Below are 109,849 nucleotides of genomic sequence, written 5' to 3'. Positions count from 1 at the left end.
CAATTTTCTGTCGTGGACCCGATCGTTGATGAGCACCGTTGCACCGCAGACTGTTACGCGCGAAGCGCGTGATCGACGGCACCGGTAGAGCAGAGACGGTAGAAATGCAAAAGAACATGGTGTGGGCTGACAACGCGAAGTCCGTTGTCGGCAGCCAAACGCCCCCACGTAACAGCGCTGATCGCGCTGGCGCTGGCGGTGTCGTCCGCATTGAGCGGCTGTAGCTCGTTGTACTCGGAAGGCGCGGTCGCGGGCGCCGGTATCGCGGGTGCCGAAGACGACGAGCACGGCCGCGTGACCGTCAGCCGCCTGATGAGCACCGGCGCGCTCGACTGCAAGGAAATCGTCTTTTCCGTCGATCAGAACGCAACGCGCGACAAGCCCGCGAGCAGCGCGTTTTACATCGCATCGGTTTACCCCTTCGACGGCCCCTATGGCGATTCTATTCGTGCCATAGCGATCAACCTGAATCCAGCGCGATCAAGGCGATCCCACCGAGCTCGCTGTGGGACGTTCGACGCAGGTGGGCCGGTGCCTCGACCAGCATGAACTCGAGCGTCGGACGCACGTGCAGTTCTTGAATGTGGCCGCCGACGGTGCGGCCGCCTCTTAGTCCAAGGAGTCCGTGCAGATGCAGCGATGGCCGGCCATCGTCTCCCTTGGCGACATCGCCCAGGATGGAGATCACCTCGCACTGCTCGTCCACGGAGATCGGCTCATAGGTCTTTGTTTCCCAGTTGAGCCATGCCAAGACGCCGCACTGCAGCGCGCCTATCGCACTGACCCGGGCGCCTTCGATCCCATTGTCGCCAGCGAAAGCCTTGAGGCCGCCGACGGCTTCCTCCCCCGTATCGAAGACGACCACGTACGTGCGGCCACCTTGGGCGTCGGTCTCAAGAAGCTTCGATTTCATGTTGGCTCTCCTCTGTCTTTATCGTCTGCTATGTGCACTCTGCAATTCCGGAATTTACAAAGGGCCGGGTGAATCGTGTCGTGGCCCATCTTGCAAACACCTGCGGCACTCAGGACAGTCGTGAGTACCGCGCAACTTGCCGGGGCGACAAATGACGCGTCAGCGGTCGGGCGTCGAAGGCGTGGATACGGCGGAAAGCGTCGAAGAAGTGCCGCCGTCCGCAGTCGTTGCAAGGTCCCCGAGCGCGATGATGCCGACGAGATGCTTTTCCCGATCCACCACGGGTAGCCGGCGAATCTGGGCATCCTCCATTTTCTTTTGGGCTACATCGAGGTCCTCGTCTTCGAAGCACCAGTTGACCGGGCCGCTCACAATGTCCTCTATCGGCGCGTCGGACGACATTCCTGCAGCGATCGCGCGCACGACGATATCGCGATCCGTCACCATACCGAGGAGGTTGGCGCCATTGCAAACCGGCAAGGAGCCGACGTTCAGTTCGTCCATTAATTTCGCCGCTTGCTGAATACTTTGCGCTGCGCCGATCGTGGCGACGTCGCGAGTCATTACTTGTGCTACTGAGGTCATGGTTTGCTCCTCGTAGAGGTTGAACTGTAGTTTCAATCGCAGCACGGGCCATTCCAGAAACGCGGTTGGTTGTTTGGGTATGGGCATTGCGGCGACCTATTCGTGTCATGCCAGAAATGGGTTCTAAAAGGTGTGTTGCTTCGGTGCGTCAGCCGCTGTAAGTCAAGCGCCGCGCCCGAAGTCCACGCCGCCCACAGACAGTGTCATGCATAGCGTAAAACGGAATCCACGCAACCAGGCTGACCGCGCGCAGAGCACCATCTGCCCGCCTTGCGGCACGCAGTATCCACCGTCGAGCACACCGCCGCGACAATGTGCAATCTGTTGCGACGTTCGTCAGTTCGTGCCGCGCGAAGGTCAGACATGGACCGATCTCGCGAGCCTGCGCGTCAAGCACGCAAACGCGTTCAAGCGGCTACGCGCTGGCCTGTACGAGATTCGCACGCAACCGCCATTCGCGATCGGACAGCGTGCGCTGCTGGCCACCACCGCTGCCGGCAACGTGCTATGGGACTGCGTTACGCTGCTCGACGATGCCACGGTCGACATCGTCGATGCGTTGGGCGGTCTCAGCGCAGTGGCGATCTCGCATCCGCATTACTACGCGACGATGGTCGAATGGGCACGAGCCTTCGGCTGTCGTGTCTGGCTGCACGACGCCGACAGGCAATGGGTGATGCGCGACGATCCCGCGTTGCTGTACTGGTCCGGCGAGCGCATCGCATTGAATGACGAGGCGACGCTGTTGCGGGTTGGCGGACATTTTCCGGGTGCAACCGTGATGCACTGGTCGAACGGCGCGGGTGTGCTGCTATCGGGCGATGTGCTGCAGGTCACGCCGGGACGCTCGCACGTTTCTTTTATGTACAGTTATCCCAACTATTTGCCCTTGTCGGCGAACTGCGTGCACGCGATCGAACAAGCGCTCGACGGCGAAGCGTACGACGCCGTATACGGCAGTTTCGCGAATGCGGAGATCGAGCGCGATGCGAAGCGGGCGGTGGCCGATTCGGTTGCAAGGTACGTGGCGCTTCTCGACGATCGCCCGGTGTGATCGTCGATTGCGCAAACGAAGGACGAGTGAAAAGTCCAGCGCGGGAGGCGGCGCGTGACGACCGCTTACGCGCGCGTAGGAAATGAAAGACATTGAAGGGTACAAGGCTTGCTCGATCGTCGGCACATCGAAGAAGGAGAAGCCCATGTCCAACGATCGATCGACGAGCGCTCCTGGCCGCGAGTCGTTAGCGCAAGACAACACGCCCGCGGACCAGGTGTCCCACGGGCGCCGCAAGGTCGTGCAAAGCGCCGCGGCCGGTCTGGCCGCGGTCTTCGCCGGAAACGCGCTCGCAGCCGATCCCGGCGCGCCAGGTAGCCAAGCCGCTGACGCACCCGCAGCGCCTGCCGTTCCCGACGCGAACGCGGCGCTAAGCGATCCGCGCGATCTGTATCCGCACCCGCCGTTTCAGGATCAGCAGCAGCCGTGGCCCGGCCTTGCGAGCCGCATGACGCCGCGTCCCGATCATGGCGAGTCCAGCTATCGCGGCAGCGGACTGCTGGCGGGCCGCAAGGCGTTGATCACCGGCGGCGATTCGGGCATCGGTCGCGCGGCGGCGATCGCGTTCGCACGCGAAGGCGCAGACGTATCCATCATCTATCTGCCCGCCGAGGAGCCGGACGCGAGCGAGGTCGTGGCGCTGATTCGCGGCGCGGGTCGCAAAGCGCTTGCGATACCCGGCGACCTTCGCGACGAAGCGTTCTGCAAGCAGGCCGTCGATCGCGCGGCGAACGGCATGGGCGGCCTCGACATCCTCGTCAACAATGCGGGACGCCAGCACAGCCACGATTCGATTCTCGACATCAGCACCGAGGATTTCGACTGGACCTTACGCACCAATCTGTACGGCATGTTCTGGATCACGAAGGCTGCGATCCCGCATATGCCACCTGGTGCGGCGATCATCAACACGAGTTCGGTGAATGCCTACAATCCGTCGGTGAACCTGCTCGACTACGCGATGACGAAGGCCGCGATCGCGAACTTCACGAAGTCGCTAGCCAAGCAGATGATCTCGCGCGGCATCCGCGTGAACGCGGTGGCGCCCGGTCCGTTCTGGACGCCGTTGCAGGTCAGCGGCGGCCAGACGATGAAGAACCTCGAGAAGTTCGGCGGCGACACACCGATGGGACGTCCGGGTCAGCCTGCGGAAATCGCGCCGGTTTATGTGGCGCTGGCGATGACGCGCGCGAGCTATGTGACGGGGCAGGTGTATGGCGCGACGGGCGGCGAGGGTCCGCCGTGAGCGCATGGGACAAGGGATCGCTGCGCGACGCGATGCGTGGAACACGCCGTTTTCTACTTCGGGTATGCCCACGGCGGGCAACCGGCCCGATTTTCGCAAAGCCAGTAGTAGCAGGCGGCTTCGTGAGAGGCAAAATCATCACCGCGCTCACGAAGGCGTTCTCGCCATTGGGCAACGTCCATTACCGAAGCATGCGCACCGTCGGCGGTCCAGAGCGCTGCCATCAGATATTTGTCTACTTCGATCGGCGTCCCATTAACGATAACAGTCGGGATTGCCAGAGATTCAGTCAACATGGACCAGGTCACGCTCGTCGATTGCAGTAGTATGACGGTACGCCGATTGCTAGCGCCGATGTGTGTTCGTAACGGCTGCGTTTCGGACACGACGCCTACGACTCCGCGACCGTGGTCGCGCGCCGCGGACCCGAACCGCGACGACGGAAGATTTACGGTTGAAACTTGTCAACCTCGGAAGTTATTTGAGTAACAGGCACCGTGCGGGCGGCCAGTTCTGGCCTTGAAATCCAGTCAAAGCGGAGGTTATCTAACGACGTGCTTGCGGCTACCGTTGACGTCCCGCACAATTTCCTCACGACGTATGGGTGGCGACGTGGGTTTGTGGGTAGGGAGGGCAACATGGCTGGACGACAGTTGCATCGACTCAGCTCTCCGCAGGTCGCGAAAGAGGCGACGGGCCGCGGCACGTATCGCGTGGCGAACGCGTAAGCGCAGCGGCTTCTGACTGCCGCGAAGCTGCCGTTACGCCAGCGCGACGACGGCAATCTCGACCAGCAGTTCCGGCGCGGCGAGCTTCGCCTCGACGGTCGCACGAGTGGGCGCGCAGCCCGGCGCAAGCCACACGTCCCACACGCTGTTCATGCCCGCAAAATCGCGCTCGATATTCGCGAGCCACACCTGGGCCGACACCAGACGCGTCTTGTCGATGCCTGCCTTTTCCAGAAAGCCGTCGATCTTCGCCAGCACGCTCGCGGTCTGGGTTTTCACATCGGGCGCACGATCATTCGACGTCTGGCCGCCGATGAACACGAGTCCCGCTGCCTTGACGACGCGGCTCATACGCTGGTTCGTTTCGATTCTCACGATGTCGGACATACCTTGCTCTACTCCTTGCTTTGACTACAGGAAAGCACGCCGGGCGGCGCGCGGGTGCGATCAGTGCGCGGCGGCGCTGGCCGCCGGCTGCGGCACGGACTGGCGCGTAAAGCGGTCGATCGCGAAGTCGTCGAGCGGCAGCGAAGCCTTGCCGTCGAGCACGAGTTCGGATACGAGCCGCCCGCAGGCCGGTCCAAGCTGGAAACCGCTGCCGCAATAGCCGAACGAATAGATGAGATTCGACGCGCGGCGGCTAGGTGAGAGCACGGGCAGCGCATCGTCGGTGAATGCTTCGACGCCGGCCCACGCGCGGTTCACGCCGAGATGCCGCAAATGCGGGAAGAGATCGACGACGGTATTGGCGCTACGCACGAGCCGCGCGAAATCGACTTCGCCGTGCCGGCCGTGCAGATCGGCGATACCGATCAGCTTGCCGCCGATCACGACGGTGCCATTGTCGAACTGCTTGAACGACAACGGACGCCCGGTTGCACCCAGCGTCGCGCGGCAGAACGGCGCGACGCGATGCGTGACCATCAGCATCAGCCCTTCGGGGTGCACGGGCACGCGCTCACCCACCTGTTCGGCCAGTTGTCCCGCCCACGCGCCCGCCGTGACGACGAGTTTGTCCGCGCTGAACTCGCCGCGCGGCGTCTGCGCGAACCAGCGCGTGCCGCGCTGCTCGATGCGGGTGACGGGCGTGCCTTCGAAGAACGCCGCACCATGCCGCTGCGCGGCGAGCCGGAAGGCGGTGGTTGTCCTGAACGGCAGCGCATAGCCGTCGCGCTCGACCCAGATGCCGCCCGTCACGTGTCGCGCGAGCGCCGGCTCGAGTTCGAGCACGCTCGCGCGGTCGATCAGCTTTTCATGCATGAAGCCGTGCGCTTCGAGTTGCGCGACGCGCGCGCGGCATTCGTCGAGTTCGGCTTCCGTCTCCGCGATCTTCAACTGGCCGGACGGCACGAAGCCGCCGTCGTCGCCGATCGTTTCGCGCAGGCTGTGCCAGATTTCGCGCGACATCAGCGCGAGCGGAATCTCGGGCAGCGGCCGGCCGAGCGTGCGCACGCCGCCCGCATTGACGCCCGACGAATGTCGCGCGACGTAGTCGGCTTCGAGCACGATCACGCTCGCGCCGCGCGCGGCCAGATGGAACGCGCTGCTCGAGCCGTGCAGCCCGCCGCCGATCACCAGCACGTCGGCTTCGCGCACGGCGCTGGAAGAGGACAGGGCAGCGTCATTCACCGGCGAGTTCTCCGAGCGTCAGCGGCTTGATGGGCGGACGGATGCGGTAATAGCCGACTTCGCCCGGCGGCACCTTGCGCGCGTCGGCGATGATTTCGGTGACGGTCAGCCCGCACATGCGTCCCTGACACGGGCCCATCCCGCAGCGTCCGAACGACTTCGCCTGGTTCGGGCCGAGGCAGCCGAGTTCGACGAAACCGCGCACTTCGCCCGCCGTCACTTCCTCGCAGCGGCACACGACTACGTCGTCGCGCGGAATGCGGTTCGCGTCGCGCGGGCGGTACAGGCTGTCCAGAAACGGACGGATGCGCATCACGCTCTCCAACGCGCGGCGGTGCGGCGCGGCTTCGCGCTCACAGGCGGCTGCATCGATTGCACCGAGTTGACTGGCAACGCGCAGCGCGGCGAGCGCGCCCTGTTCGGCCGCCGCCAGCGCACCGCCGATACCGCCGCCGTCGCCCGCGACGAAGGTGCCCGGCACGTCGAGTTCGCCCCATGCGTCGGTGGTCGGTGCGAAGCATAGCTGCGCGGCGTCCCAATGGTGTTGGGCACGCAACGACAACGAGAACTGCGTATTCGGCACGACGCCCTGATGCAGCAGGATCACGTTCGCGTCGATCCGCTGCGCACGGCCTTGCGTGGTGAAACTCAGCGCGGCGGCGCGCTCGACGCCTTGCGCGTCCTGCTTCGACTCGACGCGCAGATCGTCGGCGGCTTCGTAGATGGGCACGCCCGCGGCGCGCAGCGTGCGGATCAGTTGCAGGCCCTTGCTCAGGAACGGCCACGCGCGCAACGCCGACAGCAGATGTTTCTTCGCGCGCCAGCGGTCTTCGTGACGAGTCGTGTCGACGAGTGCGCGGATCGGCACGCCGGCACGCACGTACTGCCAGCCGAGGAGATAGAGCAGCGGACCGCAGCCCGCCAGCACGGGCGGCTGGGCGGGCACCTCGCCCGCGCTTTTCAGCAGGATCTGCGCGGCGCCCGCCGTCAGTACGCCGGGCAGCGTCCAGCCGGGAATCGGGAACGGCCTTTCCAGCGCGCCCGTGGCCAGAATCACGCGGCGTGCTTCGAAGCTGCCGACTTTGCCGTCCTTCAGATAGTGCACGGCGTGCTCGCGCGTCACCTGCCACACGGACGCATGCGCGACATGCCGTGCGCCGGAGCGCGCGAAGGCGTCGGCGAGCGCTGCGCCCGCTGCGTAATCTGGGCCGAGAATCTCCTTGCGGCGCGCATCGGCGCCGCCGATCGCACGATAGATCTGCCCGCCGACGGCGTCCTGCTCGTCTAGCAGCACCACTGACAGGCCCGCGCTCGCGGCGCGCGTCGCCGCGCTCATGCCGGCGGGACCGGCGCCGACCACGACGACATCGACGGCTTCCGAAGGGAAACTCGACACGGTTTCGGCAGCGTAATCAGCGGGCATGAGCGTCCTCCAGCGACACATCGACGGGCGGCAGATCGCGCGCGCCCTCCTGCGAGCGGATGCGCATGCCGGCGCGCACGGTCACCATGCAGCTTTGCCGGCTCGGCACGCCGTCGATCTCGACGAGACACTCGAAGCACGCGCCCATCATGCAATACGGCGCGCGCGGCGCGCCCGAGACGGGTGTCGCACGGAACCGCGCGATGCCGGCAGCGAGCAGCGCCGCCGCCACCGACCGGCCGCCCGGCACGCGCAGCGGCTGATCGTTGAACCAGATGTCGACCGGCGCATCGGCGCCGGGCAAGGCCTTGAAGAGCGGTGTGGAGGTCATGTCGGAATCAGTGAGCGGGGGTGAGTGCAGGGGATTCGAGAAAGCGCGTGCCGGACAGCGCGGGGATTTCATCGGGCATCGCGCCGCCGGCGATCCACGGTGCGATGCGCAGCGCGTGCGCGGCGGCCAGCGTCACGCCGCTGTGGCAGGTGACGACGAACGCGCCGGGATGGCGTGCGGATTCGTCGTAGATTGGAAAACCATCGGAGCTGTAGACGCGCAATGCGGCCCACGTGCGTACCAGCCGGACGTTCTTCAGCAGCGGAAAGGCGCGCACGCCGCGCCGCGCGATGTCGGATAGCACGGGCGTCGTCGTGAAATCGTCGAACCCGACTTCTTCCATCGAATCGCCGAATTGCAGCGTGCCCTCGTCGGTTTGGCGCACGTTGAGGGTCGGGTAACGCAGGAACGGCGCGACGCGTTCGCTGATCAGCACCTGTCCGCGATTCGGTGCGACGGGCGCATGCAGTCCGACGTGCGGCGCGAGCGCGCGATTGCCGAGGCCCGCCGCGAGCACGACGCGCGCCGCGCGGTAGGTGCCGCGTTTGCCTTGTACCGCGAAGCCGCCGTGTTCGGGTGTGATGCGCAGCGCTTCCTCGTTGTTCACGAGCTTCACGCCGCGCCGCTGCATGCCCGCGTGGAGCGCGCGCAGCAGCTTCAGCGGATTGACGTGGCCGTCCATCGGCGTGTAGCTCGCGCCGATCACGTCCGGGCCGATTTCGGGAATACGCTCGCGCACCTCGCGCGCATCGAGCAACTGATACGGGTAGTCGCCCAGTTCACGCTGCAAGGCGCCGAGACGCTTCGCGCGTTCGGCGATTTCGTCTTCGGAGAAAAAGAAGTGGAAGCCGCCCGGCTGGCGCAGCGCGACGTCGATACCGGTTTCGTCGAGCAACGCCGCAGCGAGCGACGGCCAGCGCGAAGCCGAGCTGCGCGACCAGCGTGCATACGGCGACAAGCCATAGCCCTTGCCCTGAATCCAGACCAGCCCGAAGTTGCCGCGCGACGCGCGCAACGCGCCGTCGTCCTGGTCGAGCACGGTGACGTTCGCGCCTTCGCGCGCAAGGCCCCAGGCAACGGCGGAACCGACCAGTCCGCCGCCCAGCACGAGCACGTCGGGGTTGTCGGAAACGTGATGAATCATCGAGCTTCTCCAATGAGGATGCGGTCCAGTCCGACCATGCGGTCGAGCAGCACCATCAGCAGAACCGTGCCGACGATCAGCACCGCCGACACCGAAGCGACGAGGGGATCGATGGTCTGCGCGATCTGGTTGTACATGGCGACGGGCAGCGTGGTCGTGCCGGGTGTCGCGACGAAAATGGTCATCGTCAGCTCGTCGAAGCTCTGGATGAACGACAGCACCCATCCGCCAGCGACGCCCGTGCGGATCATCGGCAGCACGACGCGGCGAAACGCGGTGAAGCGGCTCGCGCCGCACGACAGCGCCGCGCGCTCGGCATCGCGATCGAGCCCGACGGCCGACGACAGCGCGAGGCGCAGCGCATACGGCAGCACGATGATCACGTGCGTCGCCACCAGCGCCCAGAACGAACCGCTCAGATGCAGCAGCGACAGAAAGCGCAGGAACGCGATGCCGAGCACGACGGCGGGAATCATCATCGGCGACAGGAAGAAGCTCATCAACGCGCCACGGCCCGCGAAGCGATAGCGCGCAATCGCGAGCGCCGCGGGCACCGCGAGCACGACGCCGATGGTCGCCGCCGCGAACGCGAGCCGCACGGAAAGCCAGAATGCCGACGCGATGTCGTCGTTCTCGAGAATCGCGCGAAACCAGCGCAGCGACGCGCCGTCGAAGGGCATCGAAATGAAGCCCTTGTCGGTGAACGCAACCAGCATCACGACGACGAGCGGCGCGAGGATGAAAGTGAGAAACAGCGCGTTGAACAGCAGACCCCAGAATCCGTTCTGTTTCATGGCGTCACTCGAAAATATGCTTGAAACGGCGCTCGGCGAGACGGCTGCAGCCCATCACGATCGCGACGTTCGCAATCAGCAGCAACACGGCGATGCTCGCGCCGAGCGGCCAATTCAGTGTGCCGAGGAATTCGTCGTAGGCGGCGGTGGCGACCACTTTCAGACGGCGCCCGCCGATCAGCGCAGGCGTCGCGAACGCCGACGCCGACAGAGCGAACACGATGATCGAACCCGACAGCACACCGGGCATGATCTGCGGCAGCACCACGCGGCGGAACACGCGCAACGGCGAACCGCCCATCGACAGCCCCGCCCATTCGACCTGCGGATCGAGCTTTTGCAGCGTCGCCCACACCGACATCACCATGAACGGCACTAGCACATGCGTGAGCGCGATGATCATGCCCGTCATCGTGAAGACGAGGCGGATCGGCTCGGAGGTGATGTGAAAGGCTTGCAGCGCATTGTTGAGCACGCCGTTATTGCCAAGCAGAATCTGCCAGCCGAGCGTGCGCACCACGACGGAAATCAGCAACGGGCCGAGCACGATCAGCAGACACAGCGACTGCCAGGGCCGCTTCATCCGCGCGAGCACGATGGTTTCCGGCACGCCGAGCAGTACGCTCAGCAGCGTCACGGCGAGCGCGAGACTCACCGTGCGCAAAAAGATTTCGCCGTAGTACGGATCGCTCAGCACTTGGACGTAGTTTTTCAGTGTGTACGCGGCCTGCACGCCGGCGACATCGCTGAACACGCGAAACGACAGCAGCAGCGTCAGCACGAGCGGCACGAACAGCAGCGCGCCGAACAGCAGCAGCGCCGGTGAAGCGAGCAGCCAGGGCGCGGCGCCCGCGCGCGAATCGTCAAGCGTTGCCATGAGCATGCTCCCGGGTCAGCACGCGCAGATCGTCGTCGGTGAACGAGAGTCCGACTTCGTGGCCTTCGTCGGGCGGCGGCGCGCCGAAGTTCGGCTGCGCGATATGGAGTTTGCCGAGCGCCGTATCGACTTCGAGCAGCCACTGGTTACCGATGAACACACGGGTCGCAATACGTCCGTGCATGCGCGCGTCGCCATTCGCAAGGCGTACTTTCTCCGGGCGAATGTAGACGTGCACTGCGCCTTCGACATCGCGCCCTTCGTGCGGCACGTGCAGCGTCGTGCCCGCCACATCCACGACGGCGCAGCGCGGATTACGCTCCCGCACTTCGCCAGGCAGCGTGTTGGTACGCCCCAGAAAGGTCGATGCGAACGGCGTAGCGGGACGTTCGTAGGCATCGAACGGCGTGCTCAGTTGCGCGATGCGCCCCTTGTGCAGCACGGCGATGCGGTCGCTCATCGTCATCGCTTCGACCTGGTCGTGCGTGACGAGGATCGTCGTAATGCCGAGGCGCTTCTGGATCGCGCGCAGTTCGATGTGCATTTCCTCGCGCAGCTTCGCATCGAGATTCGACATCGGTTCGTCGAGCAGCAGCAGGTTGGGGCGCATCGCCAGCGCCCGCGCGATCGCGACGCGCTGGCGCTGGCCGCCCGACAGTTCCTTCGGATAACGCGCGTCCAGGCCGTTGAGCCGCACAAGATCGAGCGCTTCGGCGATGCGCGCCGCGCGCTCGTCGCGCTTCATGTTGCGCATTTCGAGACCGAAGCCGACGTTGCCCGCGACCGTCATATGCGGAAACAGCGCATAGCTCTGAAACACGACGCCCATGCCGCGCTTTTCGGGGCGCTCGTGCGTGATGTCGCGTCCGCCGAGCGTGATGCGGCCCGCGCTCGGCGTGACGAAGCCGGCGATCATCTGCAGCGTGGTCGTCTTGCCGCAGCCGGACGGCCCGAGCAGCGACAGGAACTCGCCGCGTTCGACGGACAGATCGAGCTGCTCGACCGCAGTGAAATGGCCGTAGCGCTTCGAGATGCCCTGCAGAGTGAGAAAGGTCATGGTGTCGGTCCTGTGCGGAGTCGGGACGTAGGAACTGTTGAGCGGCTATGAAGCGGTTGCGCCGCTCAGCGTTCGACCGAGCGGTTCCAGCGCTCCGTCCATTCCGTGCGATGCTGGTTGATCGTGGTCCAGTCCATCGCCGTGAGCTTGTTCACCTGTTCCGGACCATACGGCACGCGCGCCGCGACCTCGGGCGTCAGCTTGACCGTTTTGTTGACGGGTCCAAGTCCGATTGCTTGCGCCTGCATCGCCTGCACTTCGGGGCTCAGCAGATACTGGATGAACTCCTGCGACAGCTTCGGCTGTGCGTTCTCGGCCAGCGCACAGGCCGCTACCTGCAGCGCGACGCCCCCTTCCTTCGGATACACGAACTTCAGCGGAAAGCCCGTGTTTTGCAACGCGACGGCGCGACCGCTGCCATACGGCGCCATGATGACGTCGCCCGCCTGCATCAGGCCGTCCATTTCGCCGGGCGTCGGCGCCCACGACAGCACGTCGGGTGCGACCTGCTTCGTCATCGTGTTGAAACCGGGGTCGATATTCTTTTCGCCGCCGCCGTTCAGGCGCGCGAGCATCACGAGTGTATGCAGTCCATACGTGTTGGTGATGGGCGGCACGCCGAGCTTGCCCTTCAGGCGCTTGTCGGTGAGCGCCTGCCATGAATCGGGCGCGGGCAGGCCGAGCTTTCTGAACGCCTCTTCGTTGTAGCCGATGCCCGTCGCGACCATACCGACCCCGACGGCCGTCGGGCCGAGCCGCGCGAGCGGGTAGAGGTCTTTCATCACCGGCGCATCTTCGACCTTCGCGCACAGGCCGAGCTGCATCGCCTGATACATGGGGCCGTCGTCCATCACCGCGACGTTGATCTGCTGATGCCCTTTCTGCGCCTGCAGCTTCGCGAGCGTATCGCTCGAATTGCCCGCCACATAGACGATCTTCACGTCATGCGCTTTTTCGAACGGCGGAATGACTTTCTGCCGGTACAACTGCTCGTTCGAGCCGCCGACGTTCGCGACATACAGCGTAGTTTCGGCGTGGCCGTGCAACGGAGCGGTCAGACAGACGACGGACAGTGTGGAGGCGAAAGCGTGGAGCGTAGAACGGCAACGGCGGCGCAGCGATTCTTGCATGACGGCGATCTCCGGTCAGTGTGGGAATGGACGCTCTGGTGGCGTGTCCATACATCACAGTCTGTGCCCCAATGGTCATATGGTCCAATACGAATAAAATAGCAATCTATACATGGTTGATATGGGTTGAAACCGATGAACCTGAAACATGTCGAGGCATTTCGTGCGGTGATGGTCGCCGGGTCGATGACGGCGGCGGCCAAAGCGCTCTTCACGTCGCAACCGAACGTGAGCCGTCTGATCTCGCAGCTCGAACGGGAGACGGGCTTGCTGCTGTTTCAGCGCAGCGGCGTTAGGCTGATCCCGACCAGCGAGGGCACGGCGTTTTTCCGCGAGGTGGAGCGCGCATATGTCGGCTTGCAGGGGCTCGCGAACGCCGCCGCGCAGATTCGCAATCTGGGCAGTGGGCGTCTGCGCATCGCGGCGATGCCTTCAGCGGGCCTCACGCTCGTGCCGCATGCGATCAAGCGTTTTCAGGCGCTGCATCCCGGTGTGACCGTGTCGCTGCACGTCAACACGTCGGGCACGGTGAATCACTGGACGGCGTCGCAGTTCTGCGATCTGGGCGTGGCGGTGTACATCAGCGAGGCGTCGAATTGCGAAGTTGAGATGCTGTCGACAGTGGCCGCCGTCTGCGTGATGCCGGCGGTGCACCGGCTTGCTTCAAAAGCTGTGATCAGGCCCGCTGATCTCGAGGGCGAGTCGTTTATCTCGCTGTGTCACGGCGATGGCACGCGCGCGCAGATGGACGAAGTGTTCCTGCGTGCGGGCGTCGAACGCAAGCTGGCGATCGAGGCGCAATACACGGCGATCTGTTGCGAGCTGGTGCGCTGCGGAATGGGCGTGACACTCGCGCATCCGGGCGTGGCGCTGGACTTCGCCGGGCCGGACATCGCGATCCGGCCGTTCTCGCCGGCGGTCATGTTCCCGATGTATTTGCTGTTTCCGCCGCACCGGCCGCGCGAGCGGCTGGCGTCGGCGTTTATCGAAGTGCTGCGCGCGGAGCACGACGAGTCGATGGAGAAGATGGCGCGGATCGTGCCGGACCCAGCGTCGAAGAAAACCCGCCAGCGAAGCGGCAAACGCGCTGTTCAATAACGTTGCCGCGGACCCGTCGGGGTATCGCGGCAACGCGGCGAGCCCATTGTATTTGCCCGGTATTTCAACTCAGACAAACAGAAACGGGACGAAGAACAGTTGCGGCGTGCAGTTAACAGAATTATGAAAAGAGAGCCTGATATCGGGCTGGGTCAGCTTACTGATCGAATGGGCGTGCAAACGAGCGTCTTTTACCGGAAACTGCCAGACGTTGTCGAGCGATTGCGTCAGAGCCGACAAGAGAAGAGGGAGGGCGAGCGCTGGCGGTCTCATCTGCGTTTCGCCAGGAAGCTGCGCTTTGCGAAACACCAGCTCGATGAAGCGGGGCGAAAATTCACCACCGTCAGTGAGCGGAAGCTGAATTTTGTTTTCAACTTCCGCTTTATTTGTCACCCCCGCACACACCGAAACCCCGCATACACATACTGATAGTGCGGCTGAAACCAGTTGCGAAATTCCGGCCGCAGCATGCACAGCGCGGTACGCGCCGAACCGCCCTTCAGCACGTAATGCTGTCCATCGAAGAAGTTGGCCGAATAGCCTGGATAGAACGGAAACGCTTCGAACCCCGGCAGCGCTTCGAATAGCGTCGAGGTCCATTCCCAACCGTTGCCGAACTGACCTTCCGCACCGAACGCGCTGACGTTGTCCGGATGCGCATCGACGGGCCGTGGGTCCCAGCTGCGGAAATCGAAATTCCCCGATGCCGCGTGCGGCGCGCCGTGCGCCGCGCGTTGCCATTGCGCCTCCGTTGGCAGGGCTTTGCCGGCCCAGCGCGCGTAGGCGCTCGCTTCGGCGTGGCTCACGTAGACGGGCCAGTCGAGCGGCAACGGCACGTCGTCGAACATCGTGCGAAGCGTCCATGCGGTGCGGCCGTCTTCCGAATTGCGTCGCGACCAGCCGGCCGGATGCTCGATGCACTCCGCTTCCTTCCACGCCCAGTCTTTCGGCGACCACCACTTCGGCTCGCGATAACCGCCGTCTTCGAGGAACTCGAGGAACGCACCGTTCGTGACCATGTATCGGTCGATCTCGAACGCGGGCACCTCCACGCCCATCTCGCCGAATTCATTGTCCCAGCCGAAACGGCCGGCCTCACGCGGCATGCCGAGCACGGTCGTGCCGGCGGGCACGCGGACCATCGACGACAATCCGTCGCGCCGCTCCGTGCGTGTCACCACCGGTTCGCGCAATGCGGTGTTTTTCTGCGCGAGCGGCAACTGATGAAGCATGTACGCGAGCGTTTCCGCGTGCATCAACCGATGCTCGATCGCGACGTTCAGCAACTGCACGGCCGCTTCATCGCCCACCGGGTTGCCGAGTTCGTCGAGCGCGGCGTCGATCTGGCGGCGCGCGCGCATCGCATACTCGCGCACGGCGTCGAGCGACGGCCAATCGCTGGGCTGATCGGTGGGAAAGCCGCCGTCTACCGGATCGATGCCGAATGCGAACAGCTGGTCGAGTTCCGGTGCGAAAGCCGGCAGATCGAACAGACGTTGGTCGAACAGATTGCGATCGAACGCTTCGAGATGGCCGATATAGAACACGACACGGTGACGCTCGCGGATCGGCCGTTCATAGAGGTAGGCGGGTTTGACGATTGCAAACAGGTCATCGGTGACTTGACGCGCGTCGTGCAGGCGCTGCACGAGCGGATGGTGCGGGGCAGGGTCGCGATTCATTGGGGCCGGGTCTCCATGCAACACGGTTGCCGTGGGTGGCGGTCTGAAAACTTTACCCCCTCGCAGACCGCGTGCCAAGACGAACCGAGCGACCGTTCAGCCCCGCGAAGCCGCTCAGACCTGCCGCAAGCCTTCGAGATCGACGATGTGAATATGCTTGCCCCGCGTGTCGATCAGGCCACGCTTTTGAAATCTTGACAGCGTGCGGCTGACCGTTTCGAGCGTCATGCCGAGGTAGCTGCCCATGTCCTCGCGCGTCATGCGCAGGTTGAATTCCGACCACGAGTAGCCGCGCTGCGCATTGCGCTGCGACACGTCCAGCAGGAAGGCGGCGACGCGTTCGTCGGCGGACAGAGAGCCGAGCACCATCATCTGCGCGGCCTCGCTGACGATCTGCGCACCCAGCAGCTTGTGCATGCGCTCCTGGATCGAACCGATCTCGCGACATAGCTGCTTCAGCGCACTGTATGGAATGATGCACACCGTGCTGTCTTCCAGCGCGACGGCGCTGCACGCATGGATGTCCGCGCTGATGCCGTCGAGCCCGAGCGGCTCGCCCGCAAGACGCAGGCCGGTGACCTGCTCGCGGCCGTCGCGGTGGACCATCACGGTCTTCATCGAGCCGGAACGCAGCGCGTAGATGCTGTCGAAGCGGTCGCCGCTGCGATACAGCGCCTCGCCGCGCAACACCGAGCGCGCCGAGCAGATCAGCGTTTCGAGCTTCGGCAGTTCCTCCGCGGACAGCCCCTGCGGCATGCAGATCTGACGCATCGAACAACTGGAGCAGCGCGCGGCGGTGCGTGCGGTGGCGCGTCCCGCCATGGACTCGCGGCTGCCGCTCGCGGCAGAACCGGCGGAGCGGGTCGAGGAACGGGGCACAGCGGTAGGATTCAGCATGTTCTGCGCGCGATTGATTATTGGTAGTGGTGAAATTGTCCCACCCGTTATGACCCTCAACAGGTGGCAAAGTGACGCGTTCGCTGCTTCGCTTTCCTGGCGACGGTGCTGCCCCGACGAAGGTGGGAAGGTGAGCCGCCGCGGCCGATGTCGGCGTCGTGGCTCACCGTCTTGCGCATGATGACCGTGTCAGACGGGTTGCTTATCGGCGCCCGCGGCGGACGGTACCAGCAGAACCGGCAGCGTGGCCTGGCGCACGCAGCGTTCGGCGACGCTGCCGAGAATCAGCCGCTGGAAGCCACGCCGGCCGTGCGTGCCCATCACGAGCAGGTCTGCGTTGAATTCGGCGGCGGCGTGCAGCACGATCTCGGCGACATCGCCGAGCGACGAAGCCTCGGAAACCCCCGGGTCGCCTTTCACACCTTGCTCGGCCATCACTTTCGAAAACTCGGCTCGCAGTTCCTGGCCTTCCTCGATCAGCCGGTTGCGCAGGATCGACGGGTCGTAGCCGGGCGCCTCGAAGTACATCGGCGTATTTTCGACGACATAAAACGGCCGCAGCACAGCGCCATTCGACTTGGCGAGTTCGAGCGCCGCTTCGAACGCACGGCGCGAGGTATTGCTGCCGTCGACCGCTACAAGGATGCGTTTGTACATATCGGCTCCACGTCAAAAAAGCGTCTGCCACATTGCCAGCCGCGGCAGGGTTTATTGATCTTTTATACCAATGAAGCTTAGATGATTGCCGGAAAAGATGCACTCGACCAGGATGTAAATCAAACATTTGCCAAATATTCAGACGCGGCGCGGACGAAATGGCGGGCGCGGCGGCGCGCGCAAGTGGCCTTGCATGCTTACAAACCGCATAAGTTTGCTGAAGCTGGAACAAGGTTGGCCTTACAATCAGGCCATATTCAGACAAGCTGGCCAGTCCGCTGATGAACGATCGAAAAACCAAGGGCTTACCCGACCAGATCTACGGCGACATTCTCAACCGCATCCTCGAAGGCGAGTACAAGGAAGGCGAGCGGTTGCCGACCGAGCACGCGCTGGCGGAGCGTTTCGCCACGTCCCGGCCGACCGTGCGCGAAGCGCTCGCGCGATTGCGGGCCGACGGCATCATCTCGACGCGGCACGGCTCTGGCACGACCGTCGCGCGGCGCCCCGACCCGGACGTGCGCCGCTTCGCGCCGCTCGAAACGCTGTCCGATATCCGCCGCTGCTATGAGTTTCGCATCGTGACCGAGGCGGGCGCGGCCGCGCAGGCAGCGCTGAAGGCCGACGCCCAGGACATCGCCGCGATCCAGCATGCGTGGGACGAGCTGGAGCGCATCATCGAGGCGAAGGGCATCGGCGCGAAGGACGACTTCCTGTTCCACCAGGCGGTCGCGCGGGCGTCGAAGAATCCGTTTTTCATCACGGTGATGTCGTTCATCGAGGAACAGATCCTGTTCAGCATGAACCTGTCGCGCAATCTGTCGCTGGTCAAAACGGTGGAACGGCAGCGGGTGGTGCAGGCCGAGCACATGGCGGTGCTCGACGCGATCCGCCGCAAGGACTCGGCGGCTGCGGGCGCCGCGATGCGCGCGCATCTCGAGAACGCGCTGGAACGGATGTTCGGTTCCTGAGTCCGCGCGCGCGGGTGAAGGTATCGAGATTTCGTGCGGCCACGCTCCGGCGCGGCTCAAGCCGCGTCGGCGACCGGCCCGAATAGCGAGGTCAGCGTTTTCGCGCTTACCGCGACGTCGAGCGCAACGGCCCGTTCGACGCCGATCTGCAGCGGCGGCCCGAGCCGACTGATATCGAGCCCGGCACGGCGCAGCATGCGCTCGATCGGCGTGGTAGTCACCGTGACGTAATGCGTGATGCCCATGCGCTGTGCGAAGCGCATTACTTCCTGAATTGCGCGAATTGTCATATCCGTGAAACCAAAAGACTGTTCCTCCCCGTTGGTTTCGATCGCCCAGCGGCTCAGTTCCCAGATATGTCGGCCGACCGGCGCGGCGGCGCCATGCAGCAGTTGCGGGAAGGTGTCTTTCAGCATGTTCGGACCTTCGGTCGGCATCAGTCGCCAACAGCCGCGCAACCGTTCGTCTTCGCCCTGAATCAGCATGTAGTACGGCCCGAGCGCGTCGTAGCCGTCTATCTCCATTCCCGCGATGGTCGGAATTTCCCAGCCGAGCCGGCCGTGAAAGACCCGGGCGCGCAGCCGGTACATCTCGTTGATCAGTTCGTTGTCGAATTCCTGCCGGAGTCCAATACGGATCGTGGTTTGCATGACCTTCTCCTGTGCGTGTTGGGGCTGCCACATACGCAGGAAAACTTATGCATTCTGAATCTTTGCGCCACCTACCTACCTGGATAGGTGTGGATGCTTATCGGGTATCGCAAAATTCACACACGTATCCGCCCCCAACCTACAAGGGTCCAAAATGGAACTCCTCGACAATCACTGGCAACCGCAAACCCACCTCCAGGCGCGTCCCTCGGAGGTCTCTTCGGCAGTGGATCGTGTTCTGATCATTGCCTACAGGAAGAAGAAAAAAGAGAGCCAGCGTCGTTTCTGGGCTCGCTTCGGCGTCACGCAGTCGCGCGGCAGCCGCTTCGAGTCCGGTGCGGAGATCCCGGCGCCGGTGTCGATCCTGCTTGGCCTTTACTTCATGAAAACCGTATCGGACGCCGATCTGGGTCGCGCCGAGCGCGTGATGTACAGCCGCGACGCGGCCGCGCTGCTCAACCCGGGTCAATAAGCCCAAGCTGGGCCGCGATCACGGCGGCCGCGCGCCGTGAGTTCACGCCGAATTTCGCCCTGATGTTTTTCATGTGGAAGTTCACCACGGCTTCCGAGCAACTCAGGATGTGGGATATCTCCCACGTGGATTTGCCGCGCGCGGTCCATTTCAGACATTCGCGCTCGCGCGGAGTCAGCTTCGGCATCAAGCTCTGCGCATGCGAATCCAGATGCTGTTTGCTGGTGTCGATCACCAGGTCGCGCAACAGCACGAGATTCGGCAACGCGGCGTTCACATGGCGCCTGAACCCGTCCGACGGCTTGTCGTCATTGACGAAGCACATCATGCCGGCTTCCTGATTCGGCCCGTGAATCGGCAGCGTCACACCCGCACCCAAGCCGTACGAGCGGGCTTCCTCGTACAGAGCTTGCTGTGGCGGGGTGGCGAAAATCTCTGGCGTCCAGATGAGCGGCGCGGAGCGTGACAGGCAGTGCGCGACCGTGGGGTCGATATGCACCATGCCGTGTTCGTCATACGTCTGCCGCCATGCCGGCGCGTAAGTGCTGCGCAGGTAAGCGTCCTCGAGACGCATGGTGGGCCGCGGCAGCATCGCGACCAGTATTCTGTCGAAGCCCCACGTTTCGGCGAGGCCCGTAATCACGCCGAACCATTCCGCCTCGTCGGCGGCGTCCAGTAGCGGTGCCATCTGCTCGATAAAGTGTAGCGACAATTTTTTGGCTCTCTCAGGCTCGCAAACATCCCATTCGCGGTTATTGGCAGACAAACTTCGGTCCGCTCTTTTGGTCCGCATAATCTATCACTAAAAACTGGAAAGCAATGCGCTGCTGCTCCGCGGGGTAAACGATAGCAGCCATGTGATAGCAAGGGCGGTGTTGCCTATTATTATGCTGATTGAAATAGATTTTTAACCCGCCCGGGTCTCGGGCGAGAAATGCGGCTAATCGGCATCCGGCGACCGCATTTTAATGTGTTTCATTGACAGCATTATTTCTTTCGTGCTTCGGAATTAATCGCATTTACTCGATTATTTGGGAACGCCGGTTATTTGCGCGTCGCGTCGGTCTTGCCAAACAAGCGCCTGCGCGGTTTGCATGTGGGCTGGGGCCACATTGTTATACAAAAGGAAATTTCGTGGGCGGTTCGTGGGCAATTCGCCGCCGACGGCCTCTTGGGGCGATCGCCATGTCCAGTTGTTTGACAACATTGTGATGCCGATGCTACCGTGAAACCTCCGCCCAGCACGTTTGCGCGTCAACCATCATGAACGATTCTCCGCTGCGCGACGGCGAGTTCGCCGCGTCGGTCATGGCCGTGCCGCCGCTCGCGCGCCGCGCCGACTACACGCTCGACCCTGCTCGGAATCTCGCGCTGATCCGCCATATCGAAGCGGGTGGCGTACGCACGCTACTGTATGGCGGCAACGCGAACCTCTATCACGTCGCGGTCAGTGAATATCACGAGCTACTGGACCTGCTTGCCGAAGCCGCGAGTCCGGGGACACGCGTGATTCCGGCGCTCGGTCCCGACTACGGCAAGATGCTCGATCAGGCGCGCATCCTCGCGCAGACGCGTTACCGCACCGCGATGGTGCTGCCGCTCGGCGGCTTTACGACGTCCGAGGGCGTCGAGACGGGCCTCACGCGGATCGCCGACACGGCCGGCATGCCGCTCACCTTGTATATCAAGAGCGAAAACTACGTGGCTGTCGATGCGCTCGCGCGGCTCGTCGAGCGTGGCACGTTGAGCGCGGTCAAATACGCGATCCCGCGCGACGATCCCTATCTGCGCCGGCTGCTGCAATGCGTGCCGGCCGCGAAGATCGTATCGGGCATGGGCGAGCGGCCAGCGCTCGTGCATCTGCGCGAGTTCGGGCTGGCAGCGTGGACGACCGGCAGCGGCTGCATCGCGCCGAGCATGGTGATGGCGTTGCTGCGCGCGGTGCAAAGCGGCCGGAGCGCCGATGGCACCGATAGCGCGGACAACGACACCGCCCAGCGTTTGTACGATGCGTTCATGCCGCTCGAAACGCTGCGTAACGACATCTCGCCGATCCGCGTGCTGCACGACGCGATCACGTTCACGGGCCTCGCCGACATGGGGCCGTTGCTGCCGCTGCTCAGTTCGACACCGCGCGAGCATCATGCGAAGATCGCGCAGACCGCGTGCACGCTGCTCGCTCTCGAGCGCGAGTTCGCACCCACCCAATCGAACCGCTGCGACACGCAGGCAAGCACATGACCGAACACAGCCGACGCTATCCCGATCCTTCCATCCGTGTGTTCGATCCGCGCTTTAAGTCGTTGATCATCGCATCGGCGTCGGTCGAATGTCTGTATCAGGGCACGCGCTGGTCGGAGGGACCGGTGTGGTTCGGCGACGGCCGCTATCTGCTGTGGAGCGATATTCCGAACGACCGCATCCTGCGCTGGGACGAAACGACGGGCGCGGTCAGCACGTTCCGTCAATCGTCGAACAACGCGAACGGCCATACGCGCGATCGCGAAGGGCGTCTCGTCAGTTGCGAGCACCTGACGCGGCGTGTGACGCGCACCGAGTACGACGGCTCGATCACCGTGCTCGCCGACCGCTATCAGGGCAAGCGCTTCAATTCGCCGAACGACGTGGTCGTCAAATCGGACGGCTCGATCTGGTTTACCGACCCGACCTTCGGCATCGAAGGTTTCTACGAGGGCGAGCAGCAGCAGTCCGAACTGAAGCCGTGCGTGTATCGGATCGACGGGCAGTCGGGCGAGGTCTCGATGGTCATCGACGACGTGCTCGCCCCGAACGGTCTCGCGTTTTCGCCGGACGAGTCGCTGCTGTACGTGGTCCAATCGCGCGGCGAGCCGCGCAAGATCCGCGTATTCGATGTCGAGGCCACTGGCAAAGGCAGGACGGTATCGAACAACCGCGTGCTGATCGACGCGGGTCCGGGCACGCCCGACGGCTTTCGGGTGGACGTGCACGGCAACCTATGGTGCGGTTGGGGCATGGGCACCGACGAACTCGACGGCGTGCGCGTCTTCACGGCGCAAGGCGAGCCGCTCGGCCATATCGCGCTACCGGAGCGTTGCGCGAACGTTTGCTTCGGCGGACGGCATCGCAACCGTCTGTTCATGGCGGCGAGCCACGGCTTGTATTCGCTGTTCGTCAATACGCAGGGCGTGCGCGGGGGTTGAGCAGTTGTCCGCTAACCAGACAACACGTATTGCAGCCACTGCGGATGCTCGGGTTTGCCCTTAATTCGCGTTACCAGGCATTGAACGGCAAGGATTTCACGTCAATCGAGCCACTTTTGACCAGGCCTCGCGCTCTCGACTATTTGCTTGACATCGGCTGTTACGCTTCGCTATGTTCCCTTGGTAGAAAGATACCGCCCGCATGCAACACATCGACCAGCGGGCTTCCATACCAAGAAGCGAGGAGACGCAATGACTGTTTCGCACAGGCTGTCGTTCAAGCTGGTATCCGTCTGTATCGCCGCGAGTGCAGCGTTCACTCTTGCCGCGCACGCGGCCGATCCGGTTACGATCAACATCGTCGACGTGGCCGGCGATCTTCAACTCACGCAGAAGGGCTTCGAGGCGTTCAAGGCGAAGAATCCGAATCTCGTTGCGAACATCACGTTCACGAACGCTCCGTCGCCGCAATTGCCCGGCAAGATCAAGGCGATGCAGGCCGCGGGACGCTCCGACATCGACCTCGTATTGACCGGCACCGACGCGCTCGCGGCCGGCATCGAACAGAACCTGTGGATCAAGCTGCTGCCCGATAACGCGGCGCAGTTCCCTGGTGTGCTCGACAAGTACGCGCCGGGCCCGCGCAAGATGCAGGATCTAGCGCAGGGCTACGGTCTCGAGGTCGCGTATATGCCGGCTGGTCCGCTGCTCGAATACAACCCGGCCAAGGTCAGCGATCCGCCGAAGACGCCCGAGCAACTGCTGCAATGGTGCAAGGCCCACCCCGACAAGCTGATCTACGCGCGGCCGGCCAATTCCGGTCCTGGCCGCACGTTCCTGATGGGCCTGCCCTATGTGCTCGGCGACAAGGACCCGCAGGACCCGGTGCACGGCTGGGACAAGACGTGGGCGTACCTGAAGCAGTTGAACGACTGCATTCCGTACTATCCGGGCGGCACCTCGGCGGTGATGAAGGAACTGGGCGAAGGCACGCGCGACATGACCGTGACCGTGACCGGCTGGGACATCAATCCGCGCGCGCTCGGCATCGTGCCGGCCGAATTCCGCGTACAGCCGTTCGACAACATGACGTGGGTCAACGACGCGCACTACATGGTGGTTCCGAAGGGCGTGCCGAAGGAAAAGCTAGACGTGCTGTACAAGATGATGAACTTCATGCTGGAGCCCGCGCAGCAGGCATTGACCTACGACGACGGCTACTTCTACCCGGGCCCGGCGATCAAGGGCGTCTCGTTCGAGCAGGCGCCCGCGCATAGCCAGGAGGTGCTGCAAAAGTATGGCCGACCGGAATACGCGAAGATGTTGAGCGATCGTCCGCATGCGTTACCGCTGAATGCGGCGGCAATGGTCGCGGCCTTCAGGAAGTGGGATACCGACATCGGCGCGCAGAAGACCCGATAGGCCTTCACCATTGCGACGGAAAACGAGGCGAAGCGCAGCGCGGCGTGAGGTAGCGCCGCGCTGCGTGTTTGCGGCGACCACGCGCGCCTCGGCTTAACTGCCTGATGCGCCGCGCGCACCGCACGCGCGGCACTTGCGACACCCGTCGTCTCACGCGGATCAGGAAACCGTATGAAGCATCACTTTGAGCAGTTGCGGCTCGACTCGGTGAGCCGCAGTTTCACGAGCGCGCAAGGTCACGCGATCGCCGCGCTGCAGGGTCTCGATCTGACGATCCGGCGCGGCGAGTTCATCGCGCTGCTGGGACCGTCGGGTTGTGGCAAATCGACGGCGCTGAACTGCATCGCCGGATTGCAGCCGCTCACCGGCGGCGGCATCTGGCTCGACGAGCGCCGCATCGACGTGCTGCCGCCGGAAAAGCGCGGCTTCGGCATGGTGTTCCAGAACTACGCGCTGTTCCCGCACATGAGCGTGCTCGACAACGTCGGCTTTGGGCTGAAGATGCGTGGCGTCGGCAAGAGCGAGATAGCGCGCCGTGCACGCGAGGCCTTGAAACTGGTGCAACTGACAGGACATGAGCAGAAGCTGCCCGGTCAATTGTCCGGTGGCCAGCAGCAGCGTGTCGCGATCGCGCGTGCGATCGTCATCGAACCGCCGCTGATCCTGATGGACGAGCCGCTGTCGAATCTCGATACGAAACTGCGCATCGAAATGCGCGCGGAGATTCGCCGCATCCATACGCAGCTCGAACGCGCGACGCTGTACGTGACGCATGATCAGGACGAAGCGCTGTCGATGGCCGATCGCATCGTCGTGATGAGGGAGGGCGTCGTGCAGCAGGTCGCGACGCCGAAAGAGGTCTACACGCGGCCGCGCAATCTGCATGTCGCGCGCTTCATGGGCTATCGCAACGTCGCCGAGTTCACGCTGGAGGGCATGCAAGGCGAGGGCGTCGTGGTCAGTGCGAACGGTGTGCGGCTGATCGGCACGGCGATGGCCGGCTTCGACAGCAAGCGCGTGAGCGTCGCGCTGCGCCCCGAAGACATGGAGCGCGCCGAGCCCGGCGCCGACAACCCGTTCGAGGCGCTGATCGACGCGGTCGAATACGGCGGCCACGATTCGCTGCTGCGCGTGAAGACCGCGTTCGGCGACGTGTGGGCGCGCGTGACCGGTGAATGCGCGGAGGGCGAACGCATCATGCTGCGCGTGCGGCCGTCGTGCGTGCTGGTCTACGATGCCGAGGCCGCATGAACACGCCGACGCTCGTCCCCCCGCTGACTCCCCGCGCGCCGCGCGATGCCAAGGCCTGGCTCGTCGCGCCGGCGCTGCTCTTTATCGTCGCGCTGTTCATTTATCCGTTCGCGTACGGTCTCGCGCTGTCGTTCCGGCCGATGAACGGCGGCGGTCCATGGGCCAACTATCTGACGTTCTTCACCGACACCTCGATGTGGCCGACGATCCTCGTCACGCTCAAGCTGTCGGTACCCGCCACGCTGATCAACGTCGGCGTATCGGTGCCGGTCGCGTTCGCGCTGCGCCGCTACACGCGTTATCAGAAGATCGTCACGACGCTGCTGGTGATTCCGGTGACGCTCGGCACCGTGCTGATCGCCGACGGCATGCTCACGTACTTCGGTCCGCACGGTTGGCTGCCGCAGGCATTGCAGGCGCTGCATCTGTACACGCAAGAGGTGCGGCTCACGCACAACTTCACGGGCGTGCTGCTGTCGCTGATCGTGTCGGGCTTTCCGTTCGCGTTTCTGTTGACGCTTTCGTACGTGACCGGCATCGACCCGACGCTCGCGAGCGCGGCGGCGACGCTCGGCGCGAGTCCGTGGCAGCAGTTTCGCCGCATTTATTTTCCACTGCTGGTGCCGGGGCTCACGATGGCCGCGTGTCTGTCGTTCGTGCAGGCGTTCTCGGTGTTTCCGTCGGCAGTGCTGCTCGGCGCGCCCGCGGGTCCGACGCGCGTGATGTCGATTGCCGCGGCCGAAGCCGCATTCGAGAGCTACGACTATTCGCTCGCGTCGGCGATCGCGATGGTGATGGGCTTCGTGCAACTGCTGGTGGTCGCCGCGCTGCTCGGCGCGCGCCGCTGGTTCTATCGTGGTCCCGTTACGGGAGGCAAAGGCTGATGACGACCGATCGTCGCGCGACGCCGCCCGACTGGCCCGCGTCCACCTCCGCTTCGGCATCCGCGGCGCCGCAGCCGGGCGATGGCGCCCGGGAGCCCGCGCAACACGCGCGTCAGCGCGCGAACCTGCCGGGCCGCATCTGGCAGGTGCTGGTGTGGGCCGTGATGGCGTTTTTCCTGATCAACGTCGTGCTGCTGATTGCGACGGTCGCGGTGAATTCGATCGCGACGCGCTGGTTCGGCACCGCGTTGCCGCAAGGCTTCACGCTGCACTGGTATGCGCAGGCGTGGAGCGACTTCCAGCTCGCAAGCGTGCTGTGGGTGACCGTGCAGGTGGTCGGCGCGGTCGTGCTGCTGTCGGTGCTGCTCGGCGTGCCTGCCGCGTATGCGCTCGCGCGCGTGCAATTCCGCGGCAAGCGCCTTGCGATGCTGATCTTTCTGCTGCCGTTGATGGTGCCGCCTGTCACCTACGGCATTCCGATGGCGACCGTGATGTACAAGGTCGGCCTTGCCGGCACGCTATGGGGCGTGATTCTTGCGAACCTCGTACCGGCGCTGCCGTTCGTGATTCTGGTGATGACACCGTTCATCGAGCAGATCGATCCGAATCTCGAAGCGGCCGCGCGCATTTTCGGCGCGAACACGTTCCGCTACTTCCGTTACGTGCTGCTGCCGCTGCTCGTGCCGGGTATGCTGGCCGCAGGGTTGCTCGTGCTGGTGCGTACGATCGGCATGTTCGAGCTGACGTTCTTTACGGCCGGTCCTGCCACGCAAACGCTGGTGGTCGCGTTGTACTACGCTGTGTTTTCGACCGGCGTGCGCGCGCCGCAATCGATCGATGCGATGGCGATGATCTATATGGCGATCACGTTGATCTGGGTGCTGATCGCACTACAATTCGTGAGCCCGACGCAGATCGTGTCTCGCGTGAAAGAACAGCGGCGCTGACGCGTGGTCGGCGTCAATCGTGGAGTAGACGTTGACGAAGAGAAAGACCCCCGAGGAATTGCGCAGTCATCGCTGGTATGGCGCGAACGATCTGCGTTCGTTCGGCCACCGCTCGCGCACCGCGCAGATGGGCTACAACCGGGAGGAATACGCGGGCAAGCCGGTCATCGCGATTCTCAACACGTGGAGCGAGATCAATCCGTGCCACACGCATTTCAAGCAGCGCGTCGAGGAAGTGAAGCGGGGCATCTGGCAGGCCGGCGGCTTCCCTATCGAGTTGCCTGTGCAGACGCTGTCCGAGCCGTTCCAGAAGCCCACCACGATGCTGTACCGCAATTTCCTCGCGATGGAAGCCGAGGAGATGCTGCGCTCGTACCCCGCCGACGGCGTCGTGCTGATGGGCGGCTGCGACAAGACCACCCCCGCGCTGCTGATGGGCGCGATCTCGATGGATCTGCCCGCCATCTTTCTGCCCGCCGGCCCGATGCTGCGCGGCAACTGGAACGGCGTGACGCTCGGTTCGGGTTCCGATTCATGGCGATACTGGGCCGAACTGCGCGCGGGCACGCTGACGCCGGAAGACTGGCAGGGCGTCGAGGGCGGCATCGCTCGCTCGCCGGGGCACTGCATGACGATGGGCACTGCGTCGACGATGACCAGCGCGGCCGAAGCACTGGGCTTCACGCTGCCCGGCTTCGCGTCGATTCCCGCGCCTGATTCGCGCCATGCGCAGATGGCCGCGAAAACCGGCATGCGGATCGTCGAGATGGTGTGGGAGGATCTGAAGCCGTCGGACCTGATTACGGCGGCCTCGGTCGATAACGCGGTGACGACTTGTGTCGCGCTGTCCGGCTCGACCAATTCGGTCGTGCATATGATCGCGCTCGCACGGCGCGCGGGCATCGAGTTGACGCTCGATCGCTTCGACGAGATCGCACGCCGTACGCCCGTGCTCGCGAACATCCGGCCGACCGGCGCCTATCTGATGGAGGACTTTTTCTACGCTGGCGGTTTGCGCGCGCTGCTCGCGGAACTGGGCGAGCTGATCGACGGTTCGCAGAAAACCGTGAACGGCCGCACGCTCGGCGAGAACCTCGCGGGCGCGCAGATTTTCAACGACGACGTGATCCGCCGCCGCACGAATCCGCTACTGCGCGACAGCAGCCTCGCGGTGCTGCGCGGCAATCTCGCGCCCGACGGCGCGGTGATCAAGCCCGGCGCGGCCGAGCCGCATCTGCTCGTGCATACGGGCCGCGCGGTCGTGTTCAGCGACTACAACGACATGGCCGCGCGCATCGACGACGACGCGCTCGACATCGACGAGAGCTGCGTGCTGGTGCTGCAGCACGCGGGGCCGGTCGGCGCGGGCATGCCCGAGTGGGGTCAGTTGCCGATCCCGCGCAAGCTGCTGCAAAAAGGCGTGCGCGACATGGTGCGCATCTCCGACGCGCGGATGAGCGGCACGAGCTATGGCGCGTGCGTGCTGCACGTGGCGCCCGAGGCGTTCGTCGGCGGGCCGCTGGCGTTGGTGCGAAGCGGCGATCTGATCGAGCTCGATGTGCCGCGCCGCAGGCTGAACCTGCTGATATCGGACGAAGAGTTCGCGCGCCGCAAGGCTGCGTGGGTCAAGCCGGCGGCGCGCTTCGAGCGCGGCTATGGCGCCCTGCATCAAGCGCACGTGATGCAGGCGGACCAAGGCTGCGATTTCGACTTCCTGCAGCGCGGCGGCGCGAGTCCGGAAACCTCGGGCGAACCGGAAATTCACTGACGCTCAATACCCGACGCGATACACGCGCCCCGTCTGCGCGCCTTCCACGCTGCGCAGATAAGCAAGCGCAGCGCGTTGTGCGCTGACGGGCTCGAAGCCGCGAAAGAACGGCGCATAAGCCTCCATCGACTCGGTCAGCACGGTCGGACTCACCACGTTGATGCGCAGCCCGCGCGGCAGTTCGATCGCCGCGCCACGCACGAAGCCTTCCAGCGCGAGATTGACGGTCGTCGCGCTCGCGCCCTGCGCGATCGGCTCGTCGCCCAGAATGCCGCTCGTCAGCGTGAACGAACCGCCGTCGGTCACGTACGGCAGCGCCGCGAACACGACGTTGATCTGGCCCATCAGCTTGTCGCGCAGCCCGACCCAGAACTGCTCGATGCTCATCTGCGCCAGCGGACCGAAATGCACGTTGCCGGTCGCGGTGACGACGCCGTCCACCTTGCCGATGTCGCGAAACAGCCGCTCGACGCTCGCGGGGTCCGTGCTGTCGACGTGATATTGCCCGCGCGTCGCGCCCACCTCGATCACTTCGTGACGCGCCTTCAACTCCGTGCTGACGGCGTGGCCCAGCGTGCCCGTGGCGCCGATGACGACGATCCTTTTCATCCGCAACTCCGTTAAACGAACCAACGTTAAACAAAGCAAAGCACGCACCAGAATAAAACGGTGCGTGCTGCGTGAATGCCTGATTTAATCGGAATAAATGCGGTAATTCAAACGCGCGCGTATAAAGGGATGATACGCGCGCGTCCGCCTATTTCACGCGGTGTAATTCGATAACGCGCGCGGGCCGCAAATGATTGAGCGCATAGTGAATCCGGCCGCGATCCTGGCGCTGTCCGACTGGACGCGGGTCGATGTACTGGTTGTCGGCCGAGTAGACGGCGAGCGGCTCGACCATGCCCTTGTCGATCACCGCGTAACCGGGCTCGAGCGCGAGCAGCAGATGGTTGCCGCCAAGCCGGCTGTCGAAGCCGGCCATGCCGTCGAGCGCCTCGGGCACGCTGTTCTCGAGCGTCGCATTGCTGGTGGTGATTTCGTCGGGCGAGATCGCGCCGTGGCCCGCCAGACGGGCCGCTTCATGGTTCTTGCCGTCGGTGTCTACGGTGCTGTCGTGCGTGCGATCGTTGTGCAGGTCCGTGGTTGGTGGGTCCTTCGGGTCTGGTTTCGTGCCGGCGTTTTCGGGTTTGCTGATCGCGCTGTTCATCGTGCATCTCCTGAAGAGGACATTCGAAGAAAAGAGCAAAAGCCGTTCCGACTGACACGGCGCCGCTGTGCGCGGGAGTCGCGATGCGTTGTCCGCCATGATTCGATGCGAGTGGCGTTGCCTCGCGATTGAATGGCGATGACGTCCGCGATTCATTTCGTTTTTTTTAATGGACGCGTATTTTCTACAGAGTATGATTCTACTCCTGCGACCGACGCGCGGATAAATTGGCGGCATGCTCCGGCTGTTCACGGTGGTCGGAAAAAATTAACAAACAAATGGCCGCGCGACTGAAAATGTTACGGGGCTTCAGGGGCGGGTGACTCATGCACTTCGATGCTGCATTCACACATCGCGGCTATCTATTGAATTGCGAACCGGCGCGCTCGGGCGACGGCTCCTGGCAACCGTATGTGGTGATCTCGCGCTCGAGCGACGGCGAACTGGTCGCCAACCGTTTCTTCCCCACGGAACTGCGTTTCTCAGACGAAGCCGCCGCGATCGCGCACGCGCGCGATTGGGCAGTGCGCTGGATCGACGCGAGCAGTCTGACAATCTGACGTCAGGGAACGATCCATGCGTGCAGGCACGCGCCGACGCAACGAGCGGAGCCGATCTGCGCGCCGCCGGGCGGGCAGCGTTAAAACGCGGTAATCTCTGCTGGATAACCACTTTGAACCGTGCACGCTGCACGGCGCCGTCCCTTATGCCCAACGAGCCTTCCCCGAACTGGGGCCTTGAACAGATCGTCGCCGACCTGCGCGCCTCGCGCGAGCAATTGCATCGCACGCGGCATCCGCTCGGCATTCGCGAGTTGCCATCGCGCGAAGCGGTGGTCAATATCGTGACCGGCTTGCGCGCCGCGATGTTTCCGACGCACTACGGCGCGCCCGATCTAACCGACGAGACGGTCGACTACTACGTCGGCCACACGCTCGAAAGCACGTTGCGGCTGCTCGCCGAACAGATTCGCCGCGCGCTGCGCTTTCTGCCAGAGTTCGGCGCGACGCCCGACGCCGAGTTGCGCGAGCGCGCATTCGCGGTGGCGCGCGAGTTCGCGACGCAGCTGGCGGGCATCCGCGCGCTGCTCGTCAGCGACATCCAGGCTGCGTACACCGGCGACCCCGCCGCGCAGCACATCACCGAAATCCTGCTGTGCTATCCGGGCGTGTGGGCGATGACGCATCACCGGCTCGCGCATGCGCTGCATCGGCTCGGCGTGCCGCTGCTCGCGCGCTTCATCAACGAGATCGCGCACTCGGCGACCGGCATCGACATTCACCCGGGCGCGACGATCGGGTCGAGCTTCTTCATCGATCACGGCACCGGCGTGGTGATCGGCGAGACCGCGATCATCGGTGAGCGCGTGCGCGTGTACCAGGCGGTCACGCTCGGCGCGAAGAGTTTCGCGGCCGACGAAGACGGCATGCTGATAAAGGGCAACGCCCGGCATCCGATCGTCGAGGACGACGTCGTGATCTACGCGGGCGCGACGATTCTCGGACGCGTGACGATCGGGCGCGGATCGGTGATCGGCGGCAACGTGTGGCTCACGCATAGCGTGCCGCCGGGCAGCAGCGTATCGCAAGGCAAGATCCGCGAAGGAGAGCGCACCGACAATGGGCGGCAGTGATGCTCGCCTGGCCGCGGCCGGCTGCATCGCTGCGCCTAGCTGATCGGCCAATGGCGTAACCACGGCAACGCATACATGCCATGCCGCCACACATGCTCGCCGATGAACCACGCGGCCACCCACGACGCCGCGACGACGATCAGATCGCAGTGCCCGCTATTCCAGAGATTCAACGAATGTCGCCCGGCGATCCACGGCACGCCGAGCGGATTCGGCCAGTCGGCGAGCAGATGCATCAGGCCGCCGCACGCGAAGCCGAACGCGGGCGCCGCGTAGATCGAATGTCCGAGCATGTGATACGACGCCGCGAGCAGCGCGAGCCAGCCGATGCCCCAATGCGTCAGCGTGCGATGCGTGATCCACAGCCGCCGCGCGCGCGACCACCATGCTACTTCGAGCCAGTCCGGCGCGGTGCTGCCGGCCACGCCGGCGATGAAGCTCAGCAGCACGCCAGTGTGAAACGGACCGCCGCCGCTGCGCGCGACGATCGCCGCCGCGATGATGCCGGCTGCGAAACCGGTCGCATGATGCGCTTTGCTGGATGCCATCGACATTCGCGACACAAGTGCCGCGCGAAAAACAAAGGGCGGCTATGTTCGCAGATGAGCGCGTAAAAAAATAGCCGATGGGCGAGATATAAATTCGCGCATCGGCCTTCCGTGAGTGATGCACACGGCGTTCAAGTGCGCCGCGCCGCTCAGGTCGCGCAGCGTGCGATAGCGAAGCGCATTTCCTCTTCGGGTGGATCGTCGGGCGCATTGGCCGGATGCATGACCTTGATGACCGTGCTGCCGTTGAGCGGGGTCAGCGTGACGAAGTACGAGTTGTGCGAATCGGCGCCGACCGCGAGTTCGGTCGCCGCGCCCGTGTGCGAGGTACGCACGCGCGGCAGACGTCCTTCGAGGCAGGCGGCGATGGACGCAGGCGTGCGTGACGACGACACGTACACGAGCGGCGCGGACGCATCGCGCGCGGGGCCGCCCGACGAACCGCAGGCGGCGAGGGTGGCAGTGAGGGCGGCAGCGGGGGCAAGCAGGAGAAGTCTTTTCATGATCCGATCGTCGGCGTTCCCAGTCATGCATGGGAAGGTGAGGCGCGGGCGAAGCGCGATGCGCTGGCGGACAGCGCGATGCTTCGCGACGAAGCTGCCGTGCAGGCGGCGCGGTTTCGCGGCGTCGCACGGCGGCCGAGGCAGTATACCGAGCATGCGTCGACGTCGTCACTAGCGCGGCCGGGGAAATCGCCTTGCAGCGACACGGTGTGCCACTTCGGCTCGCCCGAGCCGTTGGAGCCGCTCTCCTTCCTCGCTGCCACGCGGATCAAAGCAGGTGTTCGACAATGAGCCGCTGCCCTGCTGCCAGTTGCTGTGACCGCCCTGGTTGTTCTAGTAGACGAGACCCGCGTCGAGCGATCCGTACAACGTGACGCTGCTTTGCGCGTGTGCGGTGATTGCGAAGGCGCTCAGCAGGCTTGCCATGATGGGGCTTCTTTGCATGTTCGGGATTCACTCCGTGGTACGTGGAGAATCGGCATGTTGAGCGCGATTCCCAGCGAAGTGTAATTACCGCTATGCAGATATTTAATTATTCGACTTGCAACAGTTTATTTTCGCATCCGCGATTATGTGAATTAATCGTGTAAGTGCAGGTTCCTAAAAGGAAATTATTTTTAAAGGTGAATGGGCGGCTACGCCGTCAACTCCACCGACGTTGCCGGACCGTTACGACATCAGGCCTCCCCGCCAGCATCGGATGCCCTCGCCGATTCTCACCGTTTTGCGCAACGCAGTCTTACGGAGAAAGCGTTAAATCATGGTGGGAGGCCACTTATAATTTAGACAGACCCCTTCGACCAAAGGGTGTCTTTTTCATTTTGACACGCGGCTTTCGGGCCGCGTTTTTTTATCTGACATTTAAAGCGGTTTTACACATTGTCGCCTAAGGGTAAATAGAATTTCGCCGCTCGAGCGGCTTCGCCGTTCCGGGCGCGCCTTGTCCGTTCGTCAGAGCGAGCAGGGCGAAGCGGGCCGGGCAGGTAGAATCGCGGGTTCGAAATCTGTTTGTGCGCCCCGCGAAGTGAGTGAACCTGTGATGAACGACACGCCCTTTCCCTCGACCGACACGAATGCCGGGTTCTTGGCCGACGACTCGTCCGGACCGGACGAAAGCGTGCATGAAGAGCGTCTGTGGCGCGACAACGGCTGGACCGCGCGCATCATCAAGAACGAAGACGACGAAGGCTGGGCCGTCGAAATGATCAAGGACGGCGAGGCGGAGCCCGCGCTCGTCGGGCCTTGGACGATGGGTCGCAACAAGAAGGATCCGAAGCCGCTCGACGTGTCGGCGTTCAACACGCTGGTGAAAACCGCGGCGGAAGTGCTGCGTCGCCACGAACAGCAACTGCGCGCGCAACTGCACAAGGCGGTGCGCGTGCCGAGCGCGGACGGCAACGACGAACTCGACATCACGCTCGACATCGTTCCGGACGAAGACGAGCCGTACGCGCTGTTGAGCGCGCTCGATATTTTCGGCGAGCAGATCGCGCAGGTGCAGGTCGCGCCGACCTTCAAGCTCAGCAAGGCGAGCGCCGCGGCGTGGGTGGCGAACGAGTTTCGCCGGCCGGGGTAAATGGCGGTTGCAGGCGCGGTTGCGTCGTGATCGGATCGTCTTGGGCCATCCGGCTGAGGAGCCAGCGAACGGGAATCTCGCGATAATTTGCGGTCTCTTTTGGCAGCCTCGCGAGGTGCACTTGAAATGGATTTCGATTTTGCGACGAGGTTTTATCGACGTGGCGGATGTTCGCTATGACCTCGCTCATCTGCTTGCCAGCGCGTTTACTTTCGCGATTCCCGCCGCGCCGCGATTTCCGGCAGTGACGGCAACGGTCCACGTCGAATACACGTCGCATTGCGTGTCGTTTGGAGCGGGCGCGACCGGGCCACTCGATTTCGAAGTGCTCGGCAACGCGTGCAGAACACTCGATCATCGCAATGTGGCGCGCGCGTTTTGCCCCGACCGACACCGCTGGCCGCAGCCAGCGCGTGCCGCCGCCAATCCCTAGTTGCGCTTGCAAAAAATCGCGGTGATCAGCGGCGCGACGTGGTGCACGATCGCTGTACTGCCGGCGTTCTCGAGCGCGCTTTTAACCTTGTCGTCGCCGCCGAACACGACGGCGCCATACGCGGACTGCGCGACCGGTTCGCCGTCGCCGACCCGGAACATCGGGTCGTCTTTTTCGAAGCCCACCACCGCGAATACGCGGAAACCGAACGCGGTTAGATGCGCACCGGGCATCGGCGAGAACGCGTTGATCGAGTTGCTTTCGACGTGACTTGGCTTCGGGTTGATCAGTTGCTGTTGCATCAGATCAGCAATGAACTGGTGGCCGCTCTCATTGCATACGAGTGGCGCGTCGAGCTCCACGGCAAAAGAGGACAGCGGCAGCGCGGTGGCTGCGGCAAACAGCAGAGGGACAAGAAGACGGTTCATGAGTGTAGGCGGGCGTCCACAGTCGATGCCGTGGATTAGCAACCACTGCGCCATCCCCCGGAGGGGCGCGAGCGGTGCTGCACATCGAACAGATTCCGCGTGACTGGCACAACTGGATTCGCACTTTACAGCGATTCGGCGAATTCCGCTTTGTGGCGGACATACAAACGGTATTTGCAAATTGCCGGGAAACATACGACGCAACAGCAAGCTTTCAGAATCCCGTATATATTTCCGCCTTATGACTTCGCAACCCCGACCTCCAATAAACGTCCCGCCGCCACGTACGTGGGATGCCCGGCTCGCTCGCCGGCTCGTGACACCGCTAATCGATACCTGGGTCACCCCGAATCATTTGACCACGCTGCGCCTGCTGATCGGCGTCGCAGGCGCGCTGTGCCTTGCGCACGGAGGATTCCGGTGGGCCAATGCGGGAGCACTTCTGATCGTTCTGTCTAATTTCGTCGATCACACCGACGGCGAACTCGCGCGCGTCGGCGGCAAGTCGAGCCGTATCGGTCATTTTTACGATCTCGCCTGCGATGCTCTCGTGACCGTGATGCTGTTCGTCGGCATGGGTATCGGTGTCGGCGGTGCGCAGATCGATGCTTTGAAGCTCGCGCCCGGCATGCTCGGGGCGGTTGCGGGTGTCGCGGTTGCCCTGATCTTCTTCTTGCGCATGCGGATCGAGGAAATGGTCGGCAAGGCCGGCACGAAGCAGGCGTCGGTGGGGGGCTTCGAAACCGAGGACGTGCTTTACCTGCTGCCCATCGTCACGCTGACGAATGTCGTCGCGCCGTTCGTGGTGGTCGCGTCGATCGGCGCGCCGCTGTTCGCCGCATGGGTGGTGATCGACTACTGGCGCGTCGCGCGCCGTAGCGCTCGCCTGACGGCCAAGGCCCCCGCCACTTCGGAAACCAGTCAACAGTGGGCCAGCAAATGAATCTGCACGCCGAAGACGACGTGATTGCGCCCGTGTCGACAGGCACGCCCGTGGCGGCGCTCACGCCCGCGCCCGATGCCGACCGCGCGGTCGCGAGCCGTACCCGCACGTTCGACAACGCGCGTCTGCGCAAAGACTTCGCCGCGCAGGACGCGTTTCTGTATCTCGAAGATTTCCTCGCGCCGGAAGTCACCGCGCAGCTGGTTCACAGCGCGCGCTCGCTGCTCGACGAAGTGAACCGCAACTATCTGCCTGGCCACAAGCAGGGCGGCAGTGTCAGCCGCCATACGATCGACCGTCTCGCGCCGTTCATCGCAGAGCTGTATCGTTCGAAGGAGTTGATCGGCTGGCTCGAGCAACTGAGCGGCGACCAGCTGCAGGTGTCGCCTGCCGACGACCCGCACGCCTACGCGCTCTACTACTACACGCGCCCCGGCGACCATATCGGCTGGCACTACGATACTTCGTATTACGACGGGCGCCGCTACACGCTGCTTCTCGGCGTGATCGACCAATCGTCGTGCCGGCTCGACTACGAGCTGCATACGCGCAATCCGGAGATGCCGGACCAGCCGGGTTCGGTGCAGATTCCGCCCGGTGGCCTCGTGTTTTTCGATGGCGACAAGCTGCGTCATCGCATCACGCCGGCCGGCCCGAACGAGATGCGCGTGTCGCTGACGTTCGAATACGTCACCGATCCCAACATGCGGCCGTGGCGCCGCTTCGTTTCGAACATGAAGGACGCGATCGCGTACTTCGGTTTCCGTCAGGTGTTCCGTCAGATGGCCTCGCGCGGCAAGGACGCCGCATGAGTCGCGCGGCGCTGCTTCTGCTGTCGATCGGCTCGGCGCTGTTCGTCGGCCTGCTCGCGTGGCGGGGCTTCGGCTCGGTGGCGTCCACCTTGCTCGCAGCCGGCTGGGGGCTCGCGGTCGTCGCCGCGTTCCACGTGGTGCCGCTCGTGCTCGATGCGGCTGCGATCGCGGTGCTGTTCAAGCGCGGCCACCCGACGCGTGACGGCGCGCATGAAGGTCCAGCAAGCCGCGCGGGAGCCGGACTCTCACTGCGCGATGCGCTGTCCGCGCGCTGGATCGGCGAATCGGTGAATAGCCTGCTGCCCGCTGGACAGATCGGCGGTCCGGTGGTGATGGCGCGGCAACTGTCGCAGCGCGGCATGCTGCTGCGCGACGCGGCCGCCGCGATCACCGTCAGCACGACATGGCAGGCGCTCGCACAAATCGTGTTCGCGCTCGGCGGCCTCGCGATGTTCGGCGCGTACGCCGCGCACGGCACGCTGCACGACCTGCGAACCGCAACGCTGAGCGCGACCTGCGTGCTCGGCGCGCTGATTGCCGGGTTCTACTTCGCGCAGCGGCGCGGCCTGTTCGGGCGTCTGCTCGGCGTGGTGGCCAAGGTGTTCGGCAAGCGCGACTGGTCGTCTCTGATGACGCGCGCTGAAGCCGTCGATGCCGCCGTGCAGTCGCTGTACCGCGAGCGCGGCCGCGTGGCGGCGAGCTTTGCGCTTAGCCTCGTCGGCTGGGTCGTCGGCACGGCCGAGGTATGGCTCGCGCTGCGTTTTCTCGGCCATCCGGCCGGCTGGATCGACGCGCTGCTGCTGGAGAGCATCGGCCAGGCGATTCGCGGCGCGGCCTTCATGATTCCGGGCTCGCTCGGCGTGCAGGAGGGCGGCTATCTGCTGCTCGCGCCGCTGGTGGGTTTGCCGCCCGATGCGGCGCTGGCGTTGTCGCTCGCCAAGCGTGCGCGTGAAATCCTGCTGGGCCTGCCGGGCCTGCTGGTATTGCACTTCAGCGAACGAAGCTGGCAACGTCGGCGCGCCCCGCGGCGTGTGCCGGTTGCCGATTGACCTCCGTACTTTTTTCAAAGGACCGCGCATGCGCGCCATCATTCTCGCCGCGGGCCTCGGCCTGCGTCTCCAGCAACCGCCGCAAGCCCAGTTTCCGAAATGCCTGTTGCAGTTCGACGGTATGAGCCTGCTCGAACGGCATCTGCAGATGCTCGAAACCGCGGGCGTGACCGACGTCGTGCTCGCGCTCGGTTTCCAGCCGCAATCCGTGCAGGCGGAACTCGCGCGCATCAACTGGCCGCACAAGGTCGAGACCGTGCTCAATCCGCGTTTCGATCTGGGCAGCGTGCTGACCGTGCATACCGTTGCCGACGCGTTGACGCGCGGCGGCGACGTGCTGCTGATGGACGCCGACGTGCTGTACGACGAGCGCATCCTGAACGCGCTGGTGGCGGGCGAGTCGGTCAACCGACTGCTGATCGACCGCGATTTCGAAGCGGGCGACGAGCCGGTCAAGCTATGCCTGAAGGACGGCGTGCCGGTCGAGTTGCGCAAGCAGCTCGCGGTCAATCTGGAGTTCGACACGATCGGCGAGTCGGTCGGCTTCTTCCGCTTCCGCGAGGAAACCGCGCGACGCTTTACGCAGATCGTCGCGGGCTATATCGACAGCGGCCGTGCGAACATGCCGCACGAAGAGGCGGTGCGCGACCTGCTGCTCGAGCGCAGCCAGGTATTCGACACGGCCGACGTGACCGGCGCGCCGTGGATCGAGATCGACTTCCCGAACGACGTCGCGCGCGCGGCCAACGAAATCCTGCCGCAGTTGCAGCCGCTCGTCAGCGCATCGCGCTAAAGCGTCGGCCGCGCGTCAGCACGCATGACGGCGCGCGGCAAAACCCCTCGCGCGACAACATTTGTTGCCGCCGCAATGCCATAATCGGCACTTTCCATTGATGGCGGGCCGCCCGTCGCCATGACAATGCTGCTCGCTTTAGGCGCTTTCATCGTTCCGCTGATCGTCGCGTGCGCGATGTTCATGGAAAACGTGGACGGCACGGTCATCGTGACGTCGCTGCCGGTTCTGGCGCGCGACCTCGGTCATGATCCGATCACGCTGAAGCTTGCGGTTACCGCGTATGTGATCGGCCTCGGCGTTTTTATCCCGATCTGCGGCTGGGTCGCCGACCGCTTCGGTTCGCGCACCGTGTTCCGAACCGCGATCGGCATCTTCATGGCGGGCTCGCTGCTGTGCGCGGCCTCCACTTCGCTCGATACCTTCGTGCTCGCGCGCTTCGTGCAGGGCATCGGCGGCGCGCTGATGGTGCCGGTGGGGCGCATCATCATCTTCCGTTCGCTGCCGAAGTCGGAGTTCATTCGCGCGATGAACTATCTAACGGTGCCGGCGTTGCTCGGCCCGGTGGTCGGGCCGCCGCTCGGCGGCTTTATCACGACCTATCTGCACTGGCGTCTGATCTTCGTGATCAATGTGCCGATCGGGCTGCTCGGCATCTGGCTCACCAACAAGTACATCGCCAATACGCGCGAGCCGCATCCAGGCCGGCTCGACTGGCTTGGCTTCGTGCTGTCGGCAAGTGGCGCGTCGTTGTTCATGCTCGGGCTCTCGCTCGTCGGCGGCGAACTGGTGTCGACGGGAGAATCGGTCGGCATGTGCGTGACCGGCATCGTGCTGCTGCTGGTTTATGTGCTGTACGCAAGCCGCGTCGCGCTGCCGGTGCTCGATCTGCGTTTGCTGCGCATTCCGAGTTTTCATGCGAGCGTGATCGGCGGTTCGCTGTTTCGTATCGGTCTTGGCGCGGTGCCGTTCCTGTTGCCGCTCGCGTTGCAGGAAGGGCTCGGCATGACCGCGTTCAGAGCCGGCGCGATCACCTGCGCGTCCGCGTTCGGCTCGATCTTCATGAAGACGGTGGCGTCGCGCATTCTCGAACGCTTCGGCTTTCGCACGGTGCTGATGGTCAACGCCGGGTGCGCGGGTCTTGCGATCGCCGTGTACGGGTTGTTTTTTCCCGGCACGCCGCATTGGGTGATCTGGTGCATCGTGCTGGTGGGCGGCTTCTTTCCCTCGCTGCAATTCACGTCGCTCAATACGCTGGCCTATGCGGATATTCCGAGCAGCGACGTCGGCCGCGCAACGAGTGTTGCGAGCGTGATCCAGCAGATGTCGCTCGGCCTCGGCGTGACGATCTCGGGCATCGTGCTGCTGATTTCGCATCGTCTGCAAGGGCATCCGAACATCGTGTTCTCCGATTTCTGGCCGGCGTTTCTGGTCGTCGGTCTGTTCTCGTGCCTGTCGATTCCAATTACGCGGCGGCTGCCGCGAGACGCGGGCGATGAGATCGCGCGCGGCAGCCGCGGGCGCGCGTAAGTCAAGATACGGGCGCAGTCTGCCTACCCCGCCTGCTCCACCGGCGTCACCGTCAACTCCAGCCGCTGCGCGCCGCGCAACACCGTCACGCTGACCGGCTTGTCGATACGCGAAGCATCGAGCGTGCGTTGCAGACCATCCACATCCTGCACCGGCTGTGCGTCGATCGCGACGATCGTGTCGTCGGTGCGCAAGCCGCCGAGCGCGGCCGGACTGCCTTTGACGATCTCCATGACGTGCACGCCGCTTTGCGTGCCCAGGCCAAAGTAGCGCTGCACACGCCGCGACAGCGGCGCCGTCGTGCCGGCCACGCCGATATACGCGCGTCGCACGCGGCCATGCGCGAAGATCTGCATGATGACCCACTTTGCGGTATCGATAGCGGTCGCGAAACAGATGGCCTGCGCGCCAGGAATGATCGCGGTATTCACGCCGATCACCTGACCCGCCGAATTGATCAGCGGTCCGCCGGAGTTGCCCGGATTCAACGCCGCGTCGGTCTGGATCACGTCGTAGATCATGCGGCCAGAGTTCGAGCGCAGCGACCGGCCCAGCGCCGAAACGACGCCGGTCGTCACGGTCTGCTGCAGCCCCAGCGGGCTGCCGACTGCAATAGCGATCTGCCCGACGCGCAGCTTCGACGATTCGCCGAGTTCGACATGCGGCAGCGGCTCCGGCGAACCGATGCGCAGCACCGCGAGATCGCTGCCGGGATCGTCGCCGACCAGATCGGCGTCGAACTTGGCGCCGTCGGCGAGCGTCACCTGGATATGCGTCGCGCCATGCACGACGTGGCTATTGGTCAGCAGGTAGCCGTCGGGCGTGAACAGAAAGCCCGAGCCGGTGCCGCCGCGCGCGCCGCGCCCATGCGCGGACGCATCGCCGGGCAGCCGGCGCTCGACGGCGATAAACGCGACCGCCTGCTGCACGCGCTCCAATGCGCCGATCACGGTGCGGGAGTAGGCGTCGAGCAGCGCGTCGTCGTCGTTGGTCAAAAGTTCGGTGGATTGGGGCCCGGGGGCGTCGGATGCGGCGCTCGACAGGTCATCGATGAAGCGTGGACGGCTTCCCATAACGATGCTCCGGATAGACGGGCTGCGAGATGCGGGGCGTCGCGCGGGTTTTCAAGGGCGTCTGGGGCGGGGCGCCCGGGGTCGTCCCGAGTGCCGCACTGGCGGCCACCGCGTGTGAGACACTTTCCGGGGCGGGCCGTCGCTCGCCGCTCGCTCGCTCGCGCCACGGAGACCCCCTTCATGTCCGCATCTACCCCTTCCGCGCCGCAACCTCCGCAGCCGGAACCACGCATCGATTCTCTGAGCGCAATCACGCTCGCCACCAGCGACATGCAGCGCGCCGTCGCCTTCTACGAAGCGCTCGGCTTCCCGCTCAAATACGGCGGTCCGCGCGAGGCCTTCACGTCGTTCGCGTTCGGCAGCTCGTATCTGAACCTGATCGCCGATGCGCGCGCGCCGGTCACCTGGTGGGGGCGCGTGATCATCTACGTGTCGGACGTCGACGCGATCTATGCCAAGGCGCTGGCCGCGGGCTTGCAGCCGTCGCTCGCGCCGGCGGATGCGCCGTGGGGCGAGCGCTATTTTCACATCACCGATCCGGACGGCCACGAATTGAGCTTCGCGCGGCCGCTGCACTAGCGGCGGCAGCCCGGGCAAAACTCGCTATCATGGGTGATTCCACGCATCCGCAGCGACCGCCCGCGCGGTAACACGGCTGACACCTCGCGCTTCGATAATCGAACGCGACCGCGTCGCGCTAGCCGCCGACGCGCCATCCCATTCCTGTTGCGAGGAGAGCCGCAATGAATGAGCCGGACCCGAGACCCGATTTCGAATTGATGGCGGAGCGGCAACGCCGTTTCGAGGAAGACCTCATCGATGCCTACGACGAAGAACTCGAAATGGAGGTCGACGACCGCATCATCGACGGCCCGGCCGGATTTACGCCCGAGCATCGCGAGGCGCGCAGGCAGTACTTTCGTGAACTGTTCCGCCTGCAGGGGGAACTGGTCAAGCTGCAGGACTGGATCGTCGCGACCGGACATCGGCTCGTCGTGATCTTCGAGGGGCGCGATGCGGCGGGCAAGGGCGGCGCGATCAAGCGCATCACGCAGCGCCTCAATCCGCGCGTGTGCCGCGTGGCAGCATTGCCCGCGCCGAATAATCGCGAGCGCACGCAATGGTATTTTCAGCGCTATGTATCGCATCTGCCGGCGGGCGGCGAGATGGTGCTATTCGATCGCAGCTGGTACAACCGCGCGGGCGTCGAGCGCGTGATGAACTTCTGCACCGACGAGGAATACGAAGAGTTTTTCCGCTCGGTGCCGGAGTTCGAAAAGATGCTGGTGCGCAGCGGCGTGCAGATCCTCAAGTACTGGTTTTCGATCACCGACGAAGAGCAGGAAATCCGCTTCCAGAACCGCATTCACGATCCGCTGAAGCAGTGGAAGCTGAGTCCGATGGATCTGGAAAGCCGGCGCCGCTGGGAAGCGTATACGCAGGCGAAAGAAGTGATGCTGCAGCGCTCGCATATCCCCGAGGCGCCGTGGTGGGTCGTGCAGGCCGTCGACAAGAAGCGCGCGCGCCTGAACTGCATTCACCATCTGCTGAGCCAGGTGCCATATCATGAGATCGAGCACCCGCACATCGAATTGCCGTCGCGCGTCTATCACGAAGACTATAGCCGCCAGCCGGTGCCCGACGCGATGATCGTGCCCGAGGTGTACTAAAAAGCGGATCGTATGGACTAGCGGGCCAACGAAAAAGCGCGGTACGTATAGAACGTATCGCGCTTTTTTTCGTGCTGGATGGGTTCCGCCAGATCGGCGAACTCAGAACACCGAACGGAACACCCAGTACAACCCGCCCGCGAGCGCGATCGACGCGGGCAGCGTCAGCACCCATGCGAGGATCAGGCTGCGCACGGTGGCCCATTGCAGGCCCGAACCGTTGGCCGCCATCGTGCCGGCCACGCCGGAAGAGAGCACGTGGGTCGTCGACACCGGCAGACCGTAGACGTCGGCGGCACCGATCGTGACCATCGCGACGAGTTCAGCCGACGCGCCCTGGCCGTAGGTCAGATGCTGTTTGCCGATCTTCTCGCCCACCGTGACGACGATGCGCTTCCAGCCGACCATCGTGCCGAGACCCAGCGCGATCGCGACCGCCACCTTGACCCAAGGCGGAATGAACTTGGTTGCGTGATCGATCTGCTTCCTGAAGTTGGCAATGACCTTAGCGTCCTCGGCCGAGAACTGCGGCTGATTGGCCTTCTGCATCAGACGGATCGCCTCGGACGTGACATACATGTTGTTGCGCACGTTATCGACGATGCCTTGCGGCAGCGCGGCCATCGAGCCAAATTCGCCGACCTGGCGGCCGATCTGCTCGGTCAATTGCCGCAGCGCCGGCAGCGTCGCGGGTGTCAGCTGACGGGTGCGCACGAAGGCCTCGACGTCGGCGCGCGGATCCGCGGACGGCGCCGCGCCCTGCGTGTAGCGCGCTAGCGTCGCCGCGGTTTGATGCGCGACCGCGACGAAGTTCTGCGTTTGCTCCGGCGTGACCGCTCGATTCAGTGCGTACGCAGTGGGCACCGTACCGATCAGGATCAGCATGATCAGACCCATGCCTTTCTGGCCATCGTTCGAGCCGTGCGCGAACGACACGCCCGTGCAGGTCAGAATCAGCAGGCAGCGAATCCAGAACGGCGGCGGCTCCTTGCCCTGCGGCTCGGCATACAGCGCGGGCACCCGCACGACGGCCTTCAGGATCAGCAGCAGCAAGCCCGCGAGCAGAAAGCCCACGATCGGCGAAAACAGCAACGACTTGCCGACGCCGAGCGCCTGAGTCCAGTCGACGCCGCTGGTGCCATTCGCACCGTGCATCATCTGATTCATCAGGCCTACGCCGATGATCGAGCCGATCAGCGTGTGCGAGCTCGAAGACGGTAGGCCCAGAGACCACGTGCCTAGGTTCCAGATGATCGCGGCGATCAGCAGCGCGAATACCATCGAGAACCCGGCGCTGCTGCCGACCTGCAGGATCAACTCGACAGGCAGCAGTTGCAGCACGCCGAAGGCGACCGCACCGCTAGACAACAGCACACCGAGAAAATTCCACGCGCCGGACCAGACGACCGCGATATTCGGTGTCAGCGAGTGGGTATAGATGACGGTGGCGACCGCATTGGCCGTATCGTGAAAGCCGTTGACGAACTCGAAGCCGAGCGCGATCAGCAGCGCGACGCCGAGCAACAGATAGGGCAGCATCGAGCTTTCGCGCACGGGCTGCAGATCGTCTATCAGATGAACACCGCAGTACACGACGCCCGCAATGAGCAGGCCGGCGAAAATCACCAGGCCTGCGCTACGGCCCTTGCCGCTGGCGGCGCCTGGTTGCGGATACGAAAGTTCCGGCATGGCGTGAGCCCCAAAAATGTGGTCGCAGAGTATTCGATGCTGCTTTCGCTGCGTGTCGCAATGATGACAACTGCGTGACGGCGATGGGGGTGTAAAAAATAGACACGGCGCGGCTTATGCCGCCGCGCACTGGACTAAGCAAGTGATGAATAAACCAGGCAGTGGACGCATCGCAGTCGCGCCTACGATGCGCTGACGACTTCGCCGCTTGCTCTGCCACCGAGGGTGCGTTTATAGGCTTGCGCGACGATTTCCGCCGGTATCCCTTGCGACGGATCGCGGCCCATCGATTCGAGCGTTTCGGCGACCCACCCCGGGCTCACCACATTGACGCGGGCTTTGCCGCGCAACTCGAGTGCGGCCGAGCGCGCAAACGCCTCGACACCCGCATTGACGATGCTGACCGCGGCGCTGCCTTCCATCGGCTGTTGCGCGAGCACGCCGCTCGTCAGTGTGAACGAGCCGCCTTGCGACACATGGTCCACGCCGCAGCGCACAACATTGACCTGCCCCATCAGTTTGTTGGCAAGACTAAAAGAAAAGTCTTCGTCGCCAAGCGCCGCGAGCGGCGCGAATTTCGCTGAGCCGGCCGCGCAGATGATCGCGTCGAAGCTGCCGGCTTGCGCATACATCGCTTCGATGCTGCGTTTGTCGGACAGATCGACGTGCAGGTCGGAGCCCTTGCGGCTTGCGCCGACCACGTCGTGCTCGGTGGCGAGCAGCTTCACGATGTGCGAGCCGAGCAGGCCGGTCGCACCGACAACGAGTATTCGCATACATCCTCCTCAGGTCTGTTTGCGGCATTTGCCGCGCTGCACCCTGCATCGTCAAGCCTGAGCATTCGCCGGACCGCGCGATAAGCGGCCCCATCGGTCGAGCATAGGCGCTGCCGACACGACGCGCCAACGCGTAACTGGGAAACTCACTGATATGCGCGGTGAATCCCTCGCGAGCATCGATTTTGCTACGTTGGAAATACGGTCACGTTTCCGGGAGCATCGATGAAGCAAGACAGTGAAACAGCCAACGAGCCGGTACCCGAAGAATCGGCGCAGCGGGCCTTTACTTCCTACGCCGCGCCACTGGTTGATGAGGCGGTCAGACTCGCCAAAGGCATACATGACGACCCGTCACCCGAAGCGCTGCACAAACTGCGTGTGTCACTGCGGCGTTTGCGTTCGTTGTGGTGGGCGTTCGCACCGCTGCTCGACAAGGGCGAAAATTCTCGCCAGCGCGCCGTCTATAAGTTTCTTGCCACCGCGGCGGGTAAAACGCGCGATTGGGACATCCTGATCGAGTTGCTCAAGCAGGAAGGCGGCGACGCTCGAGCGTTGATGCCGAAGCTCGAGCGGACGCGCCGCGACACGCTGGCGACCAGCCGCGAGACGTTGTTGAATGCCGACGTCAAACATCTGTTGCGCGATGCGTTGGCCACCACTTCCGGGGAACTGCACGCCACGCACGATGCGGATATTGCGTTGCGCAAATTTGCCGCTCGGCGCATTCGGGCGTCGGAGCGCTCGTTGAAGAAACGCATGAAACGCGCGCGCCATGCGAAACGCTCGAATTACGCGGCCTTCCACGATGTCAGAAAAGCGGGCAAGAAACTGCGCTATCTGTTCGAGTTTTTCGGGCCGGTGCTTAAAATCAGCCATAAGCGCACGCTCGAGCGGCTGAAAAAGCTTCAGAAGCGCTTCGGCTTGCTCAACGATACCGTCGCCAGCGAAGCGCTGTTGCGCGACAATGCGGCGTCGCTTGCCGACGCGGACCACATCGAAGCCGCGTTGGCCTGGCTCGACAGGAAACGCAAACGCCGCTTGCGCGCGGCGTCGGAGCTACTGGGCTGAACGAGTGCTCTCGTCTCGCTAGCGCGGAGGACCCGCAGCCCAACATGCACTGCGCACCGCGCTGCCGGTCCGAAAGAATCGTCCGCGAAAGGAGGCGAGGAGCGTGGCACAGCATGGGCTTTCGCTGCGTCATCGGTTGCGCCTGACGTTGCATGCCGTTCGAGCCGGGATGACCCGCTATGTGGGCAACCGCCCGTGGGTGGCCGGCGTCGCCGGCACGCTCGTCGCGTTGGCGATGTCGATCCTGACTGCGGTGGAAGTCGGCGAAGGCCGCCGCGAGATGCTCGATCATGCGCGCCAGACCTCGCAAAACCTCGTGTCGATCATTTCCGCGGATCTCGCGCGCAACGTCGAAATCTATAATCTGTCGTTGCAATCGATGGTGGATGCCGCGCGCAGTCCGGACACCTGGACGCTGCCGGTCCCGGCACGCCAGGCGAAGCTGTTCGATCGCGCGACCACCGCCGCCTTTCTCGGCGGTGCGTATGTCGTCGGCGCCGACGGCGAAGTGGCCGCCGCACAGTACGACGACGCCAACACCACCGTCCATCTCGACGACCGCGAATACTTTCAGGTGCAACTGCGCAACCCGGCGGCGGGCCTGTATTTCTCGCATCCGTTCATGTCGCGGCTGCGCGGCGGCATGCCGTCGATCGCGCTGACGCGGCGCATCGACGATGCGCAGGGCAACTTCGCCGGCATCGCTCTGCTCGCGATTCGCATCGAGTACTTCCAGCACCTGCTGGACCGGATCGACACCGGCGAGCAGGGTTCGGTTTCCATCGTGATGGCGGACGGCACGCTGCTCGCGCGCAAGCCGGTCGACGGGCGCGATATCGGCGCGAGCGTTGCAAAGTCGCCGACCTTCGTACCGATGACCGCGCACGACTCCGGCACCTACGTATCGGTCTCGCCGGTCGACGGTGTGCGTCGCATCGTTACGTACGCGCACGTACCCGGCACGCCGCTGATCGTGGCGATCGCGCCCGCCGTCGACGACGTGCTCGCGCCGTGGCAGCATCGCAGCCACGTGGCGGCTGCGCTGACCATCGGGTTCGGTGCGGTGTTCGTGGTCGTGTCGTGGCTGCTCGCGTTCGCGCTGCGGGACAAACAGCGCGCGCAGGCCGCGCTGGTGCGTCTCGCCTCGACCGATTCGCTGACCGGGCTCAGCAATCGCCGCGTGCTCGACAAGCGGCTCGACGACGAATGGAAGCGCGCGCGGCGCGACGACAAGCCGCTGTCGGTGCTGTTCATCGATATCGATCACTTCAAGCGCTTCAACGACACCTACGGCCATGAGAGCGGCGACGAAGTATTGGTCGCGGTGGCGGATTGCATCGCGTCCGTGGCGCGGCGCTCGGTCGATCTGGTCGCGCGCTACGGCGGCGAAGAGTTCGCGGTGGTGCTGCCGGATACGTCCGCGCGGGGCGCGTTCACCGTCGCGGAGCAAATTCGCCGCAAGGTGGAAAACCGCGTCATCGTGCGTGGACAAGATGCGCCGCAGGCGGTGACGGTAAGCGTCGGCTGCGCCACGGCGCTGCCGGGCGCCACGGATTTCGCCAACGGAGGCGAGCTGCTGGCCGCCGCTGACGCGCAGCTCTATGTGGCGAAGAACGAAGGGCGCAATCGCACCCGGTCGGCGCAGTGGGACGAGTATTCGGCGGTGCAGGGGTCGTCGAGTACGGGCGCGGCGCTCTGACGCCAGGTATCCGTTCACGTGAGCGTGAGCGCTCGCTCGGCCCAAATGGCCGCGACGCAGCGCGATTCACGCACGCTCCACGCTGCGCGGCGCGAAACCGCGCAACGTCACTGCAGCTGCAGTTTCGCCCCGCCACGCCGGGCCTGGCTGATCGGCCGCCATACCGTCCGCGTAAGCCAGCGAGCCCACCGGGAAGCCGCGCCGCCGCCATGCATCGAGCCCGCCGCGTAGTGCGCGAATCCGCGTGTAGCCGTTGCGGCGCATATGTTGCGAGACTTCGAGCGCGGTCGAGCTGTCCGGACAGATGCAATAGATCACCACGTCGTGCGTGCGCAGTGCACCGTCGATCAGTTCGGGCGAGTGAGGATCGAGCGCGAGCGCGTCGGGGATCTGGCCTCGCAGATCGAGCAGTGGTGCGCCGGGCCGCGCATCGAGCACGCGGGACGGCGCCGTGCGGCTCAGGCGGCCGGAGTGCCGCCAGCTCCACGGCAGTCTCGATGCGTCGCTCGCCGGTGACGCGTGCGTCGGCGCGGCCAGCATCGGCGTGGCCGGGGCCGACGCGGCTCGCCTGAACCGGCGTCGTTCGTCATATCGCAGATACAGCCGGTAGAGCAGATAGGCCAGCGCCACCACGAGAAGAATGTCGGCGAGTGTGCCGCCGCGCCGTTCGACGAATGCGCGCAGCATATGCACCTCGCGCTCCACCGCCGCGCCGCCAAGCAGCCAGAAAGTCGCCCACGCGATCACGCTCGCCAGATCCCATAGTGCGTAGATGCGGATGTCGACGGCGGTCGTGCCCATCAACGGCGGCGTGATCAGGCCGAGCCCAGGCACGAACTTCGAAATCGCCACGAGCGGCATGCCATAGCGTTCGAATAGCGAGCGCGCCATTTCGAGCCTCGTATCGACGACGGGCGACAGGCGGCCGAGCCATGCGAGCAGCTTGCGGCCAAACAGCCGGCCGGCCGCGAACCAGGTGCCGTCGCCGATCAATGCGCCTAGCACCGCCGCGCCGAGAGTCGGCCAGAACGGCAGGGTGCCCGCGGCGATCGCCGAGCCCGCGAACAGCAGCATCGGCACGGCCGGGATCGGTATGCCGAGGCGCGTCAGCAGGACGTTGACGAACACGATCGCGCTGCCCCAGGTTGAAATCGCCGACAACGGAAACTCGACCAATTGAGCCGCTCCTGTTGCTGCTGGTGGGCTGGCATGCGCACCTTGGATTTCAGCATAGGCGATGGCTTGTGGGCGGTGCGCGGTGCGCGTGGGGAGGGGGTGGATTGGGCGGGGTGATCGATGAGACGCAACTAACTGTCAACCCCACCGGCCCACCACGACGTTGCCGGTGAGCGTGAAGAGAGTGCGCGCGGGGCCGCACCCAGGATTCGCAGGGGCGGGGGCTGCATCGTCAGCCAACCCCAAACAGCCCCTGGGTTAACCGCATCAGGCATTCGGCATGGCCACCACGCCCGGATTCCCGACGATCGCCAGAAACTCCCGCCGGGTCGACGGATCGGTGCGGAACGTGCCGAGCATGCGCGAGGTGACCATCGTGACGCCCGCTTTATGCACGCCACGCGTCGACATGCACTGATGCGCGGCTTCGAGAATTACGCCGACGCCGGCCGGTTGCAGCACGTCGTTCAGCGTATCGGCGATCTGCACCGTCATCTTTTCCTGGATCTGCAGCCGCTTCGCGAACGCATCGACTAGACGCGCGAGCTTCGAAATGCCGACCACGCGATGATTCGGCAGATACGCGACGTGCGCGCGTCCGATGATCGGCACCATATGGTGCTCGCAGTAGCTTTCGAAGCGGATGTCCTTCAGCACGATCATTTCGTCGTAGCCGTCCACTTCGGAGAAGGTACGCGCGAGGATTTCGCGCGGATCGACCTGATAGCCCGCGAAGAACTCGTCGTAAGCGCGCGTCACGCGCGCCGGCGTGTCGATCAGGCCTTCACGCTGTGGATCGTCGCCGGCCCAGCGCAGCAGCACGCGCACGGCTGCCTCAGCTTCTTCGCGGCTCGGGCGTTCGACGGCCGCTGCGGGTTTGGTTTTCTTTGCCTTGCTGCTGGTCATGCGTCGTCCTCCTGGATCGCGTGTCGATGCTGCGCTGCGCGCGGGGTCAGTAACTGAGGTCATTGTTCCATGTTTTGCGCCCGAAGATGCCGATGCCCCTTTCGCTGCCGGGGCGGTCGCGGACTTGCCTCGAGCGGCTACTTCGGCCATTCGTCCATCGCATCGTTGAACAGTTCGGCGACCACGCCGCGCAGCCAGCTGAGGCGCGGATCGTTATGAAACTTGCGATGCCAGTGCTGCCGCAGGTCGAAGCGCGGCAACGGCAGCGGCGGCTCGACGAGCATGATCGACGCATGCTCCGACACGTACGCGAAGCCGATCGCGTGCGGTACGGTCGCGAGCAGATCGGTGCGCGCGAGGATGAAAGGCAGGCTCATGAAGTGCGGCGTTTCGAGCACCGCGCGCCGCTTGATGCGCTTCTTTTCGAGGTACTGCTCGAGCACTTCCTGGCTGCGTCCCTCGGCGCGCACCACCGCATGCCCCGAGGCCACATATTGCTCGAGCGTGAGCGGCCCCTTCGACAGTGGATGTCCGCTGCGCATCAGGCAGATGAAACGGTGGGTGAAGAGTCGCTGCTGAAAGAAGTTGGTGCCCGCCAGGTCCGGAAAATAGCCGACGGCGAGATCGACGTCGCCCGATTCGAGCCCGCGCTCCACCTGCGACGGCGACAGCGTCACGGAGCGCAGATTCGCCGACGGCGCGCGCTCGGCGAACAGCTGCAAAAGACGCGGCAGAAACACGATCTCGCCGACGTCGGACAGCGCGATCGAGAACGTGTGCGTGCTCGTCGCCGGATCGAAGTCCTGCATGTCGAGCATGCCTTTCTCGATGCGCAGCAGCGCGTCGCGCGCGGCGGGCAGGATCGCGAGCGCGCGCGGTGTCGGCTCCATGCCTTTCGATGTGCGCACGAACAGCGGATCGTCGAAGTATTCGCGCAGACGGCCAAGCGCGGTGCTCACGCGCGGCTGGCTCACGCCGAGCTGCTCGGCGGCGCGGCTCACGTTGCGCGTGTCTTCCATCGCAACCAGATAGGGGATCAGATTCAGATCCAGATGTGTCTCGGACATGCTAGTTATGGCTCGCGGCGCGGGCAAGGCAAGGCGGTGCCTATGCCGTATCGCTATAGAGCCTAGTTGAAAAATCGCCCATAAGCATAGTGGGATTTTGCGCGGCCGGCTTTTTCGCGCGCAGGGCGAGCACTCGACGGGGGCAACCCGCACCTTCGCCGCCGCGTGCGGCGACCTATGATGAAGGGGGTTTCCCTGCCTTGACATTCCGCCCACAGGACAACCATAATCGCCGAAGCGTTCGCTAAACGAATCACTGTTCATGTAACGAACAAAATTCAGCGGCGAAACAATCGAAGGCGCCAGCCCGCTCTCTCCCTCGCGAGCCGTCGCCAGCATGCCCGGAGACTGTTTCCGCGCGAGCTTTGCCGCGAGCCTGGTTGGTGAGGGCTGTCAGCCCAGCGGCACGTAGCGCCCCCAAAGGAAATTCGACATGATCAACAAGATTTTCGAGACACTTCAATCGGCGGTCGCCGATGTCCACGACGGCGCGACCGTCATGATCGGCGGCTTCGGCACGGCCGGCATGCCGTCCGAACTGATCGACGCGCTGATCGAACAGGGCGCGCGCAACCTGACCATCGTCAACAACAACGCAGGTAACGGCGACATCGGCCTCGCGGCGCTGCTGAAGGCCAAGCGCGTACGCAAGATCATCTGCTCGTTCCCGCGCCAGACCGACTCGTATGTGTTCGACGCGCTCTATCGCGCCGGCGAAATCGAACTGGAACTCGTGCCGCAAGGCAATCTCGCCGAGCGCATCCGCGCGGCGGGCGCGGGCATCGGCGGCTTCTTCACGCCGACCGCGTACGGCACCAAGCTCGCCGACGGCAAGGAAACTCGCCTGATCGACGGCCGTCACTACGTACTCGAGTCGCCGCTGCATGCGGACTTCGCGCTGATCAAGGCGTACAAGGGCGACCGCTGGGGCAACCTGATCTATCGCAAGACCGCGCGTAACTTCGGGCCGATCATGGCGAGCGCCGCGAAGACCGCGATCGTGCAGGTGTCGGAAGTGGTGCCGCTCGGCGGCCTCGATCCGGAAGAAATCGTCACGCCCGGTATTTTCGTGCAACGCGTGATCGCGGTGCCGCAAGCGGCGCATCTCCCGACGCCCAATCCTCACGACGCTGCTGCCTGACCCGGAGACCGACATGAAGAAACTGACCCGCGATGAAATGGCCAAGCGCGTTGCCCAGGACATCCCTGAAGGCGCTTACGTGAACCTCGGCATCGGCGTGCCGACGCTGGTGGCGAACCACCTCGCCGCCGACAAGGAAATTTTCCTGCACAGCGAAAACGGTCTGCTCGGCATGGGCCCGGCACCGGCGAAGGGCGAGGAAGACGACGAACTGATCAACGCCGGCAAGCAGCACGTCACGCTGCTGACGGGCGGCGCTTACTTCCATCACGCGGATTCGTTCGCGATGATGCGCGGCGGCCATCTGGACTTCTGCGTGCTCGGCGCGTTCCAGGTGTCGGCGAAGGGTGACCTCGCGAACTGGCACACCGGCGCACCGGACGCGATTCCGGCGGTCGGCGGCGCGATGGACCTTGCGATCGGCGCGAAGCAGGTCTACGTGATGATGGAGCACCTGACCAAGCAAGGCGAAAGCAAGATCACCGCCGAGTGCTCGTATCCAGTCACCGGTATCGCCTGCGTGACCCGTATCTACACGGACCTCGCGATGATCGACGTGACGAAGGAAGGCCTCGTCGTGCGCGAGATTTTCACGGACATCGGCTTCGACGAACTGCTGAAGCTGACCGGCGTGCCGATGACCGACGGCACCCAGGCCGCACGCGCGGCCTGATGCGTGGCTGAGGCGTCGCGGCGGCGGCCTGCCTTGCGGCCGCATCGATGGCGCCTCGTCTGAAGGCACCATTGCGCGAACGGGCCAGCGCTGACGAGGCAAACTCTTCGTCAGCGCTGGCCTGGCAACTTCAGCGACAGCCTGCCCGCGTTTGGCGCACAATACGCAGCACAAAGTGCGGCATACGTATGGCACGAGCGCGCTACAAGCGCCGGTCCACCGCGGTGTCTGCTTCGACCCGCCGCGCCGCGCCGTTTCTTCGCTTCCGATTCCCTCAAACATCGTCGTCACCATGCTCGACTCCAGCGCCCGTCTGACTGGCCTTCTTTGCGGCACACAGCCGATGAACGACATTTGGGCGCCGCGTGCCACGCTGCAGCGAATGCTCGACGTCGAAGTCGCACTCGCGCGCGCCTCCGCCGCGCACAAAGTCATTCCCGAATCCGCCGTCCCCGCGATCGAAGCGGCCTGCCAGGCCGACCAGCTCGACGCCGACGCGCTCGCACGCGACGCTGCGCTCGGCGGCAACCTCGCGATTCCGCTCGTCAAGCAACTGACCGCACGCGTCAAAGCCGCGGACGCCGAAGCGGGCAAATACGTGCATTGGGGCGCGACGAGCCAGGACATCATCGACACCGCGACGGTGCTGCAACTGCGCGACACTTTCGACCTGCTCGACAGCGGCCTGCAAGCCACCTGCGACGCGATCGCGAAACTCGCGGCCACCCATCGCGCGACGCCGATGATCGGCCGCACATGGCTGCAACAGGCGCTGCCGATCACGCTGGGTCTGAAGTTCGCGCAATGGCTCGACGCGCTGCTGCGACATCGCGATAGGCTCGATGCACTGCGAGAGCGCGTGCTGGTGCTGCAATTCGGCGGCGCGGCCGGCACGCTCGCGAGTCTGCGCGAGGCGGCGCCGCAGGTCACGCAGTCGCTCGCCAAGGAACTCGGGCTCGCGGTGCCGACCTTGCCGTGGCATACGCAGCGCGATCGCATCGCCGAGACGGCGTCGCTGTTCGGCATGCTGATCGGCACGCTCGGCAAGATCGCGCGCGATGTGTCGCTGCAGATGCAAACCGAAATCGACGAGCTCGCCGAACCGGCCGCGGCCGGCAAGGGCGGATCGTCGACGATGCCGCACAAGCGCAACCCGGTCGGTTGCGCGGCGGTGCTGACGGCCGCGACGCGAGCGCCCGGCCTGGTCGCAACCGTGTTCGCCGGCATGGTGCAGGAGCACGAACGCGCGCTCGGCGGCTGGCAAGCCGACTGGGACGCGCTGCCGGATCTCGCGCGTCTCGCGGGCGGCGCGCTTGCGAACATCGAACAGATCGCGTCCGGCTTGAACGTGAACGTGCCGCGACTCGCGAAGAATCTCGACGTCACGCACGGGCTGATCCTCGGCGAAGCGGTGATGCTCGCGCTCGGCGATGCCATCGGCCGGCTCGACGCGCATCATCTGGTCGAGCGCGCGTCGAAGGCGGCGATTCGCGACGGCAAGACGCTGTACGACGTGCTTGCCGCCGACGCGGCCGTCACCGAACATCTTTCGATCGAGCGCCTCAAGCAGCTGCTCGATCCCGCTCAATACGTCGGCCAGGCGCACGCATATGTCGATGCCGCGCTGACGCTTCACACCACGCGCGCGCAGCGCGCCCATTCCAAGGAGTAACCGGCATGCCCTACGCCGCAGTCAACGGCACCGAGCTTCACTATCGCATCGACGGCGACCGTCACGGCCACGCGCCGTGGCTCGTGCTGTCGAATTCGCTCGGCTGCGATATGTCCATGTGGACGCCGCAGGTCGCGGCGTTGTCGAAGCACTTTCGCGTGCTGCGCTACGATACGCGCGGTCACGGCCATTCTGAAGCGCCGAAGGGGCCGTACACGATCGAGCAGCTGACCGGCGACGTGCTCGGTCTGATGGATACGCTGAAGATCGCGCGCGCGAATTTCTGCGGCATTTCGATGGGCGGCCTAACCGGCATCGGGCTCGCCGCGCGTCACGGCGACCGCTTCGAGCGCGTCGTGCTGTGCAATACGGCCGCGCGCATCGGCTCGCCGGAAGTCTGGGTGCCGCGCGCCGCGAAGGCGCGCTCGGAAGGCATGCTCGCACTCGCCGACGCGGTGCTGCCGCGCTGGTTCACGGCAGACTTCATCGAGCGTGAGCCGGTCGTGCTGGCGATGATCCGCGACGTGTTCGTGCATACCGACAAGGAAGGCTATGCATCGAACTGCGACGCGATCGACGCGGCCGATCTGCGTCCCGAAACGCCGGGCATCAAGCTGCCGACGCTCGTGATCAGCGGCACGCACGACCTCGCCGCCACGCCCGCGCAGGGCCGCGAACTCGCACAGTCGATTCCGGGCGCACGCTACGTCGAGCTCGACGCTTCGCATATTTCCAACATCGAGAAGGTCGACGAGTTCACGAAGACCGTGCTCGACTTCCTGACGGAGGCAAAATGAACGATGAAGACCGTTACGAAGCCGGAATGGGCGTACGTCGCGCGGTGCTGGGCAACGCGCACGTCGACCGTTCGCTCGCGAACCGCACCGAGCTGACCGAGGAGTTCCAGAACCTGATCACGCGCTATGCGTGGGGCGAGATCTGGACGCGTGAAGGTCTGCCGCGTCATACGCGCAGCCTGCTGACGATCGCGATGATGGTTGCGTTGAATCGCAGCGAAGAACTCGCGCTGCACCTGCGCGCCGCGAAGAACAACGGCGTGACGCGCGAACAGATCAAGGAAGTGCTGCTGCAGACCGCGATTTATGTCGGCGTGCCGGCGGCCAACTCAGCGTTCCACCTGGCCGACAAGCTGTTCCGCGAGGACGATGCGGCGGCCGCGGTGGCGAAGTCGTAAAGACCGCGCGCTGGTAGTTTTCAGAGCCAATCAGCAAACGCGCGACGGATATTTCCGTCGCGCGTTTTTTTATGCGGCGGTCGTCGCTATGACGCTTGCCGGCATCTGGCACATTCAGACCGGACGCGACAGCTCAGGACTGTCTCGAGTTCAATGCAGGCCAGCGGGCCAAGGCGATGAACCACAGTAGAACGACGTTCACCACCGGAATGAAGGCAAGCAGCGACCAGACTCCCGCATATCCCGCCTTCTTCAGGATCAGCCATAGTGGGATAATCTCCGCGATGACGACAACAAGAACAAACACCAGCCAGTGCCAAATGGAAAGAGCGCCCACGCCTACCTCCATCTTTAAAATTGACGGGCAGAGCTAAGTATAACGACGCAAGGCCGACTCCTTGCTCAATGTAAAAAAGACCCGTGCGAAGCCGGTCCGCGTCTGAACCGGCGCGAGTCACTCGATCTGCCTGTACCGAGTGTCCCCGCTGACACGCTGCAACTGTTTCGAAACGATAAGAAACTGTTCGTCGCGAATCGTGCACTCCAGTTCGCCTATCTCATACACAGCAACCAGCTTGATCTTATTCCCATTTCTCTCCTCAAAGGTGATCTGATAGACCCCGCGCCACTTTTGTTCGCCATCTTCGTATTTACCGATCTTCTCGGACGCCAGTCGCACGGCTTTTGTTTTCGTAGCATCGAAATCCAAGGAGAGGATGTCTGTTTTTCTCACCGCCATCTGGGCCACATAGGCCGGAAATCGGTCGCCGCATGGGGGGTATGGGCCGGTTTCCGCCAGGCATAGCGCGGGAAAAGATAGCAGCAGGACTGCAAAAGCGTGTTTCATGGATTCAAAGGGCCTCACTCTATCTGCTTGAACATTCTGTCGTTCTCGGCTCTTGGCAACAAATGCTTCGAAACGACAAAGACCTCTACGGAACTCATCGAGCATTCAAATTCGCCAGCGTCGTCCACAGTAATCACCTTGACCTTGTTTCCGTTTTTTTCGTGGAAGGTGATGTGATAGACCTCACGCCACAACTGTTCGCCATCCTCCGATTTTCCAATTTTCTCGGATGCCAGTTGCACGGCTTGGGTTTTCGTATAGTCGATACTGCCAATCATGCCTGCGTCTTTCAGGCTGTTTTCGGCGATGTTGGTCGGCCACCTGTCGCATGGCGGGTTCGGTCTGCCTTGCGCCAGGCACAGCGCGGGAAGGGATAGCAGCAGGACTGCAAAAATGTGTTTCATGAATGTTCCACCCTGAGCATTCTGTCGCCACTGTTCCAGATCTGCTTGCGGTATGGGAGGTGCAGAACGATACATCCATTTGACGCGTTGCCGGGTTCCTTCATGCTGTCGCCGTGGATCATGAAGCCGTCGCGCCCGCCCAGGCTGGTTCCCGCAACGGGGTTGAGCCGCATGGAATGCGGTCCAGTTTTAGGGTGCGGAAATGGTGCGGTAATTTCATACAGGCCAACGGGGATTGGTCCCTGGTCGCGGACATACTGACTACTGTGCTTATTCTTGTGCTCTCCCTTGCCGGAATATCCCTTATCTGTGATTAATTTGTCGTCGTGATACAGCAAGTGGCTCTCATGCTTGTAAATCCAAACCATCGTCTTTTTCTCATTGGTTGTACGAATCAACGATTAAACCAGACCGACCGGTTGCACACAATTTTTAAGATATGCGTCATTGATGTGCGTCCCGATATGGAGATCGTCTACATCCTCGAGATGAGCACGGGCAGCGCGTGCATGCGCGGGTGGGCGGCCTCGCGAAGGGGGCGGTCGTCGGCAAGGATGGCTTGCGCTGAAGCTGAAGCGGTGCGCACCAACTCATGGCAAAGGGCAATGCAACGAACCTCGCAGAGCGGAGATGGCAATCAGGCCTCGGAAGCTGGTCGTGCAGGCAGACCGTCGAGCCGCCCGCGTGCCGTGCGGTCGCGATTGCGGTGATCGATAATGCGTATGCGGGACGCTACGAGGCGAAGCTCGACGCGCTAATCGAAGCCGGCGAGGAACTCTGCGCGCTGCTCGGCAACCGCTGCGTCGAAGCGATCGGCATCGCGCCCGGCAAGGCGCAAAGCTACGGCAAGTTGGCGATCGTCGGCGAGACGGGCGAGCTCGACCATGCGGTCGCGATCCTGCATCCGGAGCTCGGCGCGCCGCTGCGCGCGGCGGCCGAGAAAGGCGCGGCTCCGGTGCCGTCGGCGAAGAAGATCGGCACGCTAGGCACCGCGATCGACGTGCCGCTCGCCCACAAGGACGCCCTTCGCTTGTTGCGCGGGTTATTTCGCTGGTAGTGTGCTGCCTTTGACGCGGGCGCGCATCGTGCCGCCCGCGCTGCAACGTCCGTCGATCGGGCCGCAGCGCATGTTGCGCGCGCCGTTCGGCGAACTGCCGAGGGTCACGATGCTTTCGAATCTGCTGGTACAACTGGTCAATGGACTCGCCGACGCGTCGACGCTGTTTCTGGTCGCCGCCGGTTTGTCGTTGATCTTCGGCGTGACGCGCATCGTCAACTTTGCGCATGGCTCGTTCTATATGTTCGGCATCTACGTCGCGTACAGCGTCGCGAGCCGCTTTGGCCAAACCGCGGGCGGCTTCTGGCTGTCGGTGCTGGCGGCCGCGCTCGCGGTCGCGGTGCTCGGCGCGCTCGTCGAAATCGTGGTGCTGCGGCGGATCTATCAGGCGCCCGAGCTGTTCCATCTGCTCGCCACCTTTGCGCTCGTGCTGATCTTTCGCGACGCCGCGCTCTGGCTTTGGGGCCCCGACGACCTGTTCGGTCCGCGCGCGCCGCATCTCGCGGGCGCGGTCGACTTTCTCGGCCATCCGCTGCCCACTTACGACATCGCACTGATCGTGATCGGTCCCGTCGTCTTGCTGCTGCTGTGGTACGCGTTGACGCGCACGCGTTGGGGCACGCTGGTGCGCGCCGCGACACAGGATCGCGAGATGCTCGGCGCGCTCGGCATCAATCAGGCATGGCTGTTTACCGGCGTGTTCTTCATCGGCGCGTTTCTGGCGGGACTGGGCGGCGCGCTGCAAGGGCCGCGCATGTCGGCGAACCTGTCGCTCGATCTGGAGACGATCGGCAACGCGTTCGTGGTCGTCGTGGTCGGCGGCATGGGTTCGATTCCGGGCGCGTTCATCGCGGCGTTGCTGATCGCCGAGATCAAGGCGCTGTGCATTGGCATCGGCCATGTGACGATCTTCGGCATCGGTCTGTCGCTGAGCCGCTTTACGCTGGTGGCCGAATTCGTCGTGATGGCGGTCGTGCTGGTGGTGCGGCCTTGGGGGCTGCTCGGCCGCGCAAGTGCCGCGGTGCGCGCGATGGGTGCGCCGGAAGCGCCATTGCGTCCCGCGGGCAAGCGTCTGAAGTGGCTCGCCGCCGTCGTGTTGCTAGTGCTCGTTCTGGCGCCGCTCGCGGCCAACGCGTTTCCGTATATGCCGGTGCTGCTCGTCGAAATCCTGATCGCGGTGCTGTTCGCGACGAGCCTGCATTTCATCATGGGCCCGGGCGGTCTGCATTCGTTCGGCCATGCCGCGTACTTCGGACTCGGTGCATACGGCGCGGCGCTGTTTCTCAAAGTGCTGAATCTGCCGATGGAAGCCGCGTTGCTGCTCGGGCCGCTGCTCGCGGTGGTCGGCGCGCTCGTGTTCGGCTGGTTCTGCGTGCGCCTGTCCGGCGTCTATCTGGCGATGCTGACGCTCGCGTTCGCGCAGATCGTCTGGTCGGTCGTGTTCCAGTGGGACGACGTGACGGGCGGCAGCAACGGCATTCTCGGACTATGGCCGTCGAACTGGCTGTCGTCGCCGGTCGCGTTCTACTACCTGACGCTAGCGTGCGCGGTGCTCGGCGTGGGGCTGTTGCGCCGCATGCTGTTCTCGCCGCTCGGCTACGCGATGCGCGCGTCGCGCGATTCCGCGCTGCGCGCCGAGGCGATCGGCATCGACGTGCAGCGCGTGCAGTGGGCGTCGTTCGTGATCGCGGCGTTGTTCTGCGGACTCGCCGGGTCGCTGTACGCGTTTTCGAAGGGCAATATCTCGCCCGAAGTGATCAGCGTGAGCCGCTCGGTCGATGGCCTCGTGATGGTGCTGCTCGGCGGCTTGCAGACCTTGAGCGGGCCGATCGTCGGCGCGGCCGTGTTCACGTGGCTGCAGGACACGGTCGCGCGACAGACCGACTACTGGCAGGCGCTGCTCGGCTTCGCGATCCTGCTGCTGGTGATCGCGTTTCCGCAGGGAATCGTCGGCTTCATTCGCGAGCGTTTCGGCGACACGAACGGCGATCAGGCCGATAAGTCCGACGGCGGCGCCGCGTCGCCGTCGCAACGGACCGCCGCGGTCAAGGAGGGCCTATGAGCCTGCTGCGCGTGAGCGGTCTGTCGCGATCGTTCGGAGGACTGAAGGCGGTCGATGACGTTTCATTCGAGCTCGAAGCCGGTCAGCTGCTAGCGCTGCTCGGCCCCAACGGCGCGGGCAAATCGACCTGTTTCAACATGGTCAACGGTCAGTTGCAGCCGTCGTCGGGATCGATCCTGCTCGACGGTCATGAACTCGTCGGCATGCGGCCGCGCGATATCTGGCGGCGCGGCGTCGGTCGCACATTCCAGATCGCCGCGACGTTCAACTCGATGACGGTGCTTGAAAACGTGCAGATGGCGCTGGTGTCGCGCGAAAAAAAGATCTTCGGTCTCTGGAAACCAGCGGGCTCGCGCTATGCCGACGAAGCGTTCGCGCTGCTCGAACAGGTCGGCATGAGCGAGCACGCGAAACGCGCGTGCGGGGTGCTCGCCTATGGCGACGTGAAGCGCGTCGAACTCGCGATCGCGCTCGCGAACCGGCCGAAGCTGCTGTTGATGGACGAACCGACCGCCGGCATGGCGCCGAAGGAGCGTAACGAATTGATGGCGTTGACCAGGCGTTTGGTGACCGAACGCAGGATCGGCGTGTTGTTTACCGAGCACAGCATGGACGTCGTATTCGCACACGCCGACCGGATGATCGTGCTCGCGCGCGGCAAGCTGATCGCCGAAGGCGACGGCGATGCGATCCGCAACGACCCGCGCGTGCAGGAAGTCTATTTCGGCACAGGCAAGATGTTCCGGCCGCACGCGGCGCTGCAGGACGCGGACGGCAATGCGCAGAATGGCCGGGGAGCGCAGCAATGAGCGAACCGATGCTGAAGGTCTCCGGCCTCAATGCGTTCTACGGCCGCGCGCACATCCTGTTCGACGTCGACCTCGAGGTCGGCCGTGGCGAAGTGGTCGCGCTGATGGGCCGCAACGGCGCCGGCAAATCGACGACGATGAAAGCGGTGATGGGACTGCTGCCGCACCGCCACGGCGAAGTCACGTTTCGCGGCCAGAACATCAGTGCGCTTGCGCCGTACAAGATCGCGCGCATGGGCGTCGGCTTCGTGCCCGAGGACCGCCGCGTGTTCGCGGATCTGTCGGTGATGGAGAACCTCGACACCGGCCGCCAGCCGCCGCGCGAAGGCGCGCCGCAATGGACGCCAGAAAAGCTGTTCCGCCTGTTTCCAAATCTCGGCGAAATGCCGAAGCGCCCCGGCGGCCAGATGAGCGGCGGCGAGCAGCAGATGCTGACCGTGTCACGCACGCTGATGGGCAATCCATATCTGGTGTTGCTCGACGAACCGTCCGAAGGCGTCGCGCCGGTGATCGTCGAGCAGATGGCGAACATGATTCTCGAACTGAAGCGCGAAGGGCTATCCATTCTGCTGTCGGAACAGAATCTGCACTTCGCCGAGTTGGTCAGCGACCGCGGATATGTGCTCGAAAAAGGGCAAATCCGTTTCAGCGGCACCATCGGCGAGCTCGCACGGAACGAAGCAGTGAAGCGCGCTTATCTGAGCATGTGAATTCATCCGGTAATGTCGGCGGAAGGATAGGCCGATGGCGCCGGCGATTGGCGACCGCGCGGCGCCGGACAACCTGATTCGCGTGACTCTCGACGGCATCGGCTCGCCTGCGCGGCCCGAACTCGGTACGATGCCGGCTTACCACGATAGTTGCGCAGTTCGCGGGCGGCGAGCCGGCATGGCGGGACGTCGCCGCGAACGTGGCCAGAATCCGCGCGGAACCGCGCGAGCAATGAGCCGCCGCCGCAGGTGCGCAGGTCCGCGCGCTTGCCCGTCCGCCCGTTCGCACGTCTGACAAAACCCACCATTCCTTTTTGATTACGGAGTAACGCATGACCACGCGCGCAGGATGGATCTCTCGCCTCATGGTGTCGACCGTGTGCTCGGTTGCCGCGCTCGGCGCGAGCGCCCAGCAGACCATCAAGATCGGCGAGATCAATAGCTACAAGGCGCAGCCAGCCTTTCTCGGGCCTTACAGGCAAGGCTGGAATCTCGCGCTCGAGCAGGTGAACGCGGCGGGCGGCGTGCTCGGCAAGCAGCTCGAAGTGATTTCGCGCGACGACGGCGGCAACCCCGGCGACACGATCCGCGTCGCGCAGGAGCTGATTGCGCGTGAGCAGGTGCAGTTGCTGTTCGGCGGCTTCCTGTCGAACACGGGCCTTGCGCTCGCCGACTTCGCGAAGCAGAAGAAGATCTTCTTCCTCGCCGCCGAACCGCTGACCGACAAGATCGTCTGGGCCGATGGCAACAAATACACGTACCGTCTGCGTCCTTCGACCTATATGCAGGTCGCGATGCTGGTGCCCGAGGCGGCGAAGCTGAAAAAGAAGCGCTGGGCGATCGTGTATCCGAACTACGAGTACGGGCAATCGGCGGTAGCGACCTTCAAGAAGCTGCTGACGGCCGCGCAGCCGGACGTGCAGTTCGTCGTCGAACAGGCGACGCCGCTCGGCAACGTCGACGCGGGCGCCGTGACCCAGGCGATCGCCGACGCGAAGCCGGACGCGATCTTCAACGTGCTGTTTGCCGCCGACCTCGGCAAGTTCGTGCGCGAGGGTAATACGCGCGGACTCTTCAGGGATCGCGCGGTGGTGTCGCTCCTGACCGGCGAACCCGACTACCTCGATCCGCTCGGCGCCGAAGCGCCGACCGGCTGGATCGTGACCGGCTACCCGTGGTATTCGATCGATACCGCCGCGAACAAGCAGTTCGTCGACGCGTATCGGGCCAAATATCATGACTATCCGCGGTTGGGCTCGGTGGTCGGCTATTCGGCGCTGATGTCGATCGCGGACGGCATCAAGAAGGCGGGTTCGACCGATGCGGACAAACTCGCCGCCGCGTTCAAGGGGCTCAACGTGCAGACGCCGTTCGGTCCGATCACGTACCGCGCGCAGGACAATCAGTCGACGATGGGCGCGTATGTCGGCGTGACCGGCGTGAAGGACGGCAAGGGTGTGATGACGTCGCACCGCTACGTGGATGGCGCGAGCGTGCAGCCATCGGACGCCGAGGTGAAAAAACTGCGGCCGGCGGATTGAGGCCGCGGCGCGCGGCGGTCGGTCGTGACTGCCGCGCGATGGCCGCGTGAGTGTTGGTAAAGGCGCTTCCGCAGCGGCTTCTGCCGCCGGTGAAACCTACTCTTCCGCGTCGTGCTCCATGACGAAGCGCTTCAGATAAGCGAGCACGGCCGCTTCCATCGCGCGATGATCGGCGGTGTTCTTCGAGCCCGCGTTTTCTTCATCGCCGAACAGTGTGGACGGCGCGTCGTGCACGTCCACTTCCTGCCCCTCGCGAAACAGGCGTATTTCGTGGACGTCTTCGACGTACTCGGCGATCCAGTGCACGCCCTCGATATGTGCGCCAGCGCGAACCGTAACTGTCTTCATGGCTGTCTCCGTGCAAGCGGTCGATTTGAGTCGGCGCCTCGGCGCTGACTCCCGTCCCATGTCCACAACCATACGCCGTCCCGCCGACGCACGCGAGTCCCGCCCGTTACTGCCGCCGGACCAAGACGCGGATGGGCGTTGCGGCACGCTCGTTGCTGAACCATAAGAGCCTCACCCACAACCGGAGAACCGTCATGCCAGAGCAGAAAACCTTGAAGCGTGCCGCGGCCGATAAACGCGCGGGCAAATCAGCGAGTACCCAAGCGGGAGAGTTCGTCAAGGAACAGGTGGACAAGGTCCGCGCAGGCAAGCACGGCGTGCGCTCGCCGAAGCAGGCGATCGCGATCGGGCTGTCCGAGGCGCGGCGCGCCGGCGTCGACCTAAAGCCGCCGAAGAAGGGCGCCACGAGCGAGGCGACCCGCAAGAAAGCGCAGAAGGACAGTGCGGCGGGCAAGCACGTCGGCGCTGCAAAGAAGAGCGCGAGCAAGGAGTCGAGCGCTAAACGCTCGCGTGTGTCGGAGAGCGTGCTCAAGCGTGAGAGCAAGGCTGGGGCGTCGTCGGCGGCGATGTCCAAGCAGGCGAAGTCGGCTGCGGCCAAGCGGCCTGCCGCGAGCCGCTCGGCCGCAGCCAAGAAGGCCGCGGCGACCAAAGGCGCGGCTGGACGCTCCGCTGCCGCGAAAAAGGCCGCGCAAACGCGGGCGTCGCGCGCGCATCACTGAGCTTTGCGGCTCGCAAAGCGGCGGCACCCATGCGCGTGCCGCCGCTCTTTCGTTGTCGCCCGGTGGCGGGCTTGCCTGCCTACTTACTGCACCGTCGCCAGCACCTCGCCAACCGTGCGGAAGAGCCGCGCGATCTGCTCTTCGTCGATGATAAGCGGCGGCGAGAACGCGAGGATGTCGCCGGTGAAGCGGATCAGCACGCCCGCCTCGAAGCATTTGACGAACGCCTCATAAGCGCGCGCGCCCGGCGCACCGTCGCGCGATTCGAGCTCGATGCCCGCGACGAGGCCGAGATTGCGCACGTCCTTCACATGCTTCGCGCCGCGCAGCCCATGCGCGGCGGCTTCGAACGTCGGCGCGAGGCTGGCCGCGCGCTCGAACAGCTGGTCGCGGCGGTACAGATCGAGCGTCGCGATCGCGGCCGCGGCCGCCGCCGGATGCGCCGAGTACGTGTAGCCGTGGAACAGCTCGATCGCGCCCGGCGCGCCGCTGCCGACGACCGTGTCATGGATCGTGCGGCTCGCCGCGACCGCACCCATCGGAATCGACGCGTTGTTGATCGCCTTCGCCAAGGTGATCAGGTCCGGCGTGACGCCGAAGTGTTCGCTCGCGGTCGCGTTGCCGAGACGGCCAAAGCCGGTGATCACCTCGTCGAAGATCAGCAGGATGCCGTGCTTCGTGCAGATCTCGCGCAGCTTCTGCAGATAGCCTTGCGGCGTAATCAGCACGCCGGTCGAGCCCGCCACCGGTTCGACGATCACCGCGGCGATCGTCGAAGCGTCGTGCAGCGCGACGATGCGCTCCAATTCCTCGGCCAGATGCGCGCCCCATGCGGGCTGACCCTTCGCGAACGCGTTGTGTTCGAGGTTGTGCGTGTGCGGCAGATGATCGACCGCCGGCAGCAGCGCGCCCGAGAACGTCTTGCGATTCGGTGCGATGCCGCCGACCGAAATGCCGCCGAAGCCGACGCCGTGATAGCCGCGCTCGCGGCCGATCAGACGCGTGCGCTGAGCTTCGCCGCGCGCGCGATGGTAGGCGAGCGCGATCTTCAGCGCGGTGTCGACCGATTCGGAGCCCGAGTTCGTGAAGAAAATGCGGTCGAGTCCTTCCGGCATCAGCTCGGCAACCTTGGCCGCCGCTTCGAACGCGAGCGGGTGGCCCATCTGGAAGGTCGGCGCGAAGTCGAGCGTCGACAACTGCTGCGTGATCGCTGCGACGATTTCATCGCGGCTGTGGCCCGCGTTCACGCACCACAGTCCCGCGCAGCCGTCCAGAATCTCGCGCCCGTCGGTGCTTCGGTAGTACATGCCCTTCGCCGATTCCAGCAGGCGCGGCGCGGCCTTGAACTGGCGGTTGGCGGTGAAGGGCATCCAGAAGGACGACAGATCGTCGATGACGGGGCGCGAAGTCATGGCATCTCCTCGAAGTGGGTGTCGGTTGGGGGATTTGAGCGTAGCCAAACTGTAGTCCTCGCGGTTTAATGGCGGCATAAACAGTTGACGAAGTGTGGTGCCAACTGTGCTGGTGGATTCCCGCGAACTGTCCCGGTAGGCGGGGCGGTCCACGCTTGGTCTTTTTTCCTGGTTTTTCGCCCAAAACATGATCGAACTGGACCTTCAACGCGACCGGCGTGCGGCGCCGACGCTCGTCGAACAGGTTGTGCAAGGCTTCGCGCGCGCGATCGACGCGCAATCGCTGCGCGCCGGCGCGCTGCTGCCGTCGGTGCGGCAGCTTGCGCAAAGCCACGCGCTGAGCACCTTCACGGTGACCGAGGCGTACAACCGGCTCGTGTCGATGGGGCTGGTGGTCGCGCGGCGCGGCTCCGGCTATCGGGTGGCGGCGCGCTCGCCGTCCGCGCGCGCGGCTGTCGCCGATTGGACGCCGCCGAGCCTGACCGCGACATGGCTGCTGTCCGACGTGTTCGCCGATCACTCGGTGCCGATCAAGGCGGGCTGCGGCTGGCTGCCGAGCGAATGGACCAACGAGAGCGGCCTGCAGCACTCGCTGCGTGCGCTGAGCCGGGTGCCGGCCGCGCGTCTCGGCGACTACGGCCATCCGTACGGCTTCGCGCCGCTGCGCGAGCGCATCGCCGAACAACTCGATCGGCGCGGGCTGCCGGTCGACGTCGCGAACGTGCTGCTCACGCAGGGCGCGACGCAGGGACTCGATCTGATCGTGCGCACGCTGCTGCGCGCAGGCGATGCGGTCATCGTCGAGGACCCCGGCTACTGCAACCTGCTGCAGATCCTGAAGCTCGCCGGGCTGGTCGTGCATGGCGTGCCGCGCACGCCGGCCGGCGTCGATACTGAGGTTCTCGAAACGCTGGTCGCGCGGCACAAGCCGAAGGCGATCTTCGTCAACACCACGCTGCAGAATCCGACCGGCGCGACCTTCGGCATGTCGGCCGCGTTCCGCTTGCTGCAGATCGCCGAGCGCGAACGCATCTGGGTGATCGAGGACGACGTGAGCCGCGAACTCGCGCCGGCCGGCGCGCCGCTACTGGCGGCGATGGAGGGCTTGCAGCGCGTGTTGCACGTCGGCGGCTTTTCGAAGACGGTGACGCCCTCGCTGCGCTGCGGCTACGTGGTGGCCGAGCAGGCGGTGCTGCGCGAGCTCGCGCGCACGAAGATGGCGGTGGGACTGACGTCGTCGGAAACGATCGAGCGGATCGTCGACAAGGTGCTGGTGGAAGGTCGTTACGCGCGCCACGTCGAGATGGTCAACGAGCGGCTGAAGCTCGCGCACGTGGCACTCGAAGAACGGCTCGACGCGCTCGGGCTCGAGGTGTTTCATCGGCCGCGCGCGGGGCTCTTTATGCTGGCGCGTCTGCCGATCGAAGCGGAGCACGCCGCCGAGGTCGCGACCGCCGCGCTCGCGCACGGCATCTGGCTCGCGCCGGGCTCCTACTTCCGTCCCGACGACGCGCCGAGCGCGTGGTTCCGCTTTAACGCGCCGTATTCGACCGACGACGCGTTGTGGCGCTTCATCGAGAGGGTCGGGCAGGGGGCATGGTAGACGCGGCGGCGCGTCGGACGCTCAGCCGCCGTGCCCGAACAGCTTCAGCGCGATCGGATACAGCGATCCCACGAGCAGCAGCGCCATCGCGACGTTGAAGATGCGCAGCCGTTTCTGGTTCGACAGCACCTCGCGCATCGCCGTGCCGAAACCAGCCCACACGCAGATGCACGGAAAGCCGATCACATAGAACACCGCGGCCATTGCAACGGCGTTCATGCCGAAGCTGTTGCTCAGATGAATCGTCGTCGCGGCGGTCAGCACCATCATCCACGCCTTCGGATTGACCCACTGAAACGCGATTGCTTCATGAAAGCGCATCGGGCGCCGTTCGCCGTTCCTGAGCTTCAGCTCGCCCGACGTGCCGATTTTCCACGCGAGATACAGCAGATAAGCGACGCTGACGACTTCGAGCATCGTGTACAGCACGGGAAAGTGCACGAACGCTTCGCCGAGGCCCACGCCGACCGACAACATCAACAGCACCACGCCGACGCTGATGCCGGACAGATGCGGCAGCGTGCGGCGAAAGCCGAAATTGACGCCCGATGCGAGCAGCATCGTGTTGTTCGGACCGGGCGTGATCGAGGTGACGAGCGCGAACAGAATGCCGGCGGGCAGCGCGCTGAGAGTGACGAAAGACATGGGGGATGGGCTCCGGTGTCGCCAACAGAAACGGTGAAGCTCATTCTAGCGATAGGTCCCGGTACAGTACCTGTACGGTTTTGAAAAGGGTGTCCGGTACGGATCTATGATGACTTGATGAGCGGAAAACGCCGTCGCGCGGCGTGTCCACACTCGGTAGTTAACATATGTTGCAAGTATTTTTTTAATGGCAACATATGTAGACGGCTGGCACAGCAGCCCGCCATCCATCAGGAACCTGCAGAACGCTCGGAGATACCTATGAAAGTGATGAATTGGTCCGCTGTTGCCGTGCTCATGGCGGCAACGTCGGTGAGTACTGCCGCGTTCGCGCAGGACACGACGTCCACGCTCGCGAAGATCCAGCAAAGCGGCGTGATCGCGATTGGCCATCGCGAGACCTCGGTGCCGTTTTCCTACGTCGATGCGAACAACGAAGTGATCGGCTTTTCGCAGGACCTGTGCAACAAGATCATCGATGCGGTGAAGACGAAAACGAAGCGTCCGGACCTCAAGATTCGCTTCATCCCGGTGACCTCGCAGAATCGCATCCCGCTCGTACAGAACGGCACGGTCGATCTCGAATGCGGCGTGACGACCAATCTCGCCGCGCGCCAGAGCCAGGTGAGCTTCGGCGACACGTTCTTCGTCGCGACGACACGTCTTCTGACGCGCAAGGACTCCGGCATCAAGGACTTCCCGGATCTCGCGGGCAAGACGGTGGTGACCAACCAAGGCACGACGTCCGAGCGCATCCTGCGCAAGATGAACGAAGACAAGAAGATGAACATGCAGATCATCAGCGCGAAGGATTACGGCGAAGGGCGCCTCACGCTCGAAAGCGGCCGTGCCGTCGCGTACATGATGGATGACGTCCTGCTGGCCGGCACGCGCACGCTGACCGCCAAGCCGTCGGACTGGGTCATCACCGGCACGCCGCAATCGTCGGAAGCGTATGGCTTCATGTTGCGCCGCGACGATCCCGAGTTCAGAAAGCTCGTCGACGACACGCTCGAACAGGTGATGAAAGGACCCGAAATCCACACGATGTACGACCGTTGGTTCGTCAAGCCGGTGCCGCCGAAGAACATCAGCTTCGACTTTCCGATGAGCGATTCGCTGAAGCAGCTTTACGCGCAGCCGAACGACAAGGCGCTCGAATAACGGATTTTGCCGCGATTGCCTGTAGGCATGGGTTTTTGCGTGGCAGCGTTTGGCTCTTTCCTCTATACCTGGCTATGGGCGGCGTGTTTCGGTTCAGCGTCGCCTGTAGCGGGAACGGAGGCGAAAAGTGAAGAAGCCGATGGACACTTCACCGCGCGGACGGATTTTCCTCAGTGGAATCCTTCTTGCCGTGCTGGCGCTAGCAAGCGGTGTATTCATGGTGTCTGCCAACGCCGACGCGCCCATGCGCGCGATCACGATCGTATCGGGCACCTATGGCGGGAATTGCGGCGCGCCGCGCGGCAACCTGACTCGCGAGCTCGAGCGTCATTGCAACGGACGGGAAACCTGCGATTACCCGCTGCCCGGCCTGCACAAAGGCGGCACGACGCTGGCATGCCCGCGCGACTTCCACGCCGAATGGCATTGCGACCACGCGGACTTTCACACCGCGGCGCTGGGTCCGGGCGCGAAATCGGGCGACAGGCTCGTGCTGGGTTGCGTCGAGTCGCGCGGCGCGGGCAAATAGCTGCATGCGCGAATAAAAAGGCCGAGGCCCTCGCGGGGCTCGGCCTTTGACTATTGCAGCGGTCTTTTAGCTGGTTTTACGAACCGGCGCGAAGCGCCGCTTGACGAGCGACGGCCCGATACGACGGAACCGCTCGCGTTTGTGTTCCTCTTCGAAGTGAGCGAGCGACGGCTTGATCAGATCGCTGCGCGACACGATTCCGATCAGACGCATGCTGTTGCCATCGGCGACCACCGGCAGGCGTTCGAGCCCTAGCACTGCGAGCCGCGTCGCCACGAGCCGGCAGGTCTCGGATGACAACGCGAATGCGGTGTTGTGCTGCGCGAACACGTCGGCGAGGGTCATCGCGCGCTTGCGCTCCGTGTCCTCGGCGCAGAAGCGTTCGAGCAACGGGCGGTCGGCCACGCCGATCACCGCGCCGTCGCGCACCACCGGATACGCGCGGCGCAGCTGGTTCGCGCCGAACAGCGTCTGCAGCGTTGCGCCGACCGTCGTGGCGGCATCGACCGATTCGACCGAGGCGGTCATCACTTCGTCGACATAGTGGCGCTCGAGCGGATCGACGCCGTACTCGCGATAGATGTGATAACCGCGTCGCGCGATTTTCTCGGTCATGATCGAGCGCCGCATCACCACCGTGGAGAAGCCGTGCGCGATCAGCGTTGCGGTCAGCAGAGGCAGCAGCGCGTTGGCGTCGTGCGTGAGGCCGAACGCGAACACGATGGCCGTGAGCGGCGCGCCGAGCGTGGCGCCAAGCGTCGCGGCCATGCAGACGAGCGGCCACAGCCCCGGCTCGCTGCCCGGCAGCCAGTGCGCGAGCACCGTGCCGAGTCCGGCGCCGAGCATCAGCAGCGGTGCGAGCACGCCGCCGGACGTGCCCGAGCCGAGCGCGATGACCCACATCACAGCCTTCACGGTGAGCAGCAAAAGCGCGACCTGCACCGCAATATGCTGATGCAGCAAATCGCCGATCACGTCGTAACCGACGCCGAGCGCGCGCGGTTCGAGCCAGCCGCCAATGCCGACGACGATGCCGCCTAGCGCGGGCCACCACATCCAGTGGATCGGCAGCTTGCCGAACAGGTCTTCCACTTTGTAGAGCGCGGCGGACAGGCCGGACGCAAGCGCGCCCGACAACACGCCAGCGACCGCGCACGACAGCAGGGACCAGCCATCGGGCGCGGCGGTCTGCAGCGGAAACAGCGGACCTGTACCGAAGAAAATCGCGCGAGCGAAGCCGGCGACCGCGCAAGCCACCGCGACCGGCAGGAAGCTGCGAGGGCGCCATTCGAACAGCAGCAGCTCGACCGCGAGCAGCACGGCCGCGAGCGGCGTGCCGAACACCGCGGTCATGCCGGCCGCGGCGCCGGCCACGAGCAGCGTCTTGCGCTCCGCCGACGTGAGCTTCACGCACTGCGCGATCAGCGAGCCGAGCGCGCCGCCGGTCATGATGATCGGGCCTTCCGCGCCGAACGGCCCGCCGCTGCCGATCACGATGCCCGACGACAACGGCTTGAGCACGGCCACTTTCGGCGACATCTTGCTCTTGCCGAACAGGATCGCTTCGATCGCCTCGGGAATGCCGTGACCACGAATTTTTTCGGAGCCGAAGCGCGCCATCAGGCCGACGATCAAACCGCCGATCACCGGCACGCCGATCACCCAGATGCCGAGCGTATTGGCGGCGGGCGAGCGGTCGACGAACGACAGCGTGCCGAAGAAAAACAGGTTGGTGAACAGGTGAATCAGGTTCAGCAGAACAACAGCGGCAAACGTACTGACGAGGCCGATGCACGCGGCGAGCGCGAAAATGCCGGGCAGTCGCGCATTCGCCGCGAAATCGCGCTTGTGGGAATCCATGCTCATGGTTAGTCGAGGTCGATCCGAGGAATCTGGAAGGAGCCTTCGAGCGATCTCAATTCGGCGCGATGCAGTTCCGCGAGCCGCTCGAGTACCCGTTCTCCCGCTTTTTCGATGTGTACTTCAACCTGGCGACGATCGGTTTCGCTGACCTGGCGGCGCACGAGACTCAGTGCCTCGCAGCGCGATACCAGTGCGACGACGCCGTGATGTTGCGCCTGCAGACGCTCCGCGAGTTCGCCGACGGTCGCCCAGTCGCGCTCGGGATAGCCCTTGATATGCAGCAACAACAGGTATTGCAACGGCGTGATGCCCTCGTTCTGCGCGGCCTGCTCCGAGAAGCGCTCGAAGCGCCGCATCTGATAGCGAAACTCCGACAACTGCTCGAAATCGCTTTTGACGAGCTTGCGAGTCCGTACTTTCATAGGATATCCGCCGATGTGAAGAAACGGAAAATATATCACGACATGACGTATTTGGGTGGATTGCGGCCGTGGCAACGGCGTCGCGCGGCAGGTCTCCTTGCTCTTTTAACTGAAAATCAGGCCGCCTTGCGGGCTTGGGTGGCGGTCTGCCGGTACAGGCCGGAGATCAGGTCCACCTGCGTGATCATACCGACCACGCGCCCCCCGCGATCGAGCACCGGCACGTGGTGGTGCCCGTAGTTCGCGAACATCGGCACGAGTTCCGTGATCGGATCGGAGGCGCCGACGGTGCACACGTCGGTGGTCATCAAGCTGCCGACGTTCGACGTGCGAAGCGCATCGCCGCGCAGCCAGCCGTCGAAGTAGTTCAGGATCGGACCGAGCGCGCCGAAGCTTTTCCTGTCGACGAAATCGGCGCGCGTGACGATGCCGAGCAGCTTCTGCTTCACATCGACGACCGGCAGCGCCTTCACGTTGTGGCGCCTGAACAGCTCCCATGCGGCGGCGGCGCGCGTGCCCGGCGACACCGACACGACATGGCGCGACATCACGTCTTCGCAGCGCAGTTCGTCGAAGCTGCGCGAGAAGGCCTGTAGCTGCGTTTCGCGCAGCAACGAATAGAGGTCGTCCGTGCCGATGTCGAGCATTTCGTCACGGCGTCGAAGCACGGCTTTGACGTCGTCGCGGGTGAAGCCGACGCGCGCGGCTTCGTCGGCGGCCTGGTTCGGCGTCGCGCGGTCCTGGCGTCCCGCATGCGGGTAGCGGTGGCCGGTTGCCGCGTGATAGACAAGCGCCGCGAACAGCAACGCGGCCGACTGGATCGTGATCGGTTCGAGCACGAAGCGGTAGCCGAGCGCATGAATGACCGGGCCGCCCAGCACCGCCGTCAACGCGACCGCGCCCGACGGCGGGTGCACGCAGCGTAGCGCGAACATGCCGGAGATCGACAGCGCCACCGCGAGGGCGGCCGCCAGCGTCGGATCGCCGATCAGCATCGCGCAGGTGACGCCGACCGTCGCGGACACGAGGTTGCCGCCGATGATCGACCACGGCTGCGCGAGCGGGCTCGCGGGCACCGCGAACAGCAGCACGGCCGAGGCGCCCATCGGCGCGACCAGCAGCGGAATGTTTGCGGCGGGACCGAGCAGCAGATACATCAGACCGCCGGTGAACGCGATGCCGAGCAGCGCGCCGAGGCACGAACGCGCACGCTCGTGCCATTTCACGGTGACCGGGGCGGGGAGAAAGCTGGCAAGCCAGCCGAGAGCAGGAGAGCGGGACAAGATAGGAGCGGAAAGTAGTCGAAGATGCCGGGCCCGACATTACCGGGGAAACCCTGGCAACGCGAATACAGTCTGGTCATGATTATATTTCAATGTGATATAAAAAGTTCTCCAGCCCCTGCGCGGCGCGCGAAATCTGTCGCATATCGCAGACAGTCGAGCGCGCGCCCGACCTCCTTCAGCCTGGCCCCAAATCACCGATCCGCACGTTCTTGTTTATCACGTTGTGATATAAAATGATGTAGACCGATCGGGAGCGCTCGTTGGCTGGTTGCCTGATAGATGGATAGGGAGCCATCATGATGATCACATTTCAATCGACGGCGTCGCCGGATGTCGTCATGCTGAGGGATCTCGCGCAATATCTGCTAGGACTGATCGGCAAGCGGCTCAGCGAGCGGGGCGTTATCAGCCACGACGAGCTGGTCCACGCGATCGATCGTCTCGAAGCCGCCATCACCGAAGACGCGGCCGCGGAAACGACCCTCGAAGCATTGCACTGTTCAACGAGTAATCAACGCGAGTCGCGCAACCGGCTGTCGCAGCGCGCGTGGCCGTTTCTGGACATGATGCGTGCGGCGCGTGACTCGGACGCCGACATCATCTGGGGGCTGTAGTTCGTCGAGGGAATCGCGATGAAACGATTGACGTCGCGTCGACGCTTCGCAATCCTCCTTATTTCGGTTTGCGCCGTTACGCTTGCCCATGCGTTCTCACCTGAGCAGGAAACCGGCCGATACCAGCAGCCGATGCGCGACCCATGCGCCGCGTCGCGCGACACCGAGGTGCGAAGCAGCGTGATCGGCGTGTATGGCGGCACCGTTGTCGACCAGTTGTCCAGCGGAGCGGTGGTGCTCGTGAAATGGCCGGACGGTTCGCCGCACGAGGCATGGACCGCTGGGTCGCACAGCCATGGTTTGCCCGTCGATCCCGCGGCAAACGCTGCGCATGTTTTCTTTCTGTGGCCGGAGTCATAGCGGGGCGTTCCTGATCGCCGCGGCGAGCAACCGCATGCATTCAGGTACGGCTAATGCGTGCGCGATGCTGTTACGACGGCACACCCATTCCCTATCTCGATCCGACCATACTTCGGCTCGACGCAGATTCATCGCGCGTACCCCGTGGTGCAGGCGGGGCGGCTAGTCGGCATGGCCGATCGGCGGATGCTGAGCGCGGCGCTCGACGAGGGCCGCGCGACGGCGACGGTGGGCGAGCTGTGCGCAAGCGATGCGAACTTCCCGAACGAGCGGCTCGACATCGCGTTGCCGGAAGAGACCTGCCGGCACGTTGCCGCGCGTCTGGCCGCGCGTTCGCTCGATCGCGTGCCGGTCGTCGCCGACACATCCAGCTATCGGCTGATCGGCATCGTGTCACGCCACGATCTTGTCAAACCCTCGCTGTCGATCTTCAACGAGGAACGCGAGCGGGAACGGTTCCGGCGCATTTCGCTATTCCAGGGCAGGGATTCGGTGGCCACCGAATCTCGCGAATAGTGCCTGCTTAACGGCGTTTCTGTAGGTATTTGCATGTATCGGTGTCGCGCGGTATATGTCACGAACTGACATATAATTAATTGATGACTTGCCGCGCGGCGCAAGGAGGTTCCCATGTCGAGCTTCAGGCGCATTCTTCTCTGTTACGACGGAACACGCGAAGGACAACACGCATTGAAGGACGGTGCCGCTCTAGCGCAAGACCTGAACGCGGAAGTGCACCTGCTTTCCGTGCTCAACAATACGGCGTGGATGCAGGGCGCGGACATCACGTCCGCGGTGCCGGTCGATTTCATCAACGAATCCGCCAAAGCGCTGCTCAACGAGGGCTTGCAGAAACTCGCCGCGCGCGGAATTCGCGCGACCGGTCATCTCGCGATCGGTGAACCACTCGACGAGATTCCGTTTTTCGCTAACGATCTGAAGGTCGATCTGGTCGTCGTCGGTCATCGCCGCAGTCACGGACTCGCGCGATGGTGGGGTGGCCGGCACGACGGACTGCTGCTCGATCGCGTGACATGCAGTGTGCTGGTGACGATGGGCGCGGCAGTCGCTGCGCCGGCCGCAGTCGCAGGCACGGGCGAGACCGAGCGGTCCGCCGAACATTCATGAGCGTTGCGTTGTTTGTGTTGAGTTGAGAGTTGGGTTGCGTTGCGTTGGCACGGAGGCACACCATGAAAGTCGTCGACGAACGGTTCAATCATCCCCAGCCCGTCAAGCACAGCGATAACGAAAGAGCAAGCTGCCGCAGCGCGCCGCCGATGCGCAGCGGCCGAAGAAGAAACCCGAAGGCGAGCCGCCGGTCGAGTGACGCGGGGCGGTGCCACGCCGTTCAATTCGCGCGTAAATGCTAAAGCGCTGCCAGGCGCGAAAGCCTGGCAGCGTTTTAGTCATACATGCGAGTCGCCCGGCACAGGCGACCGACATCGCGTCAGACGATCGCAAGTCGGTGCTGAACGACAACAGGAACGCACGCGGCGCGCCCCCGGTCAGGTACGGTCCGCGCGAGGAACGAAAAGTCCGGCCCGATTATCGTTCAAATGCGAATCGTTCTTGTTGAAGAACTGCAAAAGAACTGCGGAAGAACTGCGACGATTTACCGGACAGATGGCAAAAGTGGGTGTTTCTGATGGCGTCATGACGCCGTGATGCGCGGGTTTGACGGCACCGCGAGGACGGTACAGCGTTTGCTACCCGCCCAAAGGTTTAACCGCAGGCCGCCATACATGTCACGAAATTCGACTACCTGCCAGAGATGGAGCGCCCGAGAGGTCCAGCTATTGCACGACGTGCCGCGCGTGCTCGTCGTCGACGACAACGAGAGCGCCGCCGAAGCGCTTGCCACCTGGCTGTCCTACGAGGGCGTCGAGGCGCGCGCCGCGACCGGCTGCACGGCGGCGCTGCGCTGCGTGCGCAACTGGGTTCCCGACGTCGTCGTACTCGACATCATGATGCCGGAGCGCGACGGGTACGAAACGGCGAGCGCGCTGCGCCGCTATCTGCCGACGCACAGCCTTGGCATCGTCGCGTTCACGTCGCTGGACGAAGATCATGTGAGGGAAACCGGCCGCGAGCGTCACAATTTCGACGGCTATTGCCAGAAGGGCACCGCGCCTGCCGCGCTGCTCGCATTGTTGCGAGGGCTGTGGCGCGGATGAAGACGGCGCTCGCGCCGATAAAAAACGCGGCTCCACACCGCCGGGCTTGTCAACCGCGCTTTTCAGTCGGGCGCGCAACCCGCCGCGCTGAACCGCTCAGCCCTTCCGCGCGGCCGGCATCCAGCCGGCTTCGACACCGAACTGCGCGATCTGTTTCGCGACCGCATCGGCTAGGCGCTTTGCATCGTCCGACACGCCCGCGCGCTTCGTTTCGGTCACGCCGTGCAGGCCCGCGCCGGCCGCTGCCGCGGTCGCGACGGTGCCGGCCGCCGCGCCGACCCCGGCGGTTTCGACCATGCCCGGCATCTTGCCGCTGTCCGCGTTGGCCGTGAAGCTCTGCACGACGCGCGGCGCGCCCACAGCGGGTTGGTAGACGATCTGCACCGCGCTGCTCACCTCGCTCTTGCCCGCGCCGAGCCCGATCAGCGTGCGGCGGCGGCGATTGCCGGCGTCAATCGTCTCGAAACTGCCTTGCACGAGCAGCACGTTCTGGCCGGCGGGCACCGGCGCGTCGGTGCGCACCGCGTGCAGACCCATCGCCTGCAGCTGATGGACGATCTCGTCGGCGACCTGCTCGCGCACCTTGGTGGCATCGGCAACCTGCTTCTGCGCGTCCGACGAACCCGACATCTGCGTCTTCAGTTTCTGCAGCATGCCACTGTTATCGAGCTTGACCTGCTGCGGATCGGCATCGAACGTGTACACGTAGATCGTGTCAGGATGCACCGTCGACTGCGTGCCTGCGCCGGCCGTCGCGGACGTGCTCGTCGCGCTCAGATTCGTGACGCTGGCGCCGGCGCAGCCGCTCAGCAGCGCGCTGCCGCACACGAGTGCCATGCAGGTGAAACGGGCGGCGTTCTTTTTGATGAAGTTCACTGAAGTCAACATGATGATCCTGTCGTCGGCACGCGGTGCCAGTGGGTTCGAGTCCATCGCCGATGATCGGGCAACCGTGGGATCGTCGATCATCGGCGAAGGGATTCGCACGTGAAGCCTTTCGATCTCATGCGTCTGTGATTCGTCACGCACCGGCAGCGAACGAAGTATGGGCGAGCGGCCCGCCGAACTCCATTCAACAATTATTTCGAGCGATGTCACGGCGACATGAAGGCGCGACGCGCGGGGAGCCGCGGCGACGCGCGACACGAAAAGGCGGGGAGCGGGATGAAGAAGAGAGAAGGCGCGGACGTCGGGCCGCCGATCAGTTCAAAGCGAGCTTGACGATGCAGCAAAGCACGAACACGAGCAGGGCGGCGGCAATGGCCATGTCCATTGGATAGCGCATTCCTTCACCCTGTCCTGACGTTGCGGAGCTCCTATCGTAATCACCTGACGGAAGATGAAAAGCGTCAGTGAAGCGCCAATGTGGGACAGGCAACGAAGTCCCGCACGCCGCGCGTAGCGGGGCTGCGGGAGCGCTTCCACCCATCGGCGAGAGGCGGCGAAGCACCGATCGCTCGATTGCGCTCGCATGCTTCGGCGCAAAAAAGCGCCGCGTGGCGCGGCGCTCCATTCGCAATTCGCGACGAAGATTTATTGCGCTTGCGCGGCTGGCAGACCCGGCGGCGTGCCATGCGGCGCCTTGTTCACCGCAGCGAGATCTTCGGCGAGACTCGTGCGCAGTGTCGCAATAGCTTGCTCGGGATTGGCGGGCTTCAGCTGCTCGCGCGCCAGCGAGTCGTACACGTAGTGGCGCAGCATCGGGTCCTGGGTCTTGTTCAACACGTCGTGGTAGACCGCGACGATCTCGCCTTGACGGCCGCTCAGCGCATACAGACGGCGCAGTTGTTCGAGATCGTTGATCACCGCGAAAGCTGGACTCGGATGACCCATCATCGGACCATGCCCCGGCGGCCCGTCGCCGCGCGGACCGCCGTCGTGCATCGCGGCGGGCGGGGGCGGTGGCATGCCGTCGTCGGCAAGCGCGTTCGTCGCGATGATGCCAAGAACCGCGGCCACGGCCGCGCTGAGGATTGCTTTTCTCATGATGTCGCTCCCAGCGAAAACAGCGCCGGCGCCACGATGGACCGGCTCCTCGCAACGATAGTCGACGCGCTGATCCGCCGGGTTACGAAAGCCATTCAGTAACTTTCCGAGCCTTTCGAAGCACGCGCGACGCGACGCGCGTCACCGCGCACGAATTTGCGTCAGGGTGAGCGCCGCTGGCGCAACGCAGCCGGATAGCGCATGATTGCTGCGATGTGCCGTGCGACCCCCAAAAGCACGTCGCCGTGGCGGCACGCGCGGCACACGCAGCCGCCGGCATCGGCGTCGCGCCTGGTGCGGGCGGCGCAGAGGCGATGAGTCTTCAACCGCAAGGAGGATTTCGCATGGACCGACCCGATGCAGCCAATCCGTTTGGCGATCTGACCAAAATGCTGGAACAGTTCAAGCTCCCCGGCTTCGACGTACCCGCCATCATGGAAGCACGCCGCAAGGACATGGAAGCGCTGGTTCAAGCGAATCAGACAGCATTCCAGGGGATGCAGTCGCTCGCGCAGAAACAGGCCGAGATGCTGCGCAGCACGCTGGGCGAGTTGCAGGCACTGACTGCGCAACTCACCGCGGCTGGCGCCGCGCCGTCGAGCAAAACCGCGGAGCTGATCCAGCAGAGCCTGCACAAATCGCTCGCCGATATGCAGCAGCTCGCGCAAGCCGCGTATCAGACGCAGGCGGAGTCGTATGCGGTGATCGCGAAACGCGTAGAGGAGAATGTGCAGGAACTGAAGTCGCTTCTTGAGCAGCAGAAGAAGAAGTAGCGCACGCCGCGAGTTCCGAACCATCTATGTCGCGGAGGGCCGTCAAGCCTTCCGCGATTTTTTTGCCCGTTATTCGGTAGACGCTTACATCGATAAAAAAACGCTGCCCTCGTTCACAGCTTCTACGCGTGACGACCGAAATTTCCGCAGCCTGCTGCTTCTAAATATCAGAAGGAAACCAAGGCATTGTCGCCAAAAGACTTTGTCCGCACTGATCGAACGTAGTCGAACGATCCAGCAGCCTCCAAAGGCTCGAATCGCGCAGCAAACGATTGCCGCGCGCCATTCCCCTGACTTAAAGTTTCGCCCCGCCTTTCCGTAGACGCATTCACGCAGCCCAACCGGCGTGAAGCAGCCCGGCCTAGCCGGTCAGGTGTGCGCCCCTCGTTTCGCGTTTTCATCTGGGAAGGAAATCTTTTGAATCCGAAGCTTGTTACCCGCATTGCCTGCGCAGTGTTCGGGGCATGCTGCGCGTTGCCGTTCGCCGCGCACGCGACGCTCGGCCAGAACGCCAGCACCGTCGACGCCGATCAGACGCGCCTGCACGCAGTCGCTCATGCGGCCAGCGCACAGGGCGCCTATTCGGTGCACGCGCTGACGCTGCCGTCCGGCACCCACGTGCGCGAATTCGTGGCGGCCAACGGCATCGTGTTCGGCGTCGCGTGGGATGGCCCGACGCTGCCCGATCTGAAGGCGATGCTCGGCGCATCGTTCGACGCGTACGTCGCCGCCAGCGCGACGCGTCGCGGCGTGCCGCTCGCGGTGTCGAACAGCGATCTCGTCGTGTTCTCGAGCGGCCATCTGCGCGCCTTCGCCGGCTACGCGTATCTGCCGCAGGCGGTGCCCGCCGGCGTCGACGTCAGCGTCATTCAATAACGGAGCGAACATGCGATCCAGGTCATCGTGGATGACTCGGCTGGGCGCGGCGCCCGTCGTGGTTCTGGCGCTGCTGTTGAGCGCGTGCGGCGGCGGCGGTGGTGGTGGCGGCAGCGCGAGCACCACGGCCAATTCGAGCACGTCCGGGAGTTCGACCGGCTCATCGGGTTCGACCGTGACCAATACGTCGCCGTCGCCGCAGGTGCTGGCCGCCAACGCGGTGCGCGTGACGGTCGACTCGGGCATCAGCAACGTGCCGAACATGCCGTTCGTCAGCATCACGATCTGCGCGCCCGGCACCGGTAATTGCCAGACGATCGATCACGTGCTCGTCGATACCGGCTCGTGGGGCGTGCGCGTGTTCGCATCGCAACTGCCCGCGTCGATGAGCCTGCCGCAGCAGAAGGACGGCGCGGGCAATTCCGTCGCCGAATGCATGCAGTTCTTCGACGGCTATACGTGGGGCGCGGTGAAGCTCGCCGATGTGCAGATCGCCGGCGAGAAAGCCGCGTCGCTGCCGATCCAGCTGATCGATCCCGGCTACGCATCGCTGCCAAGCGATTGCGCGGCCGTCGGCGCGCCGCGCAATACGCCGGCCAGCTTGCAGGCGAACGGCATTCTCGGCATCGGCGTGTTCAAGCACGACTGCGGCGCGAGCTGCGTGCAGCAGGCGATTCCCGCGACCTACTACGGTTGCAGTGGTACCAACTGCACGTCGATACCGCTCGCGGAAACGTATCAGGTCGCCAATCCGGTGCCGTACTTCGCGACCGACAACAACGGCTCGGTGCTCAGTCTGCCGACCGTGTCGGGCGGTGCGCCATCGGTGTCGGGGAAACTCGTGTTCGGCATCGGCACGCAGGGCAACAATGCGCTCGGCGCGGCGCAGGTTATCGGCGTGAGTCCGTCGAACGGCACGTTCACGACGGTGCAGAACGGCACCACGTACACGCGCAGCATTGTGGACAGCGGCTCGACGGGACTCTTCTTTCAGACCACCTCGATGCCGGCCTGCGCGAGCCCGAACAGCGCGTATTACTGCCCGAGCTCGACGCAGCAGTTGAGCGCGATGATCGAAGGCGTGAACGGCACGACGAGCGCGGTGACGTTCAACGTCGGCAATGCGATGTCGATCGCGCAGACTTATAGCGGCGACTCGGCATTGCCGCTGCTCGCGGGACCGGCGTTCGTGACATCGACGGTGTTCGATTGGGGGCTGCCGTTCTTTTATGGCCGCAACGTCTATGCGGCGATCGAGCAGCAGTCGACGCCGGGTGGGAAGGGGCCTTATGTGGCGTACTGAAGCGATGACCGTGTGATGAAAGCCCGCTGCCGGTTGATCCGACAGCGGGCTCTTTTATGCGCTCATGTGCTCGCGGTCGCTCCGGTTGTCGCGCTTGCCGCCCGCCGCCGCGATCACGCGATGCACGAAGCGCAGCTTGTCGACCACCGGCGCCGCGAGCGTGAACGGATAGCCGTCGGGCATGCCCAGACTGCGGTTCAGGCTGTTCAGCGCGTACGTGAGTGGAAACCAGCGCTTCATCAGATTGCCGAAGCTCGCATCCTCGACCGGCGTGCGGTCGGTCAGCGTCGGCTCGCTCGGATCGTCGGGCAGCAGCGCGAGTCCGTACGATGTCGAGGTATCGAGCACATCGACGATCAGCAGATAATGCGCCCACGTCTCCGCCCAGTCTTCCCACGGATGCATCGTTGCGTACGCGCTGATGTACGACGCCTGCCAGTCGGCCGGCGCACCGTCGCGATAGTAGTCGTTCAGCGCTTCGCCGTAGTCGGCCTGCTCGTCGCCGAACAGCTTGCGAAACGGTTCGAGCCAGCGCGGCTCGTTTTCGATCAGCTGGCTGAAGAAGTAGTGGCCGGTCTCGTGGCGGAAGTGGCCGAGCAGCGTGCGGTACGGCTCGCCCATCGCAGTGCGCACTTTCTCGCGATGCGCGTCGTCGGCCTCGGCGATGTTCAGCGTGATCAGCCCGTTGTCGTGACCGGTCATCACCGGCTCGCCATCGCCGCCGTCGGCGAGAAATTCGAAGGCGAGACCGCGCTCGGGGTCCGCGTCGCGCGATTGCACATCGAGGCCAAGTTCGCCCAGTGTGTACAGCAGGCGCCGTTTCGCGACTTCGAGCCGGTACCAGTAGAGCCGGTTTTCCGGTTCGCTCAGGTTCGGAATCGTGCGAGTCAACTGACAGGCGCGGCACAGCGTATCGGGCGAGTCGGCGGGGATCATCCAGTTGCAGACGTTTTCGACCGCGTAGTTGTGGCATTGCCGGAACAGCGCGCCGTTCGCCTCCGGATGCAGGCTGCGCCAGCGGCCGTCGCCGGCGTCATCGAACGCGCTGATTTCGCGCAGTTCGGGGAGATAGCCGAGCAGCGACTCGCAGCGCTCGCAGCGGACATTCTCGTAGAACAGCAGTTGCGCGCAGCGATTGCAGTGGAAGGTTTTCATCGGGCCGGCCTTTTGATCAGTGCGATGTCGGTTGCGGTGACGAACGATCGCAATCTTCATGCCGCGATTGCCAGACGTCACCGCTTTAACGCACAGTACGGTCATGATCGTGCATCGGTGGTGCGCCGCTTTGGTGCACGGTCCGACGTAGCCCAACGGCAAGACAACACATACGCAAAACGCACACGCAATTCAGGCAACACCAAACGATTCACACGAGTTTGACCAGCAACGGCATAGAGCTTGCTTTTTTGGCGGGCTGCACCTTTCGTCGAGGAGTCCGGAGTGTCCATACGCGTCGCCTTGCATCACGTTACTCATTACCGCTACGACAGACTGGTTACGCTGTCGCCCCAAGTGGTGAGGCTGCGGCCCGCGCCGCATTGCCGTACGCCGATCCTGTCGTACTCGATGCGCGTCGAACCCGCGAGGCACTTCACCAACTGGCAGCAGGACGCGTTCGCGAACTATCAGGCGCGGCTGGTGTTCCCCGAGCAGACGCGCGAGTTCAAGGTGAGCGTCGATCTGGTCGCCGAGATGGCCGTCTACAACCCGTTCGACTTTTTTCTGGAACCATCGGCCGAGCGGTTTCCGTTCGACTACGCGCCGGAACTCGCAGCCGAACTCGCGCCCTACTGCGTGAAACGGCCGATGACGCCGCGCTTCGCCGAGTTCGTCGCGAGCATCGACCGCACGCCGGCCGGCACCGCGAACTTCCTGGTGGCGCTGAACCAGCGGTTGCAACGCGAAATTCGCTATCTGATCCGGATGGAGCCGGGCGTTCAGTCGCCCGAGGAAACCTTGGTCAACGCGTCGGGCTCGTGCCGCGATACGGGCTGGCTGCTCGTCGAGACGTTGCGGCAACTGGGCTTCGCGGCGCGCTTCGTGTCCGGCTATCTGCTGCAGCTCGCGCCCGACGTCAAATCGATCGACGGCCCGAGCGGCACCGAGGTCGACTTCACCGACCTGCACGCGTGGTGCGAGGTCTATCTGCCGGGCGCGGGCTGGATCGGGCTCGATCCGACCTCGGGGCTGCTCGCCGGCGAAGGCCATATTCCGGTTGCCTGCACGCCGGAGCCGGGCAGCGCGGCGCCGATCTCGGGCGCGGTCGACGAATGTGAGGTCGAATTCGGACACACGATGTCGATCGAACGCGTGCTGGAGTCGCCGCGCGTCACGAAGCCGTACAGCGAAGCCGCTTGGCACGACGTGCTGAAGATGGGCGCGCGGGTCGACTATGAACTCGCCGACATGGATGTGCGACTGACGATGGGCGGCGAGCCGACCTTCGTGTCGGTGCGCGATCGCGATGCCGCCGAGTGGAACACCGACGCGCTTGGACCCACCAAGCGCGGCTACGCGGTCGCGCTGATGGACCGGCTGCGCGAGCGCTACGGCGCGAACGGCTTCCTGCATATCGGCCAGGGCAAGTGGTATCCGGGCGAGCAACTTCCGCGCTGGGCGATGTCCCTGTACTGGCGCGCCGACGGCGAGCCATGCTGGCGCAACCCGGCCTTGTTCGCCGATGAACGGGAGCCTGGCCGCTACACGGCCGGCGACGCGCAACGGTTCATCGCGCATCTGGCGGCGAAGCTGTCGCTCGACGAGGACTGCATCCAGCCCGGCTACGAGGACACCTGGTACTATCTGTGGCGCGAGCGTCGCCTGCCGGTCAACGTCGATCCATTCGACGCGCGCCTCGACGACGAACTCGAACGCGTGCGGCTGCGCCGCGTGTTCGACGCCGGGCTCGCGAGTCCGGCCGGCTACGTGTTGCCGCTCGGCCGCGAGCGCGGCGCGCCGGGCATCGCGGCGAAGTGGATCACGGGCCGCTGGTTCTTCCGCGACGAACGGATGTATCTGATCCCCGGCGATTCACCGATGGGCTACCGGCTGCCGCTCGATTCGCTGCCGTGGGTGTCGAAGACCGACTATCCGTATCAGCACGCGCACGATCCGTTCGCGCCGCCGCAGCCGTTGCGCACGGCTGCGCAGTTGCGCGTGCAGTACGAAGGCGGGCGCGAGAGCCGGCAGATCGCCGAGGAACAGATCAGCGGGCGGCAGGCGGCCGCGCTGTCGCTGTCGGCGGCCGATCTGCTGAGCGGCATGCCGCAAGGCGGCGTGCTCGCGTATGCGCCGCCGCGCCATGACGAAGCGCTGCCGGCGCGTGGCGAATCGTCGAAGGACACGCTGCGCACCGCGGTGTGCGTCGAGGCACGCGACCCGAAGCGCGCGGCCGGCCCGAAAGCCGAAGCCGATTCCTTCGGCAGCGGCCGCACGCTGCTGCACGTATTCATGCCGCCGCTGACCGAGCTCGACGACTATCTCGACCTGCTTGCCGCGGTCGAAGCGACGGCCGAGGAGCTGAAGATGCAGATCGTGCTCGAAGGCTATCCGCCGCCGCGCGATCCGCGCCTGAAGGTGCTGCAGGTGACGCCGGACCCCGGCGTGATTGAAGTCAACATTCATCCGGCCGCGAACTGGGACGAGCTCGTCGATCACACCGAGTACCTGTATCAGTCGGCCGCGCACAGCTATCTGAGCAGCGAGAAGTTCATGCTCGACGGGCGCCACTCCGGCACCGGCGGCGGCAATCACTTCGTGCTCGGCGGCGCGACGCCGGCCGACAGCCCGTTCCTGCGGCGGCCCGACCTGCTCGCGAGCCTGATCGCGTACTGGCACAACCATCCGTCGCTGTCGTATCTGTTTTCGGGGCTGTTCATCGGACCGACGAGCCAGGCACCGCGCGTCGACGAAGCGCGCAACGACCAGGTCTACGAACTCGAAATCGCGTTCGCCGAGCTGCAACGGCAGGTCGATCTGCTCGGCGGCCGCGACAGCGGCAACCTGCCGCCGTGGATGATCGATCGCGCGCTGCGCAACATCCTGATCGACGTGACCGGCAACACGCACCGCGCCGAGTTCTGCATCGACAAGCTGTATTCGCCCGACGGACCCGCAGGCCGCCTCGGTCTGCTGGAGCTGCGCGGCTTCGAGATGCCGCCGCACGCGCGCATGAGTCTGGTGCAGCAATTGCTGCTGCGCGCCCTCGTCGCGCGATTTTGGCGCATGCCGTACACGCGGCGGCTCACGCGCTGGGGCACCGAGCTGCACGACCGCTTCCTGCTCGGCACCTTCGTAAAGATGGATTTCGACGACGTGCTCGCTGACCTCGGCGAAGCGGGCTTCGCCTTAGATAGCGCGTGGTTCGCGCCGCACTTCGAATTCCGCTTTCCGCTCGTCGGCGAGATGACGCTGAGCGGCATCGACCTGACGATCCGCAACGCGCTCGAACCGTGGCACGTGATGGGCGAGGAGGGCTCCGCCGGCGGCACGGTGCGCTATGTCGATTCGTCGGTCGAGCGGCTCGAAGTGCGCGCGCTCGGGTTGAACGGCGATCGTCACATACTGAGCGTCAACGGCGTGCCGGTGCCGCTGCAGCCGACCGGCCGCGTCAGCGAGTACGTGGCCGGCGTGCGTTTTCGCGCTTGGGCGCAATCGTCGGCGCTGCATCCGACGATCGGCGTGCACGCGCCGCTCACGTTCGACCTCGTCGACACCTGGAGCGGCCGCTCACTCGGCGGATGCCAGTATCATGTCGCTCATCCGGGCGGGCGCAACTATCAGACCTTCCCGGTCAACGCCTACGAGGCGGAAAGCCGGCGACGCGCGCGTTTCTTCGCGTCGGGTCATACGCCGGGACCGCTCGCCGTGGGCCGACCGCAACGCAGCCTCGAGTTTCCATTCACGCTCGATCTGCGCCACAGTTGAACAACACGCATCGCTGACACCACACGACCTTGGCCTTTCAATCGACCTTGCCCTTCGAAGCGTCCGCGATGCCGGCGGACGCTTCGTCCCTGTTGCGGTTGCTGCCGGGTCATGACGGACATTGGGACGAGCTGCGCGACGCGTCGGGCGCGCTGCGCGAGCCGTGGCGGCAGTTCTTCGCGCTGCTCGACGAGGACGGGGTGGCGCGACTCGCGGATCATCACGCGTCGATCGCTCGGCAGATCCGCGATAACGACATCAGCTACAACGTCTACGCGGACAACGGCAAGTCGCGGCCCTGGGCGCTCGATCTGCTGCCGTTCCTGATCAGCGAGGCCGAGTGGGCGCAGCTCGAGCGCGGCGTCGCGCAGCGCGCGCGTCTGCTCAACGCGATCGTCGCCGATATCTACGGACCGCGGACGCTGCTCGAACATGGGCAACTGCCGCCCGCGCTGGTGTTCGGCCATCCCGGCTATCTGCGTTCGGTGAAGGGCTTCACGCCGGCCGGTGGCCAGTATCTGCAGGTCGTCGCGCTCGATCTCGCGCGCACGCCGGGCGGCGAGTGGAGCGTGATCGCGCATCGCACCGAGGCGCCGTCCGGTCTCGGCTACGCGCTCGAAAACCGCCTGATCGTGTCGACGCTGCTCGCCGAGCCGTTCCGCTCGCTGCGCGTGAGCCGGCTTGCGCCGCTCTATTCGCAACTGATCGCGACGCTCGTGCAGGCCGCGCAAGCGACGATGCGCGACGAGGAAAGCGCCGACGCTTCACCGCATATCGCGCTGCTCACGCCGGGGCCGTACAGCGAAACCTATTTCGAGCATGTGTTTCTCGCGCGCTATCTCGGCGTCACGCTGGTCGAAGGCAAGGATCTGACCGTGCGCGGCGACCGGCTCTATCTGAAGACCCTGGCAGGCCTCGAACGCGTGCACGTCGTGCTGCGCCGTCTCGACGACGCGTTCTGCGACCCGGTCGAGCTGCGCGCCGATTCGACGATCGGTGTGCCCGGGCTGTTGCAGGTGATGCGCGCGGGCAACGTGATCGTGTCGAACGTGCCGGGCTCGGGGTTCGCCGAGTCGCCGGCGTTGCACGGTTTCATGCCCGGTATCGCCGAAGCGTTGCTCGGCGAAGAGCTGCTGCTGCCCGGCGTGCCGACCTGGTGGTGCGGCGAACAGGCCGCGCGCGAGCATGCGTTCGCGCATCTCGACGACGCGTTGATCGTGCCGACCTGGCCGCTCGCGGGACGCGATGCGCCGCCCGGCATCGAACGGGGCCGACAGCCGCTCGCGGCATGGCGCGAGCGCATCGACGAGTTGCCCGACGCGTTCACGATCCAGCAGGAGCAGCGCTTTTCCTGCACGCCGCGCTACGAGGAGGGCACGATCGGCGGGCGACCGTCCGTGCTGCGAGTCTATGCGATCGCCGACGTCGACGGCGGCTGGCACGTGATGCCGGGCGGCTTCACCCGCATGGCCGCCGAGCGTCAGACCACGGTATCGATGCAGCATGGCGGCAGCAGCGTCGATACCTGGGTGCTGTCGAGCCAGCCAAGCTCTACGTTCACGCTGCTGCCTTCGCCGATGCAGCCCGCCGACCTCACGCGCAAGCATCGCACAGTATCGAGCCGCGCCGCCGAGAACCTGTTCTGGGCGGGCCGCTACGGCGAGCGCGCGGAAAACAATGTGCGGTTGCTGCGGCTGATTCTCGGCTCGCTCGAAGGCAACGACGCCGATGCGATGTTCGCGACGCTGGTCGAACTCGCGACATGGTGCGGCCTCGTGCAGCCGGGCGACCTGGCGTCGCCGCACGGGCCGGCCTCGCCGCAGACCTTCGAGCGCGCGCTCGTCGCGAATCTCGGCGAGAGCGCGGGCAGTGTCAGCATCAGCCAGAACCTCAACTGCCAGGCGCGCGCGAACGGCGAGGTGCGCGGGCGGTTGTCGAACGATCATTGGCGCATGATCCTCGCGGCGCGCAACGACTTTCAGGATGCGTTGCAGGTGTTGCTGCCTGCCGTGGGCGCAGGCAACGGCGGCGCGGGCGCCGCGAGCAGCGGCAGTGCGTTCGATCGCTACGATCGCGTGACGCTCGCGAACGCGCTCGAACATCTGTCGGTGCAGCTATCGGCGATCAGCGGCGCGCAGGGCGACCGCATGACGCGCGATGAAGCATGGCGGCTGCTGTTCGTCGGGCGTCATATCGAACGCGTCGCGACGATGGCCGCGTTCATGCGCGGCGTCGCCGCGAATGGCCAGCTCGCGACGCCGGCCGGCTTCGATCTGCTGCTGCAAATGTTCGACAGCACGCTCACGTATCGCTCGCTGTACCCGGGGCGTTTCGAAGTGCCCGCGCTGCTCGATCTGCTCGTGATCGAACCGCACAATCCGCGCGGCATTTATGGCGTGTACGAACGGCTGCGCAACAAGCTCGGCGAGATCGCCGTCGCGGCGGGCAGCGTGCGGCATCGGCCGTTCGCGGAGTTGCTGCCGCCGGTCGAAATGCTGCCGTCGCTCGGATCGCTGTGCGAGGTCGACGAACACGGCTCGTATGGCAAGCTGATTGCGCTGTGCGATCAGATCGGCGGCTTCGCCAATGCGGCCGCGCATGAAATCAGCGCGCGCTATTTCAGTCACGCGACCACGGTCGCCTCGCAGGTGTGGGTATGAAGCACGCGTCGACGGTGCTGTCGGTTTCGCATCGCACTACCTACCATTACTCGACGTATGTCGAAACCGCGCAGCATCTGGCGACGATCCGACCGCTCGCGTGTCCGTGGCAGCGCGTGATCTCGCGCAGCGAGCAGATCGAGCCGGAACCGTCGTATCGGCATAGCCGCATCGACGCGTTCGGCAACGACGTGCTGTATTTCGCGCTCGATACACCGCACGAGCGTCTGCAACTCGTCAGCGAGACCACGGTTGCGCTGACGCCGCGCTGGACCGACCTCGACGCCGAGGCCACCCCGCCTTGGGAGACGGTGGCCGAGGCGCTACGGTTTCGCGTGGGCGGCGCGTTCCGTCCAGAGGCGGAGTATTGTTTCGCGTCGCCCAATATCGCGCTGCGACCTTCTTTGCGCGCCTATGCGTTGCCGAGCTTCACGCCCGGCCGGCCGCTCGTTGTAGGTGCGATCGATCTGATGCATCGCATTCACGAGGACTTCGCGTACAAGCCGTCGGCGACGCTTTTCGATACGCCGGCCGAACGCGCATTCGAACTGAAGAGCGGCGTGTGCCAGGATTTCGCGCAGGTGATGATCGGCTGCCTGCGCTCGCTCGGTTTGCCCGCGCGCTACGTCAGCGGCTATCTGCGCAACGATCCGCCGCCAGGCCATCCGCGTCTGATTGGCGCGGATGCTTCGCACGCGTGGGTGTCGGTGCATTGTCCGGCCAGCGGCTGGATCGATCTCGATCCGACCAATGACGTGCTCGCCGACCTCGATCATGTGACGCTCGCGATCGGGCGCGATTACAGCGATGTGTCGTTGTTGCGCGGGACGATTCTCGGCGGCGGCGCGCATCGGATGGAAGTTGGCGTGACGGTGCTGGCTTTGTGAAGCGGGCGCGGCTCGTTGCGGGTATTCGACTGAGTTCGGCCATAATGGAGAAAACGTCGCCGGAGTTCGCCCGCTCATGAAGTCTCTTTGCTTCGCAGCATTTCTCGTTTTCGCTGCCGGCTGCACGTCGACCTCGCCGCCGGCGAATCCTCAGGCGGCGCATGATACGAACGCCTACATACTGCACGCTCCCGACGCCGCTGCGAGACCTCCGCGACTTACCGTCGGCACCAGCTATTCCGACACGCAACTGATACTGCCGTGGTTCCTCAACGATATTATCAACTTCGTGAACTATCGCTAGTCTGAAACTCTTTTCCAGAGAGCGGTCACAGCCAGCGACGCACAGACGCCTTGTAGGCCAGGTATTCCGACGGAAAGCGGCGTTCCAGATAGCGCTCTTCCCGCGGGATAACAACCAGCGACATCAGCGCTTCCGCTGGCACGAGGGTGACCGGTAGCCAGAGGCTGACGATTGCACTCAGGTTGACAAAAGGCGGCCGTATGATCCCCGGGTTTGCGACTGGCGGCACCATCGCTGGCTCCGCCTTTTCGTTGCGGTCCTCGCTTGCCATATCCGCCTCCAACTCTCGCTTCAACTCGACTCTGGATTACGACGCACCGGGATCAGCGCCATAGCCCACGGTGCCGCTCCTGGCCGAAGCCAGCACTCATCTCGTGTCTGCCAGAAATCGCCGTACTTCGGCTGCTAACCAGTCGCGCAGCGCGCAGACCCTGGGATGATCGCGATTGCCGACGCGATAGACCAGATCATAGCCGCGCTCGACTTTCAGGCGAATGTCGGCAAACGGCGACGAGGCGTCCAGCCACGATGTCATCGCCTACCAGGGCACTGCGTCCGAGGGCTATGCCTTCACCACGAATAGCTGCCTCGATGGCCATGCTTGCATGACTGTATGCGGGACGGTGATCGTGACTGTTGCCGGCCTGTTTATGTGGCTCAACCTGCTGCGTATCGTTCCAGCGCGGGTTGCCGCGAGCGTTCAGTTCCTTCAGCCGGTCTTCGGCATCGGCGCTGCATCGTTGATGTTCGGCGACAGGGTCGGTCCATCGTTCGTGGTCGGCGTGGCTCTCGTGCTGGCCGGACTCGCGCTCACGATGGTTTCTCGCAACGAGGTGGGTAACCGAGCTCGAAACGGCAACGTCCGCTAGCCAGCGAAGCGGACTTTCGAGTCGGGTGTTCTCAGACAATAGCCTGCGCCGCGTACCGTCACGATCCGTGCTGCTCCGATTTTTCGTCGCAAGCCACACACCTGCACTTCGATGGCATTGCTGGCGATTTCCTCGCGTGGATCGCATATCCTCGCTTCAAGTTCTGAGCGAGTGAAAACGCGCGCCGGGTCTTCGATCAGCGCCTGTAGCAGAGCGAACCCGCGCGGCGCCAGCGTGAGCGGCTCTCCATGCAGGGTGACTCGATGAGAGGCTGCATCCAGCATGAGGCCATCGTACGCCAGAACGGGAACCGTCCGTACCACTCTGCGACGCGTCAACGCGCGTACGCGCGCCGCAAGTTCATCGACGTCGAATGGTTTGACCAGGTAATCGTCCGCGCCTGCGTCGAGTGCGGCAATACAAGTTTCCAGTTCCCTCTGTGCCGTCACGATGATGACGAAGGCATGGCCACCGCACTCTCGATAACGCTTCAACGCGTCAATAACGTCGATTCCCGACAGGTCGGGGTCGAGCATGACGAGGTCGTACAAGCTGCAGTCCGGCCAACTCATGGGCTCGCCAACGACACTCATCCAGTGGACGATATGGCCCGCACGTCGCAACGTATCCACGGCCGGCCCAGCGATCAACTCATCCATTCCCATCAACAGCAACTGCATGGCAACAGATCCCTTGAATGCGCGTCGGCTATTCGTCTTGTCCGGTTCCGCGCGATCGTAATGTAATCATGCTGAAGAATTGCTTAAGAGAAGCAGGCTGGCGGGTCGCGAGGGTTGACGTCGTTGCTTGTCGTGTTTGGCGAGGAAGGCTTTCAGCACGGGTTGAAACCCGAAATCAAGGCATCGCTGCGGTCGTTTTCAAGCTTCGATGCACGCCAACGAACCGGCGGACTAGCTCACTGCATGAAGGGCCCCCGTCAACCATCCATCGAAGGTCGCCCGGCTGCGCGACATGGCGCTGAGTTGCGCCACGTTGAACCACGCGATAAGAATCATCGCGGACCTATACACATTCAAGGGCCTGGTGCTCATGCCCGTATTGTGGTGGATATGGTGCAAACCCAGCCAGCGTGGCGATTGGGAGCGTGAAATGGTCGTCGCGACGATCGCGAGCGGCCTCCTTGCGCTCGCGATATTCAGACTTATCTCCCATTATTTGCCATTCCGTACGCGGCCTCTTTTTAATCCTGAGCTACACCTGAATTTTCCATCGGGTGGTCTGGATGCGGCCGTGTTGCCAGCCTGGAGTTCCTTCCCGAGTGACCACGCGATGCTGTGGATTTCGGTCGCAACCGGGATCTTTCTGGTGTCGCGCGGCGTCGGTGCGCTCGCGCTTTTATACACCACGATCTTCATATGTCTGCCCCGCGTTTATCTCGGATGGCACTATCCGACCGACATAATCGCAGGTGCGGCGATCGGAGCGACCATCACATGGATAATGACTCGGGACGCCGTTAGAACACCTGTTGCGGCGCCGATTCTGAGGTGGATGCACAGATTTCCCGGGCCCTTCCTATACGCTGTCGTTTGCTTTGTGTTTTGAACTGGTCACGCAGTTCAACGAGTTGATAGTTCTGGGGCGGTCGATATTACAGGGCTAATGCGTTGGAATCCGCTCCGAGGCCAGTCCCTGCGCGAGGTGCTGTGAGATCAGGCAATCAGTGTCCATTCTGGGTACTTGCCGTGCGGCGCTTCACATGATCGATGAACGCACGCAGCTTCGGCATGATCTGCCGGCGGCTCGGATAGTAGAGAAACACGCCAGGGATCATCGGCGCATACGCATCCAGAACGCGTACGAGCTTTCCGGTTCGCAGCCCCTCGGCGGCCATCGGCTCGGGTAGCTGGGCAAGGCCGATGCCTGCGTTCGCCGCACCCAGCATGCCCAGAAAATCGCTGGCGATGAAAGGACCGGAAACGGCGAGCTCGATCGGCTGGCCGTTGTCGTTGAACGACCACGACGCGAGCGCGCCGCTGGAGCGCCGCCAGCGAATGCAGGCATGCGTACGCAGATCGTCGATGTGTTTTGGGCGGCCGCGCGCCGCGAAATAGGCAGGACTCCCCACCACGACGAAGCGGAATGGCGCCGTCAACGGCACCCCGACCATGTCGGCGGCAACGAACTGGCCCAGCCGGATGCCGGCGTCGAAGCCTTCCGCCGCAAGATCGATCAGCTCCTTGCTGGCCGCAATCTCCACCTCGACCTCGGGATTGGCCTCGCAGAACGACGCGATCAGCGGCTCCAGCAGGATCGGCACGACCGCGCGCGGCACCGAAAGACGCAACAGGCCGGACGGCCGCTCGCCGAGTCCGCGCGCGACCTCGCTGGCGGCGACGAGTTCCTCGAAAGCGGGTTTGGCGCGCGCCAGAAAGCGCTCGCCGGCTTCGGTCAAGCCGACGCTGCGCGTCGTGCGAATGAAAAGCGTCGCGCCGATGCGCGCTTCGAGCACACGCACCGCCTGACTGACTGCCGACGGCGTCACGCCGAGCGCCGCGGCGGCCCCGCGAAAACTGCGATGCTCGGCCACGCTGAGGAAGACTTCGACGCCGTCGAGTGCACCCTGCCTGACTGTGAAGTTCTGCTTCATAGCCTGTCAACATTGTGAGGAATAGTCGCTCACGCAAGACGATGGTACACCTATCACCTGCGCATCCAACATTCGACAGGAGGCACCATGTCAGCGCGGCTTCTCTTTCAGATGCATCTCGTTCTGGGCTACGTTGCCTGGTTGTTGTGCTTCGGCACCTACGTGTGGCCGAAGCTCAGGTCGATGGCGCCGTTCGACGCGCAACGCGCGATCGCCACCTTGCACAGCTTCCGGTTCTTCGGGCTCGCGTTCCTGCTGCCTGGCGTCGTCAGTCCGCAACTGTCCGCGAGCTTCGCCGCGTTCGCCGCTTATGGGGATTTCGCCACGGGCGTGCTGGCGATGCTGGCCTTGCTGACGGCGCGGATACGGCCGCTTTTCTGGTCGTTCGTGGTTGCTTTCAATCTGGTCGGTATGGCCGATCTGCTTGTCGACTACTACCACGCGACAGCGGCCGATCTGCCCGCGCATTCAGGAGAACTGGGCGCCATGTACGCGATCCCGATCATCTATGTGCCGACGCTGGCGATCACGCACGTTGCCGCCTTTTATCTGATGCTGCGTCCCCGGCTCAGGAGACTTCACGCCGCGCCTGCCGTGCGTCGCGACATCTCCAAGGCGTAGCCCGCGTCACCCGCCGCAGTTCGGTAACCTAACCAACGATCCAGGCAAATATCGAACAGCATATTTCCGCCATCTACCTGCGTTATGCTGTCGGTCGTCGAGTCGATGCTCGCGGCCTGAGCGACGCAGGTGCGCAAACCCGGCGTAATGTGGCCGGGTGGTGACCTTCACTGGCTTTTCCGGCTTTCGGGCATGCGACCTGATGCTCGCGTCCCTTCGCCAGGCGACGCGGGCCAACGCCCGGAACAACCACTGAACTCACCGAGGTGCCGACGTGAAATACCGCATGCTCCTGCTGCCGCTCATTCTCGCCGCGTGCGCGCAGACACCCGAAGTGACAGCGCCGGCTCCCGCGGCGACCACGGCCGCGGCGAACCCGGCGGCGCCGACCGGCACCGATCAGCTGACCCGCTACCACTGGCAGCTGAGCAACGCGATCGACAGCCACGGCAACCGCATCGATGCGCTGTTCGCCCGCCCGGACAAACCGGTGCAACTGGACTTCAGTCCGTATCGGATCACCGTCGTCAATAGCTGCAACAACATGGGAGCGGGTTACACGGTGAGGAAGGGATATCTGCAGATCGGCCCGATGGTCACCACGATGATGGCCTGCAAGGACCCCGCGCTTGCCGCACTCGACGATGCGATCTCGCAGCGAGTGCGCGGCAGCGTCAACGTGAACCTGCTCGCGCGCGACAACGGGCCGCGCCTGCAACTCGTTACGGATAACGGCGATACGCTGAGCTTTACCGGCGTGCCGACGGCCGAGACGCGCTACGGCGGCCCCGGTCAAATTGCGTTCCTGGAGGTGGCGCCACAGTCGGTGCCGTGCACCCATCCGTCGATGCCGGACGGGCAATGCCTGCTCGTGCGCGAACGCTTCTTCGACGAGCAGGGGCTGGCCACCGGCACGCCCGGTCCGTGGCAGCCGTTCAATCAGAATATCGAAGGCTATACGCACACGCCGGGCATCCGTAACGTGGTGCGCGTCAAGCGTTTTACGATCAGGATCCCGCCTGCCGACGGGCCGTCGGTGGCTTATGTACTGGACCTCGTGGTTGAATCGGAGAAGGTCGGGCAGTGATGCTTCTGCAAGCGTGCCACCGGCCAGGCCGGCGGCATCGTTCATCCCGCCAGCAACATCAACCCTTCTGAATCAGCCGCCCGAGCGGCGCGAGCGGTCCCACCGGCAAATACTCATACTTCATCAGCCCGTCGGCCACGAGCGGCAACGCGTCGAGTATCGACCTGGCCTCATCGACCGATGCGACGTTCATCAAGAAGATCGGGCCGGCCTTGTCGCGGAACCAGAACTGCTCGATCTTGCCGTCCAGATAGAACTGCAGAGTGGCCGGCACCTCGTGAGGCAAATGCTGCTGCAGCTTGTCCGGGGTGAGGGTCGGTTGTGCGGATGCGATGGCGAAAACTTTCATCAGTGACCTCCTTGGTCGACGTTCGTTGCGAGGTACAACGGAGTTCACTGTAGCCCTCGGCCGGAAAAAGCTGTATCGTCGCAAATGACAACTTTAGCGTCATTTACGCCATGCGCATCGCGATCCTCGCCCTGCAGGGGCTGTTCGACACCGGCCTCACCGTCATGCTCGACGCGTTCTCGCTCGCCAACCGGTTCGCGGCCGCGAAAATGGGCGGGCGGCCGCACTTCGATCTGTCGATCGTCGGCGTGCGCAGGAAGGTCCAGTCGGGGCAGGGGTTCGCCATCCCCGTGCAAGCGATCCCCGCCGACTTGAGACCGGACTGGGTGATCATTCCCGCGCTCGGCACCGGCACACCGGAGCAACTGGTGCCGGCGCTCGAACGGCCGGACGTGCGCGACGCCACGGAGCAATTGCTCGCGTGGCATGCACAGGGCACGTTGCTCGCCGCGTCGTGCATCGGCACGTTCCTCGTCGCGGAAACCGGACTCCTCGATCATCGCGAAGCGACCACGACCTGGTGGCTGAGTCCATTGTTCCGGCAACGCTATCCGGCGGTGCTGCTCGACGAGTCGCGCATGCTGGTGCCAACGGAGGTCGGGGTGACGGCGGGGGCGGCGATGGGCCATCTCGATCTCGCGCTGTGGCTGATCCGGCGCGCGAGCCCCGAACTGGCCGCGCTCGTGTCGCGCTATCTGCTCGCGGATCTGCGCTCATCGCAGGCACCGTACATCATTCCCAACCACCTGGCGCAGGCCGATCCGCTGATTCAGCGCTTCGAGCGATGGGCGCGCGATCATCTGAAGGAAGGGTTCTCGCTGCAGCACGCGGCGGCCGCACTGGCGACGAGCGCGCGCACGCTGCAGCGTCGTTGCCAGGACGTGCTCGGCAAATCGCCGTTGGCGTACTTTCAGGATCTGCGTGTCGAGCATGCGCAGTCGCTGCTGCATGGCAGCGGCCTCGGCATCGACGCGATCGCGGCCGAGGTCGGTTATGCCGACGGTGCCACGTTACGCACGCTGTTGCGCCAACGACTCGGCAAAGGTGTGCGTGAGCTGCGTGCGGATCTGCGGTGAGGGCTCAGCTGACGTTGAAATGCACGCGGACCTCCTGCGTGCTTTCGACGGGCCGGCCGTCGCGCAGCGCGGGAAAAAAGCGCCAGCGCCGCAACGCGACGAGCAGCAGCTGATTGAGACGCGGGTTTGGCGTTGCCCGAACGAGCTCGACGTCGACCGAGCCATCGGCGTGGATCGTGAAGCGGGCTGTCGCCGTTGTTTGATAGGCCTGTTCGCGCAGATCGTCGGGCAGGGACGGCAATGGTTGCGAAATGGAGCGGGCGGCAGTGTCGGAGCTTGCTGAGGCGCTCGGCGCGGCGTCGTGCTGTGCGGATGATTGCCGAGATCCCGCGGCAGCCGTTTGTTCCGGCCGCTCATCTTGCGGCGGCTGTTGCGCTGGACTTGCAACCGGTGCAGACGGCGTTGCGGCGGCGGTCGTCGTCTGCGTTCGTGGCTCGCCTGGCGCAGGGGGCATCGCGCGACGCATCGATGTGCGCGGTTGCGTCTGCACATGCGTTGGTGCCGGTTCCGCCGGAACCGGGGTAGCAGGTTGCGGCGTGCGGGATTCTGACGCCGCGGGTTCGTCGAGCACGACGACGTGCATATCCAGCGGAGCAGGCGGCGGGACTGGCCGGGCCGGTCTGAGCAATCCGGCAGACAGTGTGACCAGCACCAGCAGCCAGATACCGAGCGCGATCAGAGTCGCGATGGCAGTACGCAGCGTCCTCGCAGCGCGTCTCTCGAACCAATCGCGGCGACTTTCAATCACGATGCACGGCGATCAGAAAGTGTTCGGCGCCCGCGCGTCGCGCCGCGAGCATCGCCTGCACGACCGCGCCGTGACCCGCGTGATCGTCGGCCGCGATCACGACGTTACCGTCCGCGCGCAGCAGGCGCTTTACTTCGGGCTCGATCTGATCCGCGCGAACGACATGGCGATTGACTGAGACCTCGTCGTTGCCGCTCACCGTGATCGTCAGCGGCTCGCTCGCGCTGATCGGCTGCGCGCGTCCCGACGGGAGATTGATCCGCACCGCATCGAGACGCTGCATCGCCAGCGAGGCGAGCATGAATGTCGCAAGCAGAAAGAACATCACGTCGATCATCGGAATGATTTCGATGCGGCCGCGCCGCGAGGCGCGCGAGCGTTTGAGTTTCATCCTCTCTCTCCGCGCGCCTCGTGTTGCAGGCGAAGCGCGCTGAGTCGCGCGTTGGCGAACAGTTCGAGCTCATCCATCAGACGCTCGAGCCGCCGGGAAAAATAATTGAACGCGAACAGCGCGAACACCGCGACGATCAATCCAATCGCGGTTGCCACCAGCGACTGCGCGACCCCGCCCGTGACACCGCCCGGATCGACGAGCCCATTGCCACCGAACAGCTGGAACGATTTCATCATCCCGACGATCGTGCCGAGCAGGCCGAGCAGCGGCGCCGCCGTGACGATCGTTTCGAGCAGCCACAGACCTCGCCCCATGTCGCGCTCGATCTGCGAGGCGATCGATTGTGCCGACGCCTCGCGCAGCCACAGCGGCGAGTCCGATTCGGGTAGCCACGGCGCGGCCATGCGCCGGAACGCGTGATGCGGGGCGAGACCGTCGAGACGGTTGTCATCGGCTGACGCGGGTTGCAAAAGACGCGCCGGTGCGCTTGCGAAGCGGGCAAACACATAGGCCCGCTCGATGATGATCGTCAACGCGAGCACGCCGAGCACGCTGAGCGGATACATGATCCATCCTCCGGTGCGCATCGCCGCGATAAAGCCTGTCCATTCCTGCATGATGGTTCTCCCTGCCGTTGATCAGAAGTACTTGGTTACGCCTCCATAGACGGCGAAATGCGGACCATACTGCGGCGCGCCGACGCCGATGCCCGAGCCGTCGCGCAACTCGTACACGCGGTTGAATGCGTTGATCACCACCAGACGGGCGTCGAACTTGCCGATCATCGGCTCGTTGAAGTGCTGGATCGCGCCGAGGTTGAACTGCGCATAGACGGGCAGGCGGTCGGTATTCGCAAAGCCGCTGCGCAGGCCGGAGCCGACGATGCCGTCGAACGTGAAGGTGGTTTGGTGGAAGTCGTATGCCGCGCCGAACGATGCCGTCACGCGCTGGTCGTGATCGAGAAACACCCAGTGGTTCGAGATGAATGCCAGCTCGTCCGCGTCGAAGTTGAACTGCGCGGAGTTGATGTTCTTACCTTGCGCGCGGCTATAGGCGAGGTTCAGATACGCGGAGAGGTTGTCCTGTTTGTAGTTGGCGGTGAATTCCACACCATACGTTTTGCCGTATTGATAGTTGAACGGCGTGAAGATCAGCGCGGAGCCGAACTGTCCTTCGTCGAGCAGGTCGGTCGATTTCTTGTAGTACGCGTCGAGTCCGAGTGTGACGGCAGGGCCGAGTTTCTGCGTGATACCGAGGTCGAAGTAGTGGCTGCGTTCCGGCTGTACGGGATCGTTCTGGGTTGTCGGACTCTGATTGGTCGTACCGTCGAACTTCGATATCGTCGAGCCGGATACGAGTTCGAACGGTGGTGGCGTGAAGTAGCGCGCGTAGCCGGCGTGCAGCGTAGTCGACGGTGTGAGCGTGTAGACGAGGCCCACGCGCGGGCTCAACTGGCTCGCGCTCGTGTACTCGTCCATGCGGTCGTAGCGCAAGCCATAGTTCAGCGTGAGCCGATCGGTCAGCTTCCATTCGTCCTGGGCGTACAGGCTGTACAGGTAGCCGGTCTTGCTGCTGCTGTCCTGGATGTTGAAGGGCACGTCGGAGAGCTGGTTGCCGTTCGCGTCGGCGGGGAAGACAGTCACGCTGTTGTCGAAGACCGCATGCTCCTGCTGGAAGAAGACACCCGCGCGAACCGTGTGGCTGTCGTTGACGCGCCAGGTCGTATCGACCTGCACGCCGTTGGCCGTGTTGCTATGAAAGTCCTCCGATGCCACGCCATTGAACATCAGGTCGCCGATCGGATCGGGGTTGAACTTCGTGCGTGTATAGCGCGTGAAAAAGGCGACCTGGTAGTCGAGCGCGCCGCCGTTGGTGCCCTGCAGCGCGAGCGCCGCGAAATTGTTCAGCTCCGATTGCGTTTCGTTCAGTTGCGACGAATCGAAGATGCTGTGGCCGGCAAGCGCGAAGTTCGGCGTCAGCCCTGGCGTGTTCGGAATCTCGAACTGGTTGCTGGTCGCGCCGAACAACAGGCTCACGCGCGTGAGCGGATTGATCAGATACGACAGATAGCCAAACGCATTGCCCTGGCGCGTGTGATCGTGAATCGCATTGGCGCTTGCGGTCGGATTCTCGATGCCGAGGTTGTTCATGCCGAGCGAGCCGCTCAGGTAGTAGCTGAACGGTCCTTGGCTGCCGAACACATCGGCACTCGTTTTGACGGTCTGATGGCTGCCGCCGAACACGTCGATCGAGCCGCCGCTGCCCGTGTCGCCCGATTTGGTGCGAATGTCGACGATCCCGGCCGTGCGGTAGCCGTACTGCGCGGGCAGGGCGCCGGTGAGCAGGTTCAGCTGATCGATGATGCGCGTGTCGAGCGACTGGCCGAAGCCGCTGATCGGCTCTGGAATGATGATGCCGTTGATCCGGTATTGCAGATTGGCGTGCTCGCCGCGCACGTGCAACTGGCCGAACGAGTCGTTGGCGACGCCGGGCGCTTGCAGCAAGACCTGATTGAGCGGCGTGTTCGCGCCCGCCGGCATCGTGTCGATATCGGCCTGAGTGAAGCGGTAGACGCTGCTGCCTGTCTCGGGCAGCAGGCCGTTGCGCGCCGCGTTCAGACGTCGTGCGTTGACCTGAACGTCGAGCGTGTCGCTCTTTTGCAGTTGCACGCTGACGCTTGCCGGAGCGCCGGACTGGGCGGTCGCGATACTGCTGCCGCTTGCAAAGCCTGCCGCGGTGACGACGACCGCATACGTGCCGGGTGCCACCCCGTCGATCGAGAAATGGCCCGACGTGTCCGAGCTGGACATGTTGACGGAGGCGCCGCTCGCGTCCTGTATCTCGACTTTCGCGTGAGCGACGGGATGTCCCAGAGAATCGGAGACAGTGCCCATCAGTACGGCGTTGCCCGGCGCGCCCCATGCGCCCGAGACGACGGCACAGAACACGATCGCCGCCTGCGCGGTCGTTGTGCGTTTTTTCATTGTTGTTGCTCGCTCTATGGACGATGCGATTGATGAATCGAAAGTGTTCGGCAATAGCTCACCCACCTCGCCCCTGGCTGGCAAGGGAAGGACAGGCGAACTGGAGGTGGGCGACGGGCGACGGCAAGCCCGTCGATCAATCAGGACGACGTTTCGATGGGAACGGGAGGCAACTTGGTCATAAGCGGCTATTAAGTATGGACAGTCCGCTCATAGGTCGGACGGATTTTGTTGAGCGTCGCGGTGGGCGCTTCTGAGACAGCGACAGCGACAGCGCCGGAGCACCGATCTCCAGAAATGTTATAACATAACGACGGAGGCTGGCAAGTCGCAAACTCAACGCGCGCCGTCGCGCTGCCGACGAGGCATTTGCCAGCCGCTCACAGAAAAACTTGACACCGTGCATATGCACACATAGACTTGCTTGCATGAACCGCCCTCTCTCCTACGACGAATGCAACTGCTTTGCGCTGCGCCAGGCGGCGCGGCACGTCACGCAAATCTACGAGCGCCATCTCGGCAGCGTGGGGCTGACGGCTGCGCAGTTCACGATCCTGGCAAAGCTCGCGCGCACCCCGAACCTGCCGATGGCGGAGCTCGCGGACGCGATGGTCATGGAGCGCACCACGCTGGTCCGCGCAATGAAGCCGCTGCAGCGCGACGGCCTCGTGCTGGCCGAAGCGGCGGACCACGACAACCGCACGCTGCTGTTCAGCCTGACGGAAAAGGGCGAAACCACCTTTGATCAGGCCTCGGTCGCATGGCGCGCCGCGCAGGACGAATTCGAAAAGAAGTTCGGTCGCGCCCGCGCGAAGACGCTGCGCGCGGAGCTGTTCAGCATCACCGACTAGATCGGCACCGGAACCCGCCTCGGCGGGTTTGATAACGCCGCTTTGTGTGCATATGCACTAACGAACAAAGGGAAGTGCAGCGAATGGAAGCGCTCCTAGACGACGACTGCTTTGCGATCCGCCAGGCTGCGCGTCACGTATCGCAGATCTATGATCGGCATCTGTCGAATGTCGGCCTGACCATCACGCAGTTTTCGCTGCTGGGGCGTCTGAAGCGCACCGGCCCGATGACGATGAAGCAGATCGCCGAAGCCATGCGCATGCAGCGCACTACGCTGGTACGCACGATCCAGCCGCTGCGCCGCGACGGGCTCGTGTCGAGCGAGGCACTGGGCGCGGATGCGCGCACGCTGCTGATCTCGCTGACACCCGAGGGCGAACAGCGGCTAGCCTCAGCCTGCGCGTACTGGTACGCCGCGCAGGCCGAGTTCGAGCACCGCTTCGGCGTGAAGCGCGCGGCCGCGCTGCGCAGCGAGCTATTTGCCCTCACCAAAGATTCGCTTTGACATAAACGCTGAAGGTAGCAGGCCGGCGCACTGCGCCGTTTTTTTCAACCTGACGAGTGCATACGCACATATCGACATCATGTCCACAACTCCCTCGACCGTCGCGCCCCCGAGCGCGGTACAACCCGCCCGAGCGGCGCGGCGTATCCCGTGGATGCTGCTCGCGATTCTGTCCGTTCTCGTCGTGCTGGCGCTGGCCACGTCGCACTGGTTCTTCGTCGGCCGCTTCATCGAGACGACCGATGATGCCTACGTCGGCGGCGACGTCACGGTGATGGCGCCGAAGGTCAACGGCTTCGTCACTGACGTGCTGGTGCGCGACAACGAGTTCGTGCACGCGAACCAGGTGCTGGTGCGTCTCGACGCCCGCGATTACGACGCGCGTCTCGCGCAGGCCAACGCGGAAGTGGAGAGCGCGCAGGCCGCCGTCACCGAGCTCGAAGCAAAGAAATCGCTGCAACTCGCGGCGATCAACGAGCAGGCCGCGGAGGTTCGCGCGTCGGGCGCCGAACTGACACGCAGCGCGGCCGACCAGATACGCTACCGCGAGCTCGTGAAGGACGACGCGGTGTCGAACCAGGTCGTCGAGAAAGCCGATGCCGATCTGACCAAAGCGCGCGCCGCGGTAGATCGCAGCGGCGCGGCGCTGCTCGCGGCGCAACGCCAGATCGCGGTGCTCGACGCGCAGATCGGCGACGCGAAAGCGCGCATCGCGACCGCGCAGGCCGCGCAGCGCGTCGCCGCGTTGAACGTGGAATACACCACGATCCGCAGTCCGATCGACGGCTATGTCGGCAATCGGACCGCGCGCGTCGGGCTGCTCGCGAACACCGGCGTGTCGCTGCTGACCGTCGTACCCGCGAGCGGCCTGTGGATCGACGCGAACTTCAAGGAAGACCAGCTGCGCAAGATGCGCGCGGGCGACAACGTCGAGGTCCAGCTCGACGCGTCGAATACTGCGCTGCACGGCGTGGTCGAAAGTCTTGCGCCGGCGACCGGCGCGACTTTCAGCGTATTGCCCGCGGAAAACGCGACCGGCAACTTCACGAAGATCGTGCAGCGCGTGCCGGTGCGCGTGCGCCTCGACGTGCCGAAGGACATGCAAGGGGTGTTGCGTCCCGGCCTCTCCGCGACCGTGAAAGTGCACGTCGATGCGGGCCATCCGGCCGCGCAAGGATGAACCGATCATGACCGACGTTCTCGACAACCCCGCCGACCAGCCGACCCGCACCAAGGTCTTCGCATTCGCGCTGATGTGCGTGGGCTTTTTCATGGCGACGCTCGATATCCAGATCGTCGCCTCGTCGCTGCGTGATATCGGTGGCGGGCTGTCCGCGAGTCAGGACGAACTGTCGTGGGTGCAGACCTCGTATCTGATCGCGGAGATCATCGTGATTCCGATGTCGGGGTGGCTCACGCGCGTGTTCTCGACGCGGTGGCTCTTCACGTTCTCCGCGCTCGGCTTCACGGTGACGAGCATGCTGTGCGGGCTCGCATGGGACATCAACTCGATGATCCTGTTTCGCGGGCTGCAAGGCGCGGCCGGTGCGGCGATGATTCCGACGGTGTTTACGACCGCGTTCGTGCTGTTTCCCGGCAAGCAGCGTCTGATCGCATCGACGACGATCGGCGCGCTCGCGTCGCTGGCACCGACGATCGGCCCGGTGATCGGCGGCTGGATCACGTCGCAATGGTCGTGGCACTGGCTGTTCTATCTGAACCTGGTGCCGGGCGTCGCCGTCACGCTGCTGGTGCCGAAGTACGTGCATATCGACAGGGTCGATCTGTCGCTGCTGAAGAAGGGCGACTACATCGGCATCCTGCTGATGTCGGGTTTTCTCGGCTGCCTCGAATACGTGCTCGAAGAAGGGCCGCGCAAGAACTGGTTCGGCGACGACGTGATCGTTCTGTGCGCGTGGGTCGCGGCGATCTGCGGGTTTCTGTTCCTCGTGCATGCGTTCACCGCGAAGGAACCGATCGTCGATCTACGCGCGCTTGCGCTGCGCAACTTCGGTATCGGCAGTCTGCTGTCGTTCATCACCGGGATCGGGATCTTCTGCACCGTGTTTCTGACGCCGGTGTTTCTCGCCCGCGTGCGCGGCTTCGATTCGTTGCAGATCGGTCTCGCGTTGCTGTCGGTCGGTTGTTTTCAGTTGCTCGCGCTGGGCGCGTACTCGACGCTCGCGCGCTTCGTCGATATGCGCTTGCTGATGGTGTTCGGCCTCGCGCTGTTCGGCATCGGCTGCTATCTGTACGTGCCGTTGACGAACCAATGGGGCTGGCAGCAGTTGCTGATTCCGCAAGCATTGCGCGGAATTGGCCAGCAGTTCTGTATTCCGCCGATCGTGACGATGGCGCTCGGCGCGCTGCCGCCGTCGCGGCTGCGCTCCGCGAGCGGGCTGTTCAATCTGATGCGTAATCTCGGCGGCGCGATCGGTATCGCAGTCAGCAGCACGATGTTGAACGACCGTCTGAACCTTCACTACGAACGGCTCGACGAACATCTGAACGCGGGCCGTCCGGTCGTCGAATCGATCTTGCAGAAGCAGGCCGAGTATCTGTCGGCAGTCGGCGGCAACGTATTGAATGCCGCGAATGCGGGGCTGGCCGAATTGCACGAGGCATTGATGCGCGAAGCGCTGGTGCTCGCGTTCTCCGACGCCTTTCTGGCGGTTGCGCTGTGCTTCGTGGTCGCGTTGCTGAGCGTGCTGTTTTCGCGCCCGTTCGGCAACACCGCGCCCCCGCCCGATGCCCACTAGGAGTCCAACATGAAACGGATGGTGATGAAGTTAGTGGCGAGCGCGGCATTTTTGACGCTCGCGGCCTGCGCGGTGCAACCGGCGACGCACGCGGATTTGCCGCATGCGGTGCAGACGCTGGCGCCGGCCGCCTGGAGCGTCGACGCACCGCAAGACAGCGTGAACACCGATGCCTGGTGGGCGCAATTCGGCGACCCGGTCATGCATCAGCTGATCGAATCGGTGTTGAGCGGCAACCTCGACGTGCAGGCCGCGGCCGAGCGCGTGAAGCAGTCGCAGGATCTGGTGACGCAGAATCGCGCGGCGCTGCTGCCGGAGCTGAATGCGAACGCGGGCGCGTCGACCGAGCGGCAGAATACGCCGCCGCCGCTCGGCTATGTGCGCCAGGCGGGCTTCGGCCTCGCCGCGAGCTGGACGCCTGACGTGTTCGGCGGTGAACGGCTCGCGGTGCTCGCGTCGCAGGCGCAGGTCTCGGGTAGCGTTGCGGCGCTGAACCAGGTGCGGCTCGCGCTCGCGGCGAACACGGCAGCTGCGTATATCGATTTGCGCTGGGCGCAGGCGCAATTGCAGATCCTCGACGACAACGAGCAGATTCGCAGCCGCGCGCTGAAGCTCACGCAGCAGCGTCTGCATTATGGACTGTCGACTCAGCTCGACGTCGCCCGCGCGCAGAATCAGTTGCAGGACTTGCAGGCACAGATTCCGCGCATGCAATCGACGGTGCAGCATCAGCTGAGCCTGATCGCCGTGTATTCGGGGCGTACGCCGGAAAGTCTCGACACGCTGCTGCTTTCCAACGCGCGCGAGATTCCGGTGCCTGCGCAAAGCGCGCCGCAGGAATTGCCGTCCGACGCGTTGCTGCATCGGCCCGACGTGCGCACCGCCTATGCGCTCGTCGAACAGCGTGCGGCGGAAGTGGGGGTATCGAAGGCGCAGCGCTATCCGCAGTTCAAGATCAACCTGACGAATGGGCTGCTCGCATCGTCGTACCTCGGCTTGCCGACGCTGACCGACAATCTGTTCAGCGCCGCGTTGAATGCAACGAGCCCGATCTTCAACGCTGGGCGAATCACCGCGAACATCGACGCGAGCGAGAGCCGCATGCGCGAATCGCAGCTCGGCCTGCAGCAGACGATGCTGCAGGCGCTGAAGGAGGTCGAGGACAATCGCAGCGATCTCGTCAGCGGCGCGGCGCAGGTGCAGCGCCTGGTCGGTGCGCTCGATGCGTCGAATCATGCGCTGCGTCTGTCGACCGAGTTGTACAAGGGCGGCGCGTCGAGCTTCCTCGATGTGCTCGACGCGCAGCAAGCGTATCTGCGCGACTCCGAGTCGCTGAACCAGGCCCGGCGCGAGCACGCGCTTTCGGCGATCGCGCTGTACCGGTCGCTGGGGGGCGGGTGGGAGCAGGGGGAAACGGTGGCGGCGCAGTGAAGGCAGCGGGGCGTGCGACGCTGACGCATCCGCGCGTCAAGTAGGGGATTCACGTGAAAGACTTCTGATGTGACTAGAGCGGTGCATGGTGCATGCATTCGTGTACTCGTTTGAGCGACGCTTGAATGTGACGGATCGTCAAATGTGCGAAGCAAGCGGCCGAGGTCATGTATTCGGCCGGCAAGCGATGGTAAAAGGGTAGTCATACTCACGATTCAAGGAATCCATAATCATGAAGATAGCCCTGCATCTTTGGTTCAAGTGCGATCGCGGCGCAGACAGTAGTGATTTGAATTATGTGCGCGGACATCAGTGCTGAAGGGGAGAAGAACAATGCCTGTTTTCTGTACCTTCACGCTCAATAAGCGCGAGATGTCGAGTTTCGATTGTCCTGGATTTGGTAAGGTCGAAGCATATTCCGGTCGCGGCGTGGGGCGCGATAATCCTGATGCTGCTTCGATGCCCATGGTCGGCGCTATCCCGCGTGGGACTTACTATCTCGTAGATCGCCAATCGGGTGGCCGATTGGGTTGGTTACGCGATCTCAACAACGAGCACTTTGGCAGTACGGACCGAAGGAAATGGTTCATGCTCTGGAATGCTCAAGGCGGCGACAGCACCCTGATTCATGGTGTCCGTCGCGGTAACTTCCGCCTGCACCCTGAGGGCCCGTTGCGCGAAAGCGATGGTTGCATCACCGTACAGAGCGGCGATGACTTCGAGCGGCTACAGCGCGCTACATCCGCTCACGAAAACCTGATTTGACCATTCCAGGCAGCAACATGAAAGCGTACGGGCGGGTGGAAGTCCGATGAAGCGCATTGCAATCTTTGCTTGGTGTATTGCCGGGTTTGCGTTGTCCTGCTTGGGAGGATTGCATATGACCCGCTTCCTGTTGGCGCATTTCGTCTTCGACATACCGATCTGGCTGTCAATCGCCATTCGACAGGCGCTACTCTGGCTGGACCCCGATTACAGCCCTGACGCGTTGGACGTCGAGGACACATGTACGTTGCTCATGTTCCTCGCATCAACCCTGGTCATTGCGACCGTCATCGCCATTGGCAGCGTCATCGCTTGGCGGCGTTATCGCAAAGCGTCCGTTCCGTCGTAAAACTTGCTGGATTCGCGCGGCGCGCCGGTCTGTTCGGGCCGCTGCGCGCACGCCATGCAACGGGCACCATGGACCCACGGGCAACGCTCCCCGGAACCGATTCCCAATCTTTGCTACATTCTGCACAAGAAGCTCATACGCGGCACTATCGGGATGCGTCCACCAGCGACGCGCATGATCGGCAAACCGAAATCTTTCAAGAGGCTCACGATGCGAATTCTGGTAGTAGGGGCGGGCGCGGTAGGCGGTTATTTCGGCGGACGTCTGGTGGCGGCGGGGCAGGACGTGACCTTCCTCGTCCGCGCCGGTCGCGCGGAAAAGCTGCGGCGCGACGGCCTCGTCATCAACAGCCCACGGGGCAATCTCCAGTTGCGCGACGTGAAGACGATACTGGCCGGTGTCGCCAGCGAGCCGTTCGACCTCGTGCTGCTGAGCTGCAAAGCCTACAGTCTCGATGACGCAATCGATTCGTTTACGCCATTCGTCGGCGAAGAAACGCTGATCCTGCCGATGCTCAACGGCATGCGCCATATCGAGGTGCTGAGCGCGCGCTTCGGCAAGGAGCGCGTGCTCGGCGGCCAGTGCGTGATCGCCGCGACGCTCAATGCGGAGCAGCACATCATGCATCTGAACGACATGCAGGCGATTACGTTCGGCGAACTCGTGGGCGGCACCTCGGAGCGCACCCAGGTGATTGCCGATGCGATGTCGGGCGCGAAGTTCGACGTCGCGGTCAGCGACAACATCCTGCTGCGCATGTGGGAGAAATGGGTGTTCCTCGCCACCTTGGCTGGGAGTACCTGCTTGATGCGCGGTTCGGTCGGCGATATTCTGGCTGCGCCTGACGGCAAGCGCGTGATCGAGAATCTGCTCGGCGAATGCCGCGCGGTGGCCGAACACAACGGCTTCACGATGGACGCGGACTTCGACACGCGCGCCGCCCAGGTGCTGCTGACGCCGTCGCCGCTGACCGCGTCGATGTTGCGCGACGTCGAAAACCGCTCGCACACCGAGGCGGATCATATTCTCGGCGACCTGATCACGCGCGGCGGTGACGCGCAAAAGGGCGATCACGGCCTGTCGCTGCTGCGCATCGCCTATAGTCATCTGAAGACGTACGAAGCGCGCCAGACCCGCACTTCCTGACGGCTCGCTGCGGCCGGCGCGAACGCGGATCGGGCGAACGGCGCCGCGCGCGAGCGCCGCCGCAACCTGACGATCGGAGGTCAAGCATGCCGACTCCCACTGGCTCGGTGCCCGCGCTCAGCGCCGCCTCCGCGACCGTGTTCTCGATCGGCATCGTGTTTCTCGGCTACTGGGGCATGTATGAGCCGACCGCCTGGCATAAGGCCGACATCGTGGTCTTCGTGCTCGCGCTGGCCGGCTTCGCATGCCTCGGGCTCGTGCCTTGGATGGCGACGAGTCCCGTCGAGCCGGAGAACAGCGACTCGCGCGTGCGCATCGCGCGGCATCTGTTTCTCACGGGCGTGACCGCGATCTGGCTCGCGGTGGCGGTTTCCGTGATCTTCTGAGGCCCCGCGAAGGCACGCCGCTTACTCGGGCATCTTCCTGAACGACACCGCAATCCGGTTCCAGCCGTTGATCGCAACGATCAGCAGCGTCAGGTCACTGATTTCCTGCGCGCTGAAATGCGGCTTCACTGCTTCCCATACCGTATCCGGTACGCGCGTTTGCGCGACCAGCGTCACCGCCTCCGTCCATTCGAGCGCCGCGCGTTCGCGCGCGGTGAAAAACGGCGCTTCGCGCCACGCGGCCACCGTCGCGAGACGCCGTTCGGTTTCGCCGTGCTTGCGCGCGTCGCTCACGTGCATGTCGAGGCAGAACGCGCAGCCGTTGAGCTGCGACGCGCGAATCCGCACGAGTTCGGCGAGCGTCTGGTCGATCGTGCTCTTGCCGATCGTTTCCTCGAGCGCGAGCATCGCGCGCGTGCCGCTCGGGCTGGCCTTGTAAAGTCGAGACGTGCTTGCATCAGAGCGTCCTCGTGAACGTGCGAGGGGCGTCCAAATGGGCGTCCGGGGAGGTAAGCTTACGTTCGCCACTGGTCTTTCGAAATAACCATTTCGACGTTATTTGAGGTAACCACCCG

The 109,849-nt window shown here is 64.2% G+C and carries 113 protein-coding genes and 5 pseudogenes; 66 read left to right on the top strand and 52 right to left on the bottom strand.

Annotated elements, in window-relative coordinates:
- Positions 1–104 precede the first annotated feature (104 nt).
- Positions 105–432, top strand: a pseudogene (locus AB4Y34_RS21695) (hypothetical protein); the annotation flags it as partial.
- 28 nt (positions 433–460) lie between these two features.
- Here the strand turns inward: AB4Y34_RS21695 and AB4Y34_RS21690 are convergent.
- Together AB4Y34_RS21690 and AB4Y34_RS21685 are read right to left on the bottom strand one after the other, a co-directional pair.
- Positions 461–913, bottom strand: coding sequence for a PPC domain-containing DNA-binding protein (locus tag AB4Y34_RS21690; protein WP_368717181.1), 453 nt, complete (start codon positions 911–913; stop codon positions 461–463).
- Between the two features lie 159 nt (positions 914–1,072).
- Complete coding sequence (locus tag AB4Y34_RS21685) at positions 1,073–1,498, bottom strand: CBS domain-containing protein (protein ID WP_368717186.1); 426 nt, start codon at positions 1,496–1,498, stop codon at positions 1,073–1,075.
- Positions 1,499–1,841: 343 nt separating this feature from the next.
- Here AB4Y34_RS21685 and AB4Y34_RS21680 point away from each other — a divergent pair, with 343 nt between their 5' ends.
- The gene (locus tag AB4Y34_RS21680) at positions 1,842–2,552 is read left to right on the top strand and encodes a hypothetical protein (RefSeq protein WP_217910572.1); all 711 of its coding nucleotides are present in this window, start codon (positions 1,842–1,844) and stop codon (positions 2,550–2,552) included.
- A 145-nt stretch (positions 2,553–2,697) separates the two neighbouring features.
- A complete protein-coding gene (locus AB4Y34_RS21675) occupies positions 2,698–3,798 on the top strand; it encodes an SDR family oxidoreductase (protein ID WP_368717180.1) in 1,101 nt (366 codons plus the stop codon).
- 761 nt (positions 3,799–4,559) lie between these two features.
- Here the strand turns inward: AB4Y34_RS21675 and AB4Y34_RS21670 are convergent.
- The 9 genes from AB4Y34_RS21670 to AB4Y34_RS21630 form a co-directional block, all read right to left on the bottom strand.
- Positions 4,560–4,913, bottom strand: a complete 354-nt coding sequence (locus AB4Y34_RS21670; RefSeq protein WP_176123671.1) for a RidA family protein — start codon at positions 4,911–4,913, stop codon at positions 4,560–4,562.
- A gap of 60 nt (positions 4,914–4,973) precedes the next feature.
- Positions 4,974–6,155, bottom strand: a complete 1,182-nt coding sequence (locus AB4Y34_RS21665) for an NAD(P)/FAD-dependent oxidoreductase (protein ID WP_368717179.1) — start codon at positions 6,153–6,155, stop codon at positions 4,974–4,976.
- Positions 6,148–7,578 carry an FAD-dependent oxidoreductase gene (locus AB4Y34_RS21660; RefSeq protein WP_368717178.1) on the bottom strand — a complete coding sequence of 477 codons (1,431 nt, stop codon included), beginning with the start codon at positions 7,576–7,578 and terminating at the stop codon, positions 6,148–6,150. Before AB4Y34_RS21660 ends, AB4Y34_RS21665 begins: the two co-directional genes overlap by 8 nt.
- Positions 7,568–7,909 (bottom strand): (2Fe-2S)-binding protein, encoded by a 342-nt coding sequence (locus tag AB4Y34_RS21655; RefSeq protein ID WP_012406215.1) that lies wholly within the window; start codon positions 7,907–7,909, stop codon positions 7,568–7,570. The genes AB4Y34_RS21660 and AB4Y34_RS21655 overlap by 11 nt, the downstream gene beginning before the upstream one ends.
- 7 nt (positions 7,910–7,916) lie before the next feature.
- Positions 7,917–9,053, bottom strand: coding sequence for an NAD(P)/FAD-dependent oxidoreductase (locus tag AB4Y34_RS21650; protein ID WP_368717177.1), 1,137 nt, complete (start codon positions 9,051–9,053; stop codon positions 7,917–7,919).
- Complete coding sequence (locus AB4Y34_RS21645) at positions 9,050–9,847, bottom strand: ABC transporter permease (protein ID WP_368717176.1); 798 nt, start codon at positions 9,845–9,847, stop codon at positions 9,050–9,052. The genes AB4Y34_RS21650 and AB4Y34_RS21645 overlap by 4 nt, the downstream gene beginning before the upstream one ends.
- A 4-nt stretch (positions 9,848–9,851) precedes the next feature.
- Complete coding sequence (locus tag AB4Y34_RS21640; protein WP_368717175.1) at positions 9,852–10,724, bottom strand: ABC transporter permease; 873 nt, start codon at positions 10,722–10,724, stop codon at positions 9,852–9,854.
- The gene (locus AB4Y34_RS21635) at positions 10,711–11,781 is read right to left on the bottom strand and encodes an ABC transporter ATP-binding protein (RefSeq protein WP_368717174.1); all 1,071 of its coding nucleotides are present in this window, start codon (positions 11,779–11,781) and stop codon (positions 10,711–10,713) included. The genes AB4Y34_RS21640 and AB4Y34_RS21635 overlap by 14 nt, the downstream gene beginning before the upstream one ends.
- 65 nt (positions 11,782–11,846) lie before the next feature.
- A complete protein-coding gene (locus AB4Y34_RS21630; RefSeq protein ID WP_368717173.1) occupies positions 11,847–12,911 on the bottom strand; it encodes an ABC transporter substrate-binding protein in 1,065 nt (354 codons plus the stop codon).
- 135 nt (positions 12,912–13,046) lie between these two features.
- Between AB4Y34_RS21630 and AB4Y34_RS21625 the strand changes: the two genes are divergently transcribed.
- Positions 13,047–14,009, top strand: coding sequence for a LysR substrate-binding domain-containing protein (locus AB4Y34_RS21625; protein ID WP_176384941.1), 963 nt, complete (start codon positions 13,047–13,049; stop codon positions 14,007–14,009).
- A 69-nt stretch (positions 14,010–14,078) separates the two neighbouring features.
- Here the strand turns inward: AB4Y34_RS21625 and AB4Y34_RS21620 are convergent, their stop codons facing one another.
- From AB4Y34_RS21620 to AB4Y34_RS21605, 4 genes are all read right to left on the bottom strand, one after another.
- Positions 14,079–14,402 carry a hypothetical protein gene (locus AB4Y34_RS21620; RefSeq protein WP_368717172.1) on the bottom strand — a complete coding sequence of 108 codons (324 nt, stop codon included), beginning with the start codon at positions 14,400–14,402 and terminating at the stop codon, positions 14,079–14,081.
- A complete protein-coding gene (locus AB4Y34_RS21615; protein ID WP_368717171.1) occupies positions 14,399–15,691 on the bottom strand; it encodes an SUMF1/EgtB/PvdO family nonheme iron enzyme in 1,293 nt (430 codons plus the stop codon). Before AB4Y34_RS21615 ends, AB4Y34_RS21620 begins: the two co-directional genes overlap by 4 nt.
- A 114-nt stretch (positions 15,692–15,805) precedes the next feature.
- Entirely contained in the window at positions 15,806–16,462 is a 657-nt protein-coding gene (locus AB4Y34_RS21610) for a helix-turn-helix domain-containing protein (protein ID WP_368717185.1), read from the bottom strand.
- 315 nt (positions 16,463–16,777) lie between these two features.
- The gene (locus tag AB4Y34_RS21605; protein ID WP_176106710.1) at positions 16,778–17,245 is read right to left on the bottom strand and encodes a universal stress protein; all 468 of its coding nucleotides are present in this window, start codon (positions 17,243–17,245) and stop codon (positions 16,778–16,780) included.
- A gap of 281 nt (positions 17,246–17,526) precedes the next feature.
- Here AB4Y34_RS21605 and AB4Y34_RS21600 point away from each other — a divergent pair, with 281 nt between their 5' ends.
- Positions 17,527–18,216 carry a FadR/GntR family transcriptional regulator gene (locus AB4Y34_RS21600; RefSeq protein WP_176384951.1) on the top strand — a complete coding sequence of 230 codons (690 nt, stop codon included), beginning with the start codon at positions 17,527–17,529 and terminating at the stop codon, positions 18,214–18,216.
- Positions 18,217–18,272: 56 nt separating this feature from the next.
- Here the strand turns inward: AB4Y34_RS21600 and AB4Y34_RS21595 are convergent, their stop codons facing one another.
- Positions 18,273–18,866, bottom strand: coding sequence for an acyl-homoserine-lactone synthase (locus tag AB4Y34_RS21595; RefSeq protein WP_176106708.1), 594 nt, complete (start codon positions 18,864–18,866; stop codon positions 18,273–18,275).
- Positions 18,867–19,020: 154 nt separating this feature from the next.
- Here AB4Y34_RS21595 and AB4Y34_RS21590 point away from each other — a divergent pair, with 154 nt between their 5' ends.
- Complete coding sequence (locus tag AB4Y34_RS21590) at positions 19,021–19,338, top strand: hypothetical protein (RefSeq protein ID WP_013092374.1); 318 nt, start codon at positions 19,021–19,023, stop codon at positions 19,336–19,338.
- Here the strand turns inward: AB4Y34_RS21590 and AB4Y34_RS21585 are convergent.
- Entirely contained in the window at positions 19,322–20,026 is a 705-nt protein-coding gene (locus AB4Y34_RS21585; protein WP_176384953.1) for a LuxR family transcriptional regulator, read from the bottom strand. The genes AB4Y34_RS21590 and AB4Y34_RS21585 overlap by 17 nt on opposite strands.
- A gap of 575 nt (positions 20,027–20,601) precedes the next feature.
- Here AB4Y34_RS21585 and AB4Y34_RS21580 point away from each other — a divergent pair.
- From AB4Y34_RS21580 to araD, 7 genes are all read left to right on the top strand, one after another.
- The gene (locus tag AB4Y34_RS21580; protein WP_368717170.1) at positions 20,602–21,579 is read left to right on the top strand and encodes a dihydrodipicolinate synthase family protein; all 978 of its coding nucleotides are present in this window, start codon (positions 20,602–20,604) and stop codon (positions 21,577–21,579) included.
- Entirely contained in the window at positions 21,576–22,520 is a 945-nt protein-coding gene (locus AB4Y34_RS21575) for an SMP-30/gluconolactonase/LRE family protein (protein WP_368717169.1), read from the top strand. Before AB4Y34_RS21580 ends, AB4Y34_RS21575 begins: the two co-directional genes overlap by 4 nt.
- Positions 22,521–22,772: 252 nt before the next feature.
- Positions 22,773–23,942 carry an ABC transporter substrate-binding protein gene (locus AB4Y34_RS21570; protein ID WP_368717168.1) on the top strand — a complete coding sequence of 390 codons (1,170 nt, stop codon included), beginning with the start codon at positions 22,773–22,775 and terminating at the stop codon, positions 23,940–23,942.
- A gap of 171 nt (positions 23,943–24,113) precedes the next feature.
- Positions 24,114–25,193, top strand: a complete 1,080-nt coding sequence (locus AB4Y34_RS21565; protein WP_368717167.1) for an ABC transporter ATP-binding protein — start codon at positions 24,114–24,116, stop codon at positions 25,191–25,193.
- Positions 25,190–26,077 (top strand): ABC transporter permease, encoded by an 888-nt coding sequence (locus AB4Y34_RS21560; protein WP_368717166.1) that lies wholly within the window; start codon positions 25,190–25,192, stop codon positions 26,075–26,077. Before AB4Y34_RS21565 ends, AB4Y34_RS21560 begins: the two co-directional genes overlap by 4 nt.
- Positions 26,077–27,024, top strand: a complete 948-nt coding sequence (locus tag AB4Y34_RS21555; protein WP_368717165.1) for an ABC transporter permease — start codon at positions 26,077–26,079, stop codon at positions 27,022–27,024. The genes AB4Y34_RS21560 and AB4Y34_RS21555 overlap by 1 nt, the downstream gene beginning before the upstream one ends.
- A 31-nt stretch (positions 27,025–27,055) precedes the next feature.
- A complete protein-coding gene (gene araD, locus AB4Y34_RS21550; RefSeq protein ID WP_368717164.1) occupies positions 27,056–28,792 on the top strand; it encodes an L-arabinonate dehydratase in 1,737 nt (578 codons plus the stop codon).
- Positions 28,793–28,795: 3 nt separating this feature from the next.
- Here the strand turns inward: araD and AB4Y34_RS21545 are convergent, their stop codons facing one another.
- Both AB4Y34_RS21545 and AB4Y34_RS21540 read right to left on the bottom strand, forming a co-directional pair.
- Positions 28,796–29,401, bottom strand: a complete 606-nt coding sequence (locus AB4Y34_RS21545; RefSeq protein WP_368717163.1) for a short chain dehydrogenase — start codon at positions 29,399–29,401, stop codon at positions 28,796–28,798.
- A 148-nt stretch (positions 29,402–29,549) separates the two neighbouring features.
- Positions 29,550–30,002, bottom strand: a complete 453-nt coding sequence (locus tag AB4Y34_RS21540; RefSeq protein ID WP_176125462.1) for a DUF3005 domain-containing protein — start codon at positions 30,000–30,002, stop codon at positions 29,550–29,552.
- A 326-nt stretch (positions 30,003–30,328) separates the two neighbouring features.
- Here AB4Y34_RS21540 and AB4Y34_RS21535 point away from each other — a divergent pair, with 326 nt between their 5' ends.
- Complete coding sequence (locus AB4Y34_RS21535; RefSeq protein ID WP_013092363.1) at positions 30,329–30,562, top strand: hypothetical protein; 234 nt, start codon at positions 30,329–30,331, stop codon at positions 30,560–30,562.
- A gap of 146 nt (positions 30,563–30,708) precedes the next feature.
- Complete coding sequence (epsC, locus tag AB4Y34_RS21530; protein WP_176125463.1) at positions 30,709–31,635, top strand: serine O-acetyltransferase EpsC; 927 nt, start codon at positions 30,709–30,711, stop codon at positions 31,633–31,635.
- Positions 31,636–31,670: 35 nt separating this feature from the next.
- Here epsC and AB4Y34_RS21525 read toward each other — a convergent pair whose 3' ends face one another.
- From AB4Y34_RS21525 to AB4Y34_RS21515, 3 genes and pseudogenes are all read right to left on the bottom strand, one after another.
- Positions 31,671–32,183, bottom strand: coding sequence for a metal-dependent hydrolase (locus AB4Y34_RS21525; RefSeq protein WP_368717162.1), 513 nt, complete (start codon positions 32,181–32,183; stop codon positions 31,671–31,673).
- A 149-nt stretch (positions 32,184–32,332) separates the two neighbouring features.
- Entirely contained in the window at positions 32,333–32,842 is a 510-nt protein-coding gene (locus AB4Y34_RS21520; RefSeq protein WP_176106695.1) for a hypothetical protein, read from the bottom strand.
- A gap of 93 nt (positions 32,843–32,935) precedes the next feature.
- A pseudogene (locus AB4Y34_RS21515) lies at positions 32,936–33,130 on the bottom strand (porin); the annotation flags it as partial.
- Between the two features lie 595 nt (positions 33,131–33,725).
- Here AB4Y34_RS21515 and AB4Y34_RS21510 point away from each other — a divergent pair.
- Both AB4Y34_RS21510 and AB4Y34_RS21505 read left to right on the top strand, forming a co-directional pair.
- Positions 33,726–34,262: a hypothetical protein gene (locus AB4Y34_RS21510; protein WP_176125465.1), complete on the top strand. Its 537-nt coding sequence runs from the start codon at positions 33,726–33,728 to the stop codon at positions 34,260–34,262.
- A 139-nt stretch (positions 34,263–34,401) separates the two neighbouring features.
- Positions 34,402–34,695 (top strand): hypothetical protein, encoded by a 294-nt coding sequence (locus tag AB4Y34_RS21505; RefSeq protein WP_368717161.1) that lies wholly within the window; start codon positions 34,402–34,404, stop codon positions 34,693–34,695.
- Here AB4Y34_RS21505 and AB4Y34_RS21500 read toward each other — a convergent pair.
- Positions 34,692–35,123: a hypothetical protein gene (locus AB4Y34_RS21500; RefSeq protein WP_368717160.1), complete on the bottom strand. Its 432-nt coding sequence runs from the start codon at positions 35,121–35,123 to the stop codon at positions 34,692–34,694. The two genes, AB4Y34_RS21505 and AB4Y34_RS21500, sit on opposite strands and share 4 nt — an antisense overlap.
- A 241-nt stretch (positions 35,124–35,364) precedes the next feature.
- Here AB4Y34_RS21500 and AB4Y34_RS21495 point away from each other — a divergent pair, with 241 nt between their 5' ends.
- The 5 genes from AB4Y34_RS21495 (at position 35,365) to AB4Y34_RS21475 (ending at position 40,250) form a co-directional block, all read left to right on the top strand.
- Positions 35,365–36,066 carry a CDP-alcohol phosphatidyltransferase family protein gene (locus AB4Y34_RS21495; protein WP_368717159.1) on the top strand — a complete coding sequence of 234 codons (702 nt, stop codon included), beginning with the start codon at positions 35,365–35,367 and terminating at the stop codon, positions 36,064–36,066.
- Positions 36,063–36,878: a 2OG-Fe(II) oxygenase gene (locus AB4Y34_RS21490; RefSeq protein ID WP_368717158.1), complete on the top strand. Its 816-nt coding sequence runs from the start codon at positions 36,063–36,065 to the stop codon at positions 36,876–36,878. The genes AB4Y34_RS21495 and AB4Y34_RS21490 overlap by 4 nt, the downstream gene beginning before the upstream one ends.
- The gene (locus tag AB4Y34_RS21485; RefSeq protein WP_368717157.1) at positions 36,875–37,927 is read left to right on the top strand and encodes a lysylphosphatidylglycerol synthase domain-containing protein; all 1,053 of its coding nucleotides are present in this window, start codon (positions 36,875–36,877) and stop codon (positions 37,925–37,927) included. Before AB4Y34_RS21490 ends, AB4Y34_RS21485 begins: the two co-directional genes overlap by 4 nt.
- 28 nt (positions 37,928–37,955) lie before the next feature.
- On the top strand, positions 37,956–38,720 hold the full coding sequence (locus AB4Y34_RS21480; RefSeq protein ID WP_368717156.1) for an NTP transferase domain-containing protein: 765 nt from the start codon (positions 37,956–37,958) through the stop codon (positions 38,718–38,720).
- 126 nt (positions 38,721–38,846) lie between these two features.
- Positions 38,847–40,250, top strand: a complete 1,404-nt coding sequence (locus AB4Y34_RS21475; RefSeq protein ID WP_176385003.1) for an MFS transporter — start codon at positions 38,847–38,849, stop codon at positions 40,248–40,250.
- Between the two features lie 23 nt (positions 40,251–40,273).
- Here AB4Y34_RS21475 and AB4Y34_RS21470 read toward each other — a convergent pair whose 3' ends face one another.
- Complete coding sequence (locus tag AB4Y34_RS21470) at positions 40,274–41,323, bottom strand: S1C family serine protease (protein WP_176384985.1); 1,050 nt, start codon at positions 41,321–41,323, stop codon at positions 40,274–40,276.
- Positions 41,324–41,503: 180 nt separating this feature from the next.
- Between AB4Y34_RS21470 and AB4Y34_RS21465 the strand changes: the two genes are divergently transcribed.
- Both AB4Y34_RS21465 and ppk2 read left to right on the top strand, forming a co-directional pair.
- Entirely contained in the window at positions 41,504–41,902 is a 399-nt protein-coding gene (locus AB4Y34_RS21465; protein ID WP_368717155.1) for a VOC family protein, read from the top strand.
- A gap of 164 nt (positions 41,903–42,066) precedes the next feature.
- Entirely contained in the window at positions 42,067–42,993 is a 927-nt protein-coding gene (gene ppk2 / locus AB4Y34_RS21460; protein ID WP_176384989.1) for a polyphosphate kinase 2, read from the top strand.
- Positions 42,994–43,095: 102 nt separating this feature from the next.
- Here ppk2 and AB4Y34_RS21455 read toward each other — a convergent pair whose 3' ends face one another.
- A complete protein-coding gene (locus AB4Y34_RS21455) occupies positions 43,096–44,682 on the bottom strand; it encodes an inorganic phosphate transporter (protein ID WP_368717154.1) in 1,587 nt (528 codons plus the stop codon).
- Positions 44,683–44,864: 182 nt separating this feature from the next.
- Complete coding sequence (locus tag AB4Y34_RS21450; RefSeq protein WP_368717153.1) at positions 44,865–45,458, bottom strand: short chain dehydrogenase; 594 nt, start codon at positions 45,456–45,458, stop codon at positions 44,865–44,867.
- 225 nt (positions 45,459–45,683) lie between these two features.
- On the opposite strand from AB4Y34_RS21450, the gene AB4Y34_RS21445 reads away from it, so the two are divergent.
- Both AB4Y34_RS21445 and AB4Y34_RS21440 read left to right on the top strand, forming a co-directional pair.
- Positions 45,684–46,529, top strand: a complete 846-nt coding sequence (locus tag AB4Y34_RS21445) for a CHAD domain-containing protein (protein ID WP_368717152.1) — start codon at positions 45,684–45,686, stop codon at positions 46,527–46,529.
- Positions 46,530–46,698: 169 nt separating this feature from the next.
- Entirely contained in the window at positions 46,699–48,228 is a 1,530-nt protein-coding gene (locus AB4Y34_RS21440) for a diguanylate cyclase (protein WP_255209070.1), read from the top strand.
- Between the two features lie 66 nt (positions 48,229–48,294).
- On the opposite strand, the gene AB4Y34_RS21435 is transcribed toward AB4Y34_RS21440, so the two are convergent.
- The 3 genes from AB4Y34_RS21435 to AB4Y34_RS21425 form a co-directional block, all read right to left on the bottom strand.
- The gene (locus AB4Y34_RS21435; protein ID WP_176384997.1) at positions 48,295–49,404 is read right to left on the bottom strand and encodes a VTT domain-containing protein; all 1,110 of its coding nucleotides are present in this window, start codon (positions 49,402–49,404) and stop codon (positions 48,295–48,297) included.
- A gap of 267 nt (positions 49,405–49,671) precedes the next feature.
- Positions 49,672–50,310 (bottom strand): GTP cyclohydrolase I FolE, encoded by a 639-nt coding sequence (gene folE / locus AB4Y34_RS21430; protein WP_176106679.1) that lies wholly within the window; start codon positions 50,308–50,310, stop codon positions 49,672–49,674.
- A 137-nt stretch (positions 50,311–50,447) separates the two neighbouring features.
- A complete protein-coding gene (locus AB4Y34_RS21425; protein ID WP_368717151.1) occupies positions 50,448–51,377 on the bottom strand; it encodes a LysR family transcriptional regulator in 930 nt (309 codons plus the stop codon).
- Positions 51,378–51,810: 433 nt separating this feature from the next.
- On the opposite strand from AB4Y34_RS21425, the gene AB4Y34_RS21420 reads away from it, so the two are divergent.
- From AB4Y34_RS21420 to pcaC, 5 genes are all read left to right on the top strand, one after another.
- Positions 51,811–52,518: a 3-oxoacid CoA-transferase subunit A gene (locus AB4Y34_RS21420; RefSeq protein WP_368717150.1), complete on the top strand. Its 708-nt coding sequence runs from the start codon at positions 51,811–51,813 to the stop codon at positions 52,516–52,518.
- A 13-nt stretch (positions 52,519–52,531) separates the two neighbouring features.
- Positions 52,532–53,191, top strand: coding sequence for a 3-oxoacid CoA-transferase subunit B (locus AB4Y34_RS21415; protein ID WP_176106677.1), 660 nt, complete (start codon positions 52,532–52,534; stop codon positions 53,189–53,191).
- 292 nt (positions 53,192–53,483) lie between these two features.
- Positions 53,484–54,863, top strand: coding sequence for a 3-carboxy-cis,cis-muconate cycloisomerase (locus AB4Y34_RS21410; RefSeq protein WP_368717149.1), 1,380 nt, complete (start codon positions 53,484–53,486; stop codon positions 54,861–54,863).
- 5 nt (positions 54,864–54,868) lie between these two features.
- Positions 54,869–55,660: a 3-oxoadipate enol-lactonase gene (gene pcaD, locus AB4Y34_RS21405; protein WP_013092339.1), complete on the top strand. Its 792-nt coding sequence runs from the start codon at positions 54,869–54,871 to the stop codon at positions 55,658–55,660.
- Positions 55,657–56,058, top strand: coding sequence for a 4-carboxymuconolactone decarboxylase (gene pcaC, locus AB4Y34_RS21400; protein WP_176106674.1), 402 nt, complete (start codon positions 55,657–55,659; stop codon positions 56,056–56,058). Before pcaD ends, pcaC begins: the two co-directional genes overlap by 4 nt.
- Positions 56,059–56,191: 133 nt before the next feature.
- Here pcaC and AB4Y34_RS21395 read toward each other — a convergent pair whose 3' ends face one another.
- From AB4Y34_RS21395 to AB4Y34_RS21380, 4 genes are all read right to left on the bottom strand, one after another.
- Complete coding sequence (locus AB4Y34_RS21395; protein WP_176125883.1) at positions 56,192–56,395, bottom strand: hypothetical protein; 204 nt, start codon at positions 56,393–56,395, stop codon at positions 56,192–56,194.
- A gap of 117 nt (positions 56,396–56,512) precedes the next feature.
- Positions 56,513–56,905: a hypothetical protein gene (locus AB4Y34_RS21390; protein ID WP_368717148.1), complete on the bottom strand. Its 393-nt coding sequence runs from the start codon at positions 56,903–56,905 to the stop codon at positions 56,513–56,515.
- Positions 56,906–56,919: 14 nt separating this feature from the next.
- A complete protein-coding gene (locus AB4Y34_RS21385; RefSeq protein WP_176106671.1) occupies positions 56,920–57,309 on the bottom strand; it encodes a hypothetical protein in 390 nt (129 codons plus the stop codon).
- Entirely contained in the window at positions 57,306–57,677 is a 372-nt protein-coding gene (locus AB4Y34_RS21380; RefSeq protein ID WP_368717147.1) for a tlde1 domain-containing protein, read from the bottom strand. The genes AB4Y34_RS21385 and AB4Y34_RS21380 overlap by 4 nt, the downstream gene beginning before the upstream one ends.
- A 262-nt stretch (positions 57,678–57,939) precedes the next feature.
- Here AB4Y34_RS21380 and AB4Y34_RS21375 point away from each other — a divergent pair.
- From AB4Y34_RS21375 to AB4Y34_RS21355, 5 genes and pseudogenes are all read left to right on the top strand, one after another.
- Positions 57,940–58,333 (top strand): annotated as a pseudogene (locus tag AB4Y34_RS21375) (amino acid synthesis family protein); the annotation flags it as partial.
- Between the two features lie 142 nt (positions 58,334–58,475).
- Positions 58,476–60,428, top strand: coding sequence for an ABC transporter permease (locus AB4Y34_RS21370; protein WP_368717184.1), 1,953 nt, complete (start codon positions 58,476–58,478; stop codon positions 60,426–60,428).
- Positions 60,425–61,237, top strand: a complete 813-nt coding sequence (locus AB4Y34_RS21365) for an ABC transporter ATP-binding protein (protein WP_368717146.1) — start codon at positions 60,425–60,427, stop codon at positions 61,235–61,237. Before AB4Y34_RS21370 ends, AB4Y34_RS21365 begins: the two co-directional genes overlap by 4 nt.
- Positions 61,234–61,947 (top strand): ABC transporter ATP-binding protein, encoded by a 714-nt coding sequence (locus tag AB4Y34_RS21360; RefSeq protein WP_368717145.1) that lies wholly within the window; start codon positions 61,234–61,236, stop codon positions 61,945–61,947. Before AB4Y34_RS21365 ends, AB4Y34_RS21360 begins: the two co-directional genes overlap by 4 nt.
- 332 nt (positions 61,948–62,279) lie before the next feature.
- A complete protein-coding gene (locus AB4Y34_RS21355) occupies positions 62,280–63,488 on the top strand; it encodes an ABC transporter substrate-binding protein (RefSeq protein ID WP_368717144.1) in 1,209 nt (402 codons plus the stop codon).
- A gap of 96 nt (positions 63,489–63,584) precedes the next feature.
- On the opposite strand, the gene AB4Y34_RS21350 is transcribed toward AB4Y34_RS21355, so the two are convergent.
- Positions 63,585–63,836, bottom strand: a complete 252-nt coding sequence (locus AB4Y34_RS21350; protein ID WP_368717143.1) for a hypothetical protein — start codon at positions 63,834–63,836, stop codon at positions 63,585–63,587.
- Between the two features lie 194 nt (positions 63,837–64,030).
- On the opposite strand from AB4Y34_RS21350, the gene AB4Y34_RS21345 reads away from it, so the two are divergent.
- Positions 64,031–64,555, top strand: a complete 525-nt coding sequence (locus AB4Y34_RS21345; RefSeq protein WP_176369141.1) for a DUF6496 domain-containing protein — start codon at positions 64,031–64,033, stop codon at positions 64,553–64,555.
- 83 nt (positions 64,556–64,638) lie between these two features.
- Here the strand turns inward: AB4Y34_RS21345 and AB4Y34_RS21340 are convergent, their stop codons facing one another.
- Positions 64,639–65,967, bottom strand: coding sequence for an aspartate aminotransferase family protein (locus tag AB4Y34_RS21340; protein ID WP_368717142.1), 1,329 nt, complete (start codon positions 65,965–65,967; stop codon positions 64,639–64,641).
- Positions 65,968–66,154: 187 nt separating this feature from the next.
- Here AB4Y34_RS21340 and AB4Y34_RS21335 point away from each other — a divergent pair, with 187 nt between their 5' ends.
- Positions 66,155–67,570, top strand: coding sequence for a PLP-dependent aminotransferase family protein (locus tag AB4Y34_RS21335; RefSeq protein WP_368598121.1), 1,416 nt, complete (start codon positions 66,155–66,157; stop codon positions 67,568–67,570).
- Positions 67,571–67,591: 21 nt separating this feature from the next.
- On the opposite strand, the gene AB4Y34_RS21330 is transcribed toward AB4Y34_RS21335, so the two are convergent.
- Positions 67,592–68,215, bottom strand: coding sequence for a LysE family translocator (locus AB4Y34_RS21330; RefSeq protein ID WP_368717141.1), 624 nt, complete (start codon positions 68,213–68,215; stop codon positions 67,592–67,594).
- A gap of 261 nt (positions 68,216–68,476) precedes the next feature.
- Between AB4Y34_RS21330 and AB4Y34_RS21325 the strand changes: the two genes are divergently transcribed.
- A complete protein-coding gene (locus tag AB4Y34_RS21325; RefSeq protein WP_368717140.1) occupies positions 68,477–69,379 on the top strand; it encodes a glutamate/aspartate ABC transporter substrate-binding protein in 903 nt (300 codons plus the stop codon).
- 127 nt (positions 69,380–69,506) lie between these two features.
- Positions 69,507–69,908, top strand: coding sequence for a hypothetical protein (locus AB4Y34_RS21320; protein ID WP_368717139.1), 402 nt, complete (start codon positions 69,507–69,509; stop codon positions 69,906–69,908).
- Positions 69,909–69,974: 66 nt separating this feature from the next.
- Here the strand turns inward: AB4Y34_RS21320 and AB4Y34_RS21315 are convergent, their stop codons facing one another.
- The 3 genes from AB4Y34_RS21315 to AB4Y34_RS21305 all read right to left on the bottom strand — a co-directional run bounded on the left by AB4Y34_RS21315 (position 69,975) and on the right by AB4Y34_RS21305 (position 73,476).
- Positions 69,975–71,774, bottom strand: a complete 1,800-nt coding sequence (locus tag AB4Y34_RS21315; RefSeq protein WP_368717138.1) for a chloride channel protein — start codon at positions 71,772–71,774, stop codon at positions 69,975–69,977.
- A gap of 2 nt (positions 71,775–71,776) precedes the next feature.
- Positions 71,777–72,193: a MarR family winged helix-turn-helix transcriptional regulator gene (locus tag AB4Y34_RS21310; RefSeq protein ID WP_176384891.1), complete on the bottom strand. Its 417-nt coding sequence runs from the start codon at positions 72,191–72,193 to the stop codon at positions 71,777–71,779.
- Positions 72,194–72,309: 116 nt separating this feature from the next.
- A complete protein-coding gene (locus AB4Y34_RS21305; RefSeq protein ID WP_368717137.1) occupies positions 72,310–73,476 on the bottom strand; it encodes an HPP family protein in 1,167 nt (388 codons plus the stop codon).
- A gap of 299 nt (positions 73,477–73,775) precedes the next feature.
- Between AB4Y34_RS21305 and AB4Y34_RS21300 the strand changes: the two genes are divergently transcribed.
- The 6 genes from AB4Y34_RS21300 (at position 73,776) to AB4Y34_RS21275 (ending at position 76,627) form a co-directional block, all read left to right on the top strand.
- Positions 73,776–74,093: a DUF1840 domain-containing protein gene (locus tag AB4Y34_RS21300; RefSeq protein ID WP_368717136.1), complete on the top strand. Its 318-nt coding sequence runs from the start codon at positions 73,776–73,778 to the stop codon at positions 74,091–74,093.
- A gap of 18 nt (positions 74,094–74,111) precedes the next feature.
- Positions 74,112–74,453, top strand: a complete 342-nt coding sequence (locus AB4Y34_RS21295; protein WP_368717135.1) for a hypothetical protein — start codon at positions 74,112–74,114, stop codon at positions 74,451–74,453.
- A gap of 57 nt (positions 74,454–74,510) precedes the next feature.
- A complete protein-coding gene (locus tag AB4Y34_RS21290; protein ID WP_368717134.1) occupies positions 74,511–74,969 on the top strand; it encodes a CBS domain-containing protein in 459 nt (152 codons plus the stop codon).
- 114 nt (positions 74,970–75,083) lie between these two features.
- Complete coding sequence (locus tag AB4Y34_RS21285) at positions 75,084–75,581, top strand: universal stress protein (RefSeq protein WP_368717133.1); 498 nt, start codon at positions 75,084–75,086, stop codon at positions 75,579–75,581.
- Positions 75,582–75,643: 62 nt separating this feature from the next.
- Positions 75,644–75,823 carry a hypothetical protein gene (locus AB4Y34_RS21280; RefSeq protein WP_368717132.1) on the top strand — a complete coding sequence of 60 codons (180 nt, stop codon included), beginning with the start codon at positions 75,644–75,646 and terminating at the stop codon, positions 75,821–75,823.
- Positions 75,824–76,195: 372 nt separating this feature from the next.
- Positions 76,196–76,627, top strand: coding sequence for a response regulator (locus AB4Y34_RS21275; RefSeq protein ID WP_176106654.1), 432 nt, complete (start codon positions 76,196–76,198; stop codon positions 76,625–76,627).
- A 96-nt stretch (positions 76,628–76,723) separates the two neighbouring features.
- Here the strand turns inward: AB4Y34_RS21275 and AB4Y34_RS21270 are convergent, their stop codons facing one another.
- On the bottom strand, positions 76,724–77,515 hold the full coding sequence (locus tag AB4Y34_RS21270; RefSeq protein WP_368717131.1) for a DUF4410 domain-containing protein: 792 nt from the start codon (positions 77,513–77,515) through the stop codon (positions 76,724–76,726).
- 645 nt (positions 77,516–78,160) lie between these two features.
- On the bottom strand, positions 78,161–78,613 hold the full coding sequence (locus tag AB4Y34_RS21265) for a hypothetical protein (RefSeq protein WP_368717130.1): 453 nt from the start codon (positions 78,611–78,613) through the stop codon (positions 78,161–78,163).
- A gap of 344 nt (positions 78,614–78,957) precedes the next feature.
- On the opposite strand from AB4Y34_RS21265, the gene phaP reads away from it, so the two are divergent.
- From phaP to AB4Y34_RS21250, 3 genes are all read left to right on the top strand, one after another.
- Complete coding sequence (phaP, locus tag AB4Y34_RS21260) at positions 78,958–79,386, top strand: TIGR01841 family phasin (protein WP_368717129.1); 429 nt, start codon at positions 78,958–78,960, stop codon at positions 79,384–79,386.
- 417 nt (positions 79,387–79,803) lie between these two features.
- Complete coding sequence (locus tag AB4Y34_RS21255; protein ID WP_368717128.1) at positions 79,804–80,262, top strand: DUF2844 domain-containing protein; 459 nt, start codon at positions 79,804–79,806, stop codon at positions 80,260–80,262.
- Positions 80,263–80,272: 10 nt separating this feature from the next.
- The gene (locus AB4Y34_RS21250; RefSeq protein WP_368717127.1) at positions 80,273–81,565 is read left to right on the top strand and encodes a DUF3443 domain-containing protein; all 1,293 of its coding nucleotides are present in this window, start codon (positions 80,273–80,275) and stop codon (positions 81,563–81,565) included.
- A gap of 54 nt (positions 81,566–81,619) precedes the next feature.
- Here AB4Y34_RS21250 and AB4Y34_RS21245 read toward each other — a convergent pair whose 3' ends face one another.
- On the bottom strand, positions 81,620–82,720 hold the full coding sequence (locus AB4Y34_RS21245) for a putative zinc-binding metallopeptidase (RefSeq protein ID WP_368717126.1): 1,101 nt from the start codon (positions 82,718–82,720) through the stop codon (positions 81,620–81,622).
- A 285-nt stretch (positions 82,721–83,005) separates the two neighbouring features.
- Here AB4Y34_RS21245 and AB4Y34_RS21240 point away from each other — a divergent pair, with 285 nt between their 5' ends.
- The 3 genes from AB4Y34_RS21240 to AB4Y34_RS21230 all read left to right on the top strand — a co-directional run bounded on the left by AB4Y34_RS21240 (position 83,006) and on the right by AB4Y34_RS21230 (position 90,038).
- Positions 83,006–86,491 (top strand): DUF2126 domain-containing protein, encoded by a 3,486-nt coding sequence (locus AB4Y34_RS21240; protein WP_368717125.1) that lies wholly within the window; start codon positions 83,006–83,008, stop codon positions 86,489–86,491.
- Between the two features lie 68 nt (positions 86,492–86,559).
- On the top strand, positions 86,560–89,151 hold the full coding sequence (locus AB4Y34_RS21235; protein WP_368717124.1) for a circularly permuted type 2 ATP-grasp protein: 2,592 nt from the start codon (positions 86,560–86,562) through the stop codon (positions 89,149–89,151).
- The gene (locus tag AB4Y34_RS21230; protein ID WP_176384870.1) at positions 89,148–90,038 is read left to right on the top strand and encodes a transglutaminase family protein; all 891 of its coding nucleotides are present in this window, start codon (positions 89,148–89,150) and stop codon (positions 90,036–90,038) included. Before AB4Y34_RS21235 ends, AB4Y34_RS21230 begins: the two co-directional genes overlap by 4 nt.
- Before the next feature lie 329 nt (positions 90,039–90,367).
- Here the strand turns inward: AB4Y34_RS21230 and AB4Y34_RS21225 are convergent, their stop codons facing one another.
- Positions 90,368–90,613, bottom strand: coding sequence for an isoprenylcysteine carboxylmethyltransferase family protein (locus AB4Y34_RS21225; RefSeq protein ID WP_368717123.1), 246 nt, complete (start codon positions 90,611–90,613; stop codon positions 90,368–90,370).
- A 96-nt stretch (positions 90,614–90,709) separates the two neighbouring features.
- Positions 90,710–90,962 (bottom strand): annotated as a pseudogene (locus tag AB4Y34_RS21220) (LysR substrate-binding domain-containing protein); the annotation flags it as partial.
- Between AB4Y34_RS21220 and AB4Y34_RS21215 the strand changes: the two are divergent.
- On the top strand, positions 90,948–91,211 hold the full coding sequence (locus tag AB4Y34_RS21215) for an EamA family transporter (protein WP_368717183.1): 264 nt from the start codon (positions 90,948–90,950) through the stop codon (positions 91,209–91,211). The pseudogene AB4Y34_RS21220 and the gene AB4Y34_RS21215 overlap by 15 nt on opposite strands.
- Here the strand turns inward: AB4Y34_RS21215 and AB4Y34_RS21210 are convergent.
- Positions 91,208–91,891 (bottom strand): winged helix-turn-helix domain-containing protein, encoded by a 684-nt coding sequence (locus AB4Y34_RS21210; protein ID WP_368717122.1) that lies wholly within the window; start codon positions 91,889–91,891, stop codon positions 91,208–91,210. The genes AB4Y34_RS21215 and AB4Y34_RS21210 overlap by 4 nt on opposite strands.
- A 292-nt stretch (positions 91,892–92,183) precedes the next feature.
- Here AB4Y34_RS21210 and AB4Y34_RS21205 point away from each other — a divergent pair.
- Positions 92,184–92,835 (top strand): annotated as a pseudogene (locus AB4Y34_RS21205) (phosphatase PAP2 family protein).
- 57 nt (positions 92,836–92,892) lie between these two features.
- Here the strand turns inward: AB4Y34_RS21205 and AB4Y34_RS21200 are convergent.
- A complete protein-coding gene (locus tag AB4Y34_RS21200) occupies positions 92,893–93,822 on the bottom strand; it encodes a LysR family transcriptional regulator (protein WP_176384866.1) in 930 nt (309 codons plus the stop codon).
- Between the two features lie 87 nt (positions 93,823–93,909).
- Here AB4Y34_RS21200 and AB4Y34_RS21195 point away from each other — a divergent pair, with 87 nt between their 5' ends.
- Complete coding sequence (locus tag AB4Y34_RS21195; RefSeq protein ID WP_176106640.1) at positions 93,910–94,443, top strand: hypothetical protein; 534 nt, start codon at positions 93,910–93,912, stop codon at positions 94,441–94,443.
- Between the two features lie 274 nt (positions 94,444–94,717).
- Positions 94,718–95,530 carry a DUF4377 domain-containing protein gene (locus AB4Y34_RS21190; protein WP_368717121.1) on the top strand — a complete coding sequence of 271 codons (813 nt, stop codon included), beginning with the start codon at positions 94,718–94,720 and terminating at the stop codon, positions 95,528–95,530.
- A 58-nt stretch (positions 95,531–95,588) separates the two neighbouring features.
- Here AB4Y34_RS21190 and AB4Y34_RS21185 read toward each other — a convergent pair whose 3' ends face one another.
- Positions 95,589–95,879 carry a hypothetical protein gene (locus AB4Y34_RS21185; protein ID WP_176106638.1) on the bottom strand — a complete coding sequence of 97 codons (291 nt, stop codon included), beginning with the start codon at positions 95,877–95,879 and terminating at the stop codon, positions 95,589–95,591.
- 110 nt (positions 95,880–95,989) lie between these two features.
- On the opposite strand from AB4Y34_RS21185, the gene AB4Y34_RS21180 reads away from it, so the two are divergent.
- Positions 95,990–96,955 carry a GlxA family transcriptional regulator gene (locus tag AB4Y34_RS21180; RefSeq protein WP_368717120.1) on the top strand — a complete coding sequence of 322 codons (966 nt, stop codon included), beginning with the start codon at positions 95,990–95,992 and terminating at the stop codon, positions 96,953–96,955.
- A gap of 4 nt (positions 96,956–96,959) precedes the next feature.
- Here the strand turns inward: AB4Y34_RS21180 and AB4Y34_RS21175 are convergent, their stop codons facing one another.
- From AB4Y34_RS21175 to AB4Y34_RS21160, 4 genes are all read right to left on the bottom strand, one after another.
- Positions 96,960–97,538, bottom strand: coding sequence for a TonB family protein (locus AB4Y34_RS21175; RefSeq protein ID WP_368717119.1), 579 nt, complete (start codon positions 97,536–97,538; stop codon positions 96,960–96,962).
- A 157-nt stretch (positions 97,539–97,695) separates the two neighbouring features.
- Positions 97,696–98,094, bottom strand: a complete 399-nt coding sequence (locus AB4Y34_RS21170) for a biopolymer transporter ExbD (protein WP_176384862.1) — start codon at positions 98,092–98,094, stop codon at positions 97,696–97,698.
- Positions 98,091–98,714: a MotA/TolQ/ExbB proton channel family protein gene (locus tag AB4Y34_RS21165; protein WP_368717118.1), complete on the bottom strand. Its 624-nt coding sequence runs from the start codon at positions 98,712–98,714 to the stop codon at positions 98,091–98,093. Before AB4Y34_RS21165 ends, AB4Y34_RS21170 begins: the two co-directional genes overlap by 4 nt.
- Positions 98,715–98,735: 21 nt before the next feature.
- Positions 98,736–101,081, bottom strand: coding sequence for a TonB-dependent receptor (locus AB4Y34_RS21160; protein ID WP_368717117.1), 2,346 nt, complete (start codon positions 101,079–101,081; stop codon positions 98,736–98,738).
- Positions 101,082–101,509: 428 nt separating this feature from the next.
- On the opposite strand from AB4Y34_RS21160, the gene AB4Y34_RS21155 reads away from it, so the two are divergent.
- The 9 genes from AB4Y34_RS21155 to AB4Y34_RS21115 all read left to right on the top strand — a co-directional run bounded on the left by AB4Y34_RS21155 (position 101,510) and on the right by AB4Y34_RS21115 (position 109,274).
- Positions 101,510–101,932, top strand: a complete 423-nt coding sequence (locus tag AB4Y34_RS21155; protein WP_176384859.1) for a MarR family winged helix-turn-helix transcriptional regulator — start codon at positions 101,510–101,512, stop codon at positions 101,930–101,932.
- Positions 101,933–102,015: 83 nt separating this feature from the next.
- On the top strand, positions 102,016–102,438 hold the full coding sequence (locus AB4Y34_RS21150; protein ID WP_176384858.1) for a MarR family winged helix-turn-helix transcriptional regulator: 423 nt from the start codon (positions 102,016–102,018) through the stop codon (positions 102,436–102,438).
- A 79-nt stretch (positions 102,439–102,517) separates the two neighbouring features.
- Entirely contained in the window at positions 102,518–103,618 is a 1,101-nt protein-coding gene (locus AB4Y34_RS21145) for an HlyD family secretion protein (RefSeq protein WP_368717116.1), read from the top strand.
- A 7-nt stretch (positions 103,619–103,625) separates the two neighbouring features.
- Positions 103,626–105,197, top strand: coding sequence for a DHA2 family efflux MFS transporter permease subunit (locus AB4Y34_RS21140; protein WP_176384856.1), 1,572 nt, complete (start codon positions 103,626–103,628; stop codon positions 105,195–105,197).
- 9 nt (positions 105,198–105,206) lie between these two features.
- The gene (locus tag AB4Y34_RS21135; protein ID WP_368717115.1) at positions 105,207–106,628 is read left to right on the top strand and encodes an efflux transporter outer membrane subunit; all 1,422 of its coding nucleotides are present in this window, start codon (positions 105,207–105,209) and stop codon (positions 106,626–106,628) included.
- Positions 106,629–106,961: 333 nt separating this feature from the next.
- On the top strand, positions 106,962–107,393 hold the full coding sequence (locus tag AB4Y34_RS21130; RefSeq protein WP_368717114.1) for a DUF2778 domain-containing protein: 432 nt from the start codon (positions 106,962–106,964) through the stop codon (positions 107,391–107,393).
- Between the two features lie 46 nt (positions 107,394–107,439).
- Entirely contained in the window at positions 107,440–107,742 is a 303-nt protein-coding gene (locus tag AB4Y34_RS21125; protein ID WP_176369710.1) for a hypothetical protein, read from the top strand.
- A 210-nt stretch (positions 107,743–107,952) separates the two neighbouring features.
- Positions 107,953–108,888, top strand: a complete 936-nt coding sequence (gene panE, locus AB4Y34_RS21120; protein ID WP_368717113.1) for a 2-dehydropantoate 2-reductase — start codon at positions 107,953–107,955, stop codon at positions 108,886–108,888.
- Between the two features lie 86 nt (positions 108,889–108,974).
- Positions 108,975–109,274 carry a hypothetical protein gene (locus tag AB4Y34_RS21115; protein WP_176106626.1) on the top strand — a complete coding sequence of 100 codons (300 nt, stop codon included), beginning with the start codon at positions 108,975–108,977 and terminating at the stop codon, positions 109,272–109,274.
- 21 nt (positions 109,275–109,295) lie between these two features.
- On the opposite strand, the gene AB4Y34_RS21110 is transcribed toward AB4Y34_RS21115, so the two are convergent.
- Positions 109,296–109,682: a carboxymuconolactone decarboxylase family protein gene (locus AB4Y34_RS21110; RefSeq protein ID WP_368717112.1), complete on the bottom strand. Its 387-nt coding sequence runs from the start codon at positions 109,680–109,682 to the stop codon at positions 109,296–109,298.
- Positions 109,683–109,849: the final 167 nt, after the last annotated feature.

This window comes from Paraburkholderia sp. BR10954, from assembly GCF_040965775.1.
GTDB classification, from domain to species: Bacteria; Pseudomonadota; Gammaproteobacteria; order Burkholderiales; family Burkholderiaceae; genus Paraburkholderia; species Paraburkholderia youngii.
This window is presented reverse-complemented; position numbering and strand designations above follow the sequence as displayed.

Coding starts and splice junctions, on each gene's coding strand:
- AB4Y34_RS21440 (WP_255209070.1), top strand. CDS start 46,699: ATGACCCGCTATGTGGGCAACCGCCCGTGGGTGGCCGGCGTCGCCGGC.
- AB4Y34_RS21330 (WP_368717141.1), bottom strand. CDS start 68,215: ATGTCTTTCGTCACTCTCAGCGCGCTGCCCGCCGGCATTCTGTTCGCG.
- AB4Y34_RS21265 (WP_368717130.1), bottom strand. CDS start 78,613: ATGAGAAAAGCAATCCTCAGCGCGGCCGTGGCCGCGGTTCTTGGCATC.
- AB4Y34_RS21510 (WP_176125465.1), top strand. CDS start 33,726: ATGAACGACACGCCCTTTCCCTCGACCGACACGAATGCCGGGTTCTTG.
- AB4Y34_RS21270 (WP_368717131.1), bottom strand. CDS start 77,515: ATGTTGACTTCAGTGAACTTCATCAAAAAGAACGCCGCCCGTTTCACC.
- AB4Y34_RS21655 (WP_012406215.1), bottom strand. CDS start 7,909: ATGACCTCCACACCGCTCTTCAAGGCCTTGCCCGGCGCCGATGCGCCG.
- ppk2 (WP_176384989.1), top strand. CDS start 42,067: ATGAATGAGCCGGACCCGAGACCCGATTTCGAATTGATGGCGGAGCGG.
- AB4Y34_RS21135 (WP_368717115.1), top strand. CDS start 105,207: ATGAAACGGATGGTGATGAAGTTAGTGGCGAGCGCGGCATTTTTGACG.
- AB4Y34_RS21645 (WP_368717176.1), bottom strand. CDS start 9,847: ATGAAACAGAACGGATTCTGGGGTCTGCTGTTCAACGCGCTGTTTCTC.
- AB4Y34_RS21125 (WP_176369710.1), top strand. CDS start 107,440: ATGAAGCGCATTGCAATCTTTGCTTGGTGTATTGCCGGGTTTGCGTTG.
- AB4Y34_RS21370 (WP_368717184.1), top strand. CDS start 58,476: ATGCTTTCGAATCTGCTGGTACAACTGGTCAATGGACTCGCCGACGCG.
- AB4Y34_RS21170 (WP_176384862.1), bottom strand. CDS start 98,094: ATGAAACTCAAACGCTCGCGCGCCTCGCGGCGCGGCCGCATCGAAATC.
- AB4Y34_RS21230 (WP_176384870.1), top strand. CDS start 89,148: ATGAAGCACGCGTCGACGGTGCTGTCGGTTTCGCATCGCACTACCTAC.
- AB4Y34_RS21295 (WP_368717135.1), top strand. CDS start 74,112: ATGAAACGATTGACGTCGCGTCGACGCTTCGCAATCCTCCTTATTTCG.
- AB4Y34_RS21140 (WP_176384856.1), top strand. CDS start 103,626: ATGACCGACGTTCTCGACAACCCCGCCGACCAGCCGACCCGCACCAAG.
- AB4Y34_RS21630 (WP_368717173.1), bottom strand. CDS start 12,911: ATGCAAGAATCGCTGCGCCGCCGTTGCCGTTCTACGCTCCACGCTTTC.
- AB4Y34_RS21310 (WP_176384891.1), bottom strand. CDS start 72,193: ATGAAAGTACGGACTCGCAAGCTCGTCAAAAGCGATTTCGAGCAGTTG.
- AB4Y34_RS21625 (WP_176384941.1), top strand. CDS start 13,047: ATGAACCTGAAACATGTCGAGGCATTTCGTGCGGTGATGGTCGCCGGG.
- AB4Y34_RS21675 (WP_368717180.1), top strand. CDS start 2,698: ATGTCCAACGATCGATCGACGAGCGCTCCTGGCCGCGAGTCGTTAGCG.
- AB4Y34_RS21545 (WP_368717163.1), bottom strand. CDS start 29,401: ATGAAAAGGATCGTCGTCATCGGCGCCACGGGCACGCTGGGCCACGCC.
- AB4Y34_RS21610 (WP_368717185.1), bottom strand. CDS start 16,462: ATGCGTCAGATCTGCATGCCGCAGGGGCTGTCCGCGGAGGAACTGCCG.
- AB4Y34_RS21300 (WP_368717136.1), top strand. CDS start 73,776: ATGATGATCACATTTCAATCGACGGCGTCGCCGGATGTCGTCATGCTG.
- AB4Y34_RS21165 (WP_368717118.1), bottom strand. CDS start 98,714: ATGCAGGAATGGACAGGCTTTATCGCGGCGATGCGCACCGGAGGATGG.
- AB4Y34_RS21335 (WP_368598121.1), top strand. CDS start 66,155: ATGATCGAACTGGACCTTCAACGCGACCGGCGTGCGGCGCCGACGCTC.
- AB4Y34_RS21410 (WP_368717149.1), top strand. CDS start 53,484: ATGCTCGACTCCAGCGCCCGTCTGACTGGCCTTCTTTGCGGCACACAG.
- AB4Y34_RS21660 (WP_368717178.1), bottom strand. CDS start 7,578: ATGCCCGCTGATTACGCTGCCGAAACCGTGTCGAGTTTCCCTTCGGAA.
- AB4Y34_RS21235 (WP_368717124.1), top strand. CDS start 86,560: ATGCCGGCGGACGCTTCGTCCCTGTTGCGGTTGCTGCCGGGTCATGAC.
- AB4Y34_RS21455 (WP_368717154.1), bottom strand. CDS start 44,682: ATGCCGGAACTTTCGTATCCGCAACCAGGCGCCGCCAGCGGCAAGGGC.
- AB4Y34_RS21560 (WP_368717166.1), top strand. CDS start 25,190: ATGAACACGCCGACGCTCGTCCCCCCGCTGACTCCCCGCGCGCCGCGC.
- AB4Y34_RS21340 (WP_368717142.1), bottom strand. CDS start 65,967: ATGACTTCGCGCCCCGTCATCGACGATCTGTCGTCCTTCTGGATGCCC.
- AB4Y34_RS21420 (WP_368717150.1), top strand. CDS start 51,811: ATGATCAACAAGATTTTCGAGACACTTCAATCGGCGGTCGCCGATGTC.
- AB4Y34_RS21180 (WP_368717120.1), top strand. CDS start 95,990: ATGCGCATCGCGATCCTCGCCCTGCAGGGGCTGTTCGACACCGGCCTC.
- AB4Y34_RS21115 (WP_176106626.1), top strand. CDS start 108,975: ATGCCGACTCCCACTGGCTCGGTGCCCGCGCTCAGCGCCGCCTCCGCG.
- AB4Y34_RS21650 (WP_368717177.1), bottom strand. CDS start 9,053: ATGATTCATCACGTTTCCGACAACCCCGACGTGCTCGTGCTGGGCGGC.
- AB4Y34_RS21495 (WP_368717159.1), top strand. CDS start 35,365: ATGACTTCGCAACCCCGACCTCCAATAAACGTCCCGCCGCCACGTACG.
- AB4Y34_RS21280 (WP_368717132.1), top strand. CDS start 75,644: ATGAAAGTCGTCGACGAACGGTTCAATCATCCCCAGCCCGTCAAGCAC.
- AB4Y34_RS21425 (WP_368717151.1), bottom strand. CDS start 51,377: ATGTCCGAGACACATCTGGATCTGAATCTGATCCCCTATCTGGTTGCG.
- AB4Y34_RS21635 (WP_368717174.1), bottom strand. CDS start 11,781: ATGACCTTTCTCACTCTGCAGGGCATCTCGAAGCGCTACGGCCATTTC.
- AB4Y34_RS21690 (WP_368717181.1), bottom strand. CDS start 913: ATGAAATCGAAGCTTCTTGAGACCGACGCCCAAGGTGGCCGCACGTAC.
- AB4Y34_RS21465 (WP_368717155.1), top strand. CDS start 41,504: ATGTCCGCATCTACCCCTTCCGCGCCGCAACCTCCGCAGCCGGAACCA.
- AB4Y34_RS21275 (WP_176106654.1), top strand. CDS start 76,196: ATGTCACGAAATTCGACTACCTGCCAGAGATGGAGCGCCCGAGAGGTC.
- AB4Y34_RS21575 (WP_368717169.1), top strand. CDS start 21,576: ATGACCGAACACAGCCGACGCTATCCCGATCCTTCCATCCGTGTGTTC.
- epsC (WP_176125463.1), top strand. CDS start 30,709: ATGCCCAACGAGCCTTCCCCGAACTGGGGCCTTGAACAGATCGTCGCC.
- AB4Y34_RS21525 (WP_368717162.1), bottom strand. CDS start 32,183: ATGGCATCCAGCAAAGCGCATCATGCGACCGGTTTCGCAGCCGGCATC.
- AB4Y34_RS21535 (WP_013092363.1), top strand. CDS start 30,329: ATGCACTTCGATGCTGCATTCACACATCGCGGCTATCTATTGAATTGC.
- AB4Y34_RS21490 (WP_368717158.1), top strand. CDS start 36,063: ATGAATCTGCACGCCGAAGACGACGTGATTGCGCCCGTGTCGACAGGC.
- AB4Y34_RS21580 (WP_368717170.1), top strand. CDS start 20,602: ATGAACGATTCTCCGCTGCGCGACGGCGAGTTCGCCGCGTCGGTCATG.
- AB4Y34_RS21160 (WP_368717117.1), bottom strand. CDS start 101,081: ATGAAAAAACGCACAACGACCGCGCAGGCGGCGATCGTGTTCTGTGCC.
- phaP (WP_368717129.1), top strand. CDS start 78,958: ATGGACCGACCCGATGCAGCCAATCCGTTTGGCGATCTGACCAAAATG.
- AB4Y34_RS21210 (WP_368717122.1), bottom strand. CDS start 91,891: ATGCAGTTGCTGTTGATGGGAATGGATGAGTTGATCGCTGGGCCGGCC.
- AB4Y34_RS21150 (WP_176384858.1), top strand. CDS start 102,016: ATGGAAGCGCTCCTAGACGACGACTGCTTTGCGATCCGCCAGGCTGCG.
- AB4Y34_RS21200 (WP_176384866.1), bottom strand. CDS start 93,822: ATGAAGCAGAACTTCACAGTCAGGCAGGGTGCACTCGACGGCGTCGAA.
- AB4Y34_RS21365 (WP_368717146.1), top strand. CDS start 60,425: ATGAGCCTGCTGCGCGTGAGCGGTCTGTCGCGATCGTTCGGAGGACTG.
- AB4Y34_RS21585 (WP_176384953.1), bottom strand. CDS start 20,026: ATGGCACCGCTACTGGACGCCGCCGACGAGGCGGAATGGTTCGGCGTG.
- AB4Y34_RS21360 (WP_368717145.1), top strand. CDS start 61,234: ATGAGCGAACCGATGCTGAAGGTCTCCGGCCTCAATGCGTTCTACGGC.
- AB4Y34_RS21415 (WP_176106677.1), top strand. CDS start 52,532: ATGAAGAAACTGACCCGCGATGAAATGGCCAAGCGCGTTGCCCAGGAC.
- AB4Y34_RS21215 (WP_368717183.1), top strand. CDS start 90,948: ATGACTGTATGCGGGACGGTGATCGTGACTGTTGCCGGCCTGTTTATG.
- AB4Y34_RS21130 (WP_368717114.1), top strand. CDS start 106,962: ATGCCTGTTTTCTGTACCTTCACGCTCAATAAGCGCGAGATGTCGAGT.
- AB4Y34_RS21445 (WP_368717152.1), top strand. CDS start 45,684: ATGAAGCAAGACAGTGAAACAGCCAACGAGCCGGTACCCGAAGAATCG.
- AB4Y34_RS21540 (WP_176125462.1), bottom strand. CDS start 30,002: ATGAACAGCGCGATCAGCAAACCCGAAAACGCCGGCACGAAACCAGAC.
- pcaD (WP_013092339.1), top strand. CDS start 54,869: ATGCCCTACGCCGCAGTCAACGGCACCGAGCTTCACTATCGCATCGAC.
- AB4Y34_RS21470 (WP_176384985.1), bottom strand. CDS start 41,323: ATGGGAAGCCGTCCACGCTTCATCGATGACCTGTCGAGCGCCGCATCC.
- AB4Y34_RS21615 (WP_368717171.1), bottom strand. CDS start 15,691: ATGAATCGCGACCCTGCCCCGCACCATCCGCTCGTGCAGCGCCTGCAC.
- AB4Y34_RS21475 (WP_176385003.1), top strand. CDS start 38,847: ATGCTGCTCGCTTTAGGCGCTTTCATCGTTCCGCTGATCGTCGCGTGC.
- AB4Y34_RS21225 (WP_368717123.1), bottom strand. CDS start 90,613: ATGGCAAGCGAGGACCGCAACGAAAAGGCGGAGCCAGCGATGGTGCCG.
- AB4Y34_RS21600 (WP_176384951.1), top strand. CDS start 17,527: ATGAACGATCGAAAAACCAAGGGCTTACCCGACCAGATCTACGGCGAC.
- AB4Y34_RS21145 (WP_368717116.1), top strand. CDS start 102,518: ATGTCCACAACTCCCTCGACCGTCGCGCCCCCGAGCGCGGTACAACCC.
- AB4Y34_RS21485 (WP_368717157.1), top strand. CDS start 36,875: ATGAGTCGCGCGGCGCTGCTTCTGCTGTCGATCGGCTCGGCGCTGTTC.
- AB4Y34_RS21350 (WP_368717143.1), bottom strand. CDS start 63,836: ATGAAGACAGTTACGGTTCGCGCTGGCGCACATATCGAGGGCGTGCAC.
- AB4Y34_RS21355 (WP_368717144.1), top strand. CDS start 62,280: ATGACCACGCGCGCAGGATGGATCTCTCGCCTCATGGTGTCGACCGTG.
- AB4Y34_RS21565 (WP_368717167.1), top strand. CDS start 24,114: ATGAAGCATCACTTTGAGCAGTTGCGGCTCGACTCGGTGAGCCGCAGT.
- AB4Y34_RS21380 (WP_368717147.1), bottom strand. CDS start 57,677: ATGGTTTGGATTTACAAGCATGAGAGCCACTTGCTGTATCACGACGAC.
- panE (WP_368717113.1), top strand. CDS start 107,953: ATGCGAATTCTGGTAGTAGGGGCGGGCGCGGTAGGCGGTTATTTCGGC.
- AB4Y34_RS21640 (WP_368717175.1), bottom strand. CDS start 10,724: ATGGCAACGCTTGACGATTCGCGCGCGGGCGCCGCGCCCTGGCTGCTC.
- AB4Y34_RS21325 (WP_368717140.1), top strand. CDS start 68,477: ATGAAAGTGATGAATTGGTCCGCTGTTGCCGTGCTCATGGCGGCAACG.
- AB4Y34_RS21285 (WP_368717133.1), top strand. CDS start 75,084: ATGTCGAGCTTCAGGCGCATTCTTCTCTGTTACGACGGAACACGCGAA.
- AB4Y34_RS21110 (WP_368717112.1), bottom strand. CDS start 109,682: ATGCTCGCGCTCGAGGAAACGATCGGCAAGAGCACGATCGACCAGACG.
- AB4Y34_RS21195 (WP_176106640.1), top strand. CDS start 93,910: ATGTCAGCGCGGCTTCTCTTTCAGATGCATCTCGTTCTGGGCTACGTT.
- AB4Y34_RS21555 (WP_368717165.1), top strand. CDS start 26,077: ATGACGACCGATCGTCGCGCGACGCCGCCCGACTGGCCCGCGTCCACC.
- AB4Y34_RS21245 (WP_368717126.1), bottom strand. CDS start 82,720: ATGAAAACCTTCCACTGCAATCGCTGCGCGCAACTGCTGTTCTACGAG.
- AB4Y34_RS21670 (WP_176123671.1), bottom strand. CDS start 4,913: ATGTCCGACATCGTGAGAATCGAAACGAACCAGCGTATGAGCCGCGTC.
- AB4Y34_RS21175 (WP_368717119.1), bottom strand. CDS start 97,538: ATGCACGTCGTCGTGCTCGACGAACCCGCGGCGTCAGAATCCCGCACG.
- folE (WP_176106679.1), bottom strand. CDS start 50,310: ATGACCAGCAGCAAGGCAAAGAAAACCAAACCCGCAGCGGCCGTCGAA.
- AB4Y34_RS21595 (WP_176106708.1), bottom strand. CDS start 18,866: ATGCAAACCACGATCCGTATTGGACTCCGGCAGGAATTCGACAACGAA.
- AB4Y34_RS21685 (WP_368717186.1), bottom strand. CDS start 1,498: ATGACCTCAGTAGCACAAGTAATGACTCGCGACGTCGCCACGATCGGC.
- AB4Y34_RS21250 (WP_368717127.1), top strand. CDS start 80,273: ATGCGATCCAGGTCATCGTGGATGACTCGGCTGGGCGCGGCGCCCGTC.
- AB4Y34_RS21450 (WP_368717153.1), bottom strand. CDS start 45,458: ATGCGAATACTCGTTGTCGGTGCGACCGGCCTGCTCGGCTCGCACATC.
- AB4Y34_RS21385 (WP_176106671.1), bottom strand. CDS start 57,309: ATGAAACACATTTTTGCAGTCCTGCTGCTATCCCTTCCCGCGCTGTGC.
- AB4Y34_RS21590 (WP_013092374.1), top strand. CDS start 19,021: ATGGAACTCCTCGACAATCACTGGCAACCGCAAACCCACCTCCAGGCG.
- AB4Y34_RS21390 (WP_368717148.1), bottom strand. CDS start 56,905: ATGAAACACGCTTTTGCAGTCCTGCTGCTATCTTTTCCCGCGCTATGC.
- AB4Y34_RS21155 (WP_176384859.1), top strand. CDS start 101,510: ATGAACCGCCCTCTCTCCTACGACGAATGCAACTGCTTTGCGCTGCGC.
- pcaC (WP_176106674.1), top strand. CDS start 55,657: ATGAACGATGAAGACCGTTACGAAGCCGGAATGGGCGTACGTCGCGCG.
- AB4Y34_RS21500 (WP_368717160.1), bottom strand. CDS start 35,123: ATGAACCGTCTTCTTGTCCCTCTGCTGTTTGCCGCAGCCACCGCGCTG.
- AB4Y34_RS21570 (WP_368717168.1), top strand. CDS start 22,773: ATGACTGTTTCGCACAGGCTGTCGTTCAAGCTGGTATCCGTCTGTATC.
- AB4Y34_RS21185 (WP_176106638.1), bottom strand. CDS start 95,879: ATGAAAGTTTTCGCCATCGCATCCGCACAACCGACCCTCACCCCGGAC.
- AB4Y34_RS21315 (WP_368717138.1), bottom strand. CDS start 71,774: ATGAGCATGGATTCCCACAAGCGCGATTTCGCGGCGAATGCGCGACTG.
- AB4Y34_RS21605 (WP_176106710.1), bottom strand. CDS start 17,245: ATGTACAAACGCATCCTTGTAGCGGTCGACGGCAGCAATACCTCGCGC.
- AB4Y34_RS21345 (WP_176369141.1), top strand. CDS start 64,031: ATGCCAGAGCAGAAAACCTTGAAGCGTGCCGCGGCCGATAAACGCGCG.
- AB4Y34_RS21480 (WP_368717156.1), top strand. CDS start 37,956: ATGCGCGCCATCATTCTCGCCGCGGGCCTCGGCCTGCGTCTCCAGCAA.
- AB4Y34_RS21520 (WP_176106695.1), bottom strand. CDS start 32,842: ATGCTCGGTATACTGCCTCGGCCGCCGTGCGACGCCGCGAAACCGCGC.